The sequence below is a fragment of the Azonexus hydrophilus genome (assembly GCF_905120355.1).
Taxonomy (GTDB): Bacteria; Pseudomonadota; Gammaproteobacteria; order Burkholderiales; family Rhodocyclaceae; genus Azonexus.
The window spans coordinates 1-109,846 of the sequence record NZ_CAJHOB010000002.1; the positions used below are offsets into that span (position 1 = coordinate 1).

At 60.7% G+C, this 109,846-nt stretch carries 123 protein-coding genes and 4 tRNA genes (1 of these 127 cut by a window edge); 70 read left to right on the forward strand and 57 right to left on the reverse strand.

The window, feature by feature from the left end:
- From JYJ39_RS01305 to nhaR, 21 genes are all read right to left on the reverse strand, one after another.
- Positions 1-430, reverse strand: a 430-nt coding sequence (locus JYJ39_RS01305; RefSeq protein ID WP_205201460.1) for a hypothetical protein, incomplete at its 3' end; no start/stop codon positions are given.
- 76 nt (positions 431-506) lie between these two features.
- Entirely contained in the window at positions 507-797 is a 291-nt protein-coding gene (locus tag JYJ39_RS01310) for a hypothetical protein (RefSeq protein ID WP_205201461.1), read from the reverse strand.
- Between the two features lie 96 nt (positions 798-893).
- Positions 894-1,082, reverse strand: coding sequence for a YqaE/Pmp3 family membrane protein (locus JYJ39_RS01315; RefSeq protein WP_205201462.1), 189 nt, complete (start codon positions 1,080-1,082; stop codon positions 894-896).
- 112 nt (positions 1,083-1,194) lie between these two features.
- Positions 1,195-1,626: a hypothetical protein gene (locus tag JYJ39_RS01320; RefSeq protein WP_205201463.1), complete on the reverse strand. Its 432-nt coding sequence runs from the start codon at positions 1,624-1,626 to the stop codon at positions 1,195-1,197.
- A gap of 274 nt (positions 1,627-1,900) precedes the next feature.
- Positions 1,901-2,410, reverse strand: a complete 510-nt coding sequence (locus JYJ39_RS01325; protein WP_205201464.1) for a hypothetical protein — start codon at positions 2,408-2,410, stop codon at positions 1,901-1,903.
- Positions 2,411-2,485: 75 nt separating this feature from the next.
- Positions 2,486-2,764: a hypothetical protein gene (locus JYJ39_RS01330; protein ID WP_205201465.1), complete on the reverse strand. Its 279-nt coding sequence runs from the start codon at positions 2,762-2,764 to the stop codon at positions 2,486-2,488.
- 76 nt (positions 2,765-2,840) lie between these two features.
- Positions 2,841-3,266 (reverse strand): hypothetical protein, encoded by a 426-nt coding sequence (locus JYJ39_RS01335; protein WP_205201466.1) that lies wholly within the window; start codon positions 3,264-3,266, stop codon positions 2,841-2,843.
- Positions 3,267-3,366: 100 nt separating this feature from the next.
- A complete protein-coding gene (locus JYJ39_RS01340) occupies positions 3,367-3,741 on the reverse strand; it encodes a hypothetical protein (protein WP_205201467.1) in 375 nt (124 codons plus the stop codon).
- Positions 3,742-3,917: 176 nt separating this feature from the next.
- On the reverse strand, positions 3,918-4,088 hold the full coding sequence (locus JYJ39_RS01345; protein ID WP_205201468.1) for a hypothetical protein: 171 nt from the start codon (positions 4,086-4,088) through the stop codon (positions 3,918-3,920).
- A 61-nt stretch (positions 4,089-4,149) separates the two neighbouring features.
- On the reverse strand, positions 4,150-4,407 hold the full coding sequence (locus JYJ39_RS01350) for a hypothetical protein (protein WP_205201469.1): 258 nt from the start codon (positions 4,405-4,407) through the stop codon (positions 4,150-4,152).
- A 51-nt stretch (positions 4,408-4,458) separates the two neighbouring features.
- A complete protein-coding gene (locus tag JYJ39_RS01355; protein WP_205201470.1) occupies positions 4,459-5,037 on the reverse strand; it encodes an HNH endonuclease in 579 nt (192 codons plus the stop codon).
- Between the two features lie 235 nt (positions 5,038-5,272).
- A complete protein-coding gene (locus tag JYJ39_RS01360) occupies positions 5,273-5,683 on the reverse strand; it encodes a YchJ family protein (protein ID WP_205201471.1) in 411 nt (136 codons plus the stop codon).
- Positions 5,680-6,633, reverse strand: coding sequence for a recombination-associated protein RdgC (locus tag JYJ39_RS01365; protein ID WP_205201472.1), 954 nt, complete (start codon positions 6,631-6,633; stop codon positions 5,680-5,682). Before JYJ39_RS01365 ends, JYJ39_RS01360 begins: the two co-directional genes overlap by 4 nt.
- Before the next feature lie 3 nt (positions 6,634-6,636).
- Positions 6,637-7,431 (reverse strand): tRNA (guanosine(46)-N7)-methyltransferase TrmB, encoded by a 795-nt coding sequence (gene trmB, locus JYJ39_RS01370; protein WP_205201473.1) that lies wholly within the window; start codon positions 7,429-7,431, stop codon positions 6,637-6,639.
- Complete coding sequence (locus tag JYJ39_RS01375; RefSeq protein ID WP_205201475.1) at positions 7,428-8,210, reverse strand: thiazole synthase; 783 nt, start codon at positions 8,208-8,210, stop codon at positions 7,428-7,430. The genes trmB and JYJ39_RS01375 overlap by 4 nt, the downstream gene beginning before the upstream one ends.
- A 57-nt stretch (positions 8,211-8,267) precedes the next feature.
- On the reverse strand, positions 8,268-8,471 hold the full coding sequence (gene thiS, locus JYJ39_RS01380; RefSeq protein WP_205201477.1) for a sulfur carrier protein ThiS: 204 nt from the start codon (positions 8,469-8,471) through the stop codon (positions 8,268-8,270).
- 9 nt (positions 8,472-8,480) lie between these two features.
- Positions 8,481-9,452 carry a lipoyl synthase gene (gene lipA / locus JYJ39_RS01385; RefSeq protein ID WP_205201479.1) on the reverse strand — a complete coding sequence of 324 codons (972 nt, stop codon included), beginning with the start codon at positions 9,450-9,452 and terminating at the stop codon, positions 8,481-8,483.
- Complete coding sequence (lipB, locus tag JYJ39_RS01390; protein WP_205201481.1) at positions 9,445-10,110, reverse strand: lipoyl(octanoyl) transferase LipB; 666 nt, start codon at positions 10,108-10,110, stop codon at positions 9,445-9,447. The genes lipA and lipB overlap by 8 nt, the downstream gene beginning before the upstream one ends.
- Positions 10,111-10,117: 7 nt before the next feature.
- A complete protein-coding gene (locus JYJ39_RS01395) occupies positions 10,118-10,408 on the reverse strand; it encodes a YbeD family protein (protein WP_205201482.1) in 291 nt (96 codons plus the stop codon).
- 6 nt (positions 10,409-10,414) lie between these two features.
- Positions 10,415-11,551, reverse strand: coding sequence for a D-alanyl-D-alanine carboxypeptidase family protein (locus JYJ39_RS01400; RefSeq protein WP_205201483.1), 1,137 nt, complete (start codon positions 11,549-11,551; stop codon positions 10,415-10,417).
- Positions 11,552-11,596: 45 nt separating this feature from the next.
- On the reverse strand, positions 11,597-12,553 hold the full coding sequence (gene nhaR / locus JYJ39_RS01405) for a transcriptional activator NhaR (RefSeq protein WP_240189500.1): 957 nt from the start codon (positions 12,551-12,553) through the stop codon (positions 11,597-11,599).
- Positions 12,554-12,622: 69 nt separating this feature from the next.
- Between nhaR and htpX the strand changes: the two genes are divergently transcribed.
- Positions 12,623-13,492, forward strand: a complete 870-nt coding sequence (gene htpX / locus JYJ39_RS01410; RefSeq protein ID WP_205201484.1) for a protease HtpX — start codon at positions 12,623-12,625, stop codon at positions 13,490-13,492.
- Between the two features lie 61 nt (positions 13,493-13,553).
- Here htpX and JYJ39_RS01415 read toward each other — a convergent pair whose 3' ends face one another.
- From JYJ39_RS01415 to lgt, 3 genes are all read right to left on the reverse strand, one after another.
- Entirely contained in the window at positions 13,554-14,330 is a 777-nt protein-coding gene (locus tag JYJ39_RS01415; RefSeq protein ID WP_205201485.1) for a hypothetical protein, read from the reverse strand.
- Positions 14,331-14,412: 82 nt separating this feature from the next.
- On the reverse strand, positions 14,413-14,886 hold the full coding sequence (locus tag JYJ39_RS01420) for a VOC family protein (RefSeq protein WP_205201486.1): 474 nt from the start codon (positions 14,884-14,886) through the stop codon (positions 14,413-14,415).
- A gap of 35 nt (positions 14,887-14,921) precedes the next feature.
- Positions 14,922-15,713, reverse strand: a complete 792-nt coding sequence (lgt, locus tag JYJ39_RS01425; protein ID WP_205201487.1) for a prolipoprotein diacylglyceryl transferase — start codon at positions 15,711-15,713, stop codon at positions 14,922-14,924.
- Between the two features lie 99 nt (positions 15,714-15,812).
- On the opposite strand from lgt, the gene ilvD reads away from it, so the two are divergent.
- The 48 genes from ilvD (at position 15,813) to rplQ (ending at position 50,520) form a co-directional block, all read left to right on the forward strand.
- Positions 15,813-17,669 carry a dihydroxy-acid dehydratase gene (gene ilvD / locus JYJ39_RS01430; protein ID WP_205201489.1) on the forward strand — a complete coding sequence of 619 codons (1,857 nt, stop codon included), beginning with the start codon at positions 15,813-15,815 and terminating at the stop codon, positions 17,667-17,669.
- Between the two features lie 176 nt (positions 17,670-17,845).
- Positions 17,846-18,154: a c-type cytochrome gene (locus JYJ39_RS01435; RefSeq protein WP_205201491.1), complete on the forward strand. Its 309-nt coding sequence runs from the start codon at positions 17,846-17,848 to the stop codon at positions 18,152-18,154.
- A gap of 108 nt (positions 18,155-18,262) precedes the next feature.
- Positions 18,263-18,347 (forward strand) — tRNA-Tyr (locus JYJ39_RS01440).
- A gap of 46 nt (positions 18,348-18,393) precedes the next feature.
- Positions 18,394-18,467: transfer RNA gene (locus JYJ39_RS01445), tRNA-Gly, on the forward strand.
- 30 nt (positions 18,468-18,497) lie between these two features.
- Positions 18,498-18,572, forward strand: a tRNA-Thr gene (locus JYJ39_RS01450).
- A gap of 53 nt (positions 18,573-18,625) precedes the next feature.
- Positions 18,626-19,816 carry an elongation factor Tu gene (gene tuf / locus JYJ39_RS01455; protein WP_205201493.1) on the forward strand — a complete coding sequence of 397 codons (1,191 nt, stop codon included), beginning with the start codon at positions 18,626-18,628 and terminating at the stop codon, positions 19,814-19,816.
- Positions 19,817-19,874: 58 nt separating this feature from the next.
- Positions 19,875-19,950 (forward strand) — tRNA-Trp (locus JYJ39_RS01460).
- Positions 19,951-19,976: 26 nt separating this feature from the next.
- Positions 19,977-20,330: a preprotein translocase subunit SecE gene (gene secE / locus JYJ39_RS01465; protein WP_205201495.1), complete on the forward strand. Its 354-nt coding sequence runs from the start codon at positions 19,977-19,979 to the stop codon at positions 20,328-20,330.
- A complete protein-coding gene (gene nusG / locus JYJ39_RS01470) occupies positions 20,327-20,860 on the forward strand; it encodes a transcription termination/antitermination protein NusG (protein WP_205201497.1) in 534 nt (177 codons plus the stop codon). The genes secE and nusG overlap by 4 nt, the downstream gene beginning before the upstream one ends.
- A 111-nt stretch (positions 20,861-20,971) precedes the next feature.
- On the forward strand, positions 20,972-21,403 hold the full coding sequence (gene rplK / locus JYJ39_RS01475) for a 50S ribosomal protein L11 (protein ID WP_205201499.1): 432 nt from the start codon (positions 20,972-20,974) through the stop codon (positions 21,401-21,403).
- Between the two features lie 2 nt (positions 21,404-21,405).
- On the forward strand, positions 21,406-22,101 hold the full coding sequence (gene rplA / locus JYJ39_RS01480; RefSeq protein ID WP_205201501.1) for a 50S ribosomal protein L1: 696 nt from the start codon (positions 21,406-21,408) through the stop codon (positions 22,099-22,101).
- A 212-nt stretch (positions 22,102-22,313) separates the two neighbouring features.
- On the forward strand, positions 22,314-22,811 hold the full coding sequence (gene rplJ / locus JYJ39_RS01485) for a 50S ribosomal protein L10 (RefSeq protein ID WP_205201503.1): 498 nt from the start codon (positions 22,314-22,316) through the stop codon (positions 22,809-22,811).
- 38 nt (positions 22,812-22,849) lie between these two features.
- The gene (gene rplL / locus JYJ39_RS01490; protein ID WP_205201504.1) at positions 22,850-23,221 is read left to right on the forward strand and encodes a 50S ribosomal protein L7/L12; all 372 of its coding nucleotides are present in this window, start codon (positions 22,850-22,852) and stop codon (positions 23,219-23,221) included.
- A gap of 226 nt (positions 23,222-23,447) precedes the next feature.
- Positions 23,448-27,731, forward strand: coding sequence for a DNA-directed RNA polymerase subunit beta (gene rpoB / locus JYJ39_RS01495; RefSeq protein ID WP_205201505.1), 4,284 nt, complete (start codon positions 23,448-23,450; stop codon positions 27,729-27,731).
- Positions 27,732-27,834: 103 nt separating this feature from the next.
- A complete protein-coding gene (gene rpoC, locus JYJ39_RS01500; RefSeq protein ID WP_205201506.1) occupies positions 27,835-32,046 on the forward strand; it encodes a DNA-directed RNA polymerase subunit beta' in 4,212 nt (1,403 codons plus the stop codon).
- 164 nt (positions 32,047-32,210) lie between these two features.
- Positions 32,211-32,588, forward strand: a complete 378-nt coding sequence (gene rpsL, locus JYJ39_RS01505) for a 30S ribosomal protein S12 (protein WP_205201507.1) — start codon at positions 32,211-32,213, stop codon at positions 32,586-32,588.
- Positions 32,589-32,699: 111 nt separating this feature from the next.
- Positions 32,700-33,170 carry a 30S ribosomal protein S7 gene (gene rpsG / locus JYJ39_RS01510; RefSeq protein WP_205201509.1) on the forward strand — a complete coding sequence of 157 codons (471 nt, stop codon included), beginning with the start codon at positions 32,700-32,702 and terminating at the stop codon, positions 33,168-33,170.
- Positions 33,171-33,185: 15 nt separating this feature from the next.
- Positions 33,186-35,279, forward strand: coding sequence for an elongation factor G (gene fusA / locus JYJ39_RS01515; RefSeq protein WP_205201510.1), 2,094 nt, complete (start codon positions 33,186-33,188; stop codon positions 35,277-35,279).
- 21 nt (positions 35,280-35,300) lie between these two features.
- Positions 35,301-36,491 (forward strand): elongation factor Tu, encoded by a 1,191-nt coding sequence (gene tuf, locus JYJ39_RS01520; protein ID WP_205201493.1) that lies wholly within the window; start codon positions 35,301-35,303, stop codon positions 36,489-36,491.
- 61 nt (positions 36,492-36,552) lie between these two features.
- Positions 36,553-36,864: a 30S ribosomal protein S10 gene (gene rpsJ / locus JYJ39_RS01525; RefSeq protein ID WP_028994183.1), complete on the forward strand. Its 312-nt coding sequence runs from the start codon at positions 36,553-36,555 to the stop codon at positions 36,862-36,864.
- Positions 36,865-36,974: 110 nt separating this feature from the next.
- Positions 36,975-37,613 (forward strand): 50S ribosomal protein L3, encoded by a 639-nt coding sequence (gene rplC, locus JYJ39_RS01530; RefSeq protein WP_205201512.1) that lies wholly within the window; start codon positions 36,975-36,977, stop codon positions 37,611-37,613.
- Positions 37,614-37,622: 9 nt separating this feature from the next.
- Positions 37,623-38,246 carry a 50S ribosomal protein L4 gene (gene rplD / locus JYJ39_RS01535; protein WP_205201514.1) on the forward strand — a complete coding sequence of 208 codons (624 nt, stop codon included), beginning with the start codon at positions 37,623-37,625 and terminating at the stop codon, positions 38,244-38,246.
- Complete coding sequence (gene rplW / locus JYJ39_RS01540; protein ID WP_205201516.1) at positions 38,243-38,545, forward strand: 50S ribosomal protein L23; 303 nt, start codon at positions 38,243-38,245, stop codon at positions 38,543-38,545. The genes rplD and rplW overlap by 4 nt, the downstream gene beginning before the upstream one ends.
- Positions 38,545-39,372, forward strand: coding sequence for a 50S ribosomal protein L2 (gene rplB / locus JYJ39_RS01545; protein WP_205201518.1), 828 nt, complete (start codon positions 38,545-38,547; stop codon positions 39,370-39,372). The genes rplW and rplB overlap by 1 nt, the downstream gene beginning before the upstream one ends.
- 10 nt (positions 39,373-39,382) lie before the next feature.
- The gene (gene rpsS / locus JYJ39_RS01550) at positions 39,383-39,658 is read left to right on the forward strand and encodes a 30S ribosomal protein S19 (protein ID WP_205201520.1); all 276 of its coding nucleotides are present in this window, start codon (positions 39,383-39,385) and stop codon (positions 39,656-39,658) included.
- Between the two features lie 9 nt (positions 39,659-39,667).
- Positions 39,668-39,997, forward strand: a complete 330-nt coding sequence (gene rplV / locus JYJ39_RS01555) for a 50S ribosomal protein L22 (RefSeq protein ID WP_205201527.1) — start codon at positions 39,668-39,670, stop codon at positions 39,995-39,997.
- Between the two features lie 9 nt (positions 39,998-40,006).
- Positions 40,007-40,789, forward strand: a complete 783-nt coding sequence (gene rpsC / locus JYJ39_RS01560; protein WP_205201528.1) for a 30S ribosomal protein S3 — start codon at positions 40,007-40,009, stop codon at positions 40,787-40,789.
- Position 40,790: 1 nt separating this feature from the next.
- Positions 40,791-41,204: a 50S ribosomal protein L16 gene (rplP, locus tag JYJ39_RS01565; RefSeq protein ID WP_205201529.1), complete on the forward strand. Its 414-nt coding sequence runs from the start codon at positions 40,791-40,793 to the stop codon at positions 41,202-41,204.
- A 2-nt stretch (positions 41,205-41,206) separates the two neighbouring features.
- The gene (rpmC, locus tag JYJ39_RS01570; RefSeq protein ID WP_205201530.1) at positions 41,207-41,401 is read left to right on the forward strand and encodes a 50S ribosomal protein L29; all 195 of its coding nucleotides are present in this window, start codon (positions 41,207-41,209) and stop codon (positions 41,399-41,401) included.
- A complete protein-coding gene (gene rpsQ, locus JYJ39_RS01575) occupies positions 41,398-41,664 on the forward strand; it encodes a 30S ribosomal protein S17 (protein WP_205201531.1) in 267 nt (88 codons plus the stop codon). Before rpmC ends, rpsQ begins: the two co-directional genes overlap by 4 nt.
- A gap of 142 nt (positions 41,665-41,806) precedes the next feature.
- Positions 41,807-42,175 (forward strand): 50S ribosomal protein L14, encoded by a 369-nt coding sequence (gene rplN, locus JYJ39_RS01580; protein ID WP_119489289.1) that lies wholly within the window; start codon positions 41,807-41,809, stop codon positions 42,173-42,175.
- A 10-nt stretch (positions 42,176-42,185) separates the two neighbouring features.
- Positions 42,186-42,503 (forward strand): 50S ribosomal protein L24, encoded by a 318-nt coding sequence (rplX, locus tag JYJ39_RS01585; RefSeq protein ID WP_205201532.1) that lies wholly within the window; start codon positions 42,186-42,188, stop codon positions 42,501-42,503.
- A gap of 9 nt (positions 42,504-42,512) precedes the next feature.
- Positions 42,513-43,052 (forward strand): 50S ribosomal protein L5, encoded by a 540-nt coding sequence (gene rplE, locus JYJ39_RS01590; RefSeq protein WP_205201533.1) that lies wholly within the window; start codon positions 42,513-42,515, stop codon positions 43,050-43,052.
- 7 nt (positions 43,053-43,059) lie between these two features.
- A complete protein-coding gene (gene rpsN / locus JYJ39_RS01595) occupies positions 43,060-43,365 on the forward strand; it encodes a 30S ribosomal protein S14 (RefSeq protein WP_205201535.1) in 306 nt (101 codons plus the stop codon).
- Between the two features lie 16 nt (positions 43,366-43,381).
- On the forward strand, positions 43,382-43,780 hold the full coding sequence (gene rpsH, locus JYJ39_RS01600; RefSeq protein ID WP_205201536.1) for a 30S ribosomal protein S8: 399 nt from the start codon (positions 43,382-43,384) through the stop codon (positions 43,778-43,780).
- Between the two features lie 11 nt (positions 43,781-43,791).
- A complete protein-coding gene (gene rplF / locus JYJ39_RS01605) occupies positions 43,792-44,322 on the forward strand; it encodes a 50S ribosomal protein L6 (protein ID WP_205201538.1) in 531 nt (176 codons plus the stop codon).
- Between the two features lie 9 nt (positions 44,323-44,331).
- Complete coding sequence (rplR, locus tag JYJ39_RS01610; protein WP_205201540.1) at positions 44,332-44,688, forward strand: 50S ribosomal protein L18; 357 nt, start codon at positions 44,332-44,334, stop codon at positions 44,686-44,688.
- 24 nt (positions 44,689-44,712) lie between these two features.
- Positions 44,713-45,240 carry a 30S ribosomal protein S5 gene (rpsE, locus tag JYJ39_RS01615; protein ID WP_205201542.1) on the forward strand — a complete coding sequence of 176 codons (528 nt, stop codon included), beginning with the start codon at positions 44,713-44,715 and terminating at the stop codon, positions 45,238-45,240.
- A 3-nt stretch (positions 45,241-45,243) separates the two neighbouring features.
- Positions 45,244-45,426 (forward strand): 50S ribosomal protein L30, encoded by a 183-nt coding sequence (gene rpmD, locus JYJ39_RS01620; RefSeq protein WP_205201544.1) that lies wholly within the window; start codon positions 45,244-45,246, stop codon positions 45,424-45,426.
- Between the two features lie 3 nt (positions 45,427-45,429).
- Positions 45,430-45,864, forward strand: coding sequence for a 50S ribosomal protein L15 (rplO, locus tag JYJ39_RS01625; RefSeq protein WP_205201546.1), 435 nt, complete (start codon positions 45,430-45,432; stop codon positions 45,862-45,864).
- A gap of 17 nt (positions 45,865-45,881) precedes the next feature.
- The gene (gene secY, locus JYJ39_RS01630; RefSeq protein WP_205201548.1) at positions 45,882-47,204 is read left to right on the forward strand and encodes a preprotein translocase subunit SecY; all 1,323 of its coding nucleotides are present in this window, start codon (positions 45,882-45,884) and stop codon (positions 47,202-47,204) included.
- A gap of 5 nt (positions 47,205-47,209) precedes the next feature.
- Positions 47,210-47,428 carry a translation initiation factor IF-1 gene (gene infA / locus JYJ39_RS01635; protein WP_028994205.1) on the forward strand — a complete coding sequence of 73 codons (219 nt, stop codon included), beginning with the start codon at positions 47,210-47,212 and terminating at the stop codon, positions 47,426-47,428.
- Positions 47,429-47,499: 71 nt separating this feature from the next.
- Positions 47,500-47,613, forward strand: a complete 114-nt coding sequence (gene rpmJ / locus JYJ39_RS01640) for a 50S ribosomal protein L36 (RefSeq protein ID WP_205201551.1) — start codon at positions 47,500-47,502, stop codon at positions 47,611-47,613.
- Positions 47,614-47,656: 43 nt separating this feature from the next.
- Entirely contained in the window at positions 47,657-48,019 is a 363-nt protein-coding gene (gene rpsM / locus JYJ39_RS01645; RefSeq protein ID WP_205201552.1) for a 30S ribosomal protein S13, read from the forward strand.
- 12 nt (positions 48,020-48,031) lie between these two features.
- Positions 48,032-48,421, forward strand: coding sequence for a 30S ribosomal protein S11 (gene rpsK / locus JYJ39_RS01650; RefSeq protein WP_205201553.1), 390 nt, complete (start codon positions 48,032-48,034; stop codon positions 48,419-48,421).
- A 12-nt stretch (positions 48,422-48,433) separates the two neighbouring features.
- Complete coding sequence (gene rpsD, locus JYJ39_RS01655; RefSeq protein WP_205201555.1) at positions 48,434-49,063, forward strand: 30S ribosomal protein S4; 630 nt, start codon at positions 48,434-48,436, stop codon at positions 49,061-49,063.
- A gap of 24 nt (positions 49,064-49,087) precedes the next feature.
- Complete coding sequence (locus tag JYJ39_RS01660) at positions 49,088-50,062, forward strand: DNA-directed RNA polymerase subunit alpha (protein WP_205201557.1); 975 nt, start codon at positions 49,088-49,090, stop codon at positions 50,060-50,062.
- 56 nt (positions 50,063-50,118) lie between these two features.
- Entirely contained in the window at positions 50,119-50,520 is a 402-nt protein-coding gene (rplQ, locus tag JYJ39_RS01665) for a 50S ribosomal protein L17 (RefSeq protein ID WP_205201560.1), read from the forward strand.
- A gap of 102 nt (positions 50,521-50,622) precedes the next feature.
- On the opposite strand, the gene JYJ39_RS01670 is transcribed toward rplQ, so the two are convergent.
- Positions 50,623-52,410 (reverse strand): ABCB family ABC transporter ATP-binding protein/permease, encoded by a 1,788-nt coding sequence (locus JYJ39_RS01670; RefSeq protein WP_205201561.1) that lies wholly within the window; start codon positions 52,408-52,410, stop codon positions 50,623-50,625.
- 237 nt (positions 52,411-52,647) lie between these two features.
- Here JYJ39_RS01670 and JYJ39_RS01675 point away from each other — a divergent pair, with 237 nt between their 5' ends.
- The 5 genes from JYJ39_RS01675 (at position 52,648) to recG (ending at position 57,563) form a co-directional block, all read left to right on the forward strand.
- Positions 52,648-53,748, forward strand: coding sequence for an OmpP1/FadL family transporter (locus JYJ39_RS01675; protein WP_205201562.1), 1,101 nt, complete (start codon positions 52,648-52,650; stop codon positions 53,746-53,748).
- Between the two features lie 84 nt (positions 53,749-53,832).
- Entirely contained in the window at positions 53,833-54,327 is a 495-nt protein-coding gene (locus tag JYJ39_RS01680; protein WP_205201563.1) for a DUF2802 domain-containing protein, read from the forward strand.
- Complete coding sequence (locus JYJ39_RS01685; protein WP_205201564.1) at positions 54,311-55,108, forward strand: SPOR domain-containing protein; 798 nt, start codon at positions 54,311-54,313, stop codon at positions 55,106-55,108. The genes JYJ39_RS01680 and JYJ39_RS01685 overlap by 17 nt, the downstream gene beginning before the upstream one ends.
- Positions 55,109-55,149: 41 nt before the next feature.
- A complete protein-coding gene (locus JYJ39_RS01690; protein ID WP_205201565.1) occupies positions 55,150-55,530 on the forward strand; it encodes a RidA family protein in 381 nt (126 codons plus the stop codon).
- Between the two features lie 5 nt (positions 55,531-55,535).
- The gene (recG, locus tag JYJ39_RS01695; protein ID WP_205201566.1) at positions 55,536-57,563 is read left to right on the forward strand and encodes an ATP-dependent DNA helicase RecG; all 2,028 of its coding nucleotides are present in this window, start codon (positions 55,536-55,538) and stop codon (positions 57,561-57,563) included.
- A 5-nt stretch (positions 57,564-57,568) separates the two neighbouring features.
- On the opposite strand, the gene JYJ39_RS01700 is transcribed toward recG, so the two are convergent.
- The 5 genes from JYJ39_RS01700 to JYJ39_RS01720 are packed head-to-tail and all read right to left on the reverse strand — an operon-like array spanning position 57,569 to position 66,614.
- Positions 57,569-63,166: an Hpt domain-containing protein gene (locus tag JYJ39_RS01700; protein WP_205201567.1), complete on the reverse strand. Its 5,598-nt coding sequence runs from the start codon at positions 63,164-63,166 to the stop codon at positions 57,569-57,571.
- 8 nt (positions 63,167-63,174) lie between these two features.
- Positions 63,175-65,289, reverse strand: coding sequence for a methyl-accepting chemotaxis protein (locus JYJ39_RS01705; RefSeq protein WP_205201568.1), 2,115 nt, complete (start codon positions 65,287-65,289; stop codon positions 63,175-63,177).
- Positions 65,290-65,335: 46 nt separating this feature from the next.
- Complete coding sequence (locus tag JYJ39_RS01710) at positions 65,336-65,848, reverse strand: chemotaxis protein CheW (protein WP_205201570.1); 513 nt, start codon at positions 65,846-65,848, stop codon at positions 65,336-65,338.
- Between the two features lie 2 nt (positions 65,849-65,850).
- The gene (locus tag JYJ39_RS01715) at positions 65,851-66,216 is read right to left on the reverse strand and encodes a response regulator (RefSeq protein ID WP_205201572.1); all 366 of its coding nucleotides are present in this window, start codon (positions 66,214-66,216) and stop codon (positions 65,851-65,853) included.
- A 35-nt stretch (positions 66,217-66,251) separates the two neighbouring features.
- Positions 66,252-66,614 (reverse strand): response regulator, encoded by a 363-nt coding sequence (locus JYJ39_RS01720; RefSeq protein WP_275887955.1) that lies wholly within the window; start codon positions 66,612-66,614, stop codon positions 66,252-66,254.
- A 287-nt stretch (positions 66,615-66,901) separates the two neighbouring features.
- On the opposite strand from JYJ39_RS01720, the gene thiD reads away from it, so the two are divergent.
- The 4 genes from thiD to sugE are packed head-to-tail and all read left to right on the forward strand — an operon-like array spanning position 66,902 to position 69,987.
- Positions 66,902-67,750, forward strand: a complete 849-nt coding sequence (gene thiD / locus JYJ39_RS01725; protein WP_205201576.1) for a bifunctional hydroxymethylpyrimidine kinase/phosphomethylpyrimidine kinase — start codon at positions 66,902-66,904, stop codon at positions 67,748-67,750.
- Entirely contained in the window at positions 67,737-68,372 is a 636-nt protein-coding gene (thiE, locus tag JYJ39_RS01730; protein WP_240189501.1) for a thiamine phosphate synthase, read from the forward strand. The genes thiD and thiE overlap by 14 nt, the downstream gene beginning before the upstream one ends.
- Positions 68,369-69,658: a glutamate-1-semialdehyde 2,1-aminomutase gene (gene hemL, locus JYJ39_RS01735; protein ID WP_205201579.1), complete on the forward strand. Its 1,290-nt coding sequence runs from the start codon at positions 68,369-68,371 to the stop codon at positions 69,656-69,658. Before thiE ends, hemL begins: the two co-directional genes overlap by 4 nt.
- On the forward strand, positions 69,655-69,987 hold the full coding sequence (gene sugE, locus JYJ39_RS01740) for a quaternary ammonium compound efflux SMR transporter SugE (RefSeq protein WP_275887951.1): 333 nt from the start codon (positions 69,655-69,657) through the stop codon (positions 69,985-69,987). The genes hemL and sugE overlap by 4 nt, the downstream gene beginning before the upstream one ends.
- A gap of 19 nt (positions 69,988-70,006) precedes the next feature.
- Here sugE and mgtE read toward each other — a convergent pair whose 3' ends face one another.
- The 9 genes from mgtE to hemW form a co-directional block, all read right to left on the reverse strand.
- The gene (gene mgtE / locus JYJ39_RS01745) at positions 70,007-71,449 is read right to left on the reverse strand and encodes a magnesium transporter (protein ID WP_205201581.1); all 1,443 of its coding nucleotides are present in this window, start codon (positions 71,447-71,449) and stop codon (positions 70,007-70,009) included.
- A gap of 86 nt (positions 71,450-71,535) precedes the next feature.
- On the reverse strand, positions 71,536-72,234 hold the full coding sequence (gene mtgA, locus JYJ39_RS01750) for a monofunctional biosynthetic peptidoglycan transglycosylase (RefSeq protein WP_205201583.1): 699 nt from the start codon (positions 72,232-72,234) through the stop codon (positions 71,536-71,538).
- Entirely contained in the window at positions 72,235-73,056 is an 822-nt protein-coding gene (gene aroE / locus JYJ39_RS01755) for a shikimate dehydrogenase (RefSeq protein ID WP_205201585.1), read from the reverse strand.
- Positions 73,057-73,061: 5 nt separating this feature from the next.
- Positions 73,062-73,943 (reverse strand): energy transducer TonB, encoded by an 882-nt coding sequence (locus JYJ39_RS01760; RefSeq protein ID WP_205201587.1) that lies wholly within the window; start codon positions 73,941-73,943, stop codon positions 73,062-73,064.
- Complete coding sequence (locus JYJ39_RS01765) at positions 73,940-75,853, reverse strand: ribonuclease catalytic domain-containing protein (RefSeq protein WP_205201589.1); 1,914 nt, start codon at positions 75,851-75,853, stop codon at positions 73,940-73,942. The genes JYJ39_RS01760 and JYJ39_RS01765 overlap by 4 nt, the downstream gene beginning before the upstream one ends.
- Before the next feature lie 7 nt (positions 75,854-75,860).
- Entirely contained in the window at positions 75,861-76,427 is a 567-nt protein-coding gene (locus JYJ39_RS01770; RefSeq protein WP_205201591.1) for a YqiA/YcfP family alpha/beta fold hydrolase, read from the reverse strand.
- A complete protein-coding gene (locus tag JYJ39_RS01775; RefSeq protein ID WP_205201593.1) occupies positions 76,428-77,249 on the reverse strand; it encodes an undecaprenyl-diphosphate phosphatase in 822 nt (273 codons plus the stop codon).
- A gap of 58 nt (positions 77,250-77,307) precedes the next feature.
- Positions 77,308-77,559 (reverse strand): YkgJ family cysteine cluster protein, encoded by a 252-nt coding sequence (locus tag JYJ39_RS01780; RefSeq protein WP_205201595.1) that lies wholly within the window; start codon positions 77,557-77,559, stop codon positions 77,308-77,310.
- Positions 77,556-78,749: a radical SAM family heme chaperone HemW gene (hemW, locus tag JYJ39_RS01785; protein WP_205201597.1), complete on the reverse strand. Its 1,194-nt coding sequence runs from the start codon at positions 78,747-78,749 to the stop codon at positions 77,556-77,558. Before hemW ends, JYJ39_RS01780 begins: the two co-directional genes overlap by 4 nt.
- Positions 78,750-78,862: 113 nt before the next feature.
- Here hemW and JYJ39_RS01790 point away from each other — a divergent pair, with 113 nt between their 5' ends.
- From JYJ39_RS01790 to JYJ39_RS01805, 4 genes are all read left to right on the forward strand, one after another.
- On the forward strand, positions 78,863-80,053 hold the full coding sequence (locus JYJ39_RS01790; protein ID WP_240189502.1) for an MFS transporter: 1,191 nt from the start codon (positions 78,863-78,865) through the stop codon (positions 80,051-80,053).
- A gap of 15 nt (positions 80,054-80,068) precedes the next feature.
- Positions 80,069-80,533, forward strand: coding sequence for a single-stranded DNA-binding protein (gene ssb / locus JYJ39_RS01795; RefSeq protein WP_205201599.1), 465 nt, complete (start codon positions 80,069-80,071; stop codon positions 80,531-80,533).
- A gap of 40 nt (positions 80,534-80,573) precedes the next feature.
- Positions 80,574-81,425 carry an HDOD domain-containing protein gene (locus tag JYJ39_RS01800; RefSeq protein WP_205201601.1) on the forward strand — a complete coding sequence of 284 codons (852 nt, stop codon included), beginning with the start codon at positions 80,574-80,576 and terminating at the stop codon, positions 81,423-81,425.
- 93 nt (positions 81,426-81,518) lie between these two features.
- On the forward strand, positions 81,519-83,408 hold the full coding sequence (locus tag JYJ39_RS01805) for a potassium transporter Kup (RefSeq protein ID WP_205201603.1): 1,890 nt from the start codon (positions 81,519-81,521) through the stop codon (positions 83,406-83,408).
- Between the two features lie 14 nt (positions 83,409-83,422).
- On the opposite strand, the gene JYJ39_RS01810 is transcribed toward JYJ39_RS01805, so the two are convergent.
- From JYJ39_RS01810 to JYJ39_RS01830, 5 genes are all read right to left on the reverse strand, one after another.
- Positions 83,423-83,950 carry a hypothetical protein gene (locus JYJ39_RS01810; RefSeq protein WP_205201604.1) on the reverse strand — a complete coding sequence of 176 codons (528 nt, stop codon included), beginning with the start codon at positions 83,948-83,950 and terminating at the stop codon, positions 83,423-83,425.
- 26 nt (positions 83,951-83,976) lie between these two features.
- Positions 83,977-84,465, reverse strand: coding sequence for an adenylyltransferase/cytidyltransferase family protein (locus tag JYJ39_RS01815; protein ID WP_205201605.1), 489 nt, complete (start codon positions 84,463-84,465; stop codon positions 83,977-83,979).
- Positions 84,466-84,471: 6 nt separating this feature from the next.
- Positions 84,472-85,134: a BON domain-containing protein gene (locus tag JYJ39_RS01820; protein WP_205201606.1), complete on the reverse strand. Its 663-nt coding sequence runs from the start codon at positions 85,132-85,134 to the stop codon at positions 84,472-84,474.
- A gap of 1 nt (position 85,135) precedes the next feature.
- On the reverse strand, positions 85,136-85,726 hold the full coding sequence (locus JYJ39_RS01825) for a phosphoheptose isomerase (RefSeq protein ID WP_205201607.1): 591 nt from the start codon (positions 85,724-85,726) through the stop codon (positions 85,136-85,138).
- A gap of 72 nt (positions 85,727-85,798) precedes the next feature.
- Positions 85,799-86,161: a YraN family protein gene (locus JYJ39_RS01830; protein WP_205201608.1), complete on the reverse strand. Its 363-nt coding sequence runs from the start codon at positions 86,159-86,161 to the stop codon at positions 85,799-85,801.
- Positions 86,162-86,171: 10 nt separating this feature from the next.
- On the opposite strand from JYJ39_RS01830, the gene rsmI reads away from it, so the two are divergent.
- Both rsmI and ppk2 read left to right on the forward strand, forming a co-directional pair.
- Complete coding sequence (gene rsmI, locus JYJ39_RS01835) at positions 86,172-87,020, forward strand: 16S rRNA (cytidine(1402)-2'-O)-methyltransferase (RefSeq protein WP_205201609.1); 849 nt, start codon at positions 86,172-86,174, stop codon at positions 87,018-87,020.
- A gap of 340 nt (positions 87,021-87,360) precedes the next feature.
- Positions 87,361-88,227, forward strand: a complete 867-nt coding sequence (gene ppk2 / locus JYJ39_RS01840; protein ID WP_430622459.1) for a polyphosphate kinase 2 — start codon at positions 87,361-87,363, stop codon at positions 88,225-88,227.
- A gap of 12 nt (positions 88,228-88,239) precedes the next feature.
- On the opposite strand, the gene JYJ39_RS01845 is transcribed toward ppk2, so the two are convergent.
- From JYJ39_RS01845 to JYJ39_RS01865, 5 genes are all read right to left on the reverse strand, one after another.
- A complete protein-coding gene (locus JYJ39_RS01845; RefSeq protein ID WP_205201612.1) occupies positions 88,240-88,734 on the reverse strand; it encodes a thioesterase family protein in 495 nt (164 codons plus the stop codon).
- Positions 88,735-88,813: 79 nt separating this feature from the next.
- Positions 88,814-90,103 carry a sensor domain-containing diguanylate cyclase gene (locus JYJ39_RS01850; protein ID WP_205201614.1) on the reverse strand — a complete coding sequence of 430 codons (1,290 nt, stop codon included), beginning with the start codon at positions 90,101-90,103 and terminating at the stop codon, positions 88,814-88,816.
- Positions 90,104-90,121: 18 nt separating this feature from the next.
- Entirely contained in the window at positions 90,122-90,592 is a 471-nt protein-coding gene (locus JYJ39_RS01855; protein WP_205201615.1) for a glutaredoxin family protein, read from the reverse strand.
- Positions 90,593-90,614: 22 nt separating this feature from the next.
- Positions 90,615-92,669: a M3 family metallopeptidase gene (locus tag JYJ39_RS01860; protein WP_205201617.1), complete on the reverse strand. Its 2,055-nt coding sequence runs from the start codon at positions 92,667-92,669 to the stop codon at positions 90,615-90,617.
- A gap of 44 nt (positions 92,670-92,713) precedes the next feature.
- Entirely contained in the window at positions 92,714-93,646 is a 933-nt protein-coding gene (locus JYJ39_RS01865) for a phosphoribosylaminoimidazolesuccinocarboxamide synthase (RefSeq protein WP_205201619.1), read from the reverse strand.
- Positions 93,647-93,659: 13 nt separating this feature from the next.
- On the opposite strand from JYJ39_RS01865, the gene JYJ39_RS01870 reads away from it, so the two are divergent.
- Positions 93,660-94,931, forward strand: coding sequence for a methyl-accepting chemotaxis protein (locus tag JYJ39_RS01870; RefSeq protein WP_240189503.1), 1,272 nt, complete (start codon positions 93,660-93,662; stop codon positions 94,929-94,931).
- Positions 94,932-94,967: 36 nt separating this feature from the next.
- Here JYJ39_RS01870 and JYJ39_RS01875 read toward each other — a convergent pair whose 3' ends face one another.
- Positions 94,968-96,272, reverse strand: coding sequence for a DUF3422 family protein (locus JYJ39_RS01875; RefSeq protein WP_205201623.1), 1,305 nt, complete (start codon positions 96,270-96,272; stop codon positions 94,968-94,970).
- Positions 96,273-96,366: 94 nt separating this feature from the next.
- Here JYJ39_RS01875 and JYJ39_RS01880 point away from each other — a divergent pair, with 94 nt between their 5' ends.
- Positions 96,367-99,753, forward strand: coding sequence for a UvrD-helicase domain-containing protein (locus JYJ39_RS01880; protein WP_205201625.1), 3,387 nt, complete (start codon positions 96,367-96,369; stop codon positions 99,751-99,753).
- Between the two features lie 16 nt (positions 99,754-99,769).
- Here JYJ39_RS01880 and JYJ39_RS01885 read toward each other — a convergent pair whose 3' ends face one another.
- Genes JYJ39_RS01885 through uvrA form a run of 3 tightly spaced genes read right to left on the reverse strand, consistent with a single transcriptional unit; the run spans position 99,770 to position 103,474 of the window.
- On the reverse strand, positions 99,770-100,243 hold the full coding sequence (locus tag JYJ39_RS01885) for a tetratricopeptide repeat protein (protein WP_205201627.1): 474 nt from the start codon (positions 100,241-100,243) through the stop codon (positions 99,770-99,772).
- Positions 100,244-100,265: 22 nt separating this feature from the next.
- Positions 100,266-100,652: a diacylglycerol kinase gene (locus JYJ39_RS01890; protein ID WP_205201629.1), complete on the reverse strand. Its 387-nt coding sequence runs from the start codon at positions 100,650-100,652 to the stop codon at positions 100,266-100,268.
- Positions 100,652-103,474: an excinuclease ABC subunit UvrA gene (gene uvrA, locus JYJ39_RS01895; protein WP_205201631.1), complete on the reverse strand. Its 2,823-nt coding sequence runs from the start codon at positions 103,472-103,474 to the stop codon at positions 100,652-100,654. Before uvrA ends, JYJ39_RS01890 begins: the two co-directional genes overlap by 1 nt.
- A 132-nt stretch (positions 103,475-103,606) precedes the next feature.
- Between uvrA and JYJ39_RS01900 the strand changes: the two genes are divergently transcribed.
- Together JYJ39_RS01900 and JYJ39_RS01905 are read left to right on the forward strand one after the other, a co-directional pair.
- The gene (locus JYJ39_RS01900; protein WP_205201633.1) at positions 103,607-104,344 is read left to right on the forward strand and encodes a hypothetical protein; all 738 of its coding nucleotides are present in this window, start codon (positions 103,607-103,609) and stop codon (positions 104,342-104,344) included.
- The gene (locus JYJ39_RS01905) at positions 104,290-105,225 is read left to right on the forward strand and encodes a methyl-accepting chemotaxis protein (RefSeq protein WP_275887952.1); all 936 of its coding nucleotides are present in this window, start codon (positions 104,290-104,292) and stop codon (positions 105,223-105,225) included. The genes JYJ39_RS01900 and JYJ39_RS01905 overlap by 55 nt, the downstream gene beginning before the upstream one ends.
- Positions 105,226-105,533: 308 nt before the next feature.
- Here JYJ39_RS01905 and rdgB read toward each other — a convergent pair whose 3' ends face one another.
- The 4 genes from rdgB to JYJ39_RS01925 are packed head-to-tail and all read right to left on the reverse strand — an operon-like array spanning position 105,534 to position 108,704.
- Positions 105,534-106,121, reverse strand: coding sequence for an RdgB/HAM1 family non-canonical purine NTP pyrophosphatase (gene rdgB, locus JYJ39_RS01910; RefSeq protein WP_205201635.1), 588 nt, complete (start codon positions 106,119-106,121; stop codon positions 105,534-105,536).
- Entirely contained in the window at positions 106,118-106,834 is a 717-nt protein-coding gene (rph, locus tag JYJ39_RS01915) for a ribonuclease PH (RefSeq protein ID WP_205201637.1), read from the reverse strand. The genes rdgB and rph overlap by 4 nt, the downstream gene beginning before the upstream one ends.
- An 8-nt stretch (positions 106,835-106,842) precedes the next feature.
- A complete protein-coding gene (locus JYJ39_RS01920) occupies positions 106,843-107,763 on the reverse strand; it encodes a PP2C family protein-serine/threonine phosphatase (RefSeq protein WP_205201638.1) in 921 nt (306 codons plus the stop codon).
- Positions 107,760-108,704, reverse strand: coding sequence for a serine/threonine protein kinase (locus JYJ39_RS01925; RefSeq protein ID WP_205201639.1), 945 nt, complete (start codon positions 108,702-108,704; stop codon positions 107,760-107,762). The genes JYJ39_RS01920 and JYJ39_RS01925 overlap by 4 nt, the downstream gene beginning before the upstream one ends.
- Before the next feature lie 78 nt (positions 108,705-108,782).
- Here JYJ39_RS01925 and JYJ39_RS01930 point away from each other — a divergent pair, with 78 nt between their 5' ends.
- Together JYJ39_RS01930 and ribBA are read left to right on the forward strand one after the other, a co-directional pair.
- Positions 108,783-109,649: a YicC/YloC family endoribonuclease gene (locus JYJ39_RS01930; protein WP_205201640.1), complete on the forward strand. Its 867-nt coding sequence runs from the start codon at positions 108,783-108,785 to the stop codon at positions 109,647-109,649.
- A 53-nt stretch (positions 109,650-109,702) separates the two neighbouring features.
- A protein-coding gene (gene ribBA / locus JYJ39_RS01935; RefSeq protein ID WP_205201868.1) for a bifunctional 3,4-dihydroxy-2-butanone-4-phosphate synthase/GTP cyclohydrolase II crosses the window boundary here: on the forward strand, positions 109,703-109,846 show its 5' end (the start). 963 nt of this gene lie beyond the right edge of the window; only the first 144 of its 1,107 coding nucleotides appear in the window; its start codon is at positions 109,703-109,705; its stop codon lies beyond the right edge, outside the window.

The window sequence follows — 109,846 nt, forward strand, 5'->3', positions numbered from 1 at the left end:
ACGCTGCTGCCTGACTCCGATTAACTCGGAAAGACGGTAGTGGTCGGACGGTTACGAACCGAACGAGATGCATAGCCAGCAAGAAGCATGGAAGGGTAAGAACAAGCCCCATAACAGCAGCGCGAAGAATATCGATTAATACGAATTCCTTGATGCTGGAATCGGCCATTGCCATTGGCCACAAAATTAACCCCATGATGCCTGCCAAGGTGCCATATGCCGGCACCCATCTTTGTACGGGTTTATCAGCCACCCAATTTATGCTCATCATGATGTGGCATGCCCATGCAAAAAGAATGAGCATGCCGACCAGTGTGCCACCCAATGACTTGATGCCTGACATGCCAATCAGCATGAGAGATAGCAGGAGGCCATAGGAGGAAAGTAGGTAGCAGGCTACAACAACAAAAATCCGTCGGGTGGTTTTCATGTCAGCTAACGTGGAGGTCACCGGCGCTGCGCAGCGTCCAGAGCGAAGCGAACGGGGTCGAGCGCAGGGTTGGGTTTCATTTTTTCGGAGCGGTTGTGCGGCGGCGAAATGGCGACCAAAAAGCGAAAAGTAGCGACATGCAACCAAATAAGAACGGAATGGTTGCGGCCGCTACATTGCCCATAGCGACGCAAGCGGGAACGATGACGATAGCCAACTTTGAGCCAGTAAAATCGCAGCGGCTTGACGATGCAATTTGGTAGGTGAGCCAGAATGCAATGGCCGCACAGCCAATGAACAGTAGCGTCTCCGCATGACGCTTTTGCTGCGCAATCTTGAGCTTCTCCTCTTTTGTTCTTGTGTTCATCCGTTAGCGTGGCAATCGGCTGATGAAACCCAACGGACTAGGTAAGCAGCCTGCAGTATGCGGGTCGGCTTGAGCGCCGGGTTGGACATAAATAAGTCATTTTCCGAGAGCGGCAGCAATTTTCTTGTCGGTTTTGTATTGACCGAGCGCATAAACGGCCCAAATTGCGGCTGGCAGCCAACCGATAAGCGTGATTTGAAGTATGAGACAAATAATTCCTGCTATTGGGCGGCCGATGGTAAAAAACGCCAAGAATGGCAAAAAAATTGCGAGAAGTAGACGCATGCTTGATGTCCTTAATGATTGAGAAGACTGACGTTGTAGGTAAGGGGCGACCCGCTTACGGGACGTCCAGCGAAAGCCGCAGACCGTAACGGCCTTGACCGGGATGTTAGCCCTAGGCTCTATCGACATGGTGTAGGTGTTTCTTCAATATGCGCACGATGGCGTCCAACTGGCGACGATGGATCATCGTGTGCAGGGCTGCCAAGGTGTGCCAGCCGTGACTATCCAATGGGCCAAACCAAGGGTGCGCGTGGCGACGTGAGGTATACAAATTCTTGATCGATGCCACTTTCTCCTGGTAGGCCATAAGGGCATGTTCTAAAGAGGCCAATTGCTCTTGTCCTGCATCGGCGGTCGGTTTGACATCGGCGATTCGTACCTCACGTTCGAAGGCCTTGTCTTCACTTAAAGCGCATAGAAGATCGCCAATCCCAGTATTGACGATAACGAGATGCTGCAAGACCATGGCTGCGGACCAATTTCGGCTATTGTCCTCGAGACCCGTAAGCTTTTGAATAAGCACCTGATGCTTCAGTTGCTCCAAAGGAAGTTCTCGCGCAGTCGCTAATACCTTTCTAGTTTCGGAATACAGCCAGTCTTGGGTTCGGTGTCGAGTGAGAGTACTTCGCAAGACGCGGAAGCCCAATCGGCACACAAAGAGTTCCATGGTGGGTAGGCCAGCACCGGGTGGGGCCAATAGGTTATTGTCATTCATGGCTGAGTTGTCGGATTCGATCGGAGGGTAACCGGCGCAGCGTCCAGCGACCGAAGGGAGCGTGGTTGAGCACCGGGTTGGGTGATGTGCTTGGAAATAGCCATTAGTGAAAATGCTTGCCGACAAGATATAAGACTGCCAATGCTAAAGAGCTCCAAAAATAAAACTCCTTCTTGACGAAGATAGGCGCGTAGAAGAAGGTAAATGCAAACCTGTATAGCCGGGAAAGCAAACTGCTTTCTTTGGACGGAGTGGAGTGAAAAAACTCCTTCTCCTGCTTGAAGTGCCCAATTACCGGGTGCGCAAGGAATGCCAGCATAAGCCCCCACCAAACGGCAAGGGCAAGAATTAGTGCCAGGAATAGATTTCCTGTTTTCGAAAGCACGCCACCAACAACGAGGACCAATGCGAATGACTCAATGGCGAGAAATATTTTCCGCTCAGTAAGTTTTCTGGTGGCGCCTGTTCCAAGTAAAAAAGTCGCGGCAAAGAGAACACCAAAGAAACAGCAGACACCCGCAATGGAAGCGAACTCCGTCGGCCGGTAGATCGCCAGACTTGCGCCAAGCAAGCCCAATATGCAGAACTGTAAAACTACTCGCAGAACGATCACAGAGTCAGCCCCCAGCGTGAAAGCTCAGCCGACGGCAGGCAGCGTAGCTGACTGACGGTCGGCTGGAGCGCAATGTTAGGGGAGGAGATGTGATTTTTGGGTGTCGGTTTCACTTGGTGCCTCTATGAAAAAGCCAATGAGCCAGTAAGACAAAGCCGTCAAGATTGTTGCGCCGACTGTGGCGATCAGTAGGCCGATAAAAGGCCCTGCAAAAATGAATGCGCCTCCAATTAGCGATGTAGGAAAGGCAAGCCAATTCAACCAACTTGGCAAATGGGGACCAATGAGCTCTGCTCCAATCAGGTATCCAAATGTCACTGTTATTGCGATATTGAGCCGATTCTTTTCAATCATTGGGAAAAGCCACTAACGTTGAAAATCACCGGACGCAGGCAAGCGCAGCTTGCCGGAGGCCCGGTGGATTGTGATGTTAGCCAACAGCGCGCTCATTGGTTTTCTTGTGCTGCGAAAGAAAAGCAAGGGGAATGGAGCCAGGTGCCGCAAGCATAAGTTCAACCGGAAAGAGCTGCTTTGGGTCGTGACGGAATAAATGCCAGAACAAAATGCAGGCAGAAAACAGCGTTACGGCCCCAAATGCGAGCGCCGGAAGGCGCTTTCGGGGGTAACGATTAATGACAGTAGAACGCAATGCGGTGCCGACTTGAAAAGCGCCAAACCAAAAAGCAGCCATAAGACCAAGCGATTGGGCAGCAGACTGCCATAACCGTAACTCCCACGATGCGGGGGAAAGCAGCGCAGTGGCCAAGAATGCCAACCAGATGAGCGTAACCATGGCGAAAGGGACCGCACTGGCGCCGAGGAGTACGAGCCCAAAGATTGAAATTCCGCGCTGCATGACTATGCTGGCTAACGTAGAAGTGATTGGCGCTGCGCGGATTCATCGCACAGCGTCCAGCGACCGAAGGGAGCGAGGGCGACTGCTGGGTTAGGCGCGTTTAACGAGTGCATTGTTGGCGCGTGGCCTTAGTGAGCAACAGAAATAGGAAGGCCAAGAGCAGAACAGCGATGGCCCATGAAGTCATAGGCGCATCACCAATACTCAAGCGACCAATGAACCAGCTACCGAAGCGAATGAGTTGGGTGCCAACAGCAGCCAGGCCTAACCACCACGCCCAGGCAAAGCGATGCCATAGACCAAATGCGACTAGGCTGCCAACGAAAACGGCGGGCAGCGTGGCTGGAAGCATAAGGCTGTACTTAAGAGTGCCGAGGTCGCCGGTGTTGAAAAAGTGAAGCAGCATCCCCCCTGCAACAATCAAGACATAGGCGATGGCAACAATACTGGTGAGCTTGGAGTGCGATGGTGTCATAGCGGCTAACGTAGAGCTAACCGGCGCTGCGCGGCTTTATCGCGCAGCGTCCGTGTTGAACGCCGGGTTGGGCGATAGTGTCCGGCAGCGGAAGGAAAGCCGGTCTACGCGCAAAAAGTCGGCGCTGGCGAGACGGCAAGTTGAGAATGATAAGGCGCACGGAATTCCCTCTGTCGTTATGAGTAGGCGACGGTAACGAAAACTGCCGCGCCAACGATGACACCGATAACAATGTATTCGCCAATGCGCTGAGCCTTCTTTGGTTCGAGTTGGAACGTGCGACCCACGACACGACCAGCTAAATAAGCGACAGTCTCGCCAATTGCGGAAGCGTCGAGAACGCTCATGACGCCCAGCGACCGAAGGAAGTGTCATTGAGCGGCGGGATGGGCTGGTTTCGGTTCATAGTCACCCTGAAAATAGACCAGACATAGCGGCAAGCACAGAAGCGACTGCGGCTATTGCACCAGCGATAACGGCAAGCCCTGACCGAAATAGCAAGGTAGCTCCAAGCTTCAGCTCAGTGTCCTTTCGGGAGCGATATTTCAGTACAGCGATGACACAAATAACTGCCCCCGCAATGAGTAGTGCGGCAGGATGCAACACCACGGTGATGAGCGCGCTCAAGAAAAATAACGCTGTGGGCACGACAATATTCCTGTTCATGACGTTCCTATGGTGACACCCAACGTTTGAGTTCAGGGACGCTGCGCGACTTCATCGCGCAGCGTCCCTTGGAGCGATGGGCTGGGTCATTTCTACCACCCACAACCGCAATTGGCTGGGCTGTGGAAATGCCTGCGGAATTGCAGATAACGAGAATGGAAGTTCTGGCGCTGCGGCAAGCGGCACGTCCATGAGACTTCTATCTCGGCTCATTTCAATAACGAGTTTCAGATAGCGGCGAAGAAGCAAGACTGGAGGAAATTGGTCTTTCTCCATCAGCCATTCGAGTGCGTCACGGGCGCACTTTGAGCTGTTGCATGAACGGCAGGCCCAAACGAGGTTGTCGCCTGCGTTTGCTCCACCGCGTTTTGTTGGAATGAGATGGTCAACAGACAAGTGGTTGCGACTCCCGCAGTAGCAGCAAGCTTGCGGAAGGACCATCTTTAAGCGTTCGTCGTCAGCGAGAGGACCAATGCTCATGGTTTGTTTGTTCAACCCTGCGTAAAGGCGAGAACGAATCATGAACTGTGTGCGCCCGTACTTTTCGGCTTTCGTGGTAATAGCCGAATGCGCCATCGCGAGGTTTGCGTATGACCAAAGCAACAACTCACCAATGGTTTTGATTTCCATGCGTCAGTCCCAACGTGAGGTATACACCGAATACGGTGTATACCTATGAGAGAGTGTGTGTATAAACAAGGGGAATCCCGCCATCCATTTGATTCGACTGATAAATTGATCCATCAAGTCGTTGCCGCCAAGAGAAACACGCCTGCTTCGGTCAAGTTCGCTCTGCCGACTGTCCCTGCGTATCGAGATGGGGAGCATACGCAAAGGGCGAAATATGTTCAATGGATGGATGTGGTCAGTTCAGAAACTCACCGCTGACATAAAACCATCGCCCCTCTTCCCGCACGAACTGGCTGTGTTCATGCAGCCGTTGGCCGCGGCCGTCGAGGCGGTAGCGGGCGATGAATTCGACACTGGCGTGCGTTTTATTTTGTTGCGTGTGAGCGCATATTTTCAGCCCCAGCCATTGGCTGGGGTCATCGCGCAGGTCGAAGGGAGCGGGGCGGGTGCTGGGGTGCCAGGTGGCGAGCAGGTAGTCGCTGCGGTGCTGGACGAACGCTGCGTAGCGCGAGCGCATCAGGATGAGCGCGCTGGCGGCCTGGATTTCACCGTCGTGCAGGGGCTGGCAGCAGTGGGCGTAGGGTTGGCCGCTGCCGCAAGGGCAGGGCGGCGCGGCCGGTTTTTCTTTGTGCGGCGGGCGCTTCATTCCCACGGCGGGGTGTCGGTGCCCGTTGTCACGGGGGCGGCTTCCTGCATTTCACCGCCCAGTGCTTCCGCCAGCTGCGGCAGGAAGCGGCTGAGTTCGCCGGTCATCAGGGCAAAATCGGCGTCGAACTGCTCGTCGGCGTGTTCAGCGTTTTTCTCGGCTTCTTCCTTGAGGATATCGAGGAAGGCGAGGCGCTTGATTTCGAGTTTTTCGGTGAGGATGAAGGAAACCCGTTCGTCCCAGGTCAGCGCCAGGCGGGTGGGGAGCTTGCCGGCGGCGAGGTGGGCGCGGATCTGCTCGTCCATGCCGTCGCCGTCGAGCGGGTGGCGTACGTAGCGGACGGCGGCTTTTTCTTCGGCGACCGATTTCAGTTCGCAGTCGCGGTCGATGGTGAAGCCGGCGGGGGCACTGCCACCGGCCAGCCAGTCGGCCATGGCCGATTGGGGCGAGCGCTGGGTATGCAGCGGTTTGAGCGGAAATTCATCGAGACAGAAGCGCAGGTGTTCGATGACTTCCTCGGCCTTGGTTTGACTGCCGGCGTCGACGACGAACCAGCCGTGTTGCGGGTTGATCCAGACGTTGGTGCGGGTTTTTTTGGTGAAGGCTCGCGGCATCAATTCTTCCGTGATGCGCTCACGCAACTCCTTGAACTGTTTGCGTCCCGGGGGGTAGCCCTGTTCGCTGGCGATCTGTTCGGCGCGTTCCTGGGCGGTTTCGTTGATGACCGATGCCGGCAGCAGGCGTTGTTCGGCGGTGAGGGCCAGCAGCCATTGGCCGTGGCTGCTATAGACCAGACCGGCATCCTGACGGGGGGGCGTCCAGCCGCGGGAGAGCGGCTGGTGGCTGGGGCAGGGCGCGAAAGCGCCGCGCGCCAGCTGGGCGTCCAGTGTCGCCAGGTCAATCGCCCAGGGCGTGGGCAGGCGGTAGATTTGCAGGTTTTTGAACCACATGATTCAGCGCTTTCTGAAAACGAGATCCCACACACCGTGGCCGAGGCGCAGCCCACGGTTTTCGAATTTGGTCAGCGGCCGGTAGTCCGGGCGCGGGGCGAAGCCGGCGAGGCCGGCGGCGGAATCAGCTTCCAGCGCGGCGGCCAGTGCCGCGGGCGCGGGATTGGCGACGCTGTTGTCCAGGCTGGGCTCGCCGCCCAGCACTTCCAGCATCTGCAGCGCGTAGTTTTCCCAATCCGTGGCGCAGTGGATGTAGCCACCCGGCTTCAGGCGCGAGGCAAGCAGCGCGACGAAGGGCGGCTGGATCAGCCGGCGCTTCTTGTGCCGGGTTTTATGCCAGGGATCGGGGAAGAAGATGTGGATGCCGTCGAGCGAGGCTTCCGGCAGCATGTCGCGCACCACTTCCACGGCATCGTGGTTGCCGATGCGCAGGTTGGTGAGGTTCTTCTCGGCGATCAGCTTGCACAGCGCGCCGACGCCGGGGACATGGACTTCCAGCCCGAAGTAGTCGTTCTCCGGGTGGGCCTCGGCGATGCGCGCCGTGGTTTCGCCCATGCCGCAGCCGATTTCGAGGATCTTCGGCGCATTACGGCCGAACACCGCCGTCAGGTCGATGTTTTCCGGCTGGTAGGCAATGCCGATCTTGGGCAGCATCGTCTCGTAGTAGCGCTGCTGCGCTTCCGACATGCGGCCGGCGCGGCGGACGAAGCTCTTGATGTGGCCGTGCCCGGTACGGCCGGCGGTGTATTCGCCTTCGTCGCCTTCGGCGGCGGGGTGGATCAGCAGGTCGTCGCTCATGAACCGATCAGTCCGGTGGTCGGCGACGAAGGGTCGGCCGAGTAGTATTTGCGGGCCATGCGGCCGGCCAGGAAAGCCTCGCGGCCGGCTTCGATGCCCTTCTTCATGGCGCTGGCCATCAGCACCGGGTCCTTGGCGTGGGCGATGGCGGTGTTCATCAGCACGCCGTCGCAGCCGAGTTCCATGGCGATGGTCGCGTCCGAGGCGGTGCCGACGCCGGCATCGACGATGATCGGCACCTTGGCGTTGTCGATGATCAGGCGCAGGTTCCAGGGATTGACGATGCCCATGCCGGAGCCGATCAGCGAGGCCAGCGGCATCACCGCGACGCAGCCGATCTCTTCAAGCATCTTGCACTGGATCGGATCGTCGGCGCAGTAGACCATGACCTGGAAACCTTCCTTGACCAGCGTTTCGGCGGCCTTCAGCGTTTCCGGCATGTTTGGGAAGAGGTTGGTCGGGTCGCCGAGCACTTCGAGCTTGCACAGCGGGTGGCCGTCGAGCAGCTCGCGCGCCAGGCGCAGTGTGCGCACGGCGTCGTCAGCCGTGTAGCAGCCGGCGGTATTGGGCAGGATGGTGAATTGCGACGGCGGTACGGCGTCGAGCAGGCTGGGCTGGCCGGCGTCCTGGCCGATGTTCACGCGGCGCACGGCAACGGTGACGATCTCGGCGCCGGAGGCGTCGATGGCGGCGCGGGTTTCAGCGAAATCCTTGTACTTGCCGGTGCCGACCAGCAGGCGGGAACGGTAGGTTTTGCCGGCGAGGGTGAGGGTATGCATGGGTGTCACAGGGGAAAGGTGAAAGGAGTGGTGCGGCGTTGCCAGCAACTACCGGCGTTAGCCACCGCCAACGGCAACGACGATTTCCAGAATGTCGCCGTCAGCCAGCGGTGTGCTGGCATGCTGGCTTTTGGGGACGATTTCGCCGTTGCGCTCGATGGCAATCCGTTTGCCGCTGTAGCCCAGGTGTGCGACGAGCTGTTCGACACTGAGCGGGGCCGTGAACGTGTGCGGAGCACCGTTGATATGCAGGTTAATCATGGCTCGATTTTACCCAATCGTGGTGGTGCTGCCGTCGGCGACGCCAGCAGCATGCGCCTGCTGGTCCGCCCAGTAACTGGAACGGACCATTGGTGCACAGGCGGCGCCGGTGAACCCGAGCTGGCCGGCTTCGGTTTCGTACATTTTGAAAATATCGGGCGATACGTAGCGGCTGACTGGCAGGTGGTGACCGGAAGGGGCAAGGTACTGGCCGATGGTGAGCATGTCGACGTCGTGGGCACGTAAATCGCGCATGACTTCGAGGATTTCCTCATCGGTTTCGCCCAGGCCGACCATCAGCCCGGATTTGGTGGTGGTTTGCGGGTAGCGGGCCTTGAAGCGTTTGAGGAATTCCAGCGAATGGGCGTAATCGGCGCCGGGGCGGGCCTGCTTGTAGAGGCGGGGCACGGTTTCCATGTTGTGGTTGAGGACGTCAGGCAGGGCCTGACCGAGCACCTCCAGGGCGATATCCATGCGGCCACGAAAATCCGGAACCAGAGTTTCGATGCGGGTGCTAGGTGAGCGCTCACGTACGGCGCGGACCACGTCCACAAAGTGCTGGGCGCCCCCGTCGCGCAGGTCGTCGCGATCCACGCTGGTGATGACGACATAGCTTAATTTCAAGGCTGCCACGGAATCGGCGAGCTGCTGCGGTTCGTGCGGATCGGGCGGCAGTGGCTGGCCGTGACCGACATCGCAGAAGGGGCAGCGGCGGGTACAGATGTCGCCGAGGATCATGAAGGTGGCGGTGCCGCGCCCGAAGCATTCGCCGATGTTGGGGCAGGCAGCTTCTTCGCAGACGGTATGCAGCTTCTTCTCGCGCAGCATGGTTTTGATTTCGCCGAAACGGCCGGCGCTGTTGCCGGCCTTGACGCGAATCCAGTCGGGTTTCTTCAGCGGCGTATCGACCGGCACGATCTTGATCGGGATGCGTGCGGTTTTCAGTTCGCCTTTTTGCTTGATGCCTTTTGCCTCAGCCATGGTGTGTATCGTCAGTCGGTTGCAGTTGCAGGAGAAGATGCCGGGTGAGTTCGTCGGCGGCGGTATCCGGCGTCAGCGCCAGTCCCAGATCATGCGTCTGGGTGACGGCCAGCCCGGGGTAGCCGCAGGGGTTGATGGCGGCAAACGGGGAAAGATCCATCTGCACGTTGAGTGCCACGCCGTGGTAGCTGCAGCCACGGCGGATGCGCAGGCCGAGGGCGGCGATCTTGGCGCCGGCGACATAGACGCCGGGCGCATTGGCGTGGCGTGCGGCACTCACGCCATGCGCGGCGAGCAGGTCGATGACGGCCTGTTCGATGTGGTGGACCAGTTCCCGCACCTTGAGCTGGCGGCGGTTGAGATCGAGCAGGAGGTAGATGACGACTTGGCCGGGGCCGTGGTAGGTGACCTGGCCGCCGCGGTCGATCTGCACCAGCGGGATACCGATATCGCGCAGCAGGTGCTCCGGCTTTCCGGCCTGGCCCAGGGTGAATACCGGGGGGTGTTCGACGATCCACAGTTCATCGGCGGTTTCCGCTGTGCGTGTGGCCGTGAATTCCTGCATTGCGGCGAAAGTGGGTGCGTACTCCACGCACCCGAGCCGCCGCACCCGCAGGCAGGGAGCCTGCGGGGAGCAGAGGGGCTGGGCGGAGGGCATGCTCACTTCAGAGCACGACCTTGATCAGGGGGTGACTGGTCAGTTCCATGTAGAGCGCATCCAACTGTGGCTTGGAAGTCGCCCGCACGGTGCAGGTCAGGCTGAGGTAGTTGCCGCTGCTGCTGCTGCGCATTTCCATGCGGGCGCCGTCGAAATCCGGGGCATGGCGGGTGACGATGGTGAGCACGGTCTGTGCCAGCTCATCCACGGCATGGCCCATGATCTTGAGCGGAAAGTCGCAGGGGAATTCAAGCAGGGTGTCGCTGTCAGCGGCGGGAATGGGGGGGGATTTCGACATTTGGAATTACTTGAACCAGAGTTTGACGGTATCCACGGCGCGGCCAAAGGCACCCGCCAGTGGCACATCCGCCTGGGAGCTGACCGGATATTCGCCATAGGGCTGGCCGGCGAGCGTGAGTTTGAGGCTGCCGACGATCTGCCCTTTCTTGACCGGCGCCATCAGGCGGGCAGGGGCAATGTATTCAGCCTTGAGTTGGTCGCCCATGCCTTTGGGGACGGCAATGGTGAAAGCTTGGTCGAACCCGGCCGCAACCTGATTCTTGCTGCCTTTCCAGACCCGCGGCGTGCCCACGGGGCGGCCTTGCGGATAAAGGTTGACGGCGTCGTAAGCGATGTAGCCCCAGTTCAGCAGTTTGGCGGACTCGGTGGCGCGCGCTTTGTCGGAACTGGTGCCAAGCACGACCGCCAGCAGGCGGCGCTGCTCGCGCAGGGCGGAGGAGATCAGGCAGTAACCGGCCGCATCGGTATGGCCGGTCTTGACACCATCCACGGTCGGGTCGGTCCACAGCAGGCGATTGCGGTTGGGCTGGCTGATGTTGGCGTAGCGAAATTCCTTCAGCGAATAGTATTTCTGGTATTCGGTGGGGAAGTCGCGGATCAGGGCCGTGGCCAGGGTGGCGAGATCGCGGGCGGTGGTGACGTGCTGCGGGTCGGGCAGGCCGGTGGAATTGCGGAAGTGGGTGTTCTTCATGCCCAGGCGTTTGGCTTCGCGGTTCATCATTTGCGCGAAGTTTTCCTCGCTGCCGGCAATGCCTTCCGCCAGCACCACGCAGGCGTCATTGCCGGATTGCACGATCATGCCCTTGAGCAGGTCATCGACGGCGACTTGCGTATCGACTTTGACGAACATTTTCGAGCCGCCGGTGCGCCAGGCTTTTTCCGAGACCGGAAGAGTTTGCGTCAGCTTGAGCTTGTTGTCGCGCAGGGCAGCGAAGCTCAGGTAGGCGGTCATCAGCTTGGTCAGTGAGGCAGGCTCCAGTCGCTGGTCGGCTTTTTCCGCAGCCAGGGTTTGTCCGGAGGAAACTTCAATCAGCAGCCAGGCGTTGGCGGCCAGGCTGGGCGGAACTGGGGCGACATTGGCACTGGCGAAAGTGGGCAGGAGGAGGCAGAGCGCCAGGGCGAGGATTCTGTGTAATGACATTGTGGAGTGATGCGGAGGCTGAAAAGCGGCAGATTATAGCCCCGCTCATGGTGGGGGCTGGGTAACGCTTTGCGACACCGTGCGGCAGAGCGCCTCGATGGCCGGGTGGCGGATCTTGCGTTCGGTGGAGATGGCATGGATCTGTTCTGCCACCCCGGTCATGTCTCCCAGCAGCTGGGCATCGTATTCGCTAGCCAGTTGTTCGCTCAGCACCAGCGGCGCCGGGAAGATGCCCAGGCCGCCGCGGCCGAAGGTGGTGAGCAGGGCGCTGTCCTGAAATTCACCGACGATGCGTGGCAGTAGTCCGTGTTCGTCGAACCAGCGGTCGATCCGTACCCGTAGCGCGTTGTGGCGGGTTGGCAGGAGCAGCGGTGCGCCGTTCAGGCTGGCGGGGAATCCTGTCTGCCGGTCAATCAGCTTGGGGGAGGCAAACAGCCCGGTGGAAAACTCGCCCAGGTGGGTGCTGAAGACCTTGAGATTGCCGGTGGCCGGTGCGGCACGGTCGGTCAGGACGAGATCGAGTCGGTGCAGGGCGAGGTCGGCAAGCAGATTATCGAAGCTGCCTTCCAGGCAGATCAGCCGCAATTCGCCAGGCAGCGCCGTGACCTGGGTCAGCAGGCGGTAGGCCAGCAGCTTCGGGATACTGTCCGAAATGCCGACGCGCAGACGCAGGATCTGGCCGTTGTCGTCCTGGGCGATGGCTTCTTCCAGCTGCTCGCCGAGTTGGAAAATCTGGTCGGCGAAGCGTAACGCTATGCGCCCGGTTTCGCTCAGGGCCAGCCGTCGCCCCTGAGTGACGAACAGGGCTTTGCCGAAGTGGCGTTCCAGCAGGCTCAGTTGGCCGCTGATGGTCTGGACGGCGACGCCCAGACGCTCTGCGGCACGCGTGATGCTGCCTTCCTTGGCGACGACCCAGAAATAGTGCAGGTGCTTGTAATTGAGCATGGCGGGAGGGGCTTTAGCGGGAAAAGTTGCTTCGAAAAAATCAGAAACTTTTTCCATTCTGCTCCGTTTTTTTCTGGAATCCAATTGCGGTACCATCGCAACGTTTTTTCACCGACGGAGTTCGTTATGAAACGCATTGTGCTTTTTCTGGTGACCAACCTGGCGGTCATGCTCGTGCTCAGCGTGGTGACCAGCCTGCTTGGTGTTAATCGCTTCCTGACTGCCAATGGCCTGGATCTCGGGTCGTTGCTGGCGTTTGCTGCCGTGATCGGTTTCGGCGGTTCCTTCATTTCGCTGCTGATCTCGAAGCCGATGGCGAAATGGAGTACGGGCGCCCGGGTCATTACCCAGCCCTCTTCGTCAACCGAAGTCTGGCTGATCGACAGTGTCGCCAAACTGGCGGATCGTGCCGGTCTGCCGATGCCGGAAGTGGCGATTTATGAAGGCGAACCGAACGCTTTCGCCACCGGCGCCAGCAAGAGCAGTTCGCTGGTGGCGGTATCGACCGGCCTGCTGCAGAACATGACCCGCGAAGAGGCCGAAGCGGTGCTGGCGCACGAAGTGGCACACATCGCCAACGGCGACATGGTGACCCTGACCCTGATCCAGGGGGTGGTCAACACCTTCGTCATCTTCATTTCCCGCGTCATCGGTTACCTGGTCGATTCCTTCCTGCGTCGCAACGACAGCGAAAGCAGTGGCCCCGGTATCGGCTACATGGTGACCAGCATGATCTGCGAAGTGGTATTCGGCATTCTGGCCAGCATCATCGTCGCCTGGTTCTCCCGGCAGCGTGAATTCCGCGCCGATGCCGGCGCAGCGAGCCTGATGGGGTCGGCGGTGCCGATGCAGAATGCCTTGCGTCGTCTGGGCAATCTGCATACTGAACCGTTGCCCAAAAATATGGCAGCCTCCGGTATTGCTGGCGGGATTGGTAGCTTGTTTGCGACTCACCCGCCGCTGGAAGCGCGTATTGCGGCATTGTCGGCACGCTGAGCGCCGGCAGAAAAAAACGGGGAGGCTGCGGCCTCCCCGTTGCGTTAACCGGCGGCGCCACTCAATATTCGATGGCGTGCAAGGCCTGTTCAAGCAGGTCGAGTTGGGCGCTGATGGCGTCGGCGGCACGGTCCAGGTCGGCTTCGCTAGCGTCGTACAACTGCAGGGCGAGGTGGTGCACCGTGCGCCCCAGGTGATAGATGCCCCACATTTCGATCTGCTCGGCGTGCTGGATCAGCGCTTCGCATTCTTCGGCAATGCCGTAAATGTCGATGGGCAGGGTTTCCAGGGATTCGCGCATGTGGGCGAGGCGCTCCTCCGCATCTTCCACGAATAGCCGGTCGAGTACGTCGGAGCGTTCGCCGGGTTTGCCGGAAGGGCGCAAGGCGGTTTCCAGACGATCCCGGAAATGGCGCAGGCGCTCATTCAGATGCGGGTGTTCCAGGCCTTGTGGCAGGTGCTTGTCGGATGTGTCCAGCATGACGTCGCACAGGGCGTGCAGCGCGGCCTGCAAGCGGTTGCCAGGGGTTTTGTGCTCGAGATGGTCGGCGGTGCTGGCCAGGCTTTCAGCAAGGCCCAGACAGTCGGCATCGGCGCTTTCGAGTGCAATGCTCATGATCAGCATGGCGCTGCGGCGGAAGCGGGCAGGATCGTTGCTGCCGTGCTGGCGCCAGGTGTCGGCAAACTCTGCCCAGGCCGATTGCCAGCGCTTGTTGAGCTCCGGCGGAAAGCGCGCTGTCGGGGTCTGGCTGATCCAGGGCAGTATGGCTGCCGTGGCATCCAGCATCGGGTTGAGGGCGGCGCGCGTGCTGGCAAGGTCGTCGTCGGTCGTATCCACAGGTTGCTTCCTCAATTGCGGCAACGCATGGCGTGCCCACGGCACGCGCGCTTTCTCCGATGTATGTTCAGGTGCGGCTGTGTCAGCCGGCCAGTTTGGCGAAAGCGTCCACCACTTCCGATGGGGCCTGTACCAGTTCGATCAGCACCCCTTCGCCGCCGATCGGAAATTCGTCGTTGCCTTTCGGGTGCAGGAAACAGATGTCGAAACCCGCTGCGCCCTTGCGGATGCCGCCGGGAGCGAAACGCACACCGTTGGCGGACAGCCACTCCACGGCCTTGGGCAGATCGTCGATCCACAGCCCGACGTGGTTGAGCGGCGTGGCGTGAACGGCGGGTTTCTTCTCCGGGTCGATCGGTTGCATCAGGTCGACTTCCACCTTGAACGGTCCCTTGCCCATGGCGCAGATGTCTTCATCCACGTTCTCGCGCTCGGACTGAAAAGTCCCCGTGACTTCCAGCCCCAGTTTTTCCACCCACAGGGTCTTGAGTTTTTCCTTGGACGGACCGCCAATGGCGATTTGCTGGATGCCGAGGACTTTGAACGGACGGGTCATGTGTTTCTCCAGAAACGAGGTTGAATGGTCGGGGATTATAGGGATTTCTTCCGGTAGGCCAAGGCGAGCAGGGCGACACCCGCCAGTAGCATCGGTAGCGACAGCCATTGCCCCATGCTGATGCTGTAGGAGTGGCCGAAAATGCCGGCATCCGGTTCGCGGAAGAATTCGGTAATGAAGCGGCAGCTGCCGTAGCCGATCAGGAACAGGCCGGAGATAGCGCCCCGCGGGCGCGCTCGGGCGCTCCACCACCACAGCAGGATGAAGAGCGCGATGCCTTCCAGGCCGACGTGATAAAGCTGCGAAGGATGGCGCGGTTCCAAGCTGCCGGATTGCGGAAACACCATGGCCCAGGGCAGGGCAGGATCGGCGATGCGCCCCCAGAGTTCGCCATTGATGAAATTGCCGATACGACCGGCGGCCAGGCCGAGCGGCACCAAGGGGGCGATGAAATCGGTGAGGGTCAGCCAGTTGCAGCCGCTCTTGCGGGCCCACAGGGCCATTGCGATCAGAACACCGAGAAAGCCGCCGTGGAAACTCATGCCGCCTTTCCAGACAGCAAGGATTTCCAGTGGATGGGCAAGATAGTAGGTCGGTTCGTAAAACAGCACCTGTCCCAGGCGACCACCGAGGATCACGCCAAGTACGCCGTAAAACAGCAGATCGTCGAGTTGTTCCGCGCTGACCGGGGCCAGGTGTTGGCGAATACGGAGCCGGCCGAGGGCGATGAACTGGCTGAAAGCGACCAGGTACATCAGGCCATACCAGTGCACGGAGAGTGGGCCGAGGGAAAACGCAACGGGATCGAACTGCGGGTGGAGCAGCATGGTCGAAGGGCTTTGGGCTAGAATCGCCCGATTATATCGACCCGGCCCGGATCGTTTCTGGTTTCCGGGCTTTTCTCGCCGCTCATCCGGAGATCCAGCATGCCTCAATATCGTTCCCGTACTTCTACCCACGGCCGCAACATGGCCGGCGCGCGCGCCTTGTGGCGTGCAACCGGCATGAAGGATGGCGATTTCGGCAAACCCATCATCGCCGTGGTCAACAGCTTCACCCAGTTCGTTCCCGGCCACGTCCATCTCAAGGATATGGGCCAGTTGGTGGCGCGCGAGATCGAAGCAGCGGGTGGTATCGCCAAGGAATTCAACACCATTGCCATCGATGACGGCATCGCCATGGGCCACAGCGGCATGCTGTACTCCCTGCCCTCGCGCGACCTGATTGCCGATTCGGTGGAATACATGGTCAATGCCCATTGTGCCGATGCCATGGTGTGCATCTCCAATTGCGACAAGATCACCCCGGGGATGCTGATGGCCGCCATGCGCCTGAACATTCCGGTGATTTTCGTCTCCGGTGGCCCGATGGAAGCCGGCAAGGTTCAGTGGGAGGGCAAGACCATTGCGGTTGATCTGATCGACGCCATGATCAAGGCGGGCGACAGCAAGTGCTCGGACGCCGAGGTGGATGAATTCGAGCGTTCTGCCTGCCCGACCTGCGGTTCCTGCTCCGGCATGTTTACCGCCAATTCGATGAACTGCCTGACCGAAGCACTGGGGCTTTCCCTGCCCGGTAATGGTACGGTGGTCGCTACGCATTCCGACCGCAAGCAATTGTTCCTGCGCGCCGGTCGCCAGATCGTCGAGTTATGCCGCCGCTACTACGAACAGGATGATGCCTCTGTGCTGCCGCGCAACATCGCGCCGAAGGCGGCATTCGAAAATGCCATGACGCTGGATGTGGCGATGGGCGGTTCCACCAATACAGTCCTGCATTTGCTGGCGGCTGCCCGCGAAGCCGAGGTCGATTTCACCATGGCCGACATTGACCGCATTTCGCGGCGTACGCCTTGTCTGGCGAAAGTGGCGCCGGCAACGCAGGACTACCACATCGAGGATGTACACCGCGCCGGTGGCATCATGGGCATCCTGGCGGAGCTGGCGCGTGCCGGCAAACTTGATACTTCGGTGTCGACCGTGCACGCACCGACCCTGGGCGAGGCCATTGCCGCCTATGATGTGAAACAGGATGTTGCGCCGGAAATCATCGAATTCTTCCGTGCAGCCCCCGGGGGGATACCCACCCAGACTGCTTTTTCCCAGAATGCCCGCTACCCGGCGCTGGACGACGATCGTGCCAACGGCTGCATTCGCGACCAGGCCCATGCCTATTCGCAGGATGGTGGCCTGGCGGTGCTGTACGGCAACATTGCTCAGGATGGTTGTATCGTGAAAACAGCGGGTGTCGATGAGTCCATCTGGAAGTTTTCTGGTCGGGCGCGTGTGTTCGAGAGTCAGGATTCGGCGGTCGAGGCAATTCTCGGCGGCGCAATCGTGGCGGGCGATGTCGTCGTGATTCGCTACGAAGGGCCGAAGGGCGGTCCGGGCATGCAGGAAATGCTGTACCCAACCTCTTACCTGAAATCGATGGGGCTGGGTAAAGACTGTGCGTTGCTGACGGATGGCCGCTTTTCTGGCGGCACCTCCGGCTTGTCGATCGGCCATGCGTCGCCGGAAGCCGCCGATGGTGGGGCCATTGGTCTGGTCGAAGAGGGGGATCGCATCGAAATTGACATCCCGGGGCGACGCATCCATCTCGCGGTGAGCGATGACACCCTGGCGGCGCGCCGGGCGGCCATGGAGGCGCAGGGCGAGCGGGCGTGGCAGCCGGAAAATCGGCAGCGCACTGTGTCGGCTGCGTTGCAGGCGTATGCCTTGATGGCCACATCGGCTGACAAGGGGGCGGTGCGCGATGTGACACAGATTCAGCGTCGGCCCTGACTAAAATCTCGGTTTTTCGTCGATGAACCGGTATGATTCGGCCCGGAGGCAAAAGCCTCCGGAAATTTTTTGTTGCATTTGATCGTTTGTCGTCGCCGGCCGCGGACGTATGATCCGCCCCAGATAGTGTCGTCAGGCTATCGAAGCGTTAATCACTAATAAATGGAGCGAGAGAAATGAAAGCTGCTTACATTGCCATCATGGCCGCTGCCGGCGTTGTCGTTGCAGGTCAGGCCCATGCTGATGAAGCCCTGGCCAAGGCCAAGAACTGCATGACCTGCCACGCGGTTGACAAGAAACTGGTAGGCCCGTCGTACAAGGACGTTGCTGCCAAGTACAAGGCCGACAAGAGTGCCGTCGCCACCCTGGCGGCCAAGATCAAGGCTGGTGGCAAGGGTAACTGGGGTCAGATTCCGATGCCTCCCAACAACGTCACTGAAGACGAAGCCAAGAAGTTGGCAACCTGGGTCATGGCAACCAAGTAATTTGCCGTCTTGGGTTAAAAAAACCGGGTTCGCCCGGTTTTTTGTTGTCAGCGGCCGGTTTGCCTGTTGACACTCTCTGAAACGCCCCGGATAATCTCGGTTTCTCCCGGAGGGATACCCAAGCGGTCAACGGGAACAGACTGTAAATCTGTCGGCTCAGCCTTCGAAGGTTCGAATCCTTCTCCCTCCACCAGATTATGCTGTAGCGGCTAGTGCTGCGAGGTGGGGTTAAGCAGTAAGCGGGTGTAGCTCAATGGTAGAGCTGAAGCCTTCCAAGCTTAAGACGAGGGTTCGATTCCCTTCACCCGCTCCACGGTGCGGTACGGCTGGAGTTTGAAGGTGCGCCCATGTGGCTCAGTGGTAGAGCACTCCCTTGGTAAGGGAGAGGTCGGCAGTTCGATCCTGCCCATGGGCACCACCGATTAGCTTGCTTCTGGATTTTTGATTCAATTGATTATTTAAGGAACTAGAATGGCTAAGGAAAAATTCGAGCGTACGAAGCCGCACGTCAACGTGGGTACGATTGGTCACGTTGACCATGGCAAGACGACGCTGACGGCTGCGATCACGACTGTTCTGGCGAAGAAGTTTGGTGGTGCGGCCAAGGGCTATGATCAGATTGACAATGCGCCGGAAGAAAAGGCGCGTGGTATCACGATCAACACCTCGCACGTTGAGTACGAAACGAAAAACCGCCACTACGCCCACGTTGATTGCCCGGGCCACGCGGACTACGTCAAGAATATGATTACCGGGGCGGCGCAGATGGACGGCGCGATTCTGGTGTGCTCGGCCGCTGACGGTCCGATGCCGCAGACCCGCGAACACATCCTGCTGGCTCGCCAGGTCGGTGTGCCGTACGTGCTGGTGTTCATGAACAAGTGCGACATGGTTGACGACGCCGAGCTGCTGGAGTTGGTCGAAATGGAGCTGCGCGAGCTGCTGTCCAAGTACGACTTCCCGGGCGACGACACCCCGATCATCCACGGTTCCGCCCTGAAGGCCCTGGAAGGCGATCAGTCCGAAATCGGTGAGCCGGCCATCTTCCGTCTGGCAGAGGCGCTGGATACCTACATCCCGACCCCGGAGCGCGCCATCGACAAGCCGTTCCTGATGCCGGTTGAAGACGTGTTCTCGATCTCCGGTCGTGGTACCGTGGTGACCGGTCGTGTTGAGCGCGGCATCATCAAGGTGGGCGAGGAAATCGAAATCGTCGGTATCCGTCCGACGCAAAAGACCACCTGTACCGGTGTTGAAATGTTCCGCAAGCTGCTTGACCAAGGTCAGGCTGGCGATAACGTGGGCGCCCTGTTGCGCGGTACCAAGCGCGAAGACGTCGAGCGTGGTCAGGTGCTGTGCAAGCCGGGTTCGATCACCCCGCACACCCACTTCACGGGCGAAGTCTATGTGCTGTCGAAGGACGAAGGCGGTCGTCATACCCCGTTCTTCAACAACTACCGTCCGCAGTTCTACTTCCGCACGACCGACGTGACGGGTGCCATCTCCCTGCCGGAAGGTGTGGAAATGGTCATGCCGGGCGACAACGTGCAGATGACGGTCAAGCTGATCTGCCCGATCGCCATGGAAGAAGGTCTGCGCTTTGCTATCCGCGAAGGTGGTCGCACCGTCGGCGCCGGCGTCGTGGCCAAGATCGTCGAGTAAGCTGAAAACTGGTTGGAAAGGCGCTTCGCAGGTCGGAGCGCCTTGCTGTTTCTGTCGCAGGGGTGTAGCTCAATTGGTAGAGCAACGGTTTCCAAAACCGTAGGTCGGGGGTTCGATTCCCTCCGCCCCTGCCACTAAAAAATCAAAGAAAACAATCCTTATGGCTGACAAAATCAAGTTTGTGCTGGCGCTGCTGGTGTTGGTGGCTGGCATAGCTGGTTTTTATCTGCTCGCCAATCAGCCAATGATTGTTCGGGTTTTGCTGGTGGTTGGCAGCATGGTTCTGGCCGGCGGTATTGCCTGGAAAACTGAACCGGGCCAGCGTTTCTTCACATTTGCCAGTGAGGCGGTGATCGAAGCGCGTAAGGTCGTCTGGCCTTCGCGTAAGGAAACCGTGCAGACCACCTTGATGGTCTTTGCTTTTGCGGTTGTCATGGCGCTGTTTCTCTATATCACCGACAAGAGCCTGGAGTGGGTGCTCTATGACCTCGTTTTGGGCTGGAAAAAATCATGAGTAAACGCTGGTACGTCGTGCATGCCTATTCCGGTTTCGAAAAGAGCGTGATGCGCGCTATCCAGGAACGAATCAATCGCCTGGGTATGCAGGAGAAGTTTGGGCAGATTCTGGTGCCGGTCGAAGAAGTCGTTGAAATGAAAAGCGGCCAGAAGTCGATTACCGAGCGCAAGTTTTTCCCGGGTTATGTGCTCGTGGAAATGGAAATGAATGACGATACCTGGCACTTGGTGAAAGACACGCCAAAGGTGACGGGTTTCGTTGGTGGTACGGGCAATCGCCCGACGCCGATTTCGCAGAAAGAAGTCGACAAGATCATGCAGCAGATGCAGGAGGGGGTGGAAAAACCTCGTCCAAAGACCTTGTTCGATGTGGGCGAAACCGTTCGAGTCAAGGAAGGTCCTTTCACGGATTTCAATGGCTCCGTCGAAGATGTCAATTACGAAAAGAATCGCTTGCGGGTTTCGGTGACCATTTTTGGTCGTGCTACCCCGGTCGAACTGGAGTTTGGCCAGGTTGAAAAGGCCTGAAGTCTGGGCTGACAGATTTAGGGCGTAGCCGGGAGCCCCGATTCCGGCAAGAGGAGCATCGCTGAAGTAGTAGCACAGCGCTGCGTTACCACTCATTTACCAGGAGTTATTATGGCCAAGAAAATTATTGGCTACATCAAGCTGCAAGTACCGGCCGGCAAGGCCAACCCGTCGCCTCCGATTGGCCCGGCGCTGGGTCAGCGCGGTCTGAATATCATGGAATTCTGCAAGGCCTTCAATGCCCAGACCCAGGGTCTGGAGCCGGGCCTGCCGATTCCGGTGGTGATCACCGCCTTCGCCGACAAGAGCTTCACCTTCATCATGAAGACGCCGCCGGCGACCATCCTGATCAAGAAGGCTGCAGGCATCAAGTCCGGTTCCGCGAAGCCGCATACCGACAAGGTCGGCAAGATCACCCGCGCGCAGTGTGAAGAAATCGCCAAGACCAAGTCGCCCGATCTGACTGCTGCCGACATGGAGGCAGCCATTCGCACCATCGCCGGCTCCGCCCGTTCGATGGGCATCACGGTGGAGGGTCTGTAATCATGGCCAAACTCACGAAGAAACAAAAAGCTCTGCAGGCCAAGGTTGTGTCGCAGAAACTCTACCCCCTGCAGGAAGCGCTGGCACTGGCCAAGGAAACCGCGACTGCCAAGTTTGACGAGTCGATCGATATCGCCGTCAACCTGGGTGTCGATGCGCGCAAATCCGACCAGGTGGTGCGTGGTTCGGTGGTGCTGCCGGCAGGTACGGGCAAGACCGTGCGCGTCGCAGTATTCGCTCAAGGTGACAAGGCCGAAGCCGCCAAGGCTGCAGGTGCCGACGTGGTCGGTTTTGATGATCTGGCGGCCGATGTCAAGGCGGGCAAGCTCGATTTTGATATCGTGATCGCCACGCCCGACGCCATGCGTATCGTCGGTCAGCTCGGCCAAATCCTTGGTCCGCGTGGCTTGATGCCAAACCCCAAGGTGGGCACCGTGACCATGGATGTGACGACCGCCGTGAACAACGCCAAGGCTGGCCAGGTGCAATATCGCACCGACAAGGCCGGTATCGTGCACGCTACTCTGGGGCGCGCTTCCTTCACCGTTGAGCAGCTGGAAACCAACTTCAAGGCGCTGATTGATGCCTTGAGCAAGGCTAAGCCGGCCTCGTCGAAGGGTCAGTATCTGAAAAAGATCGCCGTTTCCGCCACCATGGGACCGGGCGTTCGCGTCGACCAGGCAAGCCTGGCTGGCTAACAAACTTTGGGGCGTTGGCTGCGTAAGCGGCCGACGCATCGTCAAAGACCGCAGGTGCCTGTAGTTCGGGCTTAATCAAGTAGTTACCTGCGCAGACGGTGTTCCCGAAACGGATTTTTGCCAGACCAGTGGTCTGGCAGGCTTCTGGATCAGGTCGCCGTATGGGGCGGTGGATTTTTCACCGTATTATGACTTGAAAGGAGGATGGACCTGTGGGTCTCAATCTGAATGACAAAAAAGCCGTCGTGGCTGAGGTGTCGGCACAGGTAGCCAATGCCCAGACGATCGCGATTGCCGAATACCGCGGTATCGAAGTGGGTGATCTCACCGTGCTGCGCAAGAAGGCGCGTGAGTCTGGTGTGTATCTGCGCGTGCTGAAAAACACCCTGGTGCGCCGCGCTGTGGAAGGTACCGAATTTGCCGGCCTGGCCGAGCATATGGTCGGTCCCCTGATCTATAGCGTGTCCGCTGACCCGGTGGCGGCAGCGAAAGTCTTGAATGACTTCGCAAAAACCAATGACAAGCTGGTGCTGAAAGCTGGTTCCTATGCCGGCAAAGTGCTCGACAAGGCGGGTGTGCAAGCGCTTGCTTCGATCCCGAGCCGCGAAGAGTTGCTGTCCAAGCTGCTCTACGTCATGCAGGCACCGGTCGCTGGCTTTGCCCGCGCGCTCGACGCTCTGGCCAAGCAGCGCGAAGGCGCCGCCGCTTGATCCTTACAACATACGAACTGATTTAGGAGTTTACTGAAATGGCAATTAGCAAAGAAGACATCCTGGAAGCCGTTGGCTCCCTGACCGTGATGGAACTGAATGACCTGGTCAAGGCATTCGAAGAGAAGTTTGGCGTTTCCGCTGCTGCCGTCGCCGTTGCTGGCCCGGCCGGTGGTGCTGCTGCAGCTGCTGAAGAGCAGACCGAATTCACCGTCATCCTGGCATCTGCCGGCGACAAGAAGGTTGAAGTCATCAAGGTTGTCCGTGCCGTGACCGGCCTGGGCTTGAAGGAAGCCAAGGACCTGGTTGATGGCGCACCGAAACCGATCAAGGAAGGTGTTGCCAAGGCCGACGCAGAAGCGCTCAAGAAGCAACTGGAAGACGCTGGCGCCAAGGTCGAAGTCAAGTAAGTTTAGGAAGTTGTGGGCTGGTGGCACTGCCGCCAGCCCTTTTCTGTCTGTACCCAACGAACGGCAGCCTGATCATCACGCAAGAAAAAAGCCGCCAACCGGCAAACGCAAATCCTGGTTTTCTGTCCTAATGGATGGAAAGCCGATTTGCGTTTGCCTGTTTGTCATTTTCTGCTGCACGGCAGCAGGCCCGCTTTCCCACTGATTTCATCCTCACGGAGTTACCATGACCTACTCCTTCACCGAGAAGAAGCGCATCCGCAAGAGCTTCGCCAAACGTGCCAGCGTTCTCGAGGTGCCCTACCTCTTGTCGACGCAGCTGCAGTCCTTCAGTGAATTCCTGCAGGAATATACAGCAGTTGCCAACCGCAAGAACGAAGGCCTGCAGGCTGCGTTTACCTCGATTTTCCCGATCGTTTCGCACTCCGGCAACGCCCGCCTGGAATTCGTCAGCTACAACCTCGGCGAGCCAGCGTTTGACGTCGTCGAGTGTCAGCAGCGCGGACTTACCTTTGCGGCATCGCTGCGGGCCCGTGTCCGCCTGGTGATCATGGATCGTGAAGCACCGGATACGGTCAAGGAAGTCAAGGAACAGGAAGTCTACATGGGGGAAATCCCTCTGATGACGACTAATGGTTCCTTCGTCATCAATGGTACGGAACGGGTCATTGTTTCCCAGTTGCACCGCTCGCCTGGCGTCTTTTTTGAGCATGACCGCGGCAAGACGCACAGCTCTGGAAAGCTTCTCTTCTCGGCGCGCATCATTCCTTACCGTGGTTCATGGCTGGATTTTGAATTCGACCCGAAGGACTCGCTCTTTTTCCGCGTCGACCGTCGGCGCAAGATGCCGGTCACGACCCTGCTCAAGGCGCTGGGTATGTCGCCGGAAGAGATTCTGGCCGAGTTCTTCGACTTCGACCTGTTCCACCTGGTCAAGGAGCATGTAGAGTTTTCTCTGGTGCCGGAGCGTCTGCGCGGTGAGGTAGCGCACTTCGATTTCGTCGATCAGACCGGGAAAGTCATTGTTGCCAAGGACAAGCGGATCACCGCCAAACATATTCGCGAAATTCAGGCGGCCAATCTGAAACAGATCGCCGTGCCGGACGAGTTCATTCTCGGTCGTGTGCTGGCGCGCAATATCGTTGATCAGGCAACCGGCGAAATTGTGGCCAACGCTAACGACGAGATCACGGAAACCCTACTCGCCAAGCTGCGCGAAGCTGGCGTTCAGACTCTGGAGACTCTGTACACCAACGAACTTGACCGCGGTGCCTTCATCTCTAGCACGCTGCGTGCCGACGAAACGGCATCGCGCCAGGCTGCGCGCGTGGCCATCTATCGCATGATGCGTCCAGGTGAGCCGCCGACCGAAGAGGCAGTGGAAATCCTCTTCAATGGCCTGTTCTACTCTGATGAGCGGTACGACATTTCCAACGTTGGCCGCATGAAGTTCAACCGTCGTCTGGGTCGTAATGCAGACGTCGAGTACAAGGTCATGGTGAAGAGCCTGGCTTCACGGGCGGAAGCCGCGCTGAAGAACCTGGCTGAGGTCTCCGGCTTCCCTCTGACGGCTATTCAGGATCTGGTTGCCGGTCTGCCGTTCGGTGCGCGCGCGCTGAGCGAAAACCTCGATTTCGACACCGCCAATGCATTGGCAGCCAAGCTGAAAACCGCCAACGCCAATGTCGAGGTGCGTGAACAGCTGACTCTATCGCCACGCGATATCGTGGAAGTCATCAAGCTGCTGGTTGAACTGCGCAACGGTCGTGGCGACATCGACGATATCGATCACCTCGGCAATCGTCGCGTGCGTTCGGTCGGTGAACTGGCCGAGAACCAGTTCCGCGCCGGTCTCGTCCGTGTCGAGCGTGCCGTTAAGGAACGCCTGAGCCAGGCCGAATCCGACAACTTGATGCCGCACGATCTGATCAACGCCAAGCCGATCAGCGCCGCAATCAAGGAATTCTTTGGCTCCAGCCAGTTGTCGCAGTTCATGGACCAGACCAACCCGCTGTCGGAGATTACCCACAAGCGCCGCGTGTCGGCTCTTGGCCCGGGCGGTCTGACGCGCGAACGTGCCGGCTTCGAGGTGCGCGACGTGCATCCGACCCACTATGGTCGCGTCTGCCCGATCGAAACGCCGGAAGGTCCGAACATCGGCCTGATCAACTCGCTGGCGCTTTACGCCCGCGTGAACAGCTACGGTTTCATCGAGACCGCCTACCGCAAGGTCGTGGATTGCAAGGTCACCAATGACATCGAATACCTGTCGGCGATTGAAGAGGGCAACTACGTCGTCGCCCAGGCCAATGCCGCACTCGATGACAATGGTTGTCTGGCCGACGATCTGGTGACTTGCCGCGAGAAGGGCGAAACCATTCTTGCCGAGCCGTCCCGTGTGCAATACATGGACGTGGCACCGGGGCAGATCGTTTCCGTTGCAGCATCGCTGATTCCGTTCCTTGAGCATGACGATGCGAACCGCGCGCTGATGGGCGCCAACATGCAACGTCAGGCGGTGCCTTGTCTGCGTCCGGAGAAGCCCCTGGTCGGGACCGGCATTGAGCGGACCGTTGCGGTTGACTCGGGTACGGCAGTCGTTGCCCGCCGCGGTGGTGTGGTCGATTACGTCGATGCCAGCCGCGTCGTGGTGCGCGTGCATGATGCAGAAGCTGTGGCCGGTGAAGTCGGCGTCGATATTTACAATCTCGTCAAATACACCCGCTCCAACCAGAGCACGAACATCAACCAGCGGCCGATGGTCAAGGTGGGTGACGTGATCGCCAAGGGCGACGTGGTTGCTGACGGTGCGTCGACCGACAAGGGCGAACTGGCGCTGGGTCAGAACATGTTGATCGCGTTCATGCCCTGGAACGGTTACAACTTCGAAGACTCGATCCTGATCTCCGAACGCGTCGTTGCTGAAGATCGCTACACCTCGATCCACATCGAAGAGCTGACAGTGGTCGCACGCGACACCAAGCTGGGCGCGGAAGAAATTACCCGCGACATCGCCTCCCTCGGCGAAGTGCAGCTGTCGCGTCTGGACGACGCCGGTATCGTATATATCGGTGCTGAAGTGCATGCAGGCGATGTCCTGGTCGGTAAGGTCACACCCAAGGGCGAGACCCAGCTGACGCCGGAAGAAAAGCTGCTGCGTGCCATCTTCGGCGAGAAGGCATCCGACGTGAAGGATACCTCGCTGCGCGTGCCCGCCGGTATCGCCGGAACCGTCATTGACGTTCAGGTCTTTACCCGCGAAGGAATCGAGCGTGACAAGCGTGCCCAGTCCATCATCGACGAGCACCTGCGCCAGTACAAGCTGGATCTCGCTGACCAGATGCGGATTTTCGAGCGGGACGCCTTTGCGCGTGTGGCACGTCTGGTCCTGGGTAAAAAAGCCAATGGGGGCCCAAAGAAACTGGCCAAGGGTACAGCCGTCGAACAGGCCTATCTGGACGGCATTGATCCGCACCACTGGTTCGATATCCGCATGGCGGACGATGAGGTTGCGCAGCAGCTGGAACAGATCAAGGACAGCCTGGAGCAGGCCCGCAAGGACTTCGATCTGGCCTTCGAAGCCAAGCGCAAGAAGCTGACGCAAGGTGACGAACTGCCGCCGGGTGTGCAGAAGATGGTCAAGGTCTACGTCGCCGTCAAGCGTCGCCTGCAGCCTGGCGACAAGATGGCCGGCCGCCACGGTAACAAGGGTGTGGTTTCCCGCATTCTGCCCGTGGAAGACATGCCCTACATGGCCGATGGCCGGCCGGTGGATATCGTGCTCAACCCGCTGGGTGTGCCGTCGCGGATGAACGTTGGACAGATCCTCGAGGTGCACCTCGGCTTGGCGGCCAAGGGCCTGGGCCAGAAGATTGGCGCCATGCTGCGCGCTCAGGCCAGTGCCAAGGAAGTGCGTGCATTCCTCGACCAGATTTACAACAGCAGCGGCAAGAGCGAAGACCTTGACAGCCTCAACGATAACGAAATTATCGAACTGGCCGGCAACCTGCAAGGTGGCGTGCCGTTCGCGACACCGGTGTTCGACGGCGCCAAGGAAGAGGAAATCAAGGCCATGCTGGCCCTTGCCGGCATGCCTTCTTCTGGCCAGATGACGCTGTATGACGGTCGTACCGGTGAAGCTTTCGAGCGGCAGGTGACGGTGGGCTACATGCACTACCTGAAGCTGCACCACTTGGTCGACGACAAGATGCACGCCCGTTCGACCGGCCCGTACTCGCTGGTGACCCAGCAGCCGCTGGGCGGTAAGGCCCAGTTCGGTGGCCAGCGCTTCGGTGAAATGGAAGTGTGGGCGCTGGAAGCCTATGGCGCATCCTACGTGCTGCAGGAAATGCTGACCGTGAAATCGGATGACGTGAACGGCCGGACCAAGGTCTACGAAAATATCGTCAAGGGTGAGCACAAGATCGAAGCCGGCATGCCGGAATCGTTCAACGTGCTGGTCAAGGAAATCCGCTCCCTGGCCATCGATATCGACATGGAACGCAATTGATTCGGTGAAATGTGACTGTGCCCGGTGAAATGGCCTGTGCCCCGGAAGGCCGCCGTTTTACCGTGCTCCTTTGACGTTTCACTCAAAACCGGAGGTTTTGAAAATGATAGCTTTGAAAGATCTGTTCAAACAGGTAGCCGACGAGAAGGAAGAGTTCGATGCGATCACCATCGGCCTTGCCTCGCCGGAGAAGATTCGTTCCTGGTCCTACGGCGAAGTCAAAAAGCCGGAAACCATCAACTACCGCACCTTCAAGCCCGAGCGCGATGGCCTGTTCTGCGCCAAGATTTTTGGCCCGGTCAAGGATTACGAGTGTCTGTGCGGCAAGTACAAACGCCTCAAGCACCGTGGCGTGATCTGTGAGAAGTGTGGCGTCGAAGTCACGCTGGCCAAGGTACGTCGTGACCGGATGGGGCACATTGAATTGGCCTCGCCGGTGGCTCACATCTGGTTCCTGAAGTCGCTGCCGTCGCGTCTGGGCATGGTCCTTGACATGACCCTGCGCGATATCGAACGGGTGCTCTATTTCGAGGCATTCGTCGTGACCGAGCCGGGGATGGTCTCCAACCTCCAGCGTGGCCAGTTGCTGACTGAAGACCAGTACCTGGAAATGATGGAAGAGCATGGCGATGAATTCGAGGCGCTGATGGGTGCGGAAGGCATCCGCGCCATGCTGCGTAATCTTGATCTGGACAGTGAAGTCGAGCGCCTGCGCGGTGAACTCGATGTGACCGGTTCGGAAGCCAAGAACAAGAAAATTGCCAAACGCCTGAAAATTCTCGAAGGCTTCCAGAAATCCGGTATCAAGCCGGACTGGATGATCCTCGAGGTGCTGCCGGTGCTGCCGCCGGATCTGCGTCCGCTGGTGCCACTGGATGGTGGCCGCTTTGCGACCTCCGATCTGAACGACCTCTATCGCCGGGTCATCAACCGCAACAACCGTCTGAAGCGGCTGCTCGAACTGAAGGCGCCGGACATCATCGTGCGCAACGAAAAGCGCATGCTGCAGGAAGCGGTCGACAGCCTGCTCGACAACGGTCGTCGCGGCAAGGCAATGACGGGTGCCAACAAGCGTCCGCTGAAGTCGCTGGCCGACATGATCAAGGGTAAGGGCGGCCGTTTCCGGCAAAACCTGCTGGGCAAGCGCGTTGACTACTCCGGTCGTTCCGTGATTGTGGTCGGCCCGCAGCTCAAGCTGCATCAGTGCGGCCTGCCCAAGCTGATGGCGCTGGAACTGTTCAAGCCCTTCATCTTCAACAAGCTTGAGCTGGGCGGCTACGCCACCACCATCAAGCAGGCGAAAAAGATGGTGGAAGGCCAGGAGCCGATCGTCTGGGACATGCTGGAAGAAGTCATCCGTGAACATCCGGTCATGCTTAACCGTGCGCCGACGCTGCACCGACTGGGGATCCAGGCCTTCGAGCCGACCCTGATCGAAGGCAAGGCGATTCAGCTGCACCCGCTCGTTTGCGCCGCGTTCAACGCCGACTTCGACGGTGACCAGATGGCTGTGCACGTGCCGCTGTCGCTGGAAGCGCAGATGGAAGCCCGCACCCTGATGCTGGCTTCGAACAACGTGCTGTCACCCGCCAACGGCCAGCCGATCATCGTGCCGTCGCAGGATATCGTTCTCGGTCTGTACTATGCGACACGTGAGCGTATCAATGCCAAGGGCGAAGGCATGTACTTTGCCGATGTGGCCGAGATTGATCGTGCCATGGCGGCCGGGCAGCTGGATCTGCATGCCCGTATTTCGGTCCGTCTGAAGACCTACAAGCCGGGTGTCGGTGAAGATGAATGGGAAGAAAGTCTGGTACGGGTTGAAACCACTGCCGGTCGTGCACTGTTGTCGCGCATCCTGCCGAAAGGCCTGCCCTTCAAGCTGATCGACAAGGCGCTGAAAAAGAAAGAAATCTCCAAGCTGATCGACGAATCCTTCCGCCGCTGCGGTTTGAAGGAAACTGTGGTGTTTGCTGACCGCCTGATGCAGAACGGCTACACCCTGGCAACGCGTGGCGGTATTTCCTTCTGTTCCGACGACATGCGCGTTCCGGCCAAGAAGTACGAAATCATCGCTGCTTCGGAAGCCGAGGTGAAGGAAATCGAATCGCAATATACCAACGGTCTGGTGACCGATGGCGAACGCTACAATAAGGTCGTCGATATCTGGGGCCGTACCGGTGACCAGGTGGCCAAGGTGATGATGGACGAACTCGGCCACGAGGAAGTCATTGATCGCCACGGCAAGAAGGTCAAGCAGGATTCGTTCAACTCGATCTACATGATGGCCGACTCCGGCGCTCGCGGCTCGGCTGCCCAGATTCGTCAGCTGGCCGGCATGCGCGGCCTGATGGCGAAGCCGGACGGCTCGATTATCGAAACGCCGATCACGACCAACTTCCGCGAAGGCCTGAACGTGCTTCAGTACTTCATCTCGACCCACGGTGCCCGTAAGGGTCTGGCCGATACCGCGCTGAAGACCGCCAACTCCGGTTACCTGACCCGTCGTCTGGTCGACGTGACCCAGGATCTGGTGATCACCGAAGATGACTGCGGTACCAAGAACGGTTTTGCCGTCAAGGCGCTGATCGAAGGTGGTGAGGTGATCGAGCCGCTGCGCGAACGCATCCTTGGCCGGGTGACGGTCGATGATCTGGTTGATCCTGAAACGCAGGAAACCGTCATTTTTGCGGGTACCTTGCTGGAAGAAGATCAGGTCGACCTGATCGACAAGCTGGGTATTGATGAAGTCAAGGTGCGTACGCCGCTGACCTGTGACACCCGCTATGGCCTGTGTGCCAAATGCTATGGCCGTGACCTCGGGCGCGGTACCATGGTCAATGCTGGCGAGTCGGTGGGCGTGATTGCCGCCCAGTCGATCGGCGAACCGGGTACCCAGTTGACCATGCGGACCTTCCACGTTGGTGGTGCGGCTTCGCGTGCGGCCGTGGCCTCGCAACTCGAAGCCAAGTCGGCCGGTACCATCCGCTTCACTGCGACCATGCGCTACGTCACCTCGGCCAAGGGCGACAAGGTGGTGATTTCCCGCTCCGGAGAGATCCTGGTGACCGACGATCATGGGCGTGAACGCGAGCGGCACAAGGTGCCGTATGGTGCGCTGCTGGCCGTCGATGAAGGTAAGGCAATCAAGGCCGGTACCAAGCTGGCTTCGTGGGATCCGCACACGCGCCCGATCATCACCGAATATGCCGGTACGGCCAAATTCGAGAATGTTGAAGAAGGCATTACCGTCGCCAAGCAGATCGATGACGTGACAGGCCTCTCAACGCTGGTGGTGATCGACAACAAGCGTGCCGGCAAGACCACCGCCAAAGGCGCGCGCCCGGTGGTCAAGCTGTTCGACGAGCATGGCCAGGAAGTCAAGATCCGCGGCACGGAACAAAGTGTTTCCATCGCCTTCCAGGTAGGTTCGATCATTTCCGTGGCTGATGGCCAGCAGGTCGGTGTCGGTGACGTACTTGCCCGTATGCCGCAAGAATCCGCCAAGACCCGCGACATTACCGGCGGTCTGCCGCGTGTGGCCGAATTGTTCGAAGCGCGTACCCCGAAGGATGCTTCCGTGCTGGCCGAGGTGACCGGAACCATCAGTTTTGGCAAAGACACCAAGGGCAAGCAACGACTGGTCATCACTGATCTCGAGAATGTGGCGCACGAGTTCCTGATTTCCAAGGACAAGCATGTGCTCGTGCACGACGGCCAGGTGGTGAACAAGGGCGAGAAGATCGTCGAAGGCGCTCCGGATCCGCATGACATCCTGCGTCTGCAGGGAATTGAGGCGCTCGCGCGCTACATCACTGACGAAGTGCAGGACGTGTACCGTCTGCAAGGCGTGAAAATCAACGACAAGCACATCGAAGTGATCGTCCGGCAGATGCTGCGCCGGGTGACTATCGTCGATCCGGGTGACACCAAGTTCATCAAGATGGAGCAGGTCGAGCGTGCAGAGTTGCTGGCCGAGAATGACCGTGTCCTGGCAGAGGGTAAGCTACCGGCTGTGTTCGATAACATGTTGCTCGGTATCACCAAGGCTTCGCTGTCGACAGACTCGTTCATCTCTGCTGCATCCTTCCAGGAAACCACCCGGGTGCTGACCGAGGCGGCCATCATGGGCAAGCGCGATGAGTTGCGCGGGCTCAAGGAAAACGTCATCGTCGGCCGTCTCATTCCGGCGGGTACCGGTCTGGCCTACCATCGCAGCCGCAAAGCGCGTGCGGCAGGGGAAGACATGGCTGCTGACCGCCCGTTTGAAGAGCCCGCTGATGTGGCGACTGAAGCAGCGGGTGACGGTGTCTGATCGCTGTAAAGTGAAATCTGCCCTCGTGTCGCGTTGACACGAGGGCTTGATTAACCATAGAATCTATGGTCTTTGTCGGCGGAAGCTAATCATTGTTTCCGCTTTGGATAACAAAATTGCCGTCGAGCCTCATGTGAAGGCCCGGCCGTTGAAGGAAGTTTGATATGCCGACTATCAACCAGCTCGTGCGCAAGCCGCGTGTTGCCGAAAAGGCCAAGAGCAAGGTTCCCGCACTGGAAAAGTGCCCGCAGAAGCGTGGCGTGTGCACCCGTGTTTACACCACGACCCCGAAAAAGCCGAACTCCGCCTTGCGTAAGGTGTGCAAGGTTCGTCTGACCAATGGCTTCGAAGTCATTTCCTACATTGGCGGTGAAGGTCACAACCTGCAGGAGCACTCGGTGATCCTGATTCGTGGTGGCCGGGTTAAGGATTTGCCCGGTGTGCGTTACCACACCGTGCGTGGCTCCCTGGATACGCAGGGCGTCAAAGATCGTAAGCAGGCCCGTTCGAAATACGGTGCCAAGCGACCGAAGGCTGCCTGATCATCAGTGTGGCTTGAGTAAGTGGTCACTTTTTTGGGTGGCCAAGAGGGCCGGGGAAGCTATGCTTCATCCCGGCTTTTCAACTGAATGTGTTCATAAAGAGGTAAATCTATGCCGCGTCGTCGCGAGGTCCCTAAACGGGACATTCTGCCGGATCCCAAGTTCGGTAGTGTTGAAGTTTCCAAGTTCATCAATGCTGTCATGCAGAGTGGCAAGAAATCGGTTTCCGAGCGCATTGTTTACGGTGCGTTTGCCATCATCAATCAGAAGTCGGGCAAGGATCCGCTCGAGGTTTTTGCTGCGGCCATGAGCAATGTCAAGCCCATGGTTGAAGTGAAGTCCCGCCGTGTGGGTGGTGCCAACTACCAGGTGCCGGTGGAAGTTCGACCGGCGCGCCGTGCTGCCCTGGCCATGCGCTGGTTGCGTGAGTTCGCCCGCAAGCGTTCGGAAAAGTCGATGGATCAGCGCCTGGCGGCTGAAATGCTGGAAGCCGCGGAAAACCGTGGTGGCGCTGTCAAGAAGCGTGACGAAGTGCATCGTATGGCCGAAGCCAACAAGGCTTTTGCTCATTTCCGCTTCTAATCAGAGGTAACTATCGTGGCACGTAAAACACCCATTGAGCGTTACCGCAACTTCGGTATCTCCGCCCACATCGACGCTGGCAAGACAACCACCAGCGAACGCATTCTCTTCTACACCGGCATGAGTCACAAGCTGGGTGAAGTGCATGATGGCGCGGCAACCACCGACTGGATGGAGCAGGAGCAGGAGCGTGGCATCACCATCACCTCGGCGGCAGTGACCTGTTTCTGGAAGGGCATGGACGGCTCCTACCCCGAGCATCGCCTGAACGTGATTGACACCCCGGGGCACGTTGACTTCACCGTTGAAGTCGAGCGCTCCATGCGTGTGCTTGACGGTGCCTGCATGGTCTACTGTGCAGTCGGCGGCGTGCAGCCGCAGTCTGAAACCGTGTGGCGTCAGGCAACCAAGTACAAAGTGCCGCGTCTGGCCTTCGTGAACAAGATGGACCGCTCCGGTGCCAACTTCTTCAAGGTGGTTGATCAGATGCGCACCCGCCTGAAAGCCAATCCGGTGCCGATCGTGGTGCCGATCGGCGCTGAAGACTCTTTCAAGGGCGTGGTTGATCTGCTCAAGATGAAGGCTATCCTGTGGGACGAGGCTTCACAAGGCATGAAGTTCGATTACGCAGAGATCCCGGCGGAACTTCAGGCTACCGCCGAAGAATGGCGCGGCAACATGGTTGAGGCAGCCGCTGAAGCCAATGAGGACTTGATGAACAAGTACCTCGAAGAAGGCGAGCTGTCGGAAGACGACATCATGGCTGGCCTGCGTGCGCGTACTCTGGCTTGCGAAATTCAGCCGATGATGTGTGGTTCTGCATTCAAGAACAAAGGTGTGCAACGCATGCTGGATGCTGTTGTGCAATTCCTGCCTTCGCCCGTGGATATTCCGCCGGTTGCGGGTATCGACGAGGACGAAAAAGAAGTTGTCCGTCACGCCAGCGATGATGAAAAATTCTCGGCCTTGGCTTTCAAGCTGATGACCGATCCGTTCGTTGGCCAGCTGACCTTCATCCGCGTCTATTCCGGCGTGCTGGAATCCGGGACTACCGTGCTCAATGCGGTCAAGGGCAAGAAGGAACGGATTGGCCGCCTGCTGCAGATGCATGCCAATGATCGCCATGAAATCAAGGAAGTGCGCGCCGGTGACATCGCCTCGGTGGTGGGTCTCAAGGACGTGACGACGGGTGAAACCCTGTGTGACGTTTCGGCGCCGGTCATTCTCGAGCGCATGGTCTTCCCGGAGCCGGTGATTCACGTTGCTGTCGAGCCGAAGACCAAGGCTGACCAGGAAAAGATGGGCATCGCCCTCAATCGTCTGGCTGCCGAAGATCCGTCGTTCCGTGTACGTACTGACGAAGAGTCCGGTCAGACCATTATTTCCGGTATGGGTGAGTTGCACCTGGAAATCATCGTCGACCGCATGAAGCGTGAGTTCAACGTTGAGGCGAACGTGGGTGCGCCGCAGGTGGCTTACCGCGAATGCATCAAGAAGGCCGTGGAACAGGAAGGCAAGTTCGTCAAGCAGTCCGGTGGTCGCGGTCAGTTCGGTCATGTCTGGCTCAAGATCGAGCCGAACGAGGCCGGCAAGGGCTACGAATTTGTCGATGCTATCAAGGGTGGTGTGGTGCCGCGCGAATATATCCCGGCAGTTGACAAGGGTCTGCAGGATGCCATCACGAGTGGTGTGCTGGCCGGTTTCCCGGTGGTCGATATCAAGTTCACCTTGTTCGACGGTTCGTATCACGACGTGGACTCGAACGAAAACGCTTTCCGCATGGCGGCCTCGATGGCTTTCAAGGAGGGTATGAAGAAAGCCAGCCCGACGCTGCTTGAGCCGATGATGGCTGTCGTTGTCGAAACGCCGGAAGACTACATGGGCAACGTTATGGGCGACCTGTCGTCCCGTCGGGGCATCGTCCAGGGTATGGACGACATGCCTGGCGGTGGCAAGGAAGTCCGTGCGGAAGTGCCGCTGTCCGAGATGTTCGGCTACGCTACTTCGCTGCGTTCGCTGACACAAGGCCGTGCCACCTACACCATGGAATTCAAACATTACGCCGAAGCGCCGAAGAACGTCGCCGAAGCTGTCATCAACAAGAAGTAACCCTTTATTGGAGAACCGATAATGGCTAAGGAAAAATTCGAGCGTACGAAGCCGCACGTCAACGTGGGTACGATTGGTCACGTTGACCATGGCAAGACGACGCTGACGGCTGCGATCACGACTGTTCTGGCGAAGAAGTTTGGTGGTGCGGCCAAGGGCTATGATCAGATTGACAATGCGCCGGAAGAAAAGGCGCGTGGTATCACGATCAACACCTCGCACGTTGAGTACGAAACGAAAAACCGCCACTACGCCCACGTTGATTGCCCGGGCCACGCGGACTACGTCAAGAACATGATTACCGGTGCGGCGCAGATGGACGGCGCGATTCTGGTGTGCTCGGCCGCTGACGGTCCGATGCCGCAGACCCGCGAGCACATCCTGCTGGCCCGCCAGGTCGGTGTGCCGTACGTGCTGGTGTTCATGAACAAGTGTGACATGGTTGACGACGCCGAGCTGCTGGAGCTGGTCGAAATGGAGCTGCGCGAGCTGCTGTCCAAGTACGACTTCCCGGGCGACGACACCCCGATCATCCACGGTTCCGCCCTGAAGGCCCTGGAAGGCGATCAGTCCGAAATCGGTGAGCCGGCCATCTTCCGTCTGGCAGAGGCGCTGGATACCTACATCCCGACCCCGGAGCGCGCCATCGACAAGCCGTTCCTGATGCCGGTTGAAGACGTGTTCTCGATCTCCGGTCGTGGTACCGTGGTGACCGGTCGTGTTGAGCGCGGCATCATCAAGGTGGGCGAGGAAATCGAAATCGTCGGTATCCGTCCGACGCAAAAGACCACCTGTACCGGTGTTGAAATGTTCCGCAAGCTGCTTGACCAAGGTCAGGCTGGCGATAACGTGGGCGCCCTGTTGCGCGGTACCAAGCGCGAAGACGTCGAGCGTGGTCAGGTGCTGTGCAAGCCGGGTTCGATCACCCCGCACACCCACTTCACGGGCGAAGTCTATGTGCTGTCGAAGGACGAAGGCGGTCGTCATACCCCGTTCTTCAACAACTACCGTCCGCAGTTCTACTTCCGCACGACCGACGTGACGGGTGCCATCTCCCTGCCGGAAGGTGTGGAAATGGTCATGCCGGGCGACAACGTGCAGATGACGGTCAAGCTGATCTGCCCGATCGCCATGGAAGAAGGTCTGCGCTTTGCTATCCGCGAAGGTGGCCGCACCGTCGGCGCCGGCGTCGTGGCCAAGATCGTCGAGTAATCGTTCTTTGTGAATCCGGGGTGGCAGGGTTGCCACCCCATCGTTCTTTGAAAGCTGAATCATGCAAAGCCAGAAAATCCGCATCCGTCTGAAAGCCTTTGACTATCGTCTGATTGATCAGTCGGCTCAGGAAATCGTTGAAACCGCCAAGCGTACCGGCGCTGTTGTCCGTGGCCCCGTGCCGCTGCCGACCCGCAAGCAGCGTTTCGATATCCTGCGCTCGCCGCACGTCAACAAGGCGTCGCGCGACCAGTTGGAAATCCGCACCCATCTGCGCCTGATGGATATCGTTGATCCGACCGATAAAACGGTCGATGCGCTGATGAAACTCGACCTGCCTGCAGGTGTGGACGTCGAAATCAAGTTGCAATAAGTAGTGCAAGGCGGATATAATCCGCGCCTTTCGGGGGTGGCCGGCAACGGCTGCCCGTTTGTAGTTTTACATCGACCGGCCAATCGCAGCCGGCGATGAGGAGAATAACCATGAGTCTAGGCCTTGTTGGTCGCAAGGTTGGCATGACTCGCATCTTTGCCGAGGATGGTGCTTCCATCCCGGTAACGGTGCTTGACGTGTCAAACAACCGCGTGACCCAAGTGAAAACGCCGGAGATCGATGGCTACGCAGCCATTCAGGTCACATTCGGCAAACGCCGTGCCTCGCGTGTTTCCAAGCCCCTGGCGGGTCATCTCGCCAAGGCGGGTGTGGAAGCCGGGCATGTGCTCAAGGAATTCCGCGTCGAAGCCAGTGATCTTGCCTCCCTGAAGGCAGGTGACACGGTGGCGGTGACCCTGTTTGCCGAAGGGCAAAAGGTGGATGTCACCGGTACGTCGATCGGTAAGGGTTTCCAGGGCGGCATCAAGCGTCACAATTTCGCTTCCCAGCGTGCTTCGCACGGTAACTCGATCTCGCATAATGCGCCGGGTTCCATCGGTATGGCACAGGATCCGGGTCGCGTTTTCCCGGGTAAGCGGATGTCTGGTCACATGGGCGACGAAACGACGACCATGCAAGGTCTCACCGTCGTCCGTGTTGATGCCGAGCGTCAGCTGCTGCTGGTGAAGGGTGCTGTTCCAGGCGCCAAGGGTTCCGACGTCGTCGTGCGTCCGGCGGTCAAGGCTTAAGGGGGCGACATGGAACTGAAGCTGATTAACGAACAAGGTCAGGAAGCGGCCAAGCTGGAGGCTTCCGACGTGCTGTTCGGGCGTGAATTCAATGAGGCTCTGGTGCATCAGATCGTCGTGGCTTATCAGGCCAATGCGCGTTCTGGTGACAGCAAGCAGAAAGATCGCTCCGAAGTCCGTCATACCACCACCAAGCCGTGGCGCCAGAAGGGTACCGGTCGTGCCCGTTCCGGCTCGAACGGTTCGCCGCTGTGGCGTGGGGGTGGTCGGATTTTCCCGAATTCTCCTGAGCAGAATTACTCCCAGAAGGTCAACAAGAAAATGTTCCGCGCCGGTATGGCGTCGATCCTTTCTGAGCTGGCCCGCCAGGACCGCCTCCTTGTGGTTGAGGATCTGGTGATTGATGCGCCGAAAACCAAGCAGTTCACTGCCAAACTCAAGGGGTTGGGCCTGGAGGGTAATCTCCTGGTGATCACCGATGAGCTGACCGAGAACCTGTATCTGTCGTCGCGTAACCTGCCCAACGTTCTCGTGCTCGAAGCCCAGGAGGCCGATCCGGTGTCCCTGATTCGTTTCGCCAAGGTGCTGGTCACCAAGAACGCCGTGGCAAAGTTTGAGGAGATGTGGGGATGAACCAGGAACGTCTGTTGCAGGTGCTCTTGGCGCCGCAAATCTCCGAGAAGGCTACCTATGTTGCCGAAAAGCGCAATCAGGTGATCTTCCGCGTTGCCTCCGATGCGACCAAGCCGGAAATCAAGGCCGCTGTTGAACTGCTGTTCAAGGTGGAAGTGGATTCGGTTCAGGTTTCGAATGTCAAAGGCAAGGTCAAGCGTTTCCGTGGTGCTACGGGTCGTCGCAAAGGTTGGAAAAAGGCTTTTGTTGGGCTCAAGGCTGGCCAGGAAATCAATTTTGTTGAAGGGGGGAATGCGTAATGGCCCTCATTAAAGTCAAGCCGACCTCCCCTGGTCGTCGCGCTGTCGTTCAGGTTTCCAAGGCCGGTCTGCACAAAGGTAAGCCTTTTGCAGCTCTGGTTGAGAGCAAATCGAAGAACGCTGGTCGCAACAACAATGGTCGCATCACGGTGCGCCATCAGGGTGGTGGCCACAAGCAGTCCTACCGCATCATTGACTTCAAGCGTGACAAGGATGGCGTGCCGGGTAAGGTTGAGCGTATCGAATACGATCCGAACCGTACTGCGAATATCGCGCTGGTTTGTTACGCCGATGGCGAGCGTCGTTACATCATTGCCAACAAGGGCATGGTGGTTGGCCAGCAGGTCATGAGTGGCTCGGAAGCGCCGATCAAATCTGGTAATGCTTTGCCGCTGCGCAATATTCCGGTGGGTACCACGATTTGCTGTATCGAAATGATCCCAGGCAAGGGTGCCCAAATCGCGCGTTCGGCTGGTGCGTCTGTGCAGCTGCTGGCGCGAGAAGGTACCTATGCTCAGGTTCGCCTGCGTTCTGGGGAAGTTCGTCGCATTCACGTTGAGTGCCGTGCTACCGTCGGTGAAGTCGGCAACGAAGAAAACAGCCTGCGCAAAATCGGTAAGGCCGGTGCTCAGCGTTGGCGTGGTATTCGCCCGACGGTCCGTGGTACGGCAATGAACCCGATCGATCACCCGCACGGTGGTGGTGAAGGCAAGACCGGGGAAGGCCGCGTTCCGGTCAACCCGTGGGGTCAGCCGACCAAGGGGTATCGTACTCGCAGCAACAAGCGCACGGACAACATGATTGTCCAGCGTCGTCATAAGCGTTAAGGGGTAGGCAATGGGACGTTCTCTCAAAAAGGGCCCGTTTGTGGATGCACATCTGCTCGACAAAGTCGATGCAGTACGTGCGACCAAGGACAAGCGCCCGATCAAGACCTGGTCGCGTCGTTCGACAATCCTCCCCGAGTTCATCGGTCTGACGATTGCGGTTCATAACGGTAAGCAGCATATTCCGGTGTTCGTCACCGAAAATATGGTCGGCCACAAGCTCGGCGAGTTCTCGCTGACCCGGACGTTCAAGGGTCACACTGCCGGCAAGAAAGCCAAGAAGTAAGGAGCTGACATGGAAACTCGTGCAAGTCTGCGAGGCGTACGCCTCTCGGCGCAAAAAGGCCGTCTTGTGGCGGACCTGGTGCGTGGCAAGCCGGTTGCTCAGGCGCTCAACATCCTGGCTTTCTGCCCCCAGAAGGGTGCAGGCATTGTCAAGAAGGTGCTTGAGTCGGCAATCGCCAATGCGGAACACAATGATGCAGCCGATATCGACGAACTGAAGGTAACCACCATCTACGTCGAAAAAGGCATGGTGCTCAAGCGCTTCACGGCGCGCGCCAAGGGTCGGGGCAATCGGATCAGCAAGCCGACCTGCCACATTTATCTGACCGTTGGTAACTAAGGAAGAGCCATGGGACAGAAAATTCATCCGGCCGGATTCCGACTGGCCGTCACCAAAAACTGGAATTCCCGTTGGTTCGCCAATAGCAAGGAATTCCCGGGCATGCTCAAGGAAGACGTTAAGGTGCGCGAGTACCTGAAGCGTAAGCTTGCCCACGCCTCCGTAGGTCGTGTCCTGATCGAGCGTCCTGCCAAGAATGCCCGTGTTACCGTCTTCTCGGCTCGTCCGGGTGTGGTCATTGGCAAGAAGGGTGAGGATATCGAACAACTGCGCACGGATCTACAGCGCATCATGGGTGTTCCCGTGCATGTCTCGATCGAAGAAATCCGCAAGCCGGAAACCGATGCCCAGCTGATCGCTGACTCGATTGCCCAGCAACTGGAAAAGCGGATTGCTTTCCGTCGCGCCATGAAGCGTGCAATGCAAAATGCCATGCGCCTCGGTGCTCAGGGTATCAAGGTCATGAGCGCCGGTCGTTTGAACGGTGCTGAAATTGCCCGTAGCGAGTGGTATCGCGAAGGCCGTGTGCCGCTGCACACTCTGCGCGCCGATATCGACTATGCAACGTCGGAAGCTCTGACCACCTACGGCATCATCGGTATCAAGGTCTGGGTGTACAAGGGCGATTTGCTGAATCGCAACGAGCAGCCGGCAGTTGAAGAAGTGGCCGACGATCGTCGTCCGCGCCGTGCTCCTGGCAAGCCCGAAGGCGATAAGCCGCGTAGCCGCACGGTGAAAAAGGCCGATGCAGGCGATACTCCGGCCAAGCGTGTAAGAAAGGCAGGTGCTTAACATGTTGCAACCGAAACGTCGCAAGTTCCGTAAGGAACACAAAGGGCGTAACGAAGGTCTGGCAACCCGTGGCGCTGACGTCTCCTTCGGCGAATGGGGTCTCAAGGCCACCGGTCGCGGTCGTCTGACTGCCCGTCAGATCGAAGCAGCTCGTCGTGCCATGACCCGTCACATCAAGCGTGGCGGCCGGATCTGGATCCGTATTTTCCCGGACAAGCCGATTTCGCGTAAGCCGGCGGAAGTTCGTATGGGTAACGGTAAGGGTAATCCTGAATACTGGGTTGCCGAAATTCAGCCTGGCAAGGTCCTTTATGAAATGGACGGCGTCAATGAGGCTCTGGCTCGCGAGGCGTTCGCCCTGGCAGCCGCCAAGTTGCCGATTTCGACCACCTTCGTGACGCGTCATCTGGGGTAATCATGAAAGCAAGTGAACTGAGAACCAAGAGCGTGGACGAGCTCAAGAAGGAACTGCTGGAGTTGCTGAAGGCACAGTTTGGTCTGCGTATGCAAATCGCAACCCAGCAGCTGTCCAACACCAGCCAAATGTCCAAGGTGCGCCGTGATATCGCGCGGGTTCGTACCCTCATTCGTGAAAAGGCGGTGCAGCAATGAGCGAAACCAATAGCATCAAGCGGACGCTGAGTGGCCGCGTTGTCAGCGACAAGATGGAAAAGACCGTCACTGTCCTGATCGAGCGCAAGGTCAAGCATCCGGTCTATGGCAAGGTGATGGTCCGTTCCAAGAAGTACTCGGCCCATAACGAAGGCAATCTGGCGAAGGCTGGCGATCTGGTTGAGATCGTCGAGACCCGTCCGATCTCCAAGACCAAAGCCTGGGCTGTAACCAAGGTGCTGGAAAAGGCAATCGTAGTTTAATTTTTCCAGATGCTTGCGTAGTCAGTAAAGAAGCCGGTATAATCCGGCTTCTTTTTTGCAAGGCCTTGTGTCGCTGCAAATTTGTTCGACCCCTCGGGGTTCCAAGACTGACCGCGAAGCGGATTAAGTTGGAGTTATTTCAATGATTCAGATGCAAACGACGCTGGACGTCGCCGACAACACCGGCGCGCGTTCAGTTATGTGTATCAAGGTGCTTGGTGGTTCGAAGCGCCGTTACGCAAGTATTGGCGACATCATTAAGGTCAGCATCAAGGATGCTGCGCCGCGTGGCCGCGTCAAGAAGGGCGATGTCTATAACGCCGTGGTGGTTCGTACTGCCAAGGGTGTTCGTCGTCCGGATGGTTCGCTGGTGCGTTTCGATGGCAATGCCGCAGTGTTGCTCAACAACAAGCTGGAGCCGATTGGCACCCGTATCTTCGGGCCGGTGACGCGTGAATTGCGTACCGAGCGTTTCATGAAGATCGTGTCCCTCGCGCCGGAAGTGCTGTAAGGAGAGCGCGATGGAAAAAATCATCAAGGGTGACGAAGTCATCGTTATTACTGGCAAGGATAAGGGTCGTCGTGGCGTGGTTTTGTCGCGAGTCGATGCTGAGCGTGTCCTGGTCGAAGGCGTCAATCGTGTCAAGAAGCACGTCAAGCCGAACCCGATGAAGGGTGTGCAGGGTGGTATTGTCGATAAGGACATGCCTGTTCATATCTCCAACGTTGCGCTGTTCAATCCGGCGACCAAGAAGGCCGATCGTGTCGGCATCAAGGTGCTCGAGGATGGTCGCAAGGTTCGCGTGTTCAAGTCGAACGGCGAACTGGTGAGTGCATAAGGGGTTGTCATGGCACGTTTGCAACAGTTTTATAAAGACACGGTGGTTGCTGAGCTGGTCAAGCAGTTCGGTTACAAGTCCGTGATGGAAGTGCCGCGCATCACCAAGATCACCCTGAACATGGGTGTGGGTGAGGCTGTGGCTGACAAGAAGGTTCTTGAAAACGCCGTTGGTGACATGCAGAAGATTGCAGGTCAGAAGCCGGTGACCACCAAGGCGCGTAAATCAATCGCTGGTTTCAAGATTCGTGATGATTATCCGATTGGTTGCATGGTCACCCTGCGTGGCCCGCGCATGTTCGAGTTCCTCGACCGCCTGGTTACCATCGCCCTGCCGCGCGTGCGCGACTTCCGTGGGGTTGCTGGCAAGGGTTTTGACGGTCAGGGTAACTACAACATGGGTGTCAAGGAGCAGATTATTTTCCCGGAAATCGAGTACGACAAGATCGATGCTCTGCGCGGGATGAATATCAGCATTACGACGACCGCGAAGACGGATGCAGAAGCCAAGGCGCTGCTCACCGCGTTCAAGTTCCCGTTCAAGAATTGAGGCAATCATGGCAAAACTTGCTCTGATCAACCGTGAAGAAAAGCGTCGCATGCTGGTGGCCAAGTTCGCACAAAAGCGGGCTGCCCTGGAGGCGATCATCAATAATGCAAACCTGTCCGATGAAGAGCGTTTTGAAGCGCGTCTGAAGCTGCAGGCTCTGCCGCGCAATGCAAGCCCGTCGCGCTTGCGCAACCGTTGCCAGCTGACCGGTCGTCCGCGTGGTGTGTTCCGTAAGTTTGGTCTGTGCCGCCACAAGATCCGTGAGCTTGCCTTTAATGGCGAGATTCCGGGTGTGGTGAAGGCCAGCTGGTAAGAAGGGGAGATACAGAATGGCAATGTGCGATCCAATCGCGGATATGCTGACCCGCATCCGCAACGCGCAGCTCGCTGAAAAAGCGTCTGTGTCCATGCCGTCGTCCAAGCTCAAGGTGGCTATCGCTGCCGTGCTGAAGGACGAAGGTTACGTCGAAGATTTCGCCGTGCGTCAGTCCGAAGGTAACAAGACCAATCTGGATATCGCGCTCAAGTACTACGCTGGCCGTCCGGTCATCGAGCGTATTGAGCGGGTTTCCAAGCCTGGTTTGCGTATCTACAAGGGCGTCGAAGACATTCCGACCGTGATGAACGGTCTGGGTGTGGCTATCGTCTCCACCCCCAAGGGTGTGATGACCGATCGCAAGGCGCGCGCTTCCCGTGTCGGGGGCGAAGTCCTCTGCATCGTGGCATAAGGAGCGAAGACATGTCTCGTGTAGGTAAGAATCCGATTGTGCTGCCGGCGGGTGTGGAAATCACCCTCGGTGAGCAGATCACCGTCAAGGGCCCGTTGGGTACGCTGCAGATCGCTGCCAACGATGCTGTTGAGGTCAAGAAGGAAGGCCAGGAAATCGTGGTCAGCAAGGTTGAAGGTGCGGTTAACGCCTCCGCCATGTGGGGGACGATGCGTGCCAACCTGAACAACATGGTGACCGGTGTTTCCAAGGGCTTTGAAAAGAAGCTGCAACTTGTTGGCGTGGGCTTCCGTGCCCAGGTGCAAGGTGATGCGGTCAATCTTTCGCTTGGCTTCTCGCATCCGGTCGTGCACCAGATGCCGGCTGGCGTGAAGGTAGAGTGCCCGACGCAGACGGAAGTGGTTGTGAAGGGCGCCGACAAGCAAAAAGTCGGGCAGGTTGCTGCCGAGATTCGTGGTTATCGTCCGCCGGAGCCTTATAAAGGCAAGGGTGTGCGTTACGCCGACGAAACGGTGGTTATCAAGGAAACCAAGAAGAAGTAAGGGTGGCATATGTTTAACAAGAAAGAAGCGCGTTTGCGTCGTGCCCGCAAAACCCGGGCCAAAATCGCCGAGCTCAAAGCTGTGCGCCTGTGCGTCAATCGCACCAACTGCCACATCTACGCCCAGATCATTTCGCCTTGTGGCGGCAAGGTTCTGGCTTCGGCTTCCACGTTGGACAAGAGCGTTCGTGGCGATGTCGCGAATGGTGGTAACAAGGCTGCTGCTGCCGCTATCGGCAAGCTGATCGCCGAGCGTGCCAAGGCCGCTGGTGTCGAGCAGGTGGCCTTTGATCGCTCCGGTCTGCAGTACCACGGTCGGGTCAAGGCGCTGGCGGAAGCTGCGCGCGAAGCCGGCCTGAAGTTCTGATCGCCAAAAGGAATAGGTTAAAAAATGGCTAAACCTGAAAGAAACAAGAAACCGCAGCAGGCGGAAGAGCGTGACGACGGTCTGCGCGAGAAGATGGTTGCGGTCAACCGCGTCACCAAAGTGGTGAAGGGCGGTCGCATCCTCGGTTTCGCAACGCTGACGGTGGTTGGTGATGGTGACGGTGGTATTGGCATGGGTAAGGGCAAGTCCCGCGAAGTGCCGGTTGCTGCCCAGAAGGCAATGGAAGAGGCGCGTCGCAAGATGGCCAAGGTCAGCCTGAAGAACGGTACCGTGCATCACACGGTGATCGGTCGCCATGGTGCAACTTCGGTCATGATCCAGCCAGCGCCGGAAGGTACTGGCATCATCGCTGGCGGTGCCATGCGTGCAGTCTTTGAAGTCGCCGGCGTGACCAACGTCGTGGCCAAAGCTCACGGCTCCACCAATCCCTACAACATCGTGCGCGCCACCATCGACGGTTTGATGAAGGTGAACACCCCGGCTGAAATTGCTGCCAAGCGCGGCAAGACGGTCGAGCAGATTCTGGGGTAAGTCATGTCCGACAAGAAAATCAAAGTGACGCTCGTCAAGAGCGTCATCGGCACCAAGCAGGACCATCGCGCCACCGTGCGCGGTCTGGGTCTGCGCAAGCTGAACAGCTCTGCCGAGCTGCTGGATACGCCGGCAGTGCGCGGCATGATCCAGAAGGTTCAGTATCTCGTCAAGGTTGAGGGTTAAGCCATGCGTCTGAATTCCATCAAGCCTGGTGAAGGCTCCAAGAAGGCCGCCAAGCGGGTCGGTCGCGGCATCGGTTCCGGCCTCGGTAAAACCTGCGGCCGTGGCCACAAAGGTCAGAAATCGCGCTCGGGCGGCTTCCACAAGGTCGGCTTCGAGGGTGGTCAAATGCCTTTGCAGCGTCGCTTGCCGAAGCGCGGCTTCAAGTCGATGACCCGCTCGCGCAACTATGAAGTTCGCCTTAATGAACTGCAGGCGCTGCCGACCGAGGAAATCGATCTGCTCGTGCTGCAGGTTGCCGGCATCGTCCCGGCTGATGCGCTGTCGGCCAAGGTCATCCTGTCGGGCGAAATCGCACGCAAGGTGGTTCTGAAGGGTATCGGCGCGACCAAGGGTGCGAAGGCTGCGATTGAAGCGGCTGGCGGCTCGGTCTCCGAGTAAGGCAAAGAGGTAGAACGTTGGCAGCACATCCCAATACGGTAGCCAAGGGTGGCAAGTTCGGTGATCTGAAACGCCGGTTGTGGTTCCTTCTCGGAGCCTTGGTCGTTTTTCGCATCGGCGCGCATATTCCCGTGCCGGGGATTGATCCCAACGTTCTTGCTGACCTCTTCAATAGCCAGAAGGGCGGCATCCTGGGCATGTTCAACATGTTCTCAGGTGGCGCCTTGTCGCGCTTTACCATCTTCGCTCTGGGGATCATGCCGTACATTTCGGCATCGATCATCATGCAGTTGATGACGGTTGCCAGTCCGCAACTTGAGGCACTGAAAAAGGAAGGCGAGGCTGGCCGGCGCAAGATCACCCAATACACGCGTTACGGTACGGTCGTTCTGGCTCTGTTTCAGGGCATGGGGATCGCCGTAGCGCTCGAGGGGCAGGCGGGTCTGGTCAATGACCCTGGCTTCATGTTCCGCCTGACCACTGTCTCGACTCTCTTGACTGGCACCATGTTCCTGATGTGGTTGGGAGAGCAGATCACCGAGCGCGGTCTGGGGAATGGCATTTCCATCATCATCTTCGCCGGTATTGCCGCAGGTCTGCCCAGCGCCATTGGCGGTTTGTTCGAGTTGGTGCGTACGGGCGGCATGCATCCGTTGGTGGCCATTATCATTTGTATCCTGGTGGTTGTGGTTACCGCGTTCGTTGTCTTCGTGGAACGCGGTCAGCGCAAGATTCTGGTGAACTACGCCAAGCGTCAGGTTGGAAACAAGGTATATGGGGGGCAAAGTTCCCATCTGCCGCTGAAGCTGAACATGTCTGGCGTGATTCCGCCGATCTTTGCATCCTCGATCATTCTCTTCCCGGCAACGCTCGCGGGCTGGTTTGGCTCGGGTGATTCAATGACCTGGCTGAAGGATATTGCAGCGGTGCTGTCTCCAGGTCAGCCGGTGTATGTCATGTTGTACGCTGCGGCCATCATCTTCTTCTGTTTCTTCTATACCGCGCTGGTTTTTAATTCCAAGGAAACCGCCGACAACCTGAAGAAGAGTGGTGCGTTTGTGCCAGGTATTCGTCCAGGAGAGCAGACAGCGCGTTACATCGACAAGATTCTGATGCGTTTGACTCTGGTCGGGGCTGCCTATATCACGTTGGTGTGCCTGCTGCCGGAATTCCTGATCCTGAAATGGAACGTCCCCTTCTACTTTGGTGGAACATCGCTCCTGATTCTGGTGGTGGTGACTATGGATTTCATGTCCCAGGTACAGGCCTACGTGATGTCGCACCAGTATGAAAGCCTGCTCAAGAAAGCAAACTTCAAGGGTTCCCCTGTGCTCAAGTAAGCAAGATGGCTAAAGAAGATTACATCGAAATGCAAGGTGAGGTCATTGAAAACCTCCCCAACGCAACCTTCAAGGTGAAGCTTGAAAATGGTCATGTCGTGCTCGGTTTCATTTCCGGCAAGATGCGAATGCACTATATCCGCATCCTGCCGGGCGACAAGGTCACCGTTCAGCTCACCCCGTACGATTTAAGCAAGGCGCGGATCGTCTTCCGGGCCAAGTAACAGTTCTCTACGCAATAAACCGCAGGGCCAGGAATCACGGCTGCTTCCAAACCCCGCACGAGGAGTCATCCATGAAAGTTCAACCTTCCGTGAAGTGTATCTGCCGCAATTGCAAGGTGATTCGTCGCAAGGGCGTCGTTCGCATCATTTGCAAGGATCCGCGTCATAAGCAGCGCCAGGGTTAATCCTGAGTGCCGGTATCTTTATTTTTAATATTGGAGTGAATCAATGGCCCGTATTGCAGGGGTAAACATTCCGAACCATCAGCATGCCTGTATCGCCTTGACAGCGATTTATGGCATCGGCCGTACCCGCGCCCAGAAAATCTGTGACGCGGCTGGCGTTGGTCGTACCACCAAAATGAAAGACGTCTCCGATGCGGAGATGGAGCGCCTGCGTGACGAAGTCGCCAAGTACACCGTCGAAGGTGACTTGCGCCGCGAAGTCACCATGAGCATCAAGCGCTTGATGGACCTGGGTTGCTACCGCGGCCTGCGTCACCGCAAGGGCCTGCCCTGCCGTGGTCAGCGCACCAAGACCAATGCCCGCACCCGCAAAGGGCCGCGTAAGGCCATTGCTGGCAAGAAGTGATAAGGACGGAACATGGCTAAGACAGCTACCAAAGTTCGCAAGAAGGTCAAAAAGAACGTTGCAGAAGGTATCGCACACGTTCACGCCTCCTTCAATAACACCATCATTACCATCACCGATCGCCAGGGCAATACGCTCTCCTGGGCTACGTCGGGTGGTGCCGGTTTCCGCGGTTCGCGTAAATCGACACCGTTCGCCGCTCAGGTTGCCGCTGAAAATGCAGGCAAGGCTGCTCAGGAATGTGGCGTCAAGAACCTCGAAGTGCGTATCAAGGGCCCTGGCCCGGGTCGTGAGTCTTCGGTTCGTGCCCTCAACGCCCTGGGTATGAAGATCACTGCAATTTCCGACGTGACGCCGGTGCCGCACAACGGCTGCCGTCCGCCGAAAAAGCGCCGCATCTAAGGAGAAAGACAAGTGGCTCGTAATCTCGATCCGAAATGCCGTCAGTGCCGCCGCGAAGGCGAAAAGCTCTTCCTGAAGGGCGAAAAGTGCTTCACCGATAAGTGTGCCATCGAACGCCGTGCCTATGCGCCGGGTCAGCATGGTCAGAAATCGGGTGCCCGTCTGTCTGACTACGGTGTGCATCTGCGCGCCAAGCAGAAGATTCGTCGTGTCTATGGCGTTCTTGAAGGTCAGTTCCGTCGTACCTTTGCCGAAGCCGAGCGCCGTAAGGGGCAGACCGGTGAAAACCTGCTGCAACTGCTGGAAGCCCGCCTTGATTCGGTTGCTTACCGCATGGGTTTTGGCATTTCGCGCGCTGAATCCCGTCAGGTCGTGCGCCACAATGGCGTGCTGGTCAACGGTAAGCGTGTGAATATCCCGTCCTATATCGTCAAGCCGGGTGATGTGGTGCAACTGACTGATCGCTCGCGTGCCTCCCTGCGTTGCAAGGCTGCGCTGGAAGCCGCCGAGTCGCGTGGTTTCCCGGAGTGGATCTCGGTTGACGTGAAGGAAGGCAAGGGCACATTCAAGGCCATGCCGCAGCGTTCGGAACTTTCGCCGACCCTGAATGAAGGTCTGGTCATCGAACTTTATTCGAAGTAACCCGCAAGCAGAGGAACTTAGCCCATGCAAAGCAGTGGACTTCTCAAGCCCCGCATCATTGACGTGCAGAGTGTGTCGCCGGTCGAAGCCAAGGTCATCATGGAGCCGTTTGAACGCGGTTTCGGACATACCCTTGGCAACGCCCTGCGCCGTATCCTGCTGTCGTCGATGCCGGGCTACGCCCCGACCGAAGTGTCGATTGACGGGGTGTTGCACGAGTATTCGTCGATCGACAACGTGCAGGAAGACGTGGTCGACATTCTCCTTAACCTGAAGGGCGTGGTGTTCAAGCTGCACAACCGCGAGGTAGTCAGCCTGAAGCTTAACAAGGAAGGGGAAGGTCCGGTTTGCGCTGGCGATATCGAGCTGCCGCACGATGTCGAAATCATCAATCCAGAACACGTCATTGCCCATCTTTCCGCAGGCGGCAAGCTCGCCATGGAAATCAAGGTGGAAAAAGGGCGTGGTTATGTGCCTGGCAACATGCGCAATCTGGGTGATTCCAAAACTATCGGTCAGATGGTGCTGGATGCATCCTTTAGCCCGGTTCGTCGCGTAGCTTACGCGGTTGAAGCGGCGCGTGTGGAACAGCGTACCGACCTCGACAAGTTGATCGTCGATATCGAAACCAACGGCATTGTCGAACCGGAAGAGGCTATCCGCTACGCTGCACGCGTGCTGATCGAGCAGCTTTCGGTCTTCGCTGATCTGGAAGGTACGGCACCGGTTGCGGAAGCGGCCAAGCCGACCCAGGTTGATCCGGTGCTGCTGCGGCCGGTTGACGATCTCGAACTGACGGTGCGTTCGGCAAACTGCCTGAAGGCAGAAAACATCTACTATATCGGTGACCTGATCCAGCGCACCGAGAACGAGTTGTTGAAAACGCCGAATCTGGGTCGCAAATCGTTGAATGAAATCAAGGAAGTGCTTGCCGCGCGTGGCCTCACGCTGGGCATGAAACTGGAAAATTGGCCGCCTGCTGGTCTTGACAAGGCGTAAGCCTTGACATGAACAGGCTGCCAAGGGACGCCTGCAGAACATAGAAAGGATTAACCATGCGTCACCGTAATGGTCTTCGTAAACTGAACCGCACCAGCAGCCATCGCCTGGCGATGCTGCGCAACATGGCGGTTTCCCTGCTTCGTCATGAAGCAATCAAAACCACTCTGCCCAAGGCCAAGGAATTGCGCCGTGTGGTTGAGCCGCTGATCACGCTGGGCAAAAATCCGACGCTGGCTAACAAGCGTCTGGCGTTTGACCGTCTGCGCGATCGTGAAATCGTCGTCAAACTGTTCGCCGAGATCGGGCCGCGCTACGCGACTCGTCCGGGTGGCTATCTGCGTATCCTGAAGTGCGGTTTCCGCGTGGGCGATAATGCACCGATGGCGTTTGTCGAACTGGTTGATCGTCCGGAAAATTCGGAAGCGGTTGAAGTGGAAGAAAACAGCGCGGAATAACCACCTCGTGTTGAAATAAAAAAACCGGCGCAGGCCGGTTTTTTTATTTCCTGAATTTTTCTGGCATGCAGTCACTAGTGCCGAGTGAGTGTGGCAGTGGAATCAGCTCAGGTGCTCCTGCTGCTGCAGAGCCCACATGCGGGCATAGGTGCCGCCGCGCGCCAGCAATTCTGAATGGCGGCCCTGTTCGATAATCTGTCCGTTGTCCATGACCAGGATAGTGTCGGCCTGCATGATGGTGGACAGCCGGTGGGCAATAATAAGACTGGTACGGCCGCGGGATGCCAGTTCCAGTTCATTCTGAATTGCCCGCTCTGTCTTGGAGTCGAGTGCAGAGGTGGCTTCGTCGAAGATCAGCAGCTGTGGATTCTTGAGTAAGGCACGGGCAATGGCGACGCGCTGTTTTTCGCCGCCAGACAGTTTCAACCCACGTTCCCCAACCTGCGTCTGGTAGCCGTCAGGCAGACTTTCGATGAACTGGTGCAAGTGGGCCGCCTGTGCGGCCTGATAGACGTCGGTGTCAGACGCTTCAGGGCGCCCATAGCGGATGTTGTAGAGGATGGACTCATTGAACAGCACCGTATCCTGCGGCACGATACCGATGGCTGCGCGCAGGCTGGCCTGCGTAAGATTGCGGATATCTTCGCCGTTGATGCGTACGCTGCCCCCTTGTACGTCGTAAAAACGGTAAAGCAAGCGCGCCAGCGTCGATTTGCCGGAACCTGATGCGCCAACGACGGCCACGTTTTTACCTGCTGGAATCTGAAAGCTGATGCCGTGCAGGATGGTTCGTTTGCTGTCATAGGCAAAATCGACGGCACAAAATTCGACTGTCACCGGGGAATGCGCCGAGAGTGTCTGCGCGTCTGCGCGATCAACAATTTCCCGTTCGCTGCCGAGTAAGGCAAACATGCGCTCAATGTCCGCTAGCGCCTGGCGAATTTCCCGGTACACAATTCCCAGGAAATTCATCGGAATATAGAGCTGGATCAGAAAGGCATTGACCAGTACCAGATCTCCGATGGTCATGCTGCCATCAACTACGCCGGCTGCGGCATGCCACATCATTGCAGTCACCCCGAGGGCGATGATGCCTTGTTGCCCGAGGTTGAGGTAGGCAAGCGTTGTCTGACTACGCACGCTGGCGGCTTCCAGCTGCACGAGCTGGGCATCGTAGCGTTGTGCTTCCCAGTGCTCGTTATTGAAATATTTGACAGTCTCATAATTTATCAGACTATCAATGGCGCGACTGTTGGCGGCACTGTCGTTTTCGTTGACGGCGCGCCGGATGTTGATGCGCCAGTCACTCACCTTGACCGTAAAAACCACGTAGGCGGTAAGGGAGGCCAGGGTGATCAGGACAAAGATGATGTCGTAGCGGACAAAGAGGATGCCGAGGACCAGGAACACTTCGATCAGCGTGGGCAGGATGGAGTAGAGCGTGTAGGAAATCAGGCTGGAGATGGAGCGCGTGCCCCGTTCGAGGTCGCGCGAGATGCCGCCGGTCTGGCGTGCCAAATGAAAGCGCAGCGACAGATTATGCAGATGTTGGAATACCTCCAGTGCGACGCGCCGGATCACACGTTGCGTCACGCGTGCAAACAGGATTTCACGCAACTCGGTAAAGAGCGAAGTAGAAAAGCGTAAAACGCCATACAGCGACAGGAGCAGCACCGGCAATGCCAACCGACTGTCCGCAAAGGAATCGATCATCTCCTTGAAGACGAGTGGGACGCCGACATTGGCGATTTTTGCTAGAACCAGACAGGCAAGTGCGGCAAGAATGCGCCCTCGGTACTGCCAGAGATAGGGAAACAGGGTACGCAGTGTCTGCCGAATGTGCAGGCGAGTGTTGGTTGAAGCAGCAGGTGGCGGACTGGTACGGCGCATGGACTAATCGGAGCGAACAAGGAAGCTGGAGTATAGGGAAAGCACGGGCAGCGTAGTGAATTGCGCCGGCAAAATGGACTTAGGGGTATGTGCTGCTTGCGACAGGCTACTAAAAACCGAGGGTGGCACGATCTGAAAGTTCAGAAAATATGTGGAAATGGAATAAAATCGGGCACCTTGAAAGTGCTGCGCGCGGCGCACACGCTGCCGAATGGAATGAGTGACATGAAGCAAAACATGAAGATGCAAAAACTGCCGGCCTTGCTGCTGGGCGTTACGATGACCACCGCTGGGACTGCCGCTGCGGCAGGGTTTCAGGCATGGGAACAGAGTGCCAGTGGGTTGGGCGTGGCGTATGCGGGATCGGCCGCAGTGGCAAACGATGCATCAACCGTGTTCTACAATCCGGCTGGGATGGCGAATCTTCCCGGCGTGCATTTCTCGACGGGTGTTGTCGGTGTCAATGAGCAGCGCGAATTTCGTGGGGCCGGCGGGCGTTCCGGTGGGGAAGCCGGGGAGCCTTACGTTATTCCGAATGCCTACATGAGTTGGCAGATCACGCCGCAACTCACCGCGGGCCTCGGCGTATCACGCCCGTACATGCTCGATCTCGATTACAAGGCGGGCTGGCAGGGTGATGCGACTGTGCGGCGGACGGAAATCCGGACGGTCAATTTCAATCCCGCACTGGCTTACAAGCTGAGCGACAAGGTGGCGTTGGGACTGGGGCTGAATTACCAGCAGCTCGATTGGCGCCTGACCAGCGCGACGTCGAATACCAAAGCTGACGACAGCGCTGTGGGGTGGAATGTGGGTGCGTTGTTCACCCTGTCACCGGCCATGCGCGTGGGCGTGGCCTATCGCTCAAAAATCGAACACGACCTCTCCGGGCGGCAAAATGGTGCGGCTTTCAAGGGCGATCTGGATACGCCGGCCAGTCTGACACTCTCCGTCTGGCAGCAGGTTTCTGACCGCTGGGAAGCCATGGGCGATCTGTCCTACACGCACTGGAAATCGATCGATGGCTACGACCTGGATAACGCCTGGCGTTTCGCCTGGGGGGCAGCGTACAAGTTCAACCCGCGCGGCAAGATCAAGTTTGGTATTGCCTATGATCATGCTCCGATGGGTAAGCACAAGCGCATTGCAGCGCTGCCGGATAACGACCGCTTGTGGTTCTCCCTCGGTGGGCAATGGACCTTCGGCAAGGCCAGCGTGCTCGATGTTGGCTATGCCTACCAATATCTGCGCGACGGCAAGGTGGCTGACGGCGCTGTGGTGGGTCGTTATGAAGGGAGTGGCCACGTGCTTGGCGTGCAGTACGCCATCGGCTTCTAAATCTTAGTCACAGGGATGCTGAGTTTCGGCGGAGCAGGACTGGAGATCGCCGGGTGGCACGTTGGTTTGCGGGAAGCAGTCCTGTTGCTCATCGTTCTTCTGGCGTTCTACATTGGCCGGGTATTGTGGCGGATGCGCCATATTGCTGCGCCGCCGGAAAGGACGGCACAGCAGGCCAGCGCACCAGCGCCAGCCGCCGCCCTGTCTGCCATGGCGGAGGAAACTGCACAGCCGGTGCGGGTGGAGGCCCTGAACTTGGTGGCTGGGGTGGCGTCAGGGCCTGAGCTGGCGCACATGGAGCGAGAAATATCCTTGCTGCGCGAAGAGGTGGATATCCTGCGCAGCGAACTGGCCGCCCTGCGCAACGACATGCAGCATGATCTGGCGCAAGTTCGTGTCGCCCAGAATGTTTCCCCTCTGTACGGGGATGCGATGCAGATGGCTGTGGCCGGGCACTCGGCCGAAATGATTGCCGAGCGCTGCGGCATTGCCCGCGCCGAGGCGGAGCTGGTTGTCGCGTTGACGCAAAGCCAGGCAGCAGCACAACACATGCAGCGGGGTGATGAATATGGTGGATGAAATACGCACTGCGGCCCCAGTCGCTGGCGCCGAGAATCTGGATCTACGGCGGCAGCTGATCAAGCGACTGACCATGGCGGGTGGTCTGGTCGCGTTATTGCTGGCCTTGCTGGCGTTGTTCGATCACCTCTCGCAGCCGGCCGAGGAAGTGGAGATGCCGGAATTCACGGAAACCGTACCTGTGGCACCCAAGAAAGTGCTGACACAGCCGGTATCCGCGCCGCCTGATGAGCCCGGCAATGCTGCGGAAACTGCGGAGACGGCTAGCGCCGAAACGGCACTGGCCGAGGAGGCGCCGCCCCCTCCCGTTGTTGCGGCAACACCTGAGCCCTCGCCACTAGCCGAGCAGCCACCAGCTGGTGCGCCACGTCGGCCAGTTGACAGAAAAGCCCCTGTGGAGACGGTCGTGCCTGAAGGGACAACGGCTCCGCCCATCCTGGTGGAGCCAGCGGCCAGGCCAGAGCCAAGGGAACGCATTGAAAACCGCGGCGAGTCTACGGCAGTTACCAGCCGCCCTGCCCGGGTGGTTGAAGTGACGCCACCGCCGGTGCGTCCGGCGCGCCAGGTTGAAGGTTTCCTGCTGCAAGCCGGCGTCTTTACCAGTGCTGAGCGGGCAGAGGAGTTGCACGCTAAACTGACCTTGAATGGAATTCCGACCCAGGTCGAAACCCGGGTTCAGGTCGGTCCTTTTCATACCCGCCAGGAAGCACTCGCCGCACAGGCCAAGTTGAAAGCTCTGGGTATCGACAGCTTGCTGGTCATGCCCAAGGGGACACGCTGACTTCAGGTGTCCAGGTTGTTCACATTTTCAAGGAATTCACCATGACTCGCAGCATCATCGCCACCTCCCGTGCTCCCGCCGCCATCGGAACCTATTCACAGGCGATACGTGTGGGGGATACAGTTTATCTGTCCGGCCAGATCGGTCTGGACCCGGCCAGCATGCAGATGGTTGACGGTATCGATGCCCAGATCGAGCGCGTCTTCGAGAATCTCAAGGCGGTGGCGGAAGCGGCCGGCGGTTCCCTGAGCGATGTGGTGAAGCTCAATGTGTATCTGACTGACCTGGGCAATTTCGCCAAGGTCAATGAGTGCATGGCCCGCTATTTCAGCGAACCGTTTCCGGCTCGTGCTGCGGTCGGCGTCAAGGAATTGCCGCGCGCGGCGCTGGTGGAAGCCGATGCGGTGATGGTCATCGCTTAAGGCGCATGATTGGCCGGCCGATCAAGGCAGGCGACGCCCTCAGGAAAAAGCTGGCACGGCTGGGGCTGGTGACTGAAGATGACCTGTTGCTGCACCTGCCGCTGCGCTACGAAGATGAAACCCGGCTGACGCCGGTTGCGCGATCATTTTGCGGGGAGCCCGTGCTGCTTGAGGTGGAGGTCAGGCACTGCGAAATTCAAATGGCGCCACGGCGGCAACTGGTGGCGCATGCCTTTGATGCCAGTGGCGACATCAGCCTGCGCTTTCTCAATTTTTATCCCAGCCAGCAGGCTCTGCTGACCCCCGGCGCGCGTTTGCGTGTTTTCGGTGAGGTGCGGGGCAGCTTCTGGGGGCTGGAGATGGTGCACCCGCGTTGCCAGAGCGTTACGGCCGAGACGCCGTTGGCGCAAACGCTGACACCGGTGTATCCCACCACTGCCGGGCTGACCAGCGGGGCTTTAGCCAAGCTTGTGCAGCGTGCCCTTGAGGGCAACGACCTGGCGGATACCCTGCCGGAGAGCATTCGCAGCCGTTATCAGCTGCCGGGGTTTGCGCGCAGCCTGCGCTTCCTGCACCACCCGGCTGCAGGCACCGACATCGCTGCCTTGCAGGAGCGGCACCACCCGGCGTGGCGCCGGCTCAAGTTCGATGAGGCGCTGGCGCAACAAATGTCGCTGCGGCGTGCCTTTCTCGCCCGTCGCCAGCAAGGCGCCCCAGTGTTGCAGGGCGATGGTGCTCTGGCCCAGGCGCTGCTGGCGGTACTGCCCTTTGCCTTGACCGGCGCGCAACAGCGCGCAGTGGCGGAGATCGCCGCCGATCTGGCCCAGCCCTATCCGATGCAGCGGTTGCTGCAAGGTGATGTGGGTGCTGGCAAGACCATTGTTGCGGCGCTGGCGGCCTGCCAGGCAATGGCTGCTGGCTGGCAGGTGGCATTCATGGCACCGACGGAGATTCTCGCCGAACAGCATTACCAGAAGTTGGCAAGCTGGCTGGTGCCGCTGGGGGTGCGCCTGGCCTGGTTGAGCGGCAGTTTGAGCAGCAAGGCCAAACGCGCGCAGCAGGAAGCTGCGGCAGCCGATGCGCAATTGATTGTAGGGACGCATGCGCTGATTCAGGCGGGAGTGGATTACGCCCGGCTGGGGCTGGTGATCATCGATGAACAGCACCGTTTTGGGGTTGCGCAGCGCCTGGCGCTGCGCAGCAAGGGGAATAATCCGCACCAGCTGATGATGTCAGCGACCCCCATTCCGCGCACCCTGGCCATGAGTTATTACGCCGATCTCGATGTCACCGTGCTCGATGAACTGCCGCCCGGGCGGACGCCTGTGAAAACCCGCCTGGTGGCAGATAACCGGCGACCGGACGTGGTCGCCTTTGTCGAAAAAATGGTGACTGAAGGCCGGCAGGCGTACTGGGTCTGCCCCCTGATCGAGGAATCTGAAGCGCTGCAGTTGCAGACGGCAGAGGACACCTGTGCACAATTGACGGCCGATCTGCCCCACCTGCGTGTGGGTCTGGTGCATGGCCGGTTGAAACCCGATGCCAAGCAGGCCGTGATGGGTGAGTTTGCGGCAGGTGAGCTGGATGTGCTGGTGGCGACCACGGTGATCGAGGTCGGGGTGGATGTGCCGAATGCCAGCGTGATGGTGATCGAGCATGCCGAACGTTTTGGGCTGTCACAACTGCACCAGCTGCGTGGCCGGGTTGGGCGTGGCGCGCACGAATCCAGTTGTGTCTTGCTGTATGCGGGGCCGCTGGGTGAGATTGCCCGGCAGCGTCTGAAAATCATTTTCGAGCATACCGACGGCTTCGAGATTGCCCGGCAGGATCTGCGCCTGCGCGGGCCGGGCGAGTTCATCGGGGCGCGGCAGAGCGGGGTGCCGCTATTGCGCTACGTTGATCTCGAGGCCGATGCCGAACTGGTCGAGGCTGCCCGCGATTGCGTCGATGAGATGTTGAGCGGCCACCCTGCTGCCAGCGCGGCGCACCTCCAGCGCTGGCTGGGCCAGCGCGAGGAGTTGCTCAAGTCATGAACGGGTCAGTCGTTTTTCCTGCAATAACTGCTTAACAGTCCAAGCAGGGTTTCTTCGTCGTAGGGCTTGCCCAGGTAGTGGTTGGCGCCAATTTCCAGGGCGTAGTTACGATGTTTCTCCGCGGTGCGCGAGGTGATCATGATCACCGGGATGTCCCGCAGTTTTTCGTCGCCACGCAGGTTGCGCACGAAATCGAAGCCATCCATACGCGGCATTTCGACGTCGGAAAGAATGATATCGGGGCGCTCATCGACCAGTTGCTCCAGCGCATCGACCCCATCTTTCGCCTGCAGTACCTGATAGCCTTCGCGCAACAGGAGACGGCTGGTGATCTTGCGCACGGTGAGGGAGTCATCCACCACCATGATGGTGGGCAGATGTTCGACTGGGGTCGGCGGTGCGCTGATCTGCACCGGTTCCTCCGCAGTGGCTGCCAGCGGGCGAGCTTCCTGCTGCCGGCTGGCGAGTGCCACCGGGTTGAGGATGAGGACGACCCGGCCGTCGCCAAGGACGGTGGCGCCAGAGATACCGACGACCCGGGCGAGCTGGTTGCCGATGTTCTTGACGACGACTTCCTGGTTGCCGCGTAGTTCATCCACCAGGACACCGACCCGCTGTGAGCCGGAGCGCAGCAGCAGGACCCAATATTGCCGGTGGGATTCGGGCAGGGCGTTGGGCTGCCCCAGGAGGTGGGGCAGGAAATGGAACGGGTAGCTGTTGCCTTGCCACTCGGCTTTGCCCGCGGCGCGCAGTTCAGCCAGTCCGGCCTCTTTCATCTCCTGCACCTGTTCGATCATGCTCGACGGAATGGCGTACGTCTGGCTACCGGCCCTGACCAGCAAGGTCTGCGTCACGGCCAGGGTGAGCGGCAGGTAGAGGCGGAAAGTGGTGCCGTGGCCGACTTCACTGCTGGTTTCGATGCGCCCACCCAGGTTGGCGACGGTGGTTTTGACCACATCCATGCCCACGCCGCGCCCGGCGACCTGGCTCAAGCTGGCGGCGGTGGAGAAGCCCGGCTGGAAAATGAAGTCATAGAGGGCGCTGTCACTGATTTCCTGGTCCGCACCGAGCAATTCCAGTTCCTCGGCGCGGCGGCGGATGCGTTCGCGGTCGAGGCCACGACCATCGTCAGTCAGGGACAGGATGATTTCATTGGCTTCCTGGGCCACCTTGAGGATGATCTGTCCGCGCTCCGGTTTGCCGGCGGCGACGCGTTGTTCTGCCGTTTCCAGACCATGGGTGACCGCATTGCGCAGCATGTGCTCGATCGGGCCGAGCATCTTGTCGAGTACCGAGCGGTCGATTTCAACATGGTCGCCGAGGATTTCGAAGTGGGTTTGTTTGCCGACTTCCTTGGCAGTCTGGCGTGCCACCCGGTACAGCCGTTCTGCCTGGCTGGCGAAGGGCAGCATGCGAACGCCCATCAGTTCCTGCTGCAAGCCGCGGTTGAGGCGGGCCTGCGCGAGGATGGCCGCATTGGCGTCATCGAGGTTCTTGAGCAAGCTTTGCTGGACGGTGGCGACGTCGTTCACCGACTCGGCCATGAAACGGGTGAGCTCCTGGAAGCGGGTGAAGCGGTCGAGTTCCAGTGGATCGAATTCTTCCTGGCCTTCCGGGGTGTGCGCTACCCGCGCCTGCATCTGGGTTTCGGCCTGAATTTCAATTTCGCGCAACTGCCGGCGCAAGCGGATGACGTTTTCGGTGAGGTCGAGCAGCGATGTTTTCAGGCTGCGCATCTCGCCCTCGATCCGGGTGCGGGCAATGGCCAGTTCGCCGGCCTCGCTCACCAGGCGGTCCACCAGGTCGGCACGGACGCGCAGCATGGCTTGCTGGGTGCTGTCGCTTTCCTGTGCTTGCGGTTCCGGGAGTGTGCTCACCGGGGGAGGGACGCTCTTGGCCGGCGCCGGTGCAGCAGAACCTTCGTCCTGAGGTACGGGCGGGGCAGGGGTGTCGCCGCTGGCTTCAGTCACCGGCAATTCGACTTTGCCACTCTGGCCGTGGCGGAGATTGTCGGCGGCTTGTGCCAGGGCGTCACAACCGGCTTCGATGTCGTCGATCAGGCTACTGCTGGCATGCCCTTCATTGAGCGCGTCCTGCACCCGGGTTTCCAGCAGGTGGGTGGCTTCGCCCAGGTTCATGGCGCCGGCCATGCGGGCATTGCCCTTGAAGGTGTGCAGCAGGCGGGCGATGGCCTGCGGCGCGCTGGGTTCGTTGGGCGCGGCACGCCAGGCGGCGACTTGCTCACTCAGTTCTCGAACCTGATCGCTGGCTTCTTCGAGAAAGATGGGGAGCAGCTGCTCGTCCAGTTCGTCGGTCAGCGGCGGTGCGCTGACGGCTTCGCTGGCAGCAGGTAAATCAACCAGTTCGGGGGCCAGCAGCGAAGCAATCGCGTCGTTTTTCTTTTCTTCGCTCAGTGCAGGCGGGTAGCTGTCTTCAAGCGCCGCAACGAGCTGCGGCTGCTCCTCCGGTGTCTGCTGTGCCGATAGTTGGGTGAACATGTCGGCCAGCGTCAGGATGGCCTGGCGCACGCTTTCCAGACCGGCCAGGGCTTCCGGGTGGGTGGTTTTTTCGCGGCGCACCAGCGCGTGTTCGAGGGCAATTGCCAAGTGATGGATCGGCAGCAGACCGACTGTGGCAGCGATGCCGCCCAGAGTGTGTGCGGCCCGCATCATCTCGAATGCGGTGGGTTGCGCCGGGTCATTTTCAAGGATGGCGAAGTGTTCGATCAACGTCGCCAGGTGGCCGGTTGCCTCGTGCCGGAAAATGTCATACAGCGTGGGGGCGCTATCACCGGCAGGTGCCGTTTCAGTAGATGTGGGCGCTGCATCGGCGGCGCTGTCGGCAGCGTCGAGTTCAAAGTTTACGAGCGTGTCGAATGCTTCGTCAGACGTTGATGCGTCTACTGCGACGGGTTCACGGGCGTCGGGCAGCGGCTCGTTCGGCGTGGTGGCAGGCAGCTCAGCTGCAGTACTGGGAGTTTCGGCCGGGGCAAGATCGGGAAAGTCGAGCTCGAAATCGTCAAGGCCCGTCAGGTCGATTTCTTCCGTGTCGTTCGCGGCAGCAGCAGGGAATTCCTCTGCTGTATCTTCTGGAGTTTCCTCCGCCAGCAGGCTTTCGCTGGCTGCCTCCTGTGGCGGTGCTGCGCTTTCTGCGGCGGGTGGGGTATAGCCCGCCGTGGTCAGTGCGGTGGGCACCTCGCTGCTTTCTTCTCCCCGCAGGCGGGTCGCCAGGGCCACCATGGCTGCCGTGTCGGGAGGCGTGGCGGCATTGCCTTCGAGGTGGGCAACCCAGTCGCTGAATATCCGTTCTTCGTCGGCGATGAGTTGCAGGAGTTCGGCGTTGGCCGGCCGGTCCTGACGCAACCACAGGTTGAAGGTCTGTTCGAGAGCCCAGGCGGTTTCACCGAAATCGCTGAGGCCGACCATGCGCCCGGAGCCTTTGAGGGTGTGGGTACAGCGGCGGATGGTGGTGAGCGCATCCTGGTCATGCGGGTTGGTGCGCAGGCGTGCTTTTTGCTGAGCCAGTTCGCCGAGGACTTCCTTGCCTTCCTCAATGAAGATGGCCAGCAGTTCAGCGTCGATTTCTTCGTGGCTGGAGCTTGCCAGTTGCAGGGTTTCTGCCGAGGGCGACGGTGCTTGCGGTGCGCTGGCGGCAAGATTGGACAGGGCGGTTTCGGTTTCCACGCCGGTGGCCAGTGCGGCCAGCGTGGCTTTGGCAGACTCGCCCAGCTCGCGGTCGGCCACCAGATCGGCATCTTTCTGGATGGCTTCAAGGTTGTCCTTGAGTTCCTTCTGCAGGCGGGCGTCGCCTGGTGCTTGCCGCAGCGCGTTGGCGAGCGCACGGGCTTCCCGGGTCTGCTGCGCCAGTTCGGCTTCGACGGTGATGTTCTGGGTGCTGTGCTGTGTGTTTTGGGCGGCGGTTTCACCGTGCAGGCGGGCGGCGAAGGCGTCGAAATCGCCTTCGTCATTCGCCAGGGCGTCCACGAAGAAGCCGAGCAGCGAGAGTTCGTCAGCCACTGACTGGAAATCGGTTTCCTGCGGCTGGTAATCGCTGGCAGCAAAACGGGCGATATGTTCGCTGGTTTCCTGCAGTCGCTTTACTGCCGAGAAATGGCCGAGCATGGCCAAGGCGCCGCTGATCTGCTTGAGGGGCGCTTCCAGCGGGGCCATGCTGAAGCCTTTGGCCGGATTGCGGAAAAACACATCCAGGCTTTGCTCGATATGGGCCAGGTTGTTCTGGATTTCGCGTCCAACCTGGCTGATCAGCAATTTTTCCTGTGCTCGCCGGGTGATTTCATCGAGTAGCGGAATATCTGCCGGGCTGGTGGAGCGTCCGGCGATGACCGCATGGATGCGCTCGACCATGTGATCGACCTGCTGGGCAAAATCCTTGCCTAGATGGCGGTGATTTTCCTGCGCGTTTTGCAGCAGAAGGATGCCGGTGGCGATTTCCATTGCCACCGCATCGCTGTGGCGTTTGCTGTCTTCCTGCAGCCAGTTGGTGATGGCTGCGAGCGCCTGGCCGAGGCGCTTGAGATCGGTGGTGCCGATGCTGGCGGTCAGTTCGGCACAGGCTTGGACCTGCTCGGCAAATGGTTTGAGGCTGGCGGCATGGCCTGCGCAATACTTGTTCCAGGCTTCTTCGGCGAGCGTGAGGATGTCGCGCAGGCGGCGCAATTGCAGCTCCTGCCCGGGGAGGGACTCGTCCGGCTGATCCCGGCTGGGGATCTGTGCCGGGAGATCGAAAATCTGCTGTGCCTGGGCTGCCAGAGAATCTGCTGCCGGCGTTGTTTGCGCCACGTAGTAGAGGGCTTCGCGCATGACGCGCTCGGCGAGCGTGGAGGAGCCGTCGAGCAGACGGCGAATCTGCAGGTCGATGCGCGCACAGAGCTGGCGCGCCAACTGATCGGAGGAAATGCCAGGATCGTTCAGGGCTTCCAGGAAGGCCTGGGAAATCCACCAGAAGGTGCGGGCGCCGGGAGTCGGCTGGATCGCCTCGATCGCCGCCAGCGCCTCTGCCATGGCGTGTCGGCCCGATTCCTGTTCGGCCGGGCGGGTCAGCCACTTGAGCAGGCCTTTCTGGAAATTCATGCGCTGGGTACGTAGTACGGCACGGATTTCGTCGGCGCTGAGTTCGGGGGCGGCGATAGTCGAGCGCGGAGGGCGCAGGCTGAGATCGGGATAGAAGAAGTCACCCGGGTGTACCGGCGGTGCGCCGCGCAGTTCAGCCAGGCGGGCACATAGCGGCAGAATGCGCAGGGGCTGGTGTGGTTCGCCCGCGAGCAGGCCATCGAGATAGTTGCGCAGGCCGTGCAGCGCTTCGCGTACATCGGGCAGGGCGGCAGCAGCGTTGGCGCCAGGGTCGCTTTCCAGCGTTTGCAGCAGGTTTTCGAGGGCTTCGGTGAGTTCGGTGACGCCGCTCAGGCCGACGATATCAAGTGCGCCATGCACCTGGTGAACGTGGGTGCGGCAGAACTTGAACTGGGTGACTTCGCCATTTTTTTCAAATTCATCGAGGGCAGCGCCAGCGCGCTCCAGGGCCTGATCGATTTCACCCTTGACCCAGGTGAGCGGGCCGACGTCGAATTCTGTTGCTGCGCTCATGTCCGCCCTCAATCCACCTTGAAGCCGGCGACCGAACCCTTCAGTTCGGAGGCCAGACCAGACAGTTCATCCACTGCTTCGGCAGTACGCTGCGTCCCGGCCGTCGTCTGCTCGGTGACGCGCAGGATGTCCTGCATCAGACGGGCGACGTGGGTGGCGGAGTTGGCCTGTTCCTGGGTGGCGCTGGAAATGCCCTGGATGAGGCTGGCCAGCCGGTTCGACACCTGGCCGATTTCTGCCAGTGCCTGGCCGGCGGCGTCAGAGCGCTTGGCGCCTTCGACCACGCCCTGGGTCGATTCTTCCATGGCGGAAACGGCATCCTGGGTGTCGGTCTGAATGGTCTTGACGATGGCGGAAATCTGTTTCGTGGCTTCGCCGGAACGCTCCGCCAGGCGCTGCACTTCTTCCGCCACCACCGTGAAACCGCGCCCGGCATCGCCGGCGGACGCTGCCTGAATGGCGGCGTTCAAGGCGAGCACGTTGGTTTGTTCGGTAATGTCGGAAATCAGTTCGACGATTTCGCCGATTTCCTGCGAGCTTTCGCCCAGACGCTTGATTCGTTTGGAGGTTTCCTGGATCTGGTGGCGGATTTCGTTCATGCCCTTGATGGAATCCTCCACCGCCAGCGTCCCTTTTTCCGCAGCATGCAGCGACTGGTTCGCCACCTGGGCCGACTGGGTGGCCTCGTTCGAAACCTCGCTCATCGAGCGTGCCATGTTCAGGGCCGACTGGCCAGCTTCCTGAATTTCCTGCGATTGACGCTCGGCGGCCTCAAGCAATTCGGCAGACGTCTTGCGGGCAATTTCGGTGGAGCTGGTCACGCGGTTGGCTGCGTCGTTGATCCGTCCGACCAGCACCCGCAGTTCTTCAATGGTGTAGTTGATCGAATCGGCAATGGCGCCGGTAATGTTTTCGCTCACGGTTGCGGTGACGGTGAGGTCGCCGTCGGCCAGATCGCCCAGCTCGTTCATCAGGCGCAAGATGGCGTCCTGGTTCTCGCGGTTGGCTAGTTCCGAGGCCTGGCGTTGTTTTTCCACTTCCAGGGTGCGGCTTTCGACGTCGCTGCGATAGACCCGTACCAGCAGGACCAGTACGGCGATGGCGGCGGCGACCAGTACCAGCATGCTGACGATGAACAGGATCCGGTTGCTGAACGCGGCCTGATAGCCTTGTGCCAGATCGTCGGTGGCCTTGAGCAGGGTTTCGCTGCCACGGAAGATGCGGGAGCCGGCCTGCTTGGACAGCACCAGCGGCTGCATGTTGCCGAGAATGCCGGTGACGGCGGCTTCGTACTCCTTGAACCCGGCTGACAGGGCGTCGATCTTGCTGCGCGCGTCGGGATCGGTGACGTTGCGTGCCAGCGTCGCCAGTTGATCGCGGAAATTGTTGGTGTCCTTGCCCAGCAGGAAGGCGACTTCCGGGTTGATTTCGCTACCGACCAGAAGTGCCGAGGCGTTCTTGGCAATACGTTGGGTCAGCATCACCAGCTGGTTGGCGGTGGCAATGTCGCGTGCCGAAGCACCGGTCTGCAATTTGAGGGCGGCAACCTGTTCGGCTAGTTCGAGGATGTCACCGTTCTTGTCGTCCACCAGGGCGACGTTCTTGCCCAGGGCCACCAGGTTCTTCTCCTGGCCAATCACGACGGTGGCGTCCTTGTCGGTCTGCACCCAGAGCTTTTCCAGGGCTTCAAGTTGTTCCTGCACGGCAGAGGGTGACTTGGGGACATCGGTGCCGCTGATGTCGCCGCCCAGGCGCAGTTTGTCCATCAGGTCGCTGAATGCGACACGCGACTCCTTGAGTTGGGTGAAAGCAATCGGGTCGCCCTGCAGCGCCAGTGAAGACGCTTTGGCCAGACGCTGGGACAGCATGCGCATCTCGCCGGCAGCAGCGACATAGGCTGTGGCGTGTGTCGCATTACGGCTATCTTGTACGACGAAAATGGCGATGACAGCAAGCAGCAGGGCAAAAATCCCACCGAGCTTTTTCATCTGCTGGGTGGCAGATTTCTCGGCTGTGCTCGTGGCGGCACGGGGCTGCAGCAACGGAGCGTCTTCGGTAATGGTGAGGGGGGCTTCGTTACTGCGTGCCTTTCCCAGCTTGGGGAATTTGAAGCTCAAGGCCATGCTAGTTCTCCTTGCTAGCCCGTAGCGGGCTGAATTGCAGGTTTTTTTAAATGCCGATATTCATGAAGGTGCGGTCAGCCAGCAGTTCGCGTACGGCCAGCTTGCGCCACAGGCGATCTTCGCCATCCGAGAAACGTTGCTTGCCCCAGTCCGGGAAGTTTTCGTCATCGGCCTGCGGCACGAAGTTTTCCGGTTTTTTCAGGCCCAGCATGCGCGGGACGAGCAGGGCGGCGTTCGAACCATGGCGCACGCCGATCAGCAGCAGGCGGGCGTTGGCATTGTGCGGGGTGGGCTGGGTGCCGAGAAAGGCGCTGAAATCGCTGACGGCAAAGAGATTGCCGCGCACATTGGCCATGCCGGCAAACCAGGGCTGTACCAAGGGCACTGGAGCGATCTGTGGCGCCAGGATGATTTCGCCGCTGTCGGCCAGATCAATCAGCCAGCCTTCGCCGCCGATTTCGATTCCCAGCCAGGAGGTGCCGGCCTGACCCTGTGCGGCATCGCTCAGGCGTCCGGCCAGATAGGCTTGAAAATCGCGCAGACTGTTTTTACGGGCCATGTTCAGGGCAGGGCAGCGATGCGTTGCAGGAGCTCCTGGCCGTTGAGGGGTTTCACCAGGTAGTCAATGGCACCCTGGCGCAATCCCCAGATCTTGTCCGTTTCCTGCCCTTTGGAGGTGCACACGATGATCGGGATGTGCTTGGTTTCCTCGTCCCGCGACAGGGTGCGGGTGGCCTGGTAACCATTGAGGCCGGGCATGACGACATCCATCAGGATCAGGTCGGGCTTGATGGCCTTGGCCTTGGCGATGCCTTCCTCGCCATTTTCTGCGGTGGTGACGACATAGCCGGCCTTGGTGAGCAGGTCGACGGAGAAGAAACGTTCGGTGGGTGAATCGTCAACGACGAGAATGTTCTTGACGGGCATGGGAGCTTCCTGGTGACTGATTGCAACGAAAGGGGTTAGGCGGGCGTGGCCAGGGCAAAAGTGGCGACGGTCTGCAGTAGGCTGTCTTTGGTGAAGGGTTTGGTCAGGTACTGGTCGGAGCCGACCATGCGGCCGCGGGCGCGGTCGAACAGGCCATCCTTGGATGACAGCATGATGACCGGCGTGGCCTTGAAGCGCGGATTCTTCTTGATCAGCGCGCAGGTCTGGTAACCATCCAGACGCGGCATCATGATGTCGCAGAAAATCACGGCAGGTTGATGGTCGGCAATCTTGGCGAGGGCATCGAAGCCGTCTTCGGCCAGGATGACCTGGCAACCCGCCTGGACGAGAAAGATTTCGGCGCTGCGGCGGATCGTGTTGCTATCGTCGATCACCATTACCCGCACGCCCTGCAGTTGCGACAAATCTGACAATTCACTGCCCCCTAGGTGTTTCCTGACGCACTTTTTTAATTACAGTGGGTTGGCATCTTACTACGGAACCCGGGGGCTGCGGCAAGCCCAAATTCATGAGACATAAGACCGATGGGTTGTGGTGAACTGCTTTGGTTTGCCGGTGACCTGCGTGGTTTGCGTTTTGTTCCGGCGTATTTTGGGGGGCGGGGTGAATCGGCTAGAATCGTGGTCCGCACATTTACATGCAACGTACTCGCTGCATTCTGCTGATGCCCCCTTCTCCCCCGGTTTTTCCCCAGGTACTTGTATTTGCTGCCAGTGATCCGACTGGCGGTGCCGGTATCCAGGCGGATATTCTTACCCTGGCCAGCCTGGGGTGTCATCCTTTGACCGCCGTGACGGCGCTGACGGTGCAGGATACCGGCGGTGTGCATGCAGTGTCGGCGACGCCGGCGGATTTTCTCGAGGATCAGGCGCGCGCCGTGCTTGAGGACATGCCGGTGGCAGCCTTCAAACTGGGGCTGTTGGGGAGCCTCGAGAACGTGCAGCGGGTGGCGGAAATCGTGGCCGATTATCCCGACATCCCACTGGTATTCGATCCGGTGCTCGCCTCCGGGCGCGGCGATCCGCTGGCAGACGAGGAAATCATCGACGCCATGCGCGAGATGCTGTTGCCGCAAACCACCATCATCACGCCCAATGCGCCTGAGGCGCGGCGTCTGGTCGAAAGCGACGACGATGCGCAGGAGCCGGATCTTGATACCTGCGCGCGCCGCCTGATCGAGCTGGGGGCGGAGTACGCCTTGATTACCGGGACGCATGAAAATACGCAGCAAGTCGTCATCAACACCCTGCATGGTGCCGTAGGGGCCTTGCAGCATGGTCGTTGGGAGCGTCTGCCGGGGAGTTATCACGGCTCCGGGTGCACGCTGGCCTCGGCCATTGCCGCTTGCCTGGCCGGCGGCGCCGGGATTGAAGAGGCCGTGCGTGACGCCCAGGAATACACCTGGAATAGCCTGCGCCATGGCTTCCGGGGGGGAATGGGGCAGTTCATTCCGGATCGTCTGTTCTGGGCGCGTAGCGAGCCGGACGCCACGGCGGAGCGTGGTAGTGACTGATCTCTCCGGGCTTTATGCAATTACCCCCGATGGCCTGCCCCGTGTCGATCTGCTGGCACGCGTCGAAGCCGCCCTGGCCGGCGGTTGCCGCTGGCTGCAGTTACGCGACAAGACGCAGCCGCCGGCTGAATTGCTGGTGCGGGCGCATGCCTTGCGTGCCTTGACGCGGCGTTATGGGGCGCGCCTGATCGTCAATGATGATCTGGTCCTGGCCTTGCTGGTTGACGCGGATGGCGTGCATCTGGGCAAGGACGACGGCGACTGGCGGCTGGCGCGTGCCATCCTCGGGTCGGAGCGGTTGCTGGGGGTGTCCTGCTACGCCGATCTGGCGCGCGCTCGGGCTGCGGTGGCGGCGGGGGCGGATTATGTTGCCTTCGGCGCTGTATTTCCCTCACTGACCAAGCCGCAGGCCGTGTTGTTGCCGCCGCACTTCATTGCGCAGGCAAAAGCGGCGCTGCCAGTGCCGTTGTGCGCGATCGGCGGCATCACCCTGGATAACGCATCCGCTGTGCTTGCCGATGGCGCCGACCTGCTGGCCGTCATCCACGATCTCTTTGCGGCGCCGGATATTGCCGGACGTGCCGCGCATTACCAGCAACTTTTCACGAAAGCCACGTCATGACCACGACCTCACGTAACGACATTCTTTTTGCCCGTGCCCAGAAACATATTCCCGGCGGCGTCAATTCGCCGGTGCGCGCCTTTCGGTCGGTCGGTGGCACGCCGCTGTTTTTCCAGAAGGGCGTCGGTAGCCAGGTACAGGATGCCGACGGCCGGTGGTATACCGATTACGTCGGCTCTTGGGGGCCGATGATTCTTGGTCATGCGCACCCGGAAGTGATCGAAGCGGTACAGAAAGCCGTGGTTGATGGGTTGTCCTTTGGCGCGCCCACCGAGCGCGAAGTCGATATTGCCGATCTGTTGTGCGAACTGGTGCCCTCGCTGGACATGGTGCGGCTGGTGTCGTCCGGTACCGAGGCGACGATGAGCGCCATCCGCCTGGCGCGCGGTTTTACCGGTCGCGACATCCTGGTCAAGTTCGAAGGCTGCTATCACGGCCACGCCGACCATCTGCTGGTGAAGGCCGGGTCCGGCCTGCTCACCTTTGGCAACCCGTCTTCCGGCGGTGTGCCGGCGGGCATTGCCGAAACGACGATGGTCCTGACCTATAACGATCCGCAAGGCCTGGCGGAAGCCTTCAAGACACATGGCGACAAGATTGCTGCCGTGATTCTGGAGCCGGTCGTCGGTAACATGAACCTGATCGCGCCGACGCCGGAGTTTCTCAAGGCCTTGCGTGAATTGACCACACAGTACGGCGCCGTGCTGATTTTCGACGAAGTGATGACGGGCTTCCGTGTCGGCCTGAAAAGCGCCCAGGGGCTGTTCGGCATTACCCCGGATCTGTCCACTTTCGGCAAGGTGGTCGGCGGCGGCATGCCGCTGGGGGCGTTTGGCGGCCGCCGCGAAATCATGGAGAAGATCGCTCCGTTGGGTCCGGTGTATCAGGCAGGGACCCTGTCCGGCAATCCGGTGGCTACGGCTGCCGGGCTGGCGACGCTGAAGCTGATCCAGGCGCCGGGTTTCTACGAGACACTGACAGCCAAGACCAAGGCGCTGTGCGATGGGCTGGTGGCGGCGGCAAAGAAGCATGGTGTTGCTTTTGCCGCGCAGAACATCGGTGGCATGTTCGGGCTTTACTTTGCTGCGCGTTGCCCGGGGTCCTACGATGAAGTCCTGGCGTGCGACAAGGAGGCCTTCAACCGTTTCTTCCACGCCATGATTGCGGCCGGGCATTATTTCGCCCCCTCGGCGTTCGAGGCGGGTTTCGTTTCTGCGGCCCACAGCGATGCCGAGATCGCCGCGACCGTGGCAGCGGCCGACGCTTACTTCGCCGGTCAGAAATGAGCAACGGACTGGCCTGGCTGGTTCTCTTCCTCGCCGGTTTGTGCGAGGTCGGCTGGGCCATCGGCCTCAAGTACGCGGCGGGTTTTTCCCGTTTCTGGCCCAGCGTGTGGACGCTGGTCATGATGGTGGTGAGCGTGCTGCTGCTCGGCTGGGCTTTGAAAACCCTGCCGCTCGGCACGGCCTATGCCGTCTGGACGGGGATCGGCGCGGTGGGGACGGCGCTGCTGGGGATGTATTTGTTTGGTGAAGCGCGCGATGCGGCACGGCTGGCCTGCATTGCGCTGATCGTGTCCGGCATCGTCGGCCTCAAGCTGGTCAGCCCGGAGTAAAAGAGGGCGGCGCCCGTCCTTACATCAGGAACAGGGTGGCCAGGCCGAGGAAGATGAAGAAGCCGCCGGAATCGGTCAGGGCGGTGATCATCACCGAGCCGCCGATGGCCGGGTCGGCCCCGAAACGCTGGCGCAGCAGGGGGATGCCGACACCGGCGAAGGCGGCGAGCAGCAGGTTCAAGGTCATGGCGGCGGTCATCACCACGCCCAGCATGGTGCTGCCGTACATCCACCAGGCGGCGATGCCGAGCATGCCGCCCCAGATCAGGCCATTGACCGTGGCCACCCCCAGTTCCTTGCGCAGCAGGCGACGCATGGCGTCAGGCTGGACCTGCCCCATGGCAATGGCGCGCACGATCATGGTGATGGTCTGGTTGCCTGAATTGCCACCGATTCCGGCGACGATCGGCATCAGCGCAGCCAGGGCGACCAGTTTTTCGATCGAATCCTCGAACAGGCCAATGACCCGCGAGGCAATGAAAGCGGTGACGAGATTGACCGCCAGCCAGGCCCAGCGGTTTTTCACCGAGTCCCAGACGGAAGCAAAGATATCTTCCTCTTCTGCCAGACCGACCTTGGCCAGTTGTTCGTACTCCGCTTCCTCGCGGATGAAGTCGACCACGTCATTCACGGTGACCCGGCCGAGCAGGCGCCCTTCGGCGTCGGTGACGGGGGCCGACACCAGGTCGTAACGTTCGAATGCCTTGGCGGCATCTTCGGCGTCGTCTTCCGGCTCGAAATCGAGGTACTCGGTCTGCATCAGCGTGCCGACCTCGGTTTCCGGATCATTGACCAGTAGGACATTCAGGGGCAAGACGCCCTTCAGGTGTTCGTCGCGGTCGACCACGAACAACTGGTCGGTGTGGTCGGGGAGTTCGTCGAAGCGGCGCAGGTAGCGGAGGACGACTTCCAGTGTCACGTCCTCACGCACGGTCACCATGTCGAAGTCCATGATCGAACCGACCGAATCCTCCGGGTAGGACATTGCCGCACGCAGGTGCTCGCGTTCTTCCGCCGGCAGACTGCGGAACACGTCGTCCACCACCGCCTGCGGCAGATCGGGGACTAGGTCGGCCAGTTCGTCGGTGTCGAGGGTTTCGGCGGCAGCGACGAGTTCACTCGGGGCCATCACCTCGATCAGGCTTTCGCGCACCGCGTCCGAGACTTCGAGCAGGATTTCGCCGTTGTATTCCGGCTTGACCAGGGTCCAGGTCAGCAGGCGTTCGTCCTGGGGCAGCGCTTCCAGCAGATAGGCGATATCCGCCGGGTGCATCGGTTCCAGCTTCTGCTGCAACTCGTTCAGGTGCTGCTTGTGGATCAGCTCTTCGACCAGTTCGTGGCGGGGCCCTTCCTGGCGATGCACGAGATCTTCGACTACCTTGTGGCGGGCGAGCAGGGTCTGCACCTCGGCCAGGCGCTCCTGCAATTCGTCGGCATCGGAGAGTTGGTTTTCTTCGCTCATGGTGCAGCGCCGCAAAAGACGCTGCATTCTACCATCGGCCGTCGGCTGGCGGTTTTACCGATTGCGTCCGCTCTGTGCAGCGGGGGTTATTGCGGGAGTTTCGCCGCCTGCATGCGGGCCAGGATGATGGCCGTTTTGCGGGCAAGGCCGGGGGCGTTACGGTGGGTGTCGTAATAGCGCGGGTTGGGCACCATGCCGGCGAGGCGGGCGGCCTGTGCTGCTGTGAGTTGCTGGGCGCTGCGGTTGAAATAGTGGCGGGCGGCGGCTTCCGCGCCGAAGACCCCATTTCCCCACTCGATGACGTTGAGGTACACCTCGAAAATGCGCTGCTTGGACCACAGGTTTTCCAGCAGCAAGGTGATCACGGCTTCGTTGCCTTTGCGCCACAGACTGCGACTGGGGCTGAGAAACAGGTTCTTGGCCAGTTGCTGGCTGATGGTCGAGCCACCGGCGACGAAACGGCCCTTTTTCTGGTTTTTCTCGATGGCTAGTTGAATCCCCTGCCAGTCAAAGCCATCGTGGTCGACGAATTTGGCGTCTTCGGCGGCGATCAGGGCGCGTTTGAGATGCGGAGAAATCCTGTTGTAGGCCACCCACTGATATTGCAGGCGGGCGTCGGGGTTTTTTTCACGCAACTCGGCCAGGCGGATGGCCATGAAACGGGTGGTGCCGGGATTGAAACTGCCCCAGTAAAGTACCCAGGCCAGAAGCCAGAGAAACCAGAGGCCGCCGGCGGCGATGAGGGCGAGTAGCCCCCATTTGATGATCCGGCCCAGGAAACTCATTTATGGCGCGTGCCGCAGTTGCGACAATACGGCCGCTGTTGCCGGGCGGATACCACGCCAGACGAAGAAGGCTTCCGCCGCCTGTTCCACTAGCATGCCCAGGCCGTCGGCGCAGCGGCTGGCGCCTTGAGCCTGTGCTTGCGCCAGGAAAGGGGTGCCGTCGCGGGCGTACATCATGTCGTAGGCCAGGGCGTCGGGGGCAAACAGGCCGGCGGGCAGGGGCAGCGGTTCACCGGCCAGACTGGCGGCGGTGGCGTTGATGACCAGATCGAACTGCTGCCCGGCCAATGCGGCGAAACTGCTGCCGTGCAGCGGGACGTCGCCGTGGAAACGGGCCGCCAGTTGATCGGCTTTGTCGGCGCTGCGGTTGGCAATGTACAGGCTGGCAGGGTGTGCTGCCAGCAGGGGAGCCACGGCGCCGCGTGCGGCACCGCCGGCACCGAGCAGGAGAATGCGCCGGCCGGCGAGGGTGCAGCCGAGATTGTCCTGCAGATCGGCGAGCAGACCCGCGCCGTCGGTGTTGTCGCCGTGGATGCTGCCGTCGGCGGCGAAGCTGAGGGTGTTCACCGCGCCAGCCTGGCGGGCCCGGTCGCTGAGGTGGGTGCTCAGCCGGTAGGCCTCTTCCTTGAACGGAACGGTGACATTGGCGCCACGACCGCCTGCGGCCATGAAGCGGCGCACGCTGCCGGCAAAATCGTCGAGGGGCGCCAGAATGGCCCGGTAGTTGAGATTCTCGCCGGTGCTGGCGGCAAAGGCGCTATGGATGGCCGGCGAGCGGGAGTGGGCGATCGGGTTACCGAAAACGCAGTAGCTGTCCTGCATGGTGTTTACTGATTCTTGGTGGCCAGGGTATCGCCAGGTACGAAATTCCATTCGCGGGCGAAAGAGAGGATGGTGGCATTGCCCATGCCGGCGCGAGGAATCGGGCCGAACGGTGCGGCCATGCGCAGGATGCGCAAGGCCGCCTGATCGAGAACCTTGTGTCCGGACGATTGCGAAATTTCGGCGCTGTAGAGGCTGCCGTCGTCGACGTTGAGTTCGACGAAGATGATGACGCGGCCATACAGCTTGCCGCGTGCTTCTTCCGGGTAGTTGAGCGTGCCGATGCGTTCGACCTTGTTTTTCCAGGCATCGAAGTAGGGGGCCAGGGCGTATTCGCGGGTACGCGGGCTGATGAATTTCTTGACCGGACGTTTGTTGTACTCATCGATCGACTTGGAAATTTCGCCTTCCAGACGGGCCATGGCCCGTGCGGCATCGGCGAGATCCTGGCCACTCAGGGGTTTGGCCGGTACGGGTTGTTCGCTTTGCCGTTCCGCACTGCTCACGCGCGCCTGGCTCTGGGCCTGTGTCAGCATGCGCTGCTGGGCCGCTTCCAGTTCCTGCACCCGGCGCTGCATCTGTATCAGTTCGTCGCCCCGGGCGTCGCGGCTGGTCGACGGCAGCGGTGTTTTGGCCCGGCGGTTTTCATCGGTGTTGCCGCCGCCATCCAGATTGGCCTGGGCCAGCGCCTGCGCTTCTGCCGGGGCATTCTTGCTGCGGGCGTTGACGAGAATGATGTCGAGTGCCTTTTCGCGTACGGCCTGGGACGCATCGGGAAAAGTGAAGTGCAGGCTGAGGATCAGTGCGTGCAACAGCAGGGAAACGGCGATGGCCAGTCCCAGGCGGCGATCGCCGGTGGTGGTGGGCAGCGCGAGGGCGACACTCATGCCGGGCTTTCCTCCATATCTTCTTCCGTCGGACAGGCGGCGGGCGCAGTCAGTAGTTCGACGAAACGCAACTCGGCCTCCGGGCCGAGCAGGTCGATGTTTTCCAGCACCAGGCGCAGGCGCTGGCCGGGTTGCAGGTCGGCCGGTGCTGACGGGATGCGGGCGAGGAAGGGTAGGTGGTCGAGTTTGACCAGCTGTTCGCGGCGCACCGTGGCATCGATTTCCTGGATGGCATTTTGCTGCAGCCAGCGCAGGCACCAGTAGCGCTCCATCAGCCGCTGGAATTCACCGTAGGCACCATAGGTGAGTTCGAAGTCGCGCATCACGGCAAAGAGTTCGGCCGATTTCTGGGCGAAGGCCGGGGTTTTTTCCTGCAGGCAGGCAATCAGCTGCCACTGATTGACCAAGTCGCAGTAGCGGCGCAGTGGCGACGTCATCCAGGCGTACTGCGGTACGCCCAGGCCTTCGTGTGGCTGCGGGGCGGTCGTCATGCGCGCTTTGCCCATGGTTTGCGAGCGATACAGGCAGGCGATGCGTTTTTCGGCCAGCAGGCCGCCCCAGGTGGAGTTGGCGACGATCATCAGTTCCGCCACCAGCTTGTCGAGTGGACTGCCGCGCTTGCGCTCTTCAATGCGGACCGTGCAGTTTTCCGGATCGGCCAGGTCGCCGTCGATGGCGAAGTTGTAGTCGTTGACCCCTTGCGTGGCCGAGGGCTTGCCGCGCCGGCCTTCGCAGGCATTGGCAAAACGCCACAGATGCTGCAGTTCGCGTGCGAAGGGGCGTTCCTCCGACAGCGGGCCATCTGCCGTGGTCTGGTTGAACCAGGGTTCGACGTCGTGGTGCCGCAGGTTGTCGGCAATATGTACGATTTCCAGACGCGACTCATGCGCGGTGATTTCGTACTGTTCGTTGACCGTCAGATAGAGCGATACCGCCGGGCAATCGACGCCGGCGGCAAGGGTGTAGCTGTCCACCACGTGTTCTGGCAGCATGGTGATCTTGTTGCCGGGCATGTACACGGTGGACAAGCGGCCGCGCGCCACGCCATCGAGCGGTGATCCGTGCGTGATGGCCAGACCGGGGGCGGCAATGTGGATGCCGATGCGACTGCCAATGCCGGGGAGCCAGGTGACGGAAAAGGCATCATCGATTTCGGTGGTGTGCGCATCGTCGATGGAAAAGGCCCGGACGTCGCTGCGCGGCAGGTCATCGGGCAGTGCTGGCGCGGGCAGGTCGGGGAAGGCGGTGCCTTTGGGAAATTGCTCGTGCAGGAAGCGCTTGTAATGCAGCAGGTAGGCCGACGGGATGGCACCGCAGCGGTGCAGCAGCTGCGCCGGGGTGAGGCCCGTGGCGGTGCAGGCGGCTTCGAACGCCTTGGTTTCCGGTTTGTTGCGATCCGGTGCGTAGAGCAGGGTGTCGACCAGCGGGGCAAATTCTGCGGGCAGGCGGAACTCGCTCAGTTCGCGGGTCCAGCCTTCCATCGCTTGCGCTTGCTGGCGCTTTTTTTCAAGATTGGCCAGAGCAGCGGCCAGGATGTCAGCGGGCGCTTTCTTGAAATGCCCCTTGCCTTTGCGATGGAAGTGGATGGGCGCGGCGTGGAGGGCAAGCAGCACCGCCGTCGCTTCGACCGGCGTGGGCTCGCGTCCGTGGTAATCACGGGCAAAATCCAGAAACGAAAATTCGCCATCGCTGACACACTCCCACAAAAATTCCGCTTCGATGTCACTTGCCAGGGGGGCTGCCTGTTCCAGCAGCTGGCTGGCCGAAGGTGCGGCAAAACGCAGCAACACGCTGGCGGCCTTGATCTTGCTGCGCTTGCCGGAAGGCATCTCCACCTGCAGGGAGGTGTCGTTGTCGGCCAGGATGGTGGCCGCCTTGAAGCTGCCTTCTTCTTCGAAAAGTAAATTCATTGCGAAATTATAGCCCGGTAAATTCAATGAGTTGCGACAACATCTGAGGAAAACGGGTGAAGCTGTGGTCGCCGCCCTCGAAGACGCTTTGCCGGCAGCCGAACCAGTGTGCCTGGGCCGCGTGATAGTCCAGTGTCGTATCCCCGGTTTCGAGTAACAGCCAGGTTCGCCTAGGATCGGGCAGAGCGATCTGCTCGGCGAGTTGCTGTGCATGTACGGCGGTGAAGGTAAAACGCTCGCCGCTGTGGAAGTTTTCGTGTTCGCCGATGAAGCGGTCGGCCTCCAGTGCGCTGACCACGGCAGGATTGATCAGCACCGCCCGCAGGCGGTGGCGGGCCGCCAGGTAACTGGCGTAGTGGCCCCCCAGTGAGGAGCCGATGATGGTCACCGGCTGTGCCTGTGTTGCCAGCCATGCTTCCATCGCTGCCATGGCGATGGCCGGCACGGGTGACAGCTGCGGGCAGAACAACTGCGCCGATAGGCCCCGGCGCTGCATTTCCTCACTGAGCAGGCGTGCCTTCCACGACGCCGGGGAAGAGCAGAAGCCGTGCAGGTAAAGGATTGTGCCGGCCACTCAATCGACCCAGTGAATCCAGCCGGTCTGGGCGGTGGCCAGGATGAAGAGGCCAAACACGATGCGGTACCAGGCGAAGAGGGTGAAATCGTGGTTCGAGACGTAGCGCAGCAAGGCCTGCACGGTGAGCATGGCGGCAATGAAGGAGGCCACGAAGCCGACCGCGAAGACCGGTAGATCTTCCAGCCGCAGCAATGCCCAGTTCTTGTACACGTCGTAAAGCGTGGCGGCGAACATGGTGGGAATGGCGAGGAAGAAGGAAAATTCCGTCGCCGCCTTGCGTGACAGGCCGAACATCAGGCCGCCCATGATCGTGGCGCCGGAGCGGGAGACGCCGGGGAACATGGCTGCTGCCTGGGCGAAGCCCACCTTCAGCGCGTCTGGCCAGCGCATGGCATCGATCTGCTCGATGCGCGGCGTTCGGGCGCGGCGCTCGATATACAGGATGAGCAGACCGCCGGCGATCAGGGCGCCGGCAACGGTCAGCGGATTGAACAGGTAGGCCTTGATGGTGCTGTGGAAGAGCAGGCCAAGGACCGCCGCCGGCAGGAAGCCGACGATGAGCAGGCCGGCAAAACGCTGTTGCACCGGATCGGAGCCGAGGCCGCCCAGGGCGACGCCGATCCGGCTGCGGAAATGCCAGCAGACAGCGAGAATGGCCGCCAGCTGGATGACGATCTTGAATACCTTGCTCTGCTCATTGGTGTAGCCGAGCAGGCTGCCGGCGATGATCAGGTGGCCGGTGGAAGAAATCGGGAGGAATTCGGTCAGCCCTTCGATGACGCCAAGCAGCAGGGCTTTGAGAAGCAAGATGAGGTCCATGCGGGAGTGCCTGAATGCCGCAGACATGACAGCTGCGGCGCAATAAAAGGTGCGCAGTTTAGCATCCGGGGCGTGTCAGGTTTTCCAGATTTTCCAGCCAAGTAAGCGCTTGCTCCCGGTTTTCTCCACACATTTCCAGAGAAGGTTGCAGGCCGCTGCAGCAAGCGGGGCGTTCGGGCTGGCCGAACAGGCGGCAGCGTAGCGCTGCGTCCAGGTGCTGGCAGGGTACGCCGGCGGCTTTGTTCAGGCTGGAAATCGACGGCGCGATGCAGCAGGCAGCGCAACCGGAACGGCAGGTGAGGGCGCTCACAGAAAGCGTTCGATGAGCAGGTTGAGAAAGCGGCGTCCGCGCAGGCTGGGCCGGATGGCGTGGGCGCTGAGTTCGAGCAGGCCATCGCGTTCCGCGTCCTTGAGCAGAGGCAGCAGCGTCTGCAGCGGCAGGCTGGTGCGCAGCGCGAACAGGTCGGGCGGAAATCCGGCGTGCAGGCGCAAGGCGTTCATCATGAATTCCCCGGCCAGTTCCTCCGGCGGGACGGCGCGCTCCTCCTGCACGGCGCGACCTGCTGCAGCGTGTTCCAGATAGGCGGTCGGATGCTTGTGCCGCATCTGGCGCAGTACCCGGTCGTGCAGCGTCAGTTTGCTGTGGGCGCCGGCGCCGATGCCGAGGTAGTCGCCGAATTGCCAGTAATTCAGGTTGTGCTGGCAGTGCCGCCCGGGCTGGGCAAAGGCCGAGGTTTCGTAGTTGCTGTAGCCAGCATCTGCCAGACGTGTCTCGATGGCATCCTGCATGTCGGCGCAGCTGTCACTGTCAGGAACTTCAGGCGGAAATGCCGCGAACGGGGTGTTCGGCTCCAGGGTCAGTTGGTAACAGGAGATATGCGGCGGGGCGAAAGCCTGCGCCTGCGCCACATCGTCCAGCGCTTCGGCGAAGGTCTGCCCGGGCAGGCCGTACATCAGGTCGAGGTTGAAGGTGGGGAAGTGCTGCGCTGCCAGTTCGCTTGCCCGGCGCGCTTCGCGGGCATCGTGGATACGTCCCAGGGCCTGCAGGTGGCGGTCGTTGAAACTCTGGATGCCGAGCGACAGGCGATTGACGCCAGCGGCGCGAAAGCCGGCGAATTTCTCCGCCTCCACCGTGCCGGGGTTGGCTTCGAGGGTGATTTCCGCGTCTGGCTGCAGGCGGGTCAGGGTACGTACGGCGGTGAGGATGTCGTCGATGGCAGCGGCCGAGAACAGGCTGGGGGTGCCGCCGCCGAAGAAGATGGTGTGGATCGGGCGACCCCAGATCAGAGGCAGGGCAGCCTGCAGATCGGCAATCAGCGCGGCAACGTAAGCCGCTTCCGGGACGCCCGCGGCGCGCGCGTGCGAGTTGAAATCGCAGTAGGGACATTTTTGCACGCACCAGGGCAGATGGATGTACAGCGCGAGCGGGGGCGAAACCTTGAATTCCAGCCCGGAAACGGCATGGGCGGGGACGGGCTGGATCGGGATGGTGCGTGCCATGGCTGCGAGCGGAAGTGGCGTGAGGCGGCACTATACCGAAGCCGGCGCATTTTCCGGAAGGGCTGGGCAAACCTGTTAAGATGCCGCCTCCCCACAGCAGAACATCACTCGTCATGGCCTCCCCTTCTGACCGGATGACGCCGCAAGAGCGTCGCATCGGCGCATCGCTGGCGTCCATCTTTGCCTTGCGCATGCTTGGCCTCTTCCTGATCCTGCCGGTGTTCGCCGTCTATGCCGCGACCTTGCCGGGGGGCGACGACCGGACCTTGATCGGTCTGGCGCTGGGCGCCTACGGCCTGACCCAGGCGGTGCTGCAGATTCCTTTCGGGATGGCTTCCGACCGTTTCGGGCGCAAGCCGGTCATCGTTTTCGGTTTGTTGTTGTTCGCGCTGGGCAGCTTCGTTGCCGCCTGGGCGCCGGACATGCACTGGATGATCGTGGGGCGCGTGCTGCAGGGCACGGGGGCGATTTCGGCGGCGGTGACAGCGCTGGCGGCCGATCTCACGCGTGAGGAACAGCGGACCAAGGTGATGGCCATGATCGGCTCGTCGATCGGCCTGGTCTTTGCCCTGTCGTTGGTCGGGGCGCCGTTGCTCTACGGCTGGATCGGCATGGGCGGCTTGTTCGTGCTGACCGGCCTGCTGGCGCTGGGGGCGCTGGGTTTGCTGGCACGCCTTCCGTCGCCGCCGCGTCCCGATACGCAGGCGCGCCTGCCGCTACGTGAGGTGCTGACCAACGGCGCCCTGCTCAAGCTGAATCTTGGCATCGGCGTGTTGCACGTCATTCAGATGGCGATGTTCGTGGTACTGCCGCACGCCCTGGTCGTGCGCGGTGCCCTGCCGGCGCCGGAGCACTGGAAGGTCTATCTGCCGGCGGTGCTGGCTTCATTTGTCGTCATGGTGCCGGCCATCATCGCGGCTGAAAAACGCGACAAGATGCGCCCGGTATTCCTGTCGGCGATTGCGCTGGCGGCGCTGGTGCAGGGGGGGTTGTATTTCCTGGGGGACAGCCTGTGGTGGCTGGGCCTGTGGCTGTTGCTGTTCTTCGTCGCCTTCAACATCCTGGAGGCTACCCTGCCCTCTCTGGTGTCGCGCACCGCGCCGCCGGCTGCCAAGGGCGCGGCGCTGGGGGTGTACAACACGACGCAGGCGGTGGGACTTTTCATCGGCGGTGCGATGGGTGGCGTTATCGCCCAGCATTTCGGCGATAATGCGGTGTTTTCCGCTTGCGCCCTGCTCGCGGTATGCTGGATGATTGTTGCGTTCAGCATGACTTTTCCCCGGCGGGCGCAGCCGGCAACTTGATCTCAGGAGACGAGAATGGCTTCGGTTAATAAGGTGATTCTGGTAGGTAATCTCGGGCGTGATCCGGAAGTGCGCTATACGGCGACCGGTGATGCCATGTGCAATCTGAGCATCGCGACGACCGACAACTGGCGCGACAAGGCCAGCGGTGAGCGTAAGGAACATACCGAATGGCACCGCGTGTCCTTCTTCGGCAAGACGGCGGAAGTGTGCGGCCAGTACCTGAAGAAAGGCTCGCAGATTTACGTTGAGGGCAGCCTGCGCACGCGCAAGTGGACCGACAAGGACGGGCAGGAAAAATACACCACCGAAATCCGTGGCGACGCCATGCAGATGCTGGGCTCGCGCCAGGGCATGGGGGCTCCGGCAGGTGGTGGTGGCGACAGCTACGGCCAGCCACCGGTCGATTACCAACCGGCGCCGGCGCAAAACCGGCCAAAACCGGCTTTTGACGATCTGGGCGACGACATTCCGTTCTAATGCGTTCCATCCTGGCCCCGATTAACAGCGAGACCCCGCCATGAGCAAGCCGATTACCTTCAAGATTCTGGAAGATATTGCCAAGGATTTGTCCGGCTCGGAAATCACCTTTCCGACCTTCCTCGACATTACCTTCCAGGTACGCACGGCGCTCAAGGATCCCAATCTGAGTGTCGAGCAGCTGGCCAAGCTGGTCGGGGCTGAACCCCTGATGAGTACCAAGATCATCCGCATGGCCAATTCGGCGGCGCTCAATCCGTCGGGCAAGGAAGTTGCGGACGTCAAGAATGGCATCATCCGTGTCGGCATGGAGGCGGTACGCAGCGTGTCCTTCGCCGTGGCCATGGAGCAGCTGCTGAAATCGAAGCAGATGCAGCCGTTCGAGGGCATCTCCAAGAAGCTTTGGGAACACACCGCCCATGTGGCCTCGCTGGCACGCGTGCTGGCGCGCAAGGTAGCCCGAATCAATGGCGACGAAGCGATGTTCACCGGGCTGGTGCACGATATCGGCGTGTTCTACCTGATGTCGCGCGCTGCCGGTTTTCCCGAACTGATTGCCGACAAAGCGGAGCTGCATTCCCTGCTGGTCGGCTGGCACGACAATATCGGTCACGCGCTGCTGACGGCACTGGGTTCGCCGGAGTCCGTGTGTACGGCCGTGCTGGAGCACGAGAACGAGCGGCAGATAGCGGAAATCAAGACCCTTTCCGATGTGCTTTACGTTGCCAACAAGATTGCCAACCGTACCGCCAGTTGGCGCGATCCGGAGTTTGGTGGCAGTGCGGTCGATACCTCCGTGCTGGACAGCCTGTTCGATGCCGCCACCCTGAAGGAGATCGTGGATGAATCGGAAGAGGAAGTGGCTTCGCTGAAGGCGGCGTTGGGCGCCTGATGCGCTGGCGGCCGACCAGAGACAGATAACCCTAGATCTGCCGCGTCACCCTGGCGGCCAGGGTAGGTGGCAGCAGCTAACGCAGGGCACAGCATGAGCCATTCAGCTTCTTCCCCCGATGCCGGCAAACGCCTGGCGGCGCTGGCCCTGGCTGCGCTCGGCGTCGTTTATGGCGATATCGGTACCAGCCCGCTGTATTCCTTCAAGGAAGTTTTTGCCGGCAATCACCCGATTCCGGTCACCCCGCAAAACATTTACGGCAGTCTGTCGCTGTTTTTCTGGGCACTGATCATCGTGGTTTCGGTGAAGTACGTGATCTTCATCATGCGCGCCGACAACCGTGGTGAAGGCGGCATCATGGCGCTGATCGCACTGGCCCTGCACACGGTGCAGGACAAGCCCCGCCAGGCACGCTGGATCATGATTTTCGGCGTGCTTGGCGCGGCCATGTTTTACGGCGATGGCATGGTGACGCCAGCGATGTCGGTGCTGTCCGCGGTGGAGGGGCTGGAAGTCGGTGCGCCGGCACTGCATCCGTTCGTGCTGCCGTTGACCTTGCTGGTCCTGTTCGGATTGTTCTTCGTGCAGAAGAACGGCTCGGCCGTGGTCGGGCGTTTGTTTGGTCCGGTCATGTTGTGCTGGTTCAGCGTGCTGGCCTTGATCGGTGTGCGCAATATCCTGCTGCATCCGGAAATACTGGCTGCCTTCAATCCCTGGTATGGCATCGATTTCCTGCTTGCCAATCGCGCCATGGGTTTGCTGGCCATGGGCAATGTCGTACTCGCCGTCACCGGGGCCGAGGCGCTCTATGCCGACATGGGGCATTTTGGTCGCAAACCGATCTCGCGTGCCTGGTTTGCCTTCGTTCTGCCCGCGCTGGTGCTCAATTACGCCGGCCAGGGCGCCGCACTGCTGGCCGATGCGCGGGTGGCGGACAATCCCTTTTTCCGCTCGGCACCGGAGTGGGCGCTGTATCCCCTGATCGGACTGGCCACGCTGGCGACCGTGATTGCTTCGCAATCGGTGATCTCCGGGGCTTTTTCGGTGACACGCCAGGCCATGCAACTGGGCTTCCTGCCCCGGATGGAGGTGTTGCATACCAACGAGAAGGCGCAGGGGCAGATTTATCTGCCAGCGGTGAATTGGGGGTTGATGGTTGCGGTGATGGTGCTGGTACTCGGCTTTCAGTCGTCGAACAACCTGGCGGCGGCCTATGGCATTGCAGTGACGGGTGACATGGTGATCACCTCCATCCTGGCCACCGTCGTGGTGGCCAAAGTCTGGGGCTGGGGTTGGTGGCGGGCCGGTCTGCTGTTTTCCTGTTTTCTCTCGGTGGAGCTGGTGTTTCTCGCCGCCAACATCCTCAAGATTCCCGATGGTGGCTGGTTCCCGCTGGTGGCCGGGATGGTGATCTTCATCCTGATGACGACCTGGAAACGGGGGCGGCAATTGCTCGATGAGCGCTTGCGTGGCGAGCGCCTTGAACTGCAGCCGTTTCTGGCCGCCTTGCAAGCCTCACCGCCGCACCGGGTGGCGGGCACGGCGGTGTTCTTCAACGCCGATCCGAATGGCGTGCCGCATGCGCTGCTGCATAACCTGATGCATAACAAGGTGTTGCATGAGCGTGTGGTTCTCCTTTCGGTACAGTTCTTCGACGTGCCGTATGTGCCGGACATTGACCGGGTCGAGGTCAGGGCGCTGACGGGTAATTTCTGGCGTGTCATCGTTCAGTACGGCTTCAAGGACGAACCGGATGTGCCGCAGGCGCTGACGATGTGCGCTGAAGCCGGACTGCATTTCACGGCGCTGGAAACGAGCTATTTCATTGGCCGTGCCACCCTGATTCCACGCTTGGGATCAGACATGGCGTTCTGGCGCGAAAAAATCTTCGTTGCCATGTTCCGGAATGCCGGTTCGGCGACTTCCTTCTTCCGGGTGCCGAGCAACCGCGTGGTTGAGTTGGGGACGCAGGTGGTGCTGTAGCCAGCGCAGAAATATTAGCGGTGTACCTGCGCTGTCGTTGCGGGGGGCTGCCGGCGGGCAAAAAAATGAACCAGCAAACCACAGCCGAGGCCGATGCTCAGCGTGGGGAGGTAATAGGGGGCGAGCAGCACGCTGGCAATGCCGATGACAGCAAGCGCGGCGCCGGTATCGGGGACGATCGCAACGGTCAGCAGTACGGTGGTGCCGAAGGCAGCGAGGATCGCAATAGTCATGCCGGCGATTGCGGCGCGTAGCCGGGAAGGACTGCTGAGGAAACGCTGGCCGGCTGCACTCAGTGCGGCGGCCAGGAGGGCTGCCGGGAGGCCGATGATGAGAAAGGTGCCGCCTGTGCCGGCAAAAAGCCAGGCGCTCCAGAGCAAGGCGCTGACGCCGAACACGCATGCAGCGAACCATCTTCTGTTTTGCCAGGCCGAGCCGCAGTCTTCTGGCCTGGTCGCGATGGCGGTGAATACGACAATGGCGAGGGGAATGGCTGCTGCCAGCAGAACAATGGCGAGAAAGGCGGCCAGGGTGCCCAGCATGCGGCAGAGTGTATTCGCCGCCGGGCCTACAGGCGGCGGATCTTGTCCAGCAGCGCGGTGGTCGAGGTCTGGTGCAGGAAGGGAATGGAGTGCACGCTGCCGCCCCAGGTGCGAACTTCCCGGGCGCCGACGATTTTATCCACTGGCCAGTCACCGCCTTTGACGAGAATGTCCGGGTGGCAGGCAAGTATCGGCGCCAGTGGCGTGTCCTCCTCGAACCAGGTGACCAAGCTGACGCAGCCGAGCGCGGCCATCACAGCTAGACGATCACTGAGACGATTCACCGGCCGGTCAGCCCCTTTACCCAGACGCTGCACCGAGGCGTCGCTGTTCAGTGCGACGACCAGACTGCTGCCCAGTGCAGCGGCTTGCGCCAGGTAGGTGGTGTGGCCGCGATGCAGGATATCGAAGCAGCCATTGGTGAAGACCAGGGGGCGCGGCAGGCCGGCCACGGCAGCGGCGAGTTGTTCAGGGGGGCAGATTTTCTGCTCGTGGGCGGGGCAGGGGTAGTCCATGCGGGCTCAGCGATTTTCGCTCGGTGCGGGTGTGGCGGGCGCCGGTTTCTTTGTGGCGAGCAGCGCCTGTTCGTTGAGGCGGTTGATGTCGGCGTCGGAGAGGATTTCCATGACGTTGATGACTTTACGGACGCCGGCGGTGGTGCGGGCAACGGTGATGGCGACCTTGGCTTCCTTCTCGTTCACCACCCCCAGCAGGTAGACCTGGCCGCGTTCTGCCACGACCTTGATGTGGTTGGCTGAAATCTGCCGGCTATCGACCAGACGTGCCTTGACCTTGGATTCGAGGAAGGCATCGCTGCTGCGCATGGAGAGTGTGGCAGGGGTGCCGAGGGTGAGTTCATTGTAGATTTCACGTACCCCTTCGATGCTGCGGGTCTGTCGCTCAATCGCCTGGCTGGCTTCCTCGGAGGGGACTTCGCCGGTGATCAGCACGCGCCGGTTGTAGGAGACAAAACTGACGCGCGACTTGTCCTTGAATTCCTTGGGGATGCGCCCGGCGGCTTTCCATTCGGTGGTTTCATCGTCGGTCTGCGTGCCGGTGGTGCGGCGGTCGTGCAGGCTGATGACGCCGGCCGCCGTACCGGCTACGAGAGCGGGAAAACAGCCACTCAGGGCAGGGGCCAGCAGGGCGGTCAGGAGAAGGGCAAGAGGCAGGCGGGTTTTCATGTCAGTCAACTCCAAGCAGTAGTGCGTCGATGCCATCGCACAAGCAGTGGATGGTGAGCAGGTGGGTTTCCTGGATGCGTGCGGTGCGTTCGGCCGGTACGCAAAGATGCAGATCGTGGTCGCTGAGCAGTTCGCCGATTTCCCCGCCACCTTTGCCGGTCAGGGCGATGACGTGCATACCGAGTTCGTGGGCGGCGCTGATCGCCTCGATGACGTTGGGCGAATTGCCCGAAGTGGAGATGGCGAGCAGGACATCGCCGGCATGGCCGAGCGCACGGACCTGGCGGGCAAAAATCTGGGTGAAGCCGTAGTCATTGCCGACAGCGGTCAGGATGGAACTGTCGGTAGACAGGGCGATGGCTGCCAGCTCTTGGCGTTCGGCCTCGAAACGGCCGACCAGCTCGGCGGCAAAGTGCTGGGCATCGGCAGCCGAGCCGCCATTGCCGCAGGCCAGGATCTTGCCGCCATTGAGCAGGGCGCCGGTCAGCATTTCGATGGCGGCGGCGATCGGTGCGGCCATCGCTTCAACGCTGTCGAGCTTGGTACGGGCACTGTCTTCGAAATGTTGCGAGACGCGGGCAATCAAATCCATGCTGTGAAATCCAGAAACGATGCAGGCGGGCATTCTACCTCAGGCGGTCGCGGCCCCCGCTTTGCCGCGGGGTCAAAAATTGCTCGTGAAGGCATTGTGCAGCCACTCGATGCGTTCCCCTTCGAGCAGGACGCAATCGAAGCGGCACGGGCATTCGCCGTGGCGGGCGAGGTAATGGCGGGCGGCGAGCAGGATACGCTCTTGCTTCTGGCGCGTGATGCTGGCGGCTGCGCCGCCGAAGGCCGCATTTTTGCGCTGCCGTACTTCAACGAAGACGAGACAGTCGCCGTGCTGCATGATGAGATCGAGTTCGCCACCACGGACGCGAAAATTACGGGTCAATAGTCGCAAGCCCTGTCGTTCCAGATACGCCAGCGCCAGAGATTCGGCAGCTTGGCCCTGGGCGACGGTGGTATCTTTGGCTTTTGCAAACATGCGCGCGAAAATGACAATTGAATTAAAGGCGGCATTGTATGTCGTACCGACACCGATCGGCAATCTGGCGGATCTGACCCGCCGCGCGGCAGACGTGCTGGCAGCCGTACCCTGGATTGCGGCGGAAGATACCCGGCACAGTGGGCCGTTGCTCAAGCAGTTGGGAGCCACCGGGCGCTTGTTGCCGGCACATCAGCACAACGAACAGGCGGCGGCGCAGCGCATTGTGGACATCGTGCGGGCGGGTGAAGCCGTGGCGCTGATTTCCGATGCCGGGACCCCGGGTATTTCCGATCCCGGCGCCCGTGTGGTGGCAGCGATGCATGCGGCCGGCTTGCCGGTGGTGCCGCTACCCGGCGCTTGCGCGGCAGTCACGGCCTTGTCGGCCGCGGGTTTTCTGGCAGAGCAGTTCCTCTTTCATGGCTTCCTGCCCAGCAAGTCGGGGCAGCGGCGGCAGGTGCTGGCAGGGCTGCGCGGACAGCGCGCGGCGCTGGTGTTTTACGAAGCGCCGCACCGCATCCTGGAAACAGTCGCCGATCTAGCCGCTGAATTGGGTGAGCGTACCCTGCTCGTGGCGCGTGAGTTGAGCAAACTGTACGAAAGTATCGTGCGCCTGCCCCTGCAGGAGGCGCATGCCTGGTTGTCCGCGGACAGTAATCGTCAGCGCGGCGAGTTCGTGCTGGTGGTTTCCGGGGCCGAAGTGACGGCGGATGCGGCTGAAGGTGAGCGGGTGCTGCGTCTGCTGCTGGCCGAAGGGCTCGGCAGCAAACAGGCCGCACGTCTGGCGGCAGGGATCAGTGGCGGGGCGCAGAAAAATCTTTACGAATTGGCTGTGCGCCTGAAAAATGGCGAAGAATGACGCGATCCCGGCCGTATCGGGCACCCGCCACCCGGCCGTTACAACAGTGAATCAGGAGAACACCATGGATGCACCAGGCAAGAACGCACAGAGCAAGGCCGTGGCAGACGCTACAACGCTGAACAAGCCGCAGCCCACCCCCGCGCTCAAGGCGAAAGCCGCCGCCAAGCCCCGCACGCCGCGAGCCCGTCAGGTGGCGGCGGGCGATGTGCCGCCGCAGCAGACCATTGCCGGGATCGAGAATTTCACCATCCACAATGCCAGCAGTGCGGCAGAAGAAAAAAAGATGGCTGCCATCAGCGACATCATCGCCAATTCGCCCAGCGAAGAAGCCCTGGTCATGCTCAAACGACTGTTGCGTCAGCAGCAGATCCGTTTCGACGACCAGCATGCGAATCCCGACGAAGAACTGGTGGCCGACTGGCGTTCCGGGGTCTATCCCTACAAGAACCTGATGCAGCGGCGCAATTACGAGCGGCAGAAATACCGGCTGCAGGTGGAGTTGCTCAAGTTGCAGGCCTGGGTCAAGGAGACCGGGCAGAAGGTGGTGATCCTGTTCGAAGGCCGTGACGCGGCGGGCAAGGGCGGCACCATCAAGCGTTTCATGGAGCATCTCAATCCACGTGGCGCGCGCGTCGTCGCACTGGAAAAACCGTCCGAGCTCGAACGTGGGCAGTGGTATTTCCAGCGCTATGTGCAACACCTGCCGACCAATGGCGAAATCGTGCTGTTTGACCGTTCCTGGTATAACCGGGCCGGTGTGGAGCGTGTCATGGGCTTTTGCTCGGATCAGGAATACAACGAATTCGTGCGCCAGTGCCCGGAGTTCGAGCGCATGCTGGTCAGGAACGGCATCCACCTGATCAAGTTCTGGTTTTCGGTCAGCCGCGAGGAGCAGCGCCGCCGTTTCCGCGAGCGCAAGGTGCATCCGCTCAAACAGTGGAAGCTGTCGCCGATCGACATGGCCTCGCTCGATAAATGGGATGACTACGGCAAGGCCAAGGAAGCGATGTTCTTTCACACCGATACGGCGGATGCGCCGTGGACGGTGATCAAGTCGAACTGCAAGAAACGGGCGCGGCTCAATGCCATGCGCTATGTCCTGCATAAGCTGCCGTATGCCAACAAGGATGCCGGTCTGATTGGTAACCTCGACCCGCTCATCGTGGGCCGGGCCAATCTGGTCTACGAGCGGGGCGAGCAGTAAGCGGCCGCGCTGTCAGCTGACGACGTACGCCGCGGCAGCGGTGGCGATCAGCAGCTGACTTTCGTTTTCCAGGCGCATCTGCACCGAGGCAATGCGCCCGCCCAGGCGGGTGATGGTGCCGGTCGCGGTGAATTCGCGACCGATCCCCTGGTGCAGGAAGTCGGTGCGTAAGTCGATGGTGCCGATCCGCCCAAAACGGTGTGCGACCTGCTCGGCGGTTTCGTTGGCGTACTTTTCGGCAATGCCCACCACGGCAGCAAAACCACCCACCGTATCGAGCGCCGCGGCAATCACGCCCCCATGCAGACGGCCGTACAGGTAATGGCCGACCAGTTCCGGGCGCATGGCAAAACGCAGTTGCGCCGCCTGCGGATCGAAGGAAGCGACTTTCAGCCCCAGGACTTCATTGAAGCTGATGCGGTGCTCGAACATGTCGCGCAGGGTGGCTTCCAGGCGCTGTTGTTCAGCGCTGGAGCGGCGTGGGAGGTGGGCGGAAGGAGGTGTCATGGCTGAGTGCTGGAGTAAAAGGCAAGTGCTGGCGAGGCCAGATTCGAGTGCGGGTGAGTGGGGAGCTGTTGGCCGGGCGCTAAGCGGCGACGCACACGCAGTTGCGGCCCGCCGCCTTGGCTTGATAGAGCGCTTTGTCGGCGCGGGAGAAAAATTCGTCGCAGGTCATCTCTTCATCAAGGCAGGTGACCAAGCCGAAACTGGCCGAGATGGGGCCCAGATCAGGCAGGTCCTTGAAGCGAAGGTGACTGATGGCAAGGCGTAAGCGCTCCGCAATGCGCTGGGCATCGGCCAGTCCGGTTCTGGGGAGGAGCACGGCAAATTCTTCGCCGCCGATGCGGCCAAACAGGTTCTGTTTGCGTAGCCCTTTTTGACAGGCTGCGGCGATGGCCTGGAGTACCCGGTCACCGACTGGATGGCCCCAGGTGTCATTGATGCGCTTGAACCAGTCGACATCGAATACGGCCAGCGAGAGAGGCGTCAGCAAGGCTTTGCTGCGCGCCAGTTCATGCGCAGTCGTGTCGTGGAAAAAACGCCGGTTTGCGGCGCCGGTGAGGGCATCCGTATTGGCAAGGTTCTTCAGCTCTTCCTGCAGGTTGTGCAGTTCGGTGATGTCGCTGCTGAAACCGATCAAACCTGCTTCGCCATTGAACACGATGGGCATCTTGATCGACCAGTAATGCCTTTGCTTGCCATCCGGGCTGAGAAAGGATTCCTTGAGGGCGATTTTTTTCTGTTCGGCAAACACGACACGGTCAGCTTGCGAGAACAGATCGGAAAGCTCCTGCCCGACCAGATCGGTTTCCAGTTGGCCGACCACTTCGTCCACCGTCTTGCCGTAGGCGACTGCAATATGCTTGTTGGCATAGAGGTAGCGTCGCTCCCGGTTCTTCACGTAAACGGTGGCATCCAGGTTGTCGAGCACGACCCTGAGCTGCTCCTTTTCCCGACGCAACTCCCATTCCAGTTGTTTCGCGGCCGTGATGTCGGTCGATACGCCGTACATGCCACACACCTGACCTTGCTGGTCGAACAGGGGTTTCTTGATGCTCAGGAAAGTGCGCACCGTGGCGCTGCCCTGGACCTGGTTGGTTTCCTCTCGGGCGATGGTACAGGCCTGTTCGATGGCTTCCTGGTCATTACGTGCGATGTCGGCGGCGGTATCGGCGGCAAAGAAATCGCTGTCCGTTTTGCCAATGATCTGGTCCACATGTTCCAGCGCCAGTAGTTCCAGGCTGGCCCGATTGGCGAAGGTGTAACGCCCGTGCAGATCCTTGGCGTAGATGAAGGTACCCACATCGTCCAGCAGGGTACGCAGCTGCGTCGCATCGAGTGCGAGAGCGGGCGAGGCGCTGTGGTCTGCCGTCATGGCGCGCTTCTCCGGGGGCTATTTGCCGGATTTGGGATAGCCCGCCAGATCGAGCATCTGCTCGTAGAGACTGGCGTTGAAGCCGCGCTGATGCTGGCGGCCGACTTGCAGACTGGGAACAAAGAGATCGCCCACCAGCGCCTTGAGGGCGGCCTGTTCAGCCTCCGTCTGCACGACTTTCTCGGTGAATGGGACACCGCGCGTCTTGAGCAGATCGCGGGCGGGCTGACATTCTTCGCCGCAGTCAGAGGTGGTGTATAGCGTCACCGGAAATCTGGCTGCCGCCTGCCGGGTGGTGAAGGGCAAGCCGTCGTCCGGCTGGGCTTTGCCGCCCACGCGTGCCGCCTGGCGGGCCTGGCCGGGGGGCGGTGTGTCCGAGATGATGGTATGGCCGCTGCTGTCGGTCCAGCGATAGGTCTGGGCATGCGCGGTGCACATGCTGGCGGCAAGCAGGCAGGCCGTGAAGGCGGTGGCAAGATGAAGGCGCACGGGTTCCTCCGGGGGAGTGAGTTTACGCGGCAATCATACCGCTATGGCGCAGGAGTGCGTCGGGGCTGGGTTCGCGGCCGCGGAAGGCCTTGAAGTTCTCCAGCGCCGGGCGCTCGCCGCCGCGCGACAGGATTTCTTCCAGGAAGCGCTTGCCGACCACCGGGTCGAACGGGTCGCCAGCTTCCTCGAAGGCCGCGTAGCAGTCGGCCGACAGCACTTCCGCCCACTTGTAGCTGTAGTAGCCGGCCGCGTAGCCGCCGCCGAAGATGTGCGAGAAACTGTTCGGGAAACGGTGCCACTCGGGCGGAATCAGCACGGCGACTTCGCGGCGGACTTCGTCGAGCACATCCATCACCGTCTTCTCACCCTTGGGGTCGAATTCATAATGCAGGCGCATGTCGAAGATCGAGAATTCGAGCTGGCGCACGGTCATCATCCCGCTCTGGAAGTTCTTTGCCGCCAGCATCTTGTCGTAGAGCGCGCGCGGCAGCGGCTCGCCGGTTTCCACATGGGCGGTCATGCCCTGCAGCACGTCCCATTCCCAGCAGTAGTTCTCCATGAACTGCGACGGCAGCTCGACCGCGTCCCACTCGACGCCGTGGATGCCGGAAACGCCTAGTTCCTCGCCGCGCGCCAGCAGGTGGTGCAGGCCGTGGCCGGTTTCGTGGAACAGGGTGATGACTTCGTCGTGGGTGAAGGTTGCGGGTTTTCCGCCGACCGGGCGGGCAAAGTTGCAGTTGAGGTAGGCAATCGGCTTCTGAATGCCGCCGGTCGTCCGCCGGCGCGAGCGTGCCTCGTCCATCCAGGCGCCGCCGCGCTTGGTCTCGCGGGCGTAGAGGTCGAGGTAGAACTGGCCGACCAGGTCGCCGGCCAGCGTCTCGATGCGGTAGAAGCGCACGTCCTCGTGCCACACCGGCGCCTTGTCTTCCTTGACCTTGACGGTGAACAGGCTCTCGATGACCTTGAACAGGCCGGCGATCACCTTCGGTTCGGTGAAGTACTGCTTCACTTCCTGCTCGGAGAAGGCGTAGCGTGCCTGCATCAGCTTTTCGGAAGCGTAGGCGGCGTCCCAGGGCTGGAAGTCGGTCAGGCCGAGTTCGTCCTTGGCGAAGGCCTTCAGTTCGGCGATGTCCTTCTCGGCGAAGGGCTTGGCCTTCTTCGCCATGTCGCGCAGGAAGTCGAGCACCTGTGCCGGCGTGTCGGCCATCTTGGTGTACAACGAGACTTCGGCGTAGTTGTTGAAGCCGAGCATGGCCGCTTCCTCGGCCTTGAGTTCGAGGATGCGCTTGATCAGCGGGCCGTTGTCCCATTCCGGTTTCGAGTAGCCGTTGTCGATTTCGGCGGCGCGTGTTGCGTAGGCGCGGTACATGCGCGCGCGCAACTCGCGGTTCTCGGCGTATTGCATGACTGGGCCGTAGGACGGCGCGTGCAGCGTGAACTTCCAGCCGTCAACGCCCGCTTTTTCAGCGGCTTCGCGGGCGGCGTCCCTGGCGTAGTCAGGCAGGCCGGCGAGCAGGCTTTCGTCGGTGACGATCTCGGCGAAGGCGTTGGTCGCGTCGAGGATGTTTTCCGAGAACTTGGCGGAAAGCTGCGACAGCTCTTCCATGATCGCCTGGAAGCGCGGTTTCTGGTCTTCCGGCAGTTCAGCGCCGCCGAGGCGGAAATCGCGGATCTCGTTGTCGACGATCTTCCGGCGTTCGGTGGAGAGCGTGGCGTATTCCGGGCTCTGCTTGAGCGCCCGGTACTTGTCGAACAGCTTCAGGTTCTGGCCGAGCTCGGTGTAGAAGCGCGAAACCTCCGGCAGCATCTCGTTGTAGGCCTCGCGCCAGGCGGGCACGTCGTTGACCGAATGCAGGTGGCCGACGACACCCCAGGCGCGGCCGAACCCTTCCAGGCCTTCGCTCAGGGCGCCGGCGAAGTCGGCCCAGGTGGCCGGCGTGCTGTCGGCGGTCAGGCGGTCGACCAGGGCGCGGCCATCGGCCAGCAATTGGGTGATCGCCGGTTTGACGTGTTCCGGCTGGATCAGGTCGAAGCGGGGCAGGTCGGAGAAATCGAGCAGGGGATTGGTGGGTGTCATGGTCGTCGGGGATGAAAAAGGGCGGTCATGCCGCCCTGTTTTTGTCAGAGAGTTTTGCCGGTAAGGCGTTCATAGGCCTCGATGTATTTGGCGCTGGTGCGGGCGATGACCTCGGCGGGTAGCTTCGGTCCGGGCGCAACCTTGCCCCAGTCGAGGGTTTCCAGGTAATCGCGGACGTATTGCTTGTCGTAGGACGGCGGGTTGCTGCCTTCGGCGTACTGGTCGGCCGGCCAGAAGCGCGACGAATCCGGCGTCAGGGCTTCGTCGATCAGATGCAGCGTGCCGGCGGCGTCGATGCCGAACTCGAACTTGGTGTCGGCAATGATGATGCCGCGCGTCGCCGCGTAGTCGGAGGCTTCCTGGTAGAGGCGGATGGCGGCGTCGCGGGCTTCGGCACAGAGTTGCGCGCCGGTTTTGCCGGTGCCCTTGAGCAGGTCGTTGAGGGTCGCGTCGCAATTGGCGGCGGCCTGTTCGAAGGAGACGTTCTCGTCGTGGTCGCCGACTTCGGCCTTGGTCGCCGGGGTGAAGATCGGCTGCGGCAGCTTCTGCGCCATCTTCAGGCCGGCCGGCAGGGCGATGCCGCAGATGGCGCCGGTCTGCTGGTAATCCTTCCAGCCGGAACCGATGACGTAGCCGCGGACCACGGCTTCGATCGGCAGGGGCTTCAGGCGCTTGACGACGACAGCACGGCCACGCACCTGCTCACGCTCGTTGTCGGCGACGACCGATTCAGGGTCGATGCCGGTGAGCTGGTTGGGCACGATGTGACCGAGCTTGTCGAACCAGAAATTGGCGACGGCCTGCAGGACTTCGCCCTTCTTCGGAATCGGGTCCGGCAGGATGACGTCGAAGGCCGACAGGCGGTCGGTGGTGACGATCAGCAGCGTGTCGGCGTCGACCGCGTAGATGTCGCGGACCTTGCCTTTGGATAGGAGCGGCAGGCTGGTGATGGAGGATTCGAAAAGGGGCTGGCTCACGGCAGGCTCCGCAATGTGGAGTTTGAAAGGCGCAAATTATACAGGGGCAGGGGGCATTGTCTGGTGTTGCCCAGGCGAGCGTGAAGCGGCGGTCGAGATTTCTCGCAATGCCGCTGCTGCGGTGAATGGTCTGTCCGATGCGCTGACCGAGCATGCGCACTACGTCAAGAGTCGTGCGGAAGGCGTCGCACAGGAAGCCTACGCCACCCATGCCAGTGCGGTGCGTTGGGTGATCGGCGCCAATATCGTGCTCGGCCTGCTGGTGGCGCTCATCGGTTTTTTCATTTATCGCCACGTTTCTGGTGGGCTGGACCGTATGGTGGGTATGTTTTCCGCCACCGAGCGCAATCTCGACTTTACTGGTCGCCTGCAGATTGTCGGCAACGACGAGTTGAGCCAGGTCGGGCAGGCCTTCAATAATCTGCTGGAGCGGCTGCAGGGCAGTCTCCGCCAGATTTTTGAACACGCGGAGTCGGTTAGCCACGCTGCCCACCGCGTCTCGGCGGCATCCCGTCAGATGTCGGTGGCTTCGCAATACCAGAGCGAAGCGGCGTCGAGCATGGCGGCGGCAGTTGAGGAAATGACGGTGAGTGTCAATCACGTCGCCGACCGCGCCGAAGAAACCCGCCGTCTGGCAACAGGTGCCGGAGAGGTGGCGGTCCGAGGTGAGGCCATCATTGGCGAGACCGTGCAGTCGATCAACGGCATTGCCCATACGGTGCACAGTGCTTCGACACAATTGACGGCGCTTGAGCAGCAGAGCGAGAAAATCAGCAGCATCGTTTCCGTCATCAAGGAAATCGCCGACCAAACCAACCTGTTGGCGCTCAATGCGGCCATCGAGGCCGCCCGGGCCGGAGAGCAGGGGCGCGGTTTTGCGGTGGTTGCCGATGAAGTGCGCAAGTTGGCCGAGCGTACCGGCCAATCGACGCAGGAAATTGCCGCCACCATTTCCCAGATGCTGAGCGGTGCCCAGGGGGCGGTGCAGAGCATCCAGAGCGTCGAGGGGGTGGTGGCCGCCGGCGTCAGTTATGCCGGCGAGGCCAGTGAGGCGATGCGGGAAATCGGCAGCGGTTCGGCGGAAACGGTCGGGATGGTCAGCGACATTACCGGCGCCATCCGCGAACAGGGCGCAGCCAGTACCGACATTGCCCAGCAGGTCGAGAAGATCGCCCAGATGGCCGAGGAAAACAGTGCCGCAGCGCAATCGACGTCGGAGACTTCGGGAGAAATGGAAAAGCTGGCGCAGGAGTTACACGACATCGTTGTCCAGTATCGCGTCTGAGTCCTTCGTGGCGGCGGGCTGGTGCTCGCGCCACGCTCACTCCGTGTTGACGTGCAGCCTGCGGCGCAGGCGGCGTGAGCCCCAGGCGACGAGTAGGGCAATGACGGGGATGGCGCAAGCGGTGATGAGGTCGCTGTCCAGATGGTGCAGCGACTTGGTGCCTTTGGCCAGGTAATGCACCAGTTGCGAGCCGTAGTAGGTGAGCACCACTACGGACAGTCCTTCCACCGTTTCCTGCAGGCGCAGCTGCAGTTTGGCGCGCTGGTTCATCTGCGACAGCAGTTCCTGATTCTGGCGTTCCAGTTCGATGTCTACCCGCGTGCGCAGCAGCTGGCTGTTGCGGGCGATACGGGCGGACAACTCTTCCTGCCGGCGGCTGATGGCTTCACAGGTTTTCATCGCGGGCAGGAGGCGCCGCTGCATGAATTCGTCCAGTGTTGGCAGTCCCGGAACGCGGCTTTCGCGCAGTTCCTGGATGCGTTGCCGGACCATGCCGTGGTAGGCCGCAGAGGCACCGAAGCGGAAGGTGGCGCGGGCTAGGGAATTTTCCACTTCTGCCGCCAGCTGGGTCAGGGCGGCCAGTACGCTGCGCTCGTCCTCCGGGTTGCGGGCCTGGCCGATCCGCGTCATCAACTCTGCCAGCTGCTGTTCGCAGCGGTACAGCCAGCCGCTGACTTCCTTGGCGACGGGCAGGCCAAGCAAGGCCATCATTCGGTAGGTCTCGATTTCCACCAGCCGCTGTACGGTGGCGCCGGCCTGGCGCGGGTTGAGGCTGTCGTTCAGTACCAGGATGCGGGAAAAGCCATTGTCGAGCTTGAAATCGGTGAACACCCAAGCTGCCTGGTCGGCAATCTGTGCCCCACCCAGGGTCCGGCCATTGGGGGCGATGCCGGCGAGGATGCTGTCGGGGTGCGTGTCGCGGGTGGAACGCAGCTCGACATGACAGGCGACCACCAGTTTGCCGGGAATGTCGTGTAGGAGCTCCGGGCGTAGCGCGTCGAAGGCGGTATCGTCGGCTGCCGCGGCGACACCGTTGTCCAGCTTGCGATAAAAGGTGTAGGAGGAAAATTCAGTGTGCAGTTCCCAGCGTAGCCGGAACGCGGCGGTTTCGAGCGACAGGTGGGCGTCCGAACTGTCGACCGTCAGGCATGTCTGGCTCTGGCAGATTTTTTCCAGATTGGCCCGCTCGGCTTCAATTTCGCTCGGTTTGTGCTTGAACACCAGGTGCGACACCAGATAGGGGCCGGCCAGAGAGGTTGACGGGCGGGCGTGGAACTCGTTGTTCAGACGCTGGCGCAGTGGGTGTTCCTGCAGATCGGCAACAAGCAGACGCGGGTGCATGAGGGCGGAGGGGGGTGAATGTTGCAGTGCAAAAGATTGTAGCACCGTGTCAGCATAGAATAGCGCGCTGAAAATCCGGAACGGGGAGTGGAGAGTGCAGGGGATTGACGAAGTCCAGGCGCAGCGTTTGGCGGACGATACGGCGGCGCGGCAGCGCGCCCTGGCGCTCGCCTCTTTCATCGTTGAAGCCCCGGCGGGCGCGGGCAAGACGGAACTGCTGACGCAGCGCGTGCTGCGTCTGCTGGCCGTGGTTAATGAGCCGGAAGAGGTGCTGGCACTCACGTTCACCAACAAAGCTGCCAGTGAGATGCGTGATCGCATTCTGGGCAGTCTGGCGTCCGCCGCGCACACGGCGGACGACCTGCCGCCGCACAAGCAGGAAACCCGGCGCTGGGCACTGGCCGTACGGGCGCGTGACGCGGAACGCAACTGGGGCTTGAGCGCCCACCCCGGACGCTTGCGCATCATGACGCTGGATGCCCTGGCGGCCAGCCTGGGCCGGCAGATGCCGCTGTTGTCGCGTTTCGGCGCACAGCCGCAGGTGACGGAACGCGCCGCCGAACACTACGCGGCAGCAGCGCGGCAGACTTTCGCCCTGCTGGAAGCCGGGGGCGAGATCGGGGACACGGTGGCTGCCGCATTGCGGTTCATGGACAACGATGCCGTGCGTCTGGAGCGGCTGCTGGTTGCCATGCTCGGGCGCCGCGAGCAGTGGTTGCCGCAAGCCGGGCGGGTGGATGGCGGCATGGCGACGCGGGCGGAGGTGGAAGCTGGTTTCACCGCACTCATCGCGGCCGACGTGCGCCACCTGTCCAGTTGTTTCCCAGCCGGCCTGCAGCAGTCCCTGATGCCGTTGGCTCGTTTTGCGGCCAGTTGGCTACCGGAGCGTTTTCCGTTGTTACTTGATTGGCAGCTGGTGCTGACGGACGCGATGAGCGATCTTCCGGTCTGGCAGCAGTTGACCGATCTGTTGCTGACCAGCGACGGCAACTGGCGCAAACAGCTCAACAAGAACATCGGCTTTCCGGCGGACAAGCAATATGCCGCAGAAAAGGCAGCGATGCAGGCGCAGCTGGCGACCTTGTCCGACGTGCCGGGGCTGGCGGCGGCGCTGGCTGCCGTGCGCGAACTGCCAGCGCCGCAATTCAGCGATGCACAGTGGGCGGCGGTGGAGACTTTTTCCCGCCTGCTGCGGCTGGCGGCCGGGCAGTTGTGGCTGATTTTTCAGACCGCCGGCGAAGTCGATTTCATCGAAATCGCCAGCCGTGCCGGCCTGGCGCTGGGGGATGAGGAGGCGCCCACCGACCTGGCGCAGGCGCTGGATTACCGCATTCAGCATCTGCTGGTCGATGAATTCCAGGATACCAGTCCGGGCCAGGTGGCGTTGCTGGAAAAACTGATGCGCGGCTGGACGCCGGACGACGGGCGCACCGTGTTCGTGGTCGGCGATCCGATGCAGTCCATCTACCGCTTTCGCAAGGCCGATGTCGGTCTTTTCCTCAAGGTACGTGCCGCCGGTATGGGGGGCGTGCAGCTCGAACACCTGCGCCTGTTCCGCAACAACCGTTCCTGTCCGGCGGTGGTGGCGTGGGTGAACCGGACTTTCCCCAGTATTTTTGCCGCTGCCGATGAGCCGCTCGCCGGTGCGGTGCGCTTTGCCGATGCCGTGGCGACGCGGGCAGAGGAGGCGCAGAGCGGTGTGTTCGTACATACGGTGCCGGCGGCCGAGGGTACGGATGGCTCCGCCCAGGAAGCACAGCAGGTACTGCAGCTGATCCGTGCCGCCCGGGCACAAGACCCGGCAGGGCGTATCGCCATCCTGGTTCGCGCCCGTCGGCATCTCGACGAGCTGGTCAGCGCCCTGCGCCGGCAGGCGGACGGATTGCGCTTCCAGGCTGTGGAGATCGAAGCTTTGGCCGAGCGCCAGCACGTGCAGGATGTGCTCATTCTTTATCGCGCCCTCAGCCACCGTGCTGATCGGGTGAATTGGCTGGCCTTGCTGCGGTCGCCGTGTTGTGGCCTGCTGCTGGCGGATCTGCATGCACTGGTGGCGAACGATACGCAGCGTACGGTCTGGCAGTTGATGCACGATGAAGAGCGGTTGGCGGCGCTCAGCGAAGATGGGCGCGCGCGTCTGCTGCATGTGCGCGGCGTGCTGGCCCTAGCGCTGGCCGAGCGCCAGCGGCAGACACCCCGGCGCTGGCTGGAGGGAACCTGGTTGTTGCTGGGCGGTGCCGATGCCTTGCCGCAGGCCGCGGATCTGGCCGATGTCGAGCATCTGTTCGACCTGATCGACCGCCTGCACGCCAGTGGCCGCCTGACGCCGCAGGTGCTGGAAGCGGAGGCGGCCGAACTGTATGCGCCGGCGGACCCTCTCGGTGGCGCCATCCAGTTGATGACCATCCACAAGGCCAAGGGCCTGGAGTTTGAAACCGTGATCGTGCCCGGGCTGGCGCGTATTCCCAATCGCGGCGATAGCCCCTTGCTGCTCTGGGACGAAGCATTGGGACAGGATGGGCAGGCGCATCTCCTGGTGGCGCCCATGGCGGCGCGTGGAGAAAAAGCGACCGGGGGGAGTCTTTACGATGTCCTGCGGCAGCTGGAAAAAACCCGCTCGGCGCACGAAAGTGAGCGCCTGCTTTATGTGGCGGCGACACGCGCCATCCGGCAGCTGCATCTGCTGGCGGTGGTGCAGCGCGCGGAATCGGCAGAGAGTGGCGAAGCCTCGTTCAAGGCGCCGCCAGCCGGCAGCTTCCTCGCCCTGCTCTGGCCGCAGGTGAACGCCTTGTGCGCTGCCGCAGCGATGTCAGGCGAGGTGCCGGCAAGCGCTGACCCCGTTTGTGCTCTGGAAGATTTCGTGCCGCCGCTCCTGCGCCTGCAACAACTGCAGGTGCCGGCAGAACTGGCGGCGCTGCCGCCGGATGTGGCGACTAACAGCAGCGTAGTGCACGCCAGCGGCAGCCCGCAGGAGACGCGCGAAACGCTGACCGGAACGCTCATTCACCGTTGCCTCGAATTGATCGTACGCCAGGGGCTGACGGCTTGGCCGCTGGAACGCCTCGATATCTGCCGCGCGGGCTGGCAGCAATGGCTGCAGGCGCAAGGGCTGGCGGCCGCGGATGTTGAACTGGCACTGGCGGACACCCGCCTCGCCCTCGGCAATACGTTGCAATCGCCACGCGGCCGCTGGCTGCTGGCCGATCATCCGGAAAGCGATGTCGAGCAGGGATGGACGACCCGCACGGCAGGCGGTTGTGCACAGCACATCATCGACCGGGTCTTTGTCGCGGACGGGGAGCGCTGGATCATCGATTACAAGAACGTGCGGCTGGCCTCGGCTGAGCTGCCGGCGAAAGCGGAAGAGTACCGGGCGCAGCTCGAACGCTATGCGGCGCTCTTCGCGAGCGACCCCCGCCCGGTTCGTCTGGCGATCTGGTTTGCCTTGCAGGGCGAACTGGTGGAATTGACCGTGTCTGCTTAGTGGAGGCTGGTCGGCGTTAGAAGGCGCGCGGCAAGAGGGCGGCCATCTGCGCTTTGGCGATGGGGTGGTCTTGGCCTGCAGCCTTGCTGATCCATTCTGCCGCCAGCGTATCGTCTTGCTCGATGCCGTTGCCTTCGGCGAGCAGCGTGCCCAGCCAGTGCATGGCATCGGCCTGACCTTGCTGGGCGGCCTTGGCGAACCAGCTGGCGGCAGCTTCCGGGCGTTCTCGGCGCAGGAAGAGCAGCGCCAGCGTCAGCTGGGCATCGGCATCGCCCTGGTCGGCACGCAGCAAGGTTTGCTGCTCGTTTTCGCTCAATTCCAGTTTACCCAGTTGCAACAAGTCTTCCACCACCAGGCGTGACTCCTCCTCCGGTCGGTCGGTGGCAATCTTGCGCAGTAGGCCGTCGGCAATGCGCCGCCACAAGGTGCGCTTGCTCAGGCCGGTGAGAACGACAGCCGTGCTGATGGCGACGTGCGGTTTATGTTGCATGGCGGGAAAGACAGTCAAAACGTCAGGATGCCGTGCCCGGCCACAGTACGCAAGCCCAGACCACGGCCGCATTGATCAGCGCCAGCAGGACGGCGGCACTGCCCATGTCCTTGGCGCGCTTGGCCAGCTCGTGTTTTTCCGGCGACGCCTTGTCGACGATGGCTTCCAGTCCGGAATTGAGGATTTCGACGATGAGCACGAGCAGGATGCTGCCGATCAGTAGCGCCCGCGCCAGGCCGTCCTGCCCGAAATACAGCGCCAGCGGCACGGCCAGCAGCAGGAGCAGCACCTCTTCGCGAAAGGCGGCTTCGTGCTTCCAGGCGGCCGCCAGCCCGTCGCGGGAGTAGCCCAGAGCGTTGAACAGTCGGGTCAGCCCCTGTTTGCCTTTGAATTCCAGGTAATCGCTCATTATTTTTTATCCAGCAGGGGTTTGAGGAAACGTCCGGTATGGCTGGCCTTGCATTTGACCAGCTGTTCCGGGGTGCCGGCAGCGAGAATGCGGCCGCCGCCGGCACCGCCTTCAGGGCCGAGATCGACCAGCCAGTCGGCGGTCTTGATCACGTCGAGGTTGTGCTCGATGACGACGATGGTGTTGCCGTGGTCGGCCAGCCGGTGCAGTACTTTCAGCAGCAGTTCGATGTCGGCGAAGTGCAGGCCGGTGGTCGGTTCGTCGAGGATGTACAGGGTGCGGCCGGTATCGCGTTTGGAGAGTTCCAGCGCCAGCTTGACCCGTTGCGCTTCGCCCCCGGAAAGCGTGGTGGCGCTCTGGCCCAGGGTGATGTAGGACAGCCCGACATCGACCAGGGTTTGCAGTTTGCGGGCGACAGTGGGCACCGGATCGAAGAATTCGCGCGCCTGTTCCACGGTCATCTGCAACACCTCATGGATGTTGCGGCCCTTGTACTGGATTTCCAGGGTTTCGCGGTTGTAGCGCTGGCCGTGACAGACGTCGCAAGGCACGTAGATGTCCGGCAGGAAGTGCATCTCGACCTTGATCATGCCGTCGCCCTGGCAGGCTTCGCAGCGGCCGCCCTTGACGTTGAAGGAAAAACGGCCGGGCGCGTAGCCACGGGCGCGGGCTTCGGGAACCTGGGCAAAGAGTTCGCGGATCGGGGTGAGCAGGCCGGTATAGGTGGCCGGGTTGGAGCGCGGGGTGCGGCCGATCGGCGACTGGTCGACGTTGATCACCTTGTCGAACAGGTCGAGGCCGATGATTTCCTGGTGTGGCGCCGGTTCGCTGGTCGAGCCGTAGAGATGGCGGGCGGCGGCCGCGTACAGGGTGTCGTTGATGAGGGTCGATTTGCCTGAGCCGGAAACGCCGGTGATGCAGGTGAACAGGCCGACCGGTAGTTCGAGCGTGACATCGCGCAGATTGTGGCCGTGGGCGCCGACCACGCGCAGTTGTTTTTCCGGGTCGGGCGGGCGGCGCACGGGCGGCACGGCGATTGACCGCAGTCCACTCAGGTAGGCGCCGGTCAGGGAGGCCGGGTGGGCAGCAACCTCGGTCGGGGTGCCGTGGGCGACGATGTGGCCGCCATGCACGCCGGCGCCGGGACCGATATCCACGACGTAGTCGGCGGTACGGATGGCGTCTTCGTCGTGTTCGACGACCAGCACCGTGTTGCCCATGTCGCGCAGGTTGCGCAGCGTCGCCAGCAAGCGGTCGTTGTCACGCTGATGCAGGCCGATCGAGGGTTCATCGAGCACGTACATGACGCCGGTCAGGCCGGAGCCGATCTGCGAGGCCAGGCGGATACGCTGTGCTTCGCCGCCGGACAGGGTTTCCGCCGAGCGCTCCAGGCACAGGTAATCGAGGCCGACATCGATCAGGAAGGTGAGGCGGGCGGTGATTTCGCGCAGGATCTTGTCGGCGATCTGCGCCTTGTGTCCCGGCAATTGCAGGCAGTTGAAGTAATTGCGTGCTTCCGCCAGGGGCAGACGATTGATCTCGTGCAGGGTCTTGTCGCCGACATGGACATGCCGCGCCTCGCTGCGCAGGCGGCTGCCCTGACAGGTTGGGCAGGTGGAATTGCTGATGTAGCGGGCCAGGTCTTCGCGCAGTGTGGCCGAGTCGCTGGCGCGGTAGCGCCGTTCGATATTCGGGATGATGCCTTCGAAGGTATGGTTGCGTTCGATCTGCCCGCCCTTGTCGGAAAAGTGGCGGAAGCGGATCACTTCCTTGCCCGAGCCGTAGAGCAGGATGTGGCGCAGGTTGTCCGGCAGTTGCTCGAAGGGGGTGTCGACGGAAAAGCCGTAGTGTTCGGCCAGCGATTCGACCAGCGGGAAGGTGAACGGATTTTTCTTGTCCCAGCTGCGGATGGCGCCGGCCGCCAGAGACAGGTGCGGCGCGGCGACGATGCGTTTGGGGTCGAAAAACTGGATGACACCGAGACCGTCGCACTTGGGGCAGGCTCCCATCGGGTTGTTGAAGGAAAACAGGCGGGGTTCCAGTTCCTGCAGCGCGTAGGAGCAGCTTGGGCAGGCGAATTTGGCTGAGAACAGGTGTTCCTGGCCGCTGTCCATTTCCAGCGCGATGGCGCGGCCATCGGCATGGCGCAGGGCCGTTTCGAAGGATTCCGCCAGACGCTGGCGCATGTCTTCACGCACCTTGAGCCGGTCCACCACCACGTCGACAGTGTGTTTGTGCGACTTGGTGAGTTTCGGCACCGCATCCAGCTCATAGACCGTGCCATCGACGCGTACCCGGGCAAAGCCCTGGGCGCGCAGTTCGGTGAATAGATCGAGTTGCTCGCCTTTGCGGTTGGCGACCACCGGGGCAAGGATCATCACCTTGGTTTCGGCGGGCAGCGCGAGCACGTGGTCGACCATCTGCGACACGGTCTGCGCCGCCAGCGGCAGGTTGTGCTCCGGGCAGTAAGGCGTACCGGCGCGGGCGTAGAGCAGGCGCAGATAGTCGTGGATTTCGGTGACGGTGCCGACGGTCGAGCGCGGATTGTGGCTGGTCGCTTTCTGCTCGATGGAAATGGCGGGTGACAGGCCTTCGATCAGGTCGACGTCCGGTTTTTCCATTAGCTGCAGGAACTGCCGGGCGTAGGCGGAGAGCGATTCGACGTAGCGGCGCTGGCCCTCGGCGTACAAGGTGTCGAAGGCCAGGGAAGATTTGCCGGAGCCGGACAGACCGGTGATCACGATCAGCTGGTCGCGCGGCAGATCGAGATTGACGTTCTTCAGGTTATGCGTGCGGGCGCCGCGGATGCGCAGGGTTTCCATGAATCTGGGGAAAAATGGCGAAGGCGAAACTATACGCAAAAGCGGCCGGGAGCGGGTTTTATGCTGGTCGCACGGGACTTTATGCTAAGTTCGCTCGCTGTACCCCAAAACAGTTGTAGCAAAGGAGAGGATATGCGTTTCAAGACCCGCATCATGGCTGCGTTTCTGGCGGTTTTCGGTGTTTTTCTACTGGCCACCGGCTTCGCCATGTACGGTTTGAATCAGGCCAAGCACAGCTTCATCCAGCACGTCGAGCACGATATGGCTTTCGAGCGTGCAGTCGTCGGCATGTACGCACAGGGGCTGCAGAGTGGGCAGGCGCTGCGTAACGTCACGCTCGATCCCGCTAACAAGACGGGGCATGGCAATCTCGCCAAGGCACTGGAAGAGTTCGATGGCTATTTGCAGAAAGCGCAGAGCCTGGCGGCGGGGAAACCAGCGCAAGCCGAACTGTTGCAGCAGGTGCAGAAACTGGCCAACGAGCGCCGGCAGTTGATCGGCGACATCGTCAAGCGGGCAGTGGAGGGGGATCAGGCGGGGGCGGTTGAACTGATCACCAGCAAGGAAACACCGCTCTGGCGGCAGAACCGCACCTTGCTCATGGATGAAATGAAGCGCCTGCAGGAAGCCTTGGCCTCAGCCAAACAAGTCACCCTGAGCACGATCGAGCGCTCTGAACGCTTTACCCTGTTGCTGGTGCTGGGCAGTGTGGTGGTGGCCATCGTGCTGCTGACACGGGTGTTGCGTACCTTGAGCCAGCAACTGGGCGCCGATCCGGCGCCGATCCGGCGCAGGTACGCGAAGTGGCGGAAGCGGTGGCCGCTGGCAACCTCGGCGCGGCCATCCCGGCCGCCGAGCCAGGCAGTGTGATGGCGGCCATGGCCAGCATGCGTGATCGTCTGGCGGATATGGTGGGGAATATCAGCGATAACGCCGAGCGCTTGCTGCAGGCTGCGAGCAACCTGCAGTCGGAGGCGGAACAGGCGGCCGAGCGCTCCAGCGAGCAAAGTGAATCGGTGTCGGCCGTAGCGGCAGCGATGCAGGAAATGACGGTCGGTATCGGGCAGGTCACCGAGCATGCGAGCGAGGCGCGCAATTGTGCGGAAGAGTCCGGCAACCTGTCGCGGCAGGGAGGTACGGTGGTCAATCGTGTGGTGAACGGGATGGTGCAGGTGGCGGAGTCGGTGACGCAGTCGGCGCAGGTGGTTTCTGCGCTGGAGCGGGAGTCGGAAAAGATCGCCGCCATCGTCGGCGTCATCAAGGAAATTGCGGATCAGACCAATCTGCTAGCGCTGAATGCGGCCATCGAAGCGGCCCGGGCCGGCGAGCAGGGGCGCGGTTTTGCCGTGGTGGCCGACGAAGTGCGCAAATTGGCGGAGCGAACGGCACAGTCGACGGTGGAAATCGCCAGTACGGTGGATGTGGTGCGCAATGGCATCCAGAGCGGTGTGAGCCGCATGGAAACCGGGGTGCAGCTGGTCAATACCGAATCTGCAGACGTTGCCGAGGCCGGTGAAACAATCGCGACGCTGCAAAATTACGCCGAGCAGGTGGTTAGTGCGGTCAATCAGATCGGTGACGCACTGGGCGAGCAGAATGCCGCCAGCAGCGAGATCGCCCGGCGGGTGGAAGTCATTGCCCAGATCAGTGAACAGAATGCCAATGCGATCCAGCACAGTGCCAGCGCTGCCAGCGAACTGCAGCGCCTGGCGCAGGGTTTGAGCGAGGCGGTGCGGCATTTCCGGGTGTAAGGGAAAGGCCGGGGGCGGGCAGCCTCCGGCTCCGTGGCTTGTTGACGGTTTTGTCTTGGCGCTGCGCTGTATTCGGCGCTGTGGCGCGAGCGTACTTTCTTTTGCTTTGCCAAAAGTAGCCAAAGAAAAGGCGACCCCGGGTCGGTGACCCCCGCGGGGCTACCCTGCGCGCTTTGGCTTGCGCAGGGGCTGCGCAAACTCGGGGCTACGTCCCTCCGGCATGCTTGCATCAATGCGAGCACCACTGTGCCTCGCAGGGAATTCCATCCCCGTTGCTATCTTTTCAGCTGACCTTCCTGCAGCATGGGTCACTCTCCCGCCAACCGCGCCAGCAGTTGCTGCATCGCCTGGCCGCGATGTGAGAGGCGGTTTTTCAGGGCGCTATCCATTTCTGCTGCCGTTTGCTCGAGTGCCGGGATGTAGAACAGCGGATCGTAGCCAAAGCCGGCGCTGCCGCGTTGTGCGTGCAGGATTTCACCGTGCCACTCGCCTTCGGCAATCAGCGGTTGCGGGTCTTCGGCGTGGCGGCACAGCACCAGAAGGCTGACGAAGTGGGCGCGGCGGTCGCTGTGGGGGGCAAGGTCGGCCAGCAGTTTAGCGTTGTTGCGGGCATCGGATTTGGGGTCGCCGGCGTAGCGGGCGGAGAGGACGCCCGGGGCGCCCCCGAGTGCGCGCACGCATAGGCCGGAGTCGTCGGCGAGTGCCGGCAGGCCGCTCAGGTGGGAGGCATGGCGGGCTTTGGCGAGCGCGTTTTCGATGAAGGTGGGGTGCGGCTCTTCGGCTTCCGGGATGGAGAGTTCGCCCTGGGGAATCAGGGTGTAGCCCAGCGGCGCCAGCAGGGCGTCGAGTTCCTTGAGCTTTTTCGCGTTGTTCGAGGCCAGGACGAGTTGCTTCATGCTGCGAGCGCCTGTTCCTGGGCGGCGATCAGCTGGCGGATGCCGAGTTGGGCCAGATCGAGCAGGGTGTTCATTTCGTTGCGGCTGAATGGCGCGCCCTCTGCGGTGCCCTGCACTTCGACCAGGCCGCCGCTGCCGGTCATGATGACATTCATGTCGGTGTCGCAGGCGGAGTCTTCCGGGTAGTCGAGGTCGAGTACCGGGTTGCCGTTATAGATGCCGACCGAGACAGCGGCGATGTGATCGGTGAGCGGATTGGCAGCGAGCTTGCCACTGCGGACCAGGCTTTCGCAGGCGTCGTGCAGGGCCACCCAGGCGCCGGTGATGGCTGCGCAGCGGGTGCCGCCGTCGGCTTGCAGTACGTCGCAGTCGAGGGTGATCTGGCGCTCGCCGAGCGCCTTCAGGTCGGTGACGGCGCGTAGCGAACGGCCGATCAGGCGCTGGATTTCCTGGGTGCGTCCGCTCTGCTTGCCCTTGGCGGCTTCGCGCGCGCTGCGGGTGTGGGTGGAGCGCGGCAGCATGCCGTATTCGGCGGTGACCCAGCCCTGGCCTTTGCCACGCAGGAAGGGTGGCAGGCTTTCTTCGACGGACGCGGTACACAAGACCCGGGTGTGGCCCATTTCGATGAGCACCGAGCCTTCAGCGTGGCAGGTGAAAGCGCGGGTGATTTTGAGCGGGCGCAACTGATCCGCAAGGCGCTGGCTGGGACGCATGGTTTTCCTTAGATTTTGCCGGGTTTGAATTTGTCGATGGCGGTGCGGATTTCTTCAATCGCCGCTTCAATCTCGTCTTCTGAGAGGTCGCTCTTGTAGTTGGGGTTGCGGCCGAATTCGTCGAGGCGGGTGGTGACCTCGCTCAGTCCCATGGTGTGGGTTGAAATCAGGCTGCTTTCCGGTTCGACGTAGCCATCTTCCCAGCGCACGACAACCAGGGACAGGTTGTCGCCGCGCGGGCCACCGAGCTTTTCGGCATGTGTCATGAGTTTGGGCAGGGCGGCAAGGAGGTTGGTGTCTTTCAACCTGCCGGCGATGAGGTCGCCCGGAATTACGCCCCACAGGCCGTCGGTGCACAGCAGCAGGATGTCGTCGCGTTCCAGCGGGGTTTTACGGGACAGGTCGATTTCCGGCGACGACGGGCTGCCCAGGCAGCTGTAGATTTTGTTGCGATCCGGGTGGCTGATGGCCTGCTGTTCGGTAATCAGCCCTTCTTCCACCAGCAGGCGGATGCGGGAGTGGTCCTTGGTCTGCACCATGACCCGGCCGTTACGCATGAGATACAGGCGCGAATCGCCTACGTGCGCCCAGTAGGCGATGCTGTCCTGCACCAGACAGGCCACGCAGGTGGTGCGCGGGGATTCGCTCATCTGGTGGCGTTCGACGTAGTCGAGGATCGCCAGGTGCGCCCGGTTCATGTTCTGTTGCAGGAAGCTGAATGGGTCCGCCAGCCTCGGCTGGGCTGCTTCCTGGAACGCATCGACAAAGGTCTGCACGGCAATCTGGGCAGCAATTTCACCGTAGTGGTGGCCGCCCATGCCATCGGCGACCACCATCAGCAGCGCATCGCGCGAATAGCAATAGGTGGTGCGGTCCTCGTTGTTGGCGCGCCCACCTTGGCGGTTGTCCTGGTAAATGGTGAATTTCATCGGGCGCTGGTCCGGAAGCGGTTGACGAAACGCCCCATCCAGCCTTCCTTGCGCACATTAGGCGGGTGCACTTCGGCAACCAGGGCCTTTTGCAGGGAAAAGACGCTTTGCGGGCGATAGAGATGATTGAGGCTCATGCACCAGTCGATGATTTCCAGCAGGCGGTCGGAGTATTTGCCCTCCCAGCGCACCATGGCGGGAACCAGCTGGTCCTTCTTCAGACGTTCATCCGCCGGCTGCGGCGCGGCTCCGGCGAGGCAGGCGTACATCGAGGCGCCGACGCTGTAGATGTCACTCCAGGGGCCGAGATGCCTGCGGTCGCCATAGTGTTCCGGCGACGCGAAGCCCGGGGTGTACATCGGTTTGAGCATGGGCTGGTCGCTGGTCAGGGTCTGGCGGGCAGCACCAAAATCGATGAGCACCGGGGTCAGGTCGCTGCGCAGGTAAATATTGGCCGGTTTGAGGTCCAGGTGCAGCAGTTTGTTGGTATGCACCTCGCGCAGACCGTTCAGCATGCGGGTGAAGACGCCGCGCATGAACCGCTCGGACAGCTTGCCATGGTGGCGCCGGATATGCTCCTGCAAGGTACAGCCATGTTCGTATTCCATCACCATGTATACCGTATCGTTGGCGCGGAAAAAATTCTTCACCCGCACGACGTTCGGGTGAGACAGCATGGCCAGGGCCCGGCCCTCCTCGAAAAAGCATTTCATGCCGTAGCGGAAGGCGCCCAGGTGGTCTTCGGTGATGACCGGGCGGGTCTCGCCATGGGCACGCAGGGCGAGGGTGTTGGGCAGGTATTCCTTGATGGCGACTTCCTTGCCGTCCGGGTCGCTAGCCAGGTAGACGATGGAAAAGCCGCCGAGCGAGAGCTGGCGCTTGATGGTGTACTCTTCCAGCGCAAAGCCGCTGGGCAAGGGAGCGTTGGCTTGTTCCGCCATGAGTCTCGCGGTTATGATGCAATCAAGCGGCCATTGTCGGTCGTGTTGCCCGCCCTGTAAAGCAAAGAGGTAGTTTCAATGATCTGCAGCATGACCGGATACGCTGCCTGCACCCGCCACGTCGATGGCGGTACCCTGCAGCTGGAAATAAAAAGCGTCAATTCCCGCTATCTTGATTTTCATTTTCGCGTTGGCGAGGAGTTGCGTGCCAGCGAAATCCCCCTGCGCGAACTTTTTTCCAGCCATATCAAGCGGGGCAAGGTCGAATGTCGGCTGTCCTTCCAGGCGCAGGCACAGCGCAGCGACACCCTGCAGTTGAACGAGGAATTGCTGGCCGCCCTGAGCAAGCTTGGTGACGAAGTGCGCCAGCGCCAGCCGGGGGCTGCACCGCTGTCAGTGAACGAAATCCTGCGCTGGCCCGGCATGTTCGGTGAACAACGGGTCGATTTCGCGGCGCTGGTGCCCGAAGTGCTGGCCGCTGCACGCGAGGCGCTGGCTGAATTCACCGCCAGCCGTGCCCGCGAAGGCGAAAAATTGGCCAATGTGCTGCGTGATCGGGTGGCCGGCATGCGTGCCATCGTTGCTGCCGTGGCGCCCCGCATTCCGCAGGCACAGGCGGCGTTTACCGAAAAGCTGCGGCAGCGCCTGGAAGAAGCGCTGGGGGCGGCCAATGATGAGCGCATTCTGCAGGAAGTGGCCGTGTTTGCCACGCGGATCGATGTGGCCGAAGAGCTGGCCCGCCTCGAGGCTCACCTGAGTGAAGTCGAGCGTGTCCTCAAGGCCGGCGGTGCGACTGGTAAACGTCTCGATTTCCTGATGCAGGAACTGAACCGCGAAGCTAACACCCTGGCCTCCAAATCCGCTGTCACCGAAGTGTCGCAAGCAGCGATGGAATTGAAGCTGGCAATCGAACAAATGCGGGAGCAGGTGCAGAACCTGGAGTGATCTGCGAAAATGGCATCTTTGCTTTCTGCCGAGTCGCCATGTCGCCGCAACAAATTCAAGCTATCGCCCCTGTTGAAACCATCGTCGCCGAGCTGAAAGCGGGGCGGATGGTGATTCTGGTCGATGAAGAGGATCGTGAGAACGAGGGCGATCTGGTCATGGCCGCCGAGCACGTGACGCCGGAAGCGATCAATTTC

Coding starts and splice junctions, on each gene's coding strand:
- JYJ39_RS01310 (WP_205201461.1), bottom strand. CDS start 797: ATGAACACAAGAACAAAAGAGGAGAAGCTCAAGATTGCGCAGCAAAAG.
- JYJ39_RS01315 (WP_205201462.1), bottom strand. CDS start 1,082: ATGCGTCTACTTCTCGCAATTTTTTTGCCATTCTTGGCGTTTTTTACC.
- JYJ39_RS01330 (WP_205201465.1), bottom strand. CDS start 2,764: ATGATTGAAAAGAATCGGCTCAATATCGCAATAACAGTGACATTTGGA.
- JYJ39_RS01335 (WP_205201466.1), bottom strand. CDS start 3,266: ATGCAGCGCGGAATTTCAATCTTTGGGCTCGTACTCCTCGGCGCCAGT.
- JYJ39_RS01340 (WP_205201467.1), bottom strand. CDS start 3,741: ATGACACCATCGCACTCCAAGCTCACCAGTATTGTTGCCATCGCCTAT.
- JYJ39_RS01345 (WP_205201468.1), bottom strand. CDS start 4,088: ATGAGCGTTCTCGACGCTTCCGCAATTGGCGAGACTGTCGCTTATTTA.
- JYJ39_RS01350 (WP_205201469.1), bottom strand. CDS start 4,407: ATGAACAGGAATATTGTCGTGCCCACAGCGTTATTTTTCTTGAGCGCG.
- JYJ39_RS01355 (WP_205201470.1), bottom strand. CDS start 5,037: ATGGAAATCAAAACCATTGGTGAGTTGTTGCTTTGGTCATACGCAAAC.
- JYJ39_RS01360 (WP_205201471.1), bottom strand. CDS start 5,683: ATGAAGCGCCCGCCGCACAAAGAAAAACCGGCCGCGCCGCCCTGCCCT.
- JYJ39_RS01365 (WP_205201472.1), bottom strand. CDS start 6,633: ATGTGGTTCAAAAACCTGCAAATCTACCGCCTGCCCACGCCCTGGGCG.
- trmB (WP_205201473.1), bottom strand. CDS start 7,431: ATGAGCGACGACCTGCTGATCCACCCCGCCGCCGAAGGCGACGAAGGC.
- JYJ39_RS01375 (WP_205201475.1), bottom strand. CDS start 8,210: ATGCATACCCTCACCCTCGCCGGCAAAACCTACCGTTCCCGCCTGCTG.
- thiS (WP_205201477.1), bottom strand. CDS start 8,471: ATGATTAACCTGCATATCAACGGTGCTCCGCACACGTTCACGGCCCCG.
- lipA (WP_205201479.1), bottom strand. CDS start 9,452: ATGGCTGAGGCAAAAGGCATCAAGCAAAAAGGCGAACTGAAAACCGCA.
- lipB (WP_205201481.1), bottom strand. CDS start 10,110: ATGCCCTCCGCCCAGCCCCTCTGCTCCCCGCAGGCTCCCTGCCTGCGG.
- JYJ39_RS01395 (WP_205201482.1), bottom strand. CDS start 10,408: ATGTCGAAATCCCCCCCCATTCCCGCCGCTGACAGCGACACCCTGCTT.
- JYJ39_RS01400 (WP_205201483.1), bottom strand. CDS start 11,551: ATGTCATTACACAGAATCCTCGCCCTGGCGCTCTGCCTCCTCCTGCCC.
- nhaR (WP_240189500.1), bottom strand. CDS start 12,553: ATGGAAAAAGTTTCTGATTTTTTCGAAGCAACTTTTCCCGCTAAAGCC.
- htpX (WP_205201484.1), top strand. CDS start 12,623: ATGAAACGCATTGTGCTTTTTCTGGTGACCAACCTGGCGGTCATGCTC.
- JYJ39_RS01420 (WP_205201486.1), bottom strand. CDS start 14,886: ATGACCCGTCCGTTCAAAGTCCTCGGCATCCAGCAAATCGCCATTGGC.
- lgt (WP_205201487.1), bottom strand. CDS start 15,713: ATGCTGCTCCACCCGCAGTTCGATCCCGTTGCGTTTTCCCTCGGCCCA.
- ilvD (WP_205201489.1), top strand. CDS start 15,813: ATGCCTCAATATCGTTCCCGTACTTCTACCCACGGCCGCAACATGGCC.
- JYJ39_RS01435 (WP_205201491.1), top strand. CDS start 17,846: ATGAAAGCTGCTTACATTGCCATCATGGCCGCTGCCGGCGTTGTCGTT.
- tuf (WP_205201493.1), top strand. CDS start 18,626: ATGGCTAAGGAAAAATTCGAGCGTACGAAGCCGCACGTCAACGTGGGT.
- secE (WP_205201495.1), top strand. CDS start 19,977: ATGGCTGACAAAATCAAGTTTGTGCTGGCGCTGCTGGTGTTGGTGGCT.
- nusG (WP_205201497.1), top strand. CDS start 20,327: ATGAGTAAACGCTGGTACGTCGTGCATGCCTATTCCGGTTTCGAAAAG.
- rplK (WP_205201499.1), top strand. CDS start 20,972: ATGGCCAAGAAAATTATTGGCTACATCAAGCTGCAAGTACCGGCCGGC.
- rplA (WP_205201501.1), top strand. CDS start 21,406: ATGGCCAAACTCACGAAGAAACAAAAAGCTCTGCAGGCCAAGGTTGTG.
- rplL (WP_205201504.1), top strand. CDS start 22,850: ATGGCAATTAGCAAAGAAGACATCCTGGAAGCCGTTGGCTCCCTGACC.
- rpoB (WP_205201505.1), top strand. CDS start 23,448: ATGACCTACTCCTTCACCGAGAAGAAGCGCATCCGCAAGAGCTTCGCC.
- rpoC (WP_205201506.1), top strand. CDS start 27,835: ATGATAGCTTTGAAAGATCTGTTCAAACAGGTAGCCGACGAGAAGGAA.
- rpsL (WP_205201507.1), top strand. CDS start 32,211: ATGCCGACTATCAACCAGCTCGTGCGCAAGCCGCGTGTTGCCGAAAAG.
- rpsG (WP_205201509.1), top strand. CDS start 32,700: ATGCCGCGTCGTCGCGAGGTCCCTAAACGGGACATTCTGCCGGATCCC.
- tuf (WP_205201493.1), top strand. CDS start 35,301: ATGGCTAAGGAAAAATTCGAGCGTACGAAGCCGCACGTCAACGTGGGT.
- rpsJ (WP_028994183.1), top strand. CDS start 36,553: ATGCAAAGCCAGAAAATCCGCATCCGTCTGAAAGCCTTTGACTATCGT.
- rplC (WP_205201512.1), top strand. CDS start 36,975: ATGAGTCTAGGCCTTGTTGGTCGCAAGGTTGGCATGACTCGCATCTTT.
- rplD (WP_205201514.1), top strand. CDS start 37,623: ATGGAACTGAAGCTGATTAACGAACAAGGTCAGGAAGCGGCCAAGCTG.
- rplW (WP_205201516.1), top strand. CDS start 38,243: ATGAACCAGGAACGTCTGTTGCAGGTGCTCTTGGCGCCGCAAATCTCC.
- rplB (WP_205201518.1), top strand. CDS start 38,545: ATGGCCCTCATTAAAGTCAAGCCGACCTCCCCTGGTCGTCGCGCTGTC.
- rpsS (WP_205201520.1), top strand. CDS start 39,383: ATGGGACGTTCTCTCAAAAAGGGCCCGTTTGTGGATGCACATCTGCTC.
- rplV (WP_205201527.1), top strand. CDS start 39,668: ATGGAAACTCGTGCAAGTCTGCGAGGCGTACGCCTCTCGGCGCAAAAA.
- rpsC (WP_205201528.1), top strand. CDS start 40,007: ATGGGACAGAAAATTCATCCGGCCGGATTCCGACTGGCCGTCACCAAA.
- rplP (WP_205201529.1), top strand. CDS start 40,791: ATGTTGCAACCGAAACGTCGCAAGTTCCGTAAGGAACACAAAGGGCGT.
- rpmC (WP_205201530.1), top strand. CDS start 41,207: ATGAAAGCAAGTGAACTGAGAACCAAGAGCGTGGACGAGCTCAAGAAG.
- rpsQ (WP_205201531.1), top strand. CDS start 41,398: ATGAGCGAAACCAATAGCATCAAGCGGACGCTGAGTGGCCGCGTTGTC.
- rplN (WP_119489289.1), top strand. CDS start 41,807: ATGATTCAGATGCAAACGACGCTGGACGTCGCCGACAACACCGGCGCG.
- rplX (WP_205201532.1), top strand. CDS start 42,186: ATGGAAAAAATCATCAAGGGTGACGAAGTCATCGTTATTACTGGCAAG.
- rplE (WP_205201533.1), top strand. CDS start 42,513: ATGGCACGTTTGCAACAGTTTTATAAAGACACGGTGGTTGCTGAGCTG.
- rpsN (WP_205201535.1), top strand. CDS start 43,060: ATGGCAAAACTTGCTCTGATCAACCGTGAAGAAAAGCGTCGCATGCTG.
- rpsH (WP_205201536.1), top strand. CDS start 43,382: ATGGCAATGTGCGATCCAATCGCGGATATGCTGACCCGCATCCGCAAC.
- rplF (WP_205201538.1), top strand. CDS start 43,792: ATGTCTCGTGTAGGTAAGAATCCGATTGTGCTGCCGGCGGGTGTGGAA.
- rplR (WP_205201540.1), top strand. CDS start 44,332: ATGTTTAACAAGAAAGAAGCGCGTTTGCGTCGTGCCCGCAAAACCCGG.
- rpsE (WP_205201542.1), top strand. CDS start 44,713: ATGGCTAAACCTGAAAGAAACAAGAAACCGCAGCAGGCGGAAGAGCGT.
- rpmD (WP_205201544.1), top strand. CDS start 45,244: ATGTCCGACAAGAAAATCAAAGTGACGCTCGTCAAGAGCGTCATCGGC.
- rplO (WP_205201546.1), top strand. CDS start 45,430: ATGCGTCTGAATTCCATCAAGCCTGGTGAAGGCTCCAAGAAGGCCGCC.
- infA (WP_028994205.1), top strand. CDS start 47,210: ATGGCTAAAGAAGATTACATCGAAATGCAAGGTGAGGTCATTGAAAAC.
- rpmJ (WP_205201551.1), top strand. CDS start 47,500: ATGAAAGTTCAACCTTCCGTGAAGTGTATCTGCCGCAATTGCAAGGTG.
- rpsM (WP_205201552.1), top strand. CDS start 47,657: ATGGCCCGTATTGCAGGGGTAAACATTCCGAACCATCAGCATGCCTGT.
- rpsK (WP_205201553.1), top strand. CDS start 48,032: ATGGCTAAGACAGCTACCAAAGTTCGCAAGAAGGTCAAAAAGAACGTT.
- JYJ39_RS01660 (WP_205201557.1), top strand. CDS start 49,088: ATGCAAAGCAGTGGACTTCTCAAGCCCCGCATCATTGACGTGCAGAGT.
- rplQ (WP_205201560.1), top strand. CDS start 50,119: ATGCGTCACCGTAATGGTCTTCGTAAACTGAACCGCACCAGCAGCCAT.
- JYJ39_RS01670 (WP_205201561.1), bottom strand. CDS start 52,410: ATGCGCCGTACCAGTCCGCCACCTGCTGCTTCAACCAACACTCGCCTG.
- JYJ39_RS01675 (WP_205201562.1), top strand. CDS start 52,648: ATGAAGATGCAAAAACTGCCGGCCTTGCTGCTGGGCGTTACGATGACC.
- JYJ39_RS01685 (WP_205201564.1), top strand. CDS start 54,311: ATGAATATGGTGGATGAAATACGCACTGCGGCCCCAGTCGCTGGCGCC.
- JYJ39_RS01690 (WP_205201565.1), top strand. CDS start 55,150: ATGACTCGCAGCATCATCGCCACCTCCCGTGCTCCCGCCGCCATCGGA.
- recG (WP_205201566.1), top strand. CDS start 55,536: ATGATTGGCCGGCCGATCAAGGCAGGCGACGCCCTCAGGAAAAAGCTG.
- JYJ39_RS01700 (WP_205201567.1), bottom strand. CDS start 63,166: ATGAGCGCAGCAACAGAATTCGACGTCGGCCCGCTCACCTGGGTCAAG.
- JYJ39_RS01705 (WP_205201568.1), bottom strand. CDS start 65,289: ATGGCCTTGAGCTTCAAATTCCCCAAGCTGGGAAAGGCACGCAGTAAC.
- JYJ39_RS01710 (WP_205201570.1), bottom strand. CDS start 65,848: ATGGCCCGTAAAAACAGTCTGCGCGATTTTCAAGCCTATCTGGCCGGA.
- JYJ39_RS01715 (WP_205201572.1), bottom strand. CDS start 66,216: ATGCCCGTCAAGAACATTCTCGTCGTTGACGATTCACCCACCGAACGT.
- JYJ39_RS01720 (WP_275887955.1), bottom strand. CDS start 66,614: ATGGTGATCGACGATAGCAACACGATCCGCCGCAGCGCCGAAATCTTT.
- thiD (WP_205201576.1), top strand. CDS start 66,902: ATGCCCCCTTCTCCCCCGGTTTTTCCCCAGGTACTTGTATTTGCTGCC.
- hemL (WP_205201579.1), top strand. CDS start 68,369: ATGACCACGACCTCACGTAACGACATTCTTTTTGCCCGTGCCCAGAAA.
- sugE (WP_275887951.1), top strand. CDS start 69,655: ATGAGCAACGGACTGGCCTGGCTGGTTCTCTTCCTCGCCGGTTTGTGC.
- mgtE (WP_205201581.1), bottom strand. CDS start 71,449: ATGAGCGAAGAAAACCAACTCTCCGATGCCGACGAATTGCAGGAGCGC.
- mtgA (WP_205201583.1), bottom strand. CDS start 72,234: ATGAGTTTCCTGGGCCGGATCATCAAATGGGGGCTACTCGCCCTCATC.
- aroE (WP_205201585.1), bottom strand. CDS start 73,056: ATGCAGGACAGCTACTGCGTTTTCGGTAACCCGATCGCCCACTCCCGC.
- JYJ39_RS01760 (WP_205201587.1), bottom strand. CDS start 73,943: ATGAGTGTCGCCCTCGCGCTGCCCACCACCACCGGCGATCGCCGCCTG.
- JYJ39_RS01765 (WP_205201589.1), bottom strand. CDS start 75,853: ATGAATTTACTTTTCGAAGAAGAAGGCAGCTTCAAGGCGGCCACCATC.
- JYJ39_RS01775 (WP_205201593.1), bottom strand. CDS start 77,249: ATGGACCTCATCTTGCTTCTCAAAGCCCTGCTGCTTGGCGTCATCGAA.
- hemW (WP_205201597.1), bottom strand. CDS start 78,749: ATGGCACGCACCATCCCGATCCAGCCCGTCCCCGCCCATGCCGTTTCC.
- JYJ39_RS01790 (WP_240189502.1), top strand. CDS start 78,863: ATGGCCTCCCCTTCTGACCGGATGACGCCGCAAGAGCGTCGCATCGGC.
- ssb (WP_205201599.1), top strand. CDS start 80,069: ATGGCTTCGGTTAATAAGGTGATTCTGGTAGGTAATCTCGGGCGTGAT.
- JYJ39_RS01800 (WP_205201601.1), top strand. CDS start 80,574: ATGAGCAAGCCGATTACCTTCAAGATTCTGGAAGATATTGCCAAGGAT.
- JYJ39_RS01805 (WP_205201603.1), top strand. CDS start 81,519: ATGAGCCATTCAGCTTCTTCCCCCGATGCCGGCAAACGCCTGGCGGCG.
- JYJ39_RS01810 (WP_205201604.1), bottom strand. CDS start 83,950: ATGCTGGGCACCCTGGCCGCCTTTCTCGCCATTGTTCTGCTGGCAGCA.
- JYJ39_RS01815 (WP_205201605.1), bottom strand. CDS start 84,465: ATGGACTACCCCTGCCCCGCCCACGAGCAGAAAATCTGCCCCCCTGAA.
- JYJ39_RS01820 (WP_205201606.1), bottom strand. CDS start 85,134: ATGAAAACCCGCCTGCCTCTTGCCCTTCTCCTGACCGCCCTGCTGGCC.
- JYJ39_RS01825 (WP_205201607.1), bottom strand. CDS start 85,726: ATGGATTTGATTGCCCGCGTCTCGCAACATTTCGAAGACAGTGCCCGT.
- JYJ39_RS01830 (WP_205201608.1), bottom strand. CDS start 86,161: ATGTTTGCAAAAGCCAAAGATACCACCGTCGCCCAGGGCCAAGCTGCC.
- rsmI (WP_205201609.1), top strand. CDS start 86,172: ATGACAATTGAATTAAAGGCGGCATTGTATGTCGTACCGACACCGATC.
- ppk2 (WP_430622459.1), top strand. CDS start 87,361: ATGCTCAAACGACTGTTGCGTCAGCAGCAGATCCGTTTCGACGACCAG.
- JYJ39_RS01845 (WP_205201612.1), bottom strand. CDS start 88,734: ATGACACCTCCTTCCGCCCACCTCCCACGCCGCTCCAGCGCTGAACAA.
- JYJ39_RS01850 (WP_205201614.1), bottom strand. CDS start 90,103: ATGACGGCAGACCACAGCGCCTCGCCCGCTCTCGCACTCGATGCGACG.
- JYJ39_RS01860 (WP_205201617.1), bottom strand. CDS start 92,669: ATGACACCCACCAATCCCCTGCTCGATTTCTCCGACCTGCCCCGCTTC.
- JYJ39_RS01870 (WP_240189503.1), top strand. CDS start 93,660: ATGTGGAGTTTGAAAGGCGCAAATTATACAGGGGCAGGGGGCATTGTC.
- JYJ39_RS01875 (WP_205201623.1), bottom strand. CDS start 96,272: ATGCACCCGCGTCTGCTTGTTGCCGATCTGCAGGAACACCCACTGCGC.
- JYJ39_RS01885 (WP_205201627.1), bottom strand. CDS start 100,243: ATGCAACATAAACCGCACGTCGCCATCAGCACGGCTGTCGTTCTCACC.
- JYJ39_RS01890 (WP_205201629.1), bottom strand. CDS start 100,652: ATGAGCGATTACCTGGAATTCAAAGGCAAACAGGGGCTGACCCGACTG.
- uvrA (WP_205201631.1), bottom strand. CDS start 103,474: ATGGAAACCCTGCGCATCCGCGGCGCCCGCACGCATAACCTGAAGAAC.
- JYJ39_RS01900 (WP_205201633.1), top strand. CDS start 103,607: ATGCGTTTCAAGACCCGCATCATGGCTGCGTTTCTGGCGGTTTTCGGT.
- rdgB (WP_205201635.1), bottom strand. CDS start 106,121: ATGAAGCAACTCGTCCTGGCCTCGAACAACGCGAAAAAGCTCAAGGAA.
- rph (WP_205201637.1), bottom strand. CDS start 106,834: ATGCGTCCCAGCCAGCGCCTTGCGGATCAGTTGCGCCCGCTCAAAATC.
- JYJ39_RS01920 (WP_205201638.1), bottom strand. CDS start 107,763: ATGAAATTCACCATTTACCAGGACAACCGCCAAGGTGGGCGCGCCAAC.
- JYJ39_RS01925 (WP_205201639.1), bottom strand. CDS start 108,704: ATGGCGGAACAAGCCAACGCTCCCTTGCCCAGCGGCTTTGCGCTGGAA.
- JYJ39_RS01930 (WP_205201640.1), top strand. CDS start 108,783: ATGATCTGCAGCATGACCGGATACGCTGCCTGCACCCGCCACGTCGAT.